Below are 114,288 nucleotides of genomic sequence, written 5' to 3'. Positions count from 1 at the left end.
ATTAAGGAGGCTTTATAGAGATGAACATATGCGGAAATTGCGGAAAGCCATGCAAGAAAGCATTTTGTTGCGAAACATGCAGAAAGAAATATATATATATTATTTAAATGACAAGGAGGTGTAGGGATGGATTTCTACACAGGAAAAATCATTATTCAAGAGTCTGAGTATGATGATCTTTTAGAAGAAAATCAACGCTACAGGCAGGCTTTGGAGTTTTATGCGGACAAAGAGAATTATGAAGTAACAGGAGAAAAAACATATATCGGTCATGGTGATTTTACCGAGGAAACTTGGATTGAAGTTGATAGAGACAAAGGAAAGAAAGCACGTAAAGCATTGTATGAATGCCCTGATTGCAATGGAACAGGCTATGACCATTCTGGAAGTATACCAGATCACATGACTCCCTGTTTTAAATGTAGGGGGTATGGAACATTGAAAGGAGAAGCCAATGGATAAACGGTTGGAAGAAATAGAGAAAATCATAGATGAGTTTAGTGTTGCATTTTCTACTGCTAAATCCTGCGGTAATTTTCTCGCAAACTATACATTAACATATAAAGAAATGTTTACTATATGCAAACTAGTAGAGAGTGTGCAGGAATTAGAGGAGAAACTAGACATAGCTAAATTACTGGCAAGACAAAATAGTTCATACGGAATTAACCAGATGAAAAGAGCTGAACGCTACAAACAGGCTTTAGAAGAATCATATAACGAATTGCAAAAGCTTTACTATCGTGTAAGTCGTGGTAACAGCAACGAAGATACGCTAAATACAATTGAGTACGTTGGATTAACGGTAATTAAGCAGACATTGAAAGGAGAAACGGAATAATGTCTGAAAAAATTAAAGTGAAGGTAATTGAAGGGGCAATTGAGTACAATCATGACTTTACTAAAGTGTTGTCTGAGACATTCGATGGAGAAGTTCTTGAAGGTGTTCGTAAAGGTAACGAATATTTCGTAAAAGACTCAGAGGGGAGAAAGGTGTTTGTAGCTGAAATTGGCTGGGAAAGTGAATTAAGTATACATTATGGATTTGAGCTTTTGAAAGGAGTAGAGGGATAGGTGAGCCAATATTTGATGCAGTAAAAGAAGGGTTCAAGCGAAAATACACTATTATCAATGAGCGTGACGTAGAAAAATACTTGAGCCAATACACTAAAGATGAGCTTCGAACCTCTTTAAATAGTGCGCTCCAAATTATAGAAGATGGTCGTATTGAGAATGGGAAGAAACCATCTAATAGCTATGTAGTTATCAATTTAGATGAACCGTACATCAATGAAGTAATTGAGATTTTGAAAAATCATGGTCATTGGGGATGAGGTGCTATAAATGGCTAACAAGACTGCTTGTTTTACTGGGCATAGACCAAGTAAATTACGAGGCTATAACCCTGAAGATAATATAGGACTACTTATGGCACTAAAGGATAATATAGTCGACCACATTGAAGAGAAGAATGTTACAAATTTTATTAGTGGAATGGCACTAGGGACAGACATCTGGTCAGCAATGATTGTGCTTAAGCTAAAAAGTAATTACCCTAAAATCAAGCTAGTATGCGCTATACCATGTTTAAATCAATATTCTAAATGGGTTCAAAAAAGTATTGATGAATGGAGATATATTACTAAGATGGCAGATAGGATTCACTATATTTCCAAGGAATCATATACGCCATGGTGTATGCAGAGAAGAAATGAGTGGATGGTAGACAACAGTAGTTATGTAATAGGAGTATGGGATGGTACAAACGGAGGAACAAAGAACTGCATACAATATGCGACTAAGAAAGGCGTGTCCGTAACTAGGATTCATCCCAAAACATTAGAAATCTATCAAAGCTAAAAGGAGAGATGTGGAGATGCAAATGATTACCACGGTTAAAGTAGCTAATAAGGGGAACCTTGAAGATTACAAGAAAATACCATTAACACATGATGGTAAGCCAATAGGGTTTGTTTTAAATGCTGAGGACAAAGGTGACTATTATGAATTGACATTATCGGTAAAACCATTTGTAAACGTAGAATTTTTATACGATGGCACTCCATATAGATTGGAAATCAATTAAATTAAAAATAGGAGGAGTTAAATTGAAAATTCCAGTAATCTTAAATGAACAACAGCCTATTATGGATTGGGCGATTAGCAAACTTAATCACTTCATGGGTCTTAGTTCAATAATTGAATTGTTGGTGTCGGACAAGGTAAGTAAATATCATAGACAAGACGAGGAACTAATGCAAGCACGAAAAATATATTGCAAATATAATAGCTCTCACAAAGACAACATACTACAATCTATTATGATTAAAGCTTATAGAAAAGAGACTGACTTTTCAGAAGGTCAGATTGTAACTAATGGAAGCTTAGTAGGATTCGCACGAGACTTGGATTATGGGAAAAGAGAATTCTTCCTGTATTCTTCTATTGATAATTGCAGTCGTATCGGAAATTTTAAGATAGATGATTTTAGCCGTATTATCAAATGAAATTATTGCAATATTAGGAGGGGTTAGGATGACAGAAAAGACAGAAGATCGCATAAATGCTATAAATGTTCAAATTGTACCGCCGAAAGAGCCTTCGCTTTCTATCATGTTAGAGAATAGAGAAATACTGAGGTTTGAATCAAACGGTGATGTTCTATACGAAGGAAATTTAATAGATAGCGATAGGCAAATCGTAGAAGGAATGAAGAAATTTTTAAAAGGTCACAATTTATACTAATTAACTTTAAACGAAAGTATTGCAAAAAGTGTCATTCATAGTATTATGTTTACAGACGGGAGGAAATCAGTTGGAAGCACCGTATAATTCAGTAGATAATGACCTATATTATACAGCAATACATTTACACACCGATCTATCAAATCAGAACATGGTTGAAGTTGTAAATACGTATAAGCAATATGTAGACAAAGCTGTTGAGATGGGGCATAAAGCAATAGCATTTACAGAACATGGTAACGTGTTATCGTGGTTTGATAAGAAAACCTACGCGGAGTCAAATGGTTTGAAATACATTCATGGTTCAGAAGTATATGTAACCATGACCTTAGAAGAGAAAAAGCGTGACAATTTCCATATGATACTCTTGGCAAAAAATCATGAAGGATTTAAGGAATTGAATAAAATGGTTTCCACAGGCTTTGATAGGGAAGGTAATAACTTCTACTACAACCCAAGAATTTCATGGGAAGACATTAAGAATACATCAGAGAATATTATAATTTCAACTGCATGCTTAGGTGGTATCATTTGGCAATTGTTGAAAAATAAGCAAAATAGCGATATGGCAAGTGAGAAACTAAAAGAAGTCATCGCGTGGTTTTCGGAAAACAAGGAAAGATGTTTCTTAGAAATCCAACCTCACTATCATGTTGAGCAAATACAATACAACAAGATTCTTAAGAGTATATCAGAAGAAACTGGAATCAGATTGGTCGCAGGTTCAGACACTCATGCTCTGAACGAGGAGTATGACGAAGCAAGGAAAGTTCTGCAAAAATCTAAAAGAATCAAATTTACTGATGAAGATAGTTTTGACTTAGGGTTTCATTCTTATGAAAAGATGTTTCAGATGTTCAAACGTCAGGACATATTTACTGATGATGAAATTCACAAAGCTATGCAAATGACCAATATAGTTGCAGATATGATTGAGTCATGGCAAGTAGATTATAGCAAGAAATACCCTAAGCTATATGAAAATCCCGAAGAAGTTTTCCAAAAGAAGATCGCAGAAGGAATAAAGTTTAGAGGCATTGATAAATTGCCACTTGAGGAACGGAAGGTATACGCTCAGAGAATTCAGCAAGAACTAGATGTTTACAAGGCAAATGACGCAATTAACTATATGCTTTTGGAGGATGATGTTAAGTCGTTCGCAAGAAAGAATGATATAGAATACGGTTTTGGTAGAGGCTCAGTTACAGGTAGTATAATTGCATATCTCATGCGAATAACTCATATGGACTCAATTAAAAGGAATTTAAACTTTGCACGATTCATGAGCAAGGAGCGAATAAGTTTGGCAGACATTGATACGGATTACCCTCCGTCTCAAAGACATATTATTCAGGATTATCTAATTAATCATCCTAAGCTACATTGCGCCAAAATTATTACGTATAACAAGTTAGAGCTTTTAAGTGCAATACGTGATATCGGAAGAGGTCTTGACATTCCATTAAGCGAAGTTGATGAAATAGCAAAAGGCGTAGAAGAAAACGAATCGTATTATCGAGACAAGTACCCAGATTTATTCCACTATGTTGACCTTATCAAAGGAACTATAGTATCAGTTGGCGCACATGCGTGTGGTATTGCGGTTTCTCCCATACCTTTAGATGAAAATATGGGACTACTTACGGTAGTAGACAACAAGACTAAAGAAACCGTGACATTAACTCAAATTAATATGAAAGAAATAGATAAACAGAACTTCGTGAAACTTGATGTTTTAGGATTAGATACGGTCGAGTTAATAGCTAATACAGCTAAATTATCTGGGCTAAACTTTGAAGATGTACTTCCTGAAAACTTAGATTCAGAAGATACAAAAGTATGGAAGTCAATTCTCGATAATAATATAGGAATATTTCAATGGGAATCGGACTATGCTCATCAGTCATATAAAGACCTATTTGACCCTAACACAATAGCAAAAATCAAGGTAAGAAATCCCAACGTATCATATATAGATTTATTTTCATTAGGGAATGCTTCGATTCGACCATCTGGAGCGTCCTACAGAGATAGACTATATGCTGGAGAATTCAATAGTCAGGGATTGGATGCATTAGACGAATTCTTATCAAACTCCCAAGGATTCATGGTTTATCAGGAACAAATCATCAGATTTCTTGTACAATTCTGTAACTATAGCGAAGGTGAGGCAGATGTTGTGCGAAGGGCAATTGGTAAGAAGCAAAAAGAGGTTCTTGATGACATAATACCAGAGATTAAAGAGAGGTTTATTAATACCTTGCTTCATAAATATAATGTAGATGAATCTGAGGTAGAAGAAATTGCAATGTCTTTCATTCAGGTAATTATGGATGCGTCAGATTATGGTTTTTCCATTAACCACTCAGACGCCTATTCATGGATGGGTTATGCGTCTGCATGGCTAAGATATTACTATCCACTAGAATTCATAACTGCCAACCTAAACGTAAATATAGGGAAACAAGACAAAACAAATAAACTGGTAGAATTCGCGAAAGAAAAGAATATCGACATTAGACCAATCAAATTTAGGTACTCAAGAGCTGGATATATGTTCGATAAAGAGACAAACTCTATTTATCAGGGCGTGGAGCCTATAAAGTACTTAAACGCCAATGTGGCAGAAGGATTATACAGGATTGGAAACAGAGATTATGATAGCTTTACTGATTTATTGGTAGATATTAAAGATGGTACAGACTTCAAAGTTGCACTCATTTTACTTTCAAAAGACGAAAAGTTTGCACTAGAAAACGATAGTTTGACGACAGAAGAAATAGCACACTTTAATAAGGCTAAAGAAGACGCTCTGGAGCTAAATATGCTCGAATTCTTACGGCAAGAGTATACAGAGGATGAGATAAAAGAGATAAACAAAGGTTATGTATTTGATTTAGTCAATAACTCAGTACCAATAAACTCACGACAAATGCAAATCTTAATTTCGCTAGGATACTTTAGCGAATTTGGAGGAAATAAGAAGTTACTTAGTGTGTTTAATTTCTTTGAGAAAACCTATAAACCAAATTTGAAATTAAAAACCAAAAAAGATCGTTATACAAAAGTATTGCACTATGAGAATGATTTAAACGATGAATCTTTATCGTTAGTGGAACAGTGTGAATCAGAGTTAGAGTTCTTGGGTCATGTAGAAACAGTTGATGAAGAAATGTCTCCCAATATTATGATGATTACAGAGGTGCTAAAAAGAAAGACTTATACAAGAGCTAAAGCGTATCAGTTTTCAACAGGGGAGACTAGAGAATTTAAAGTCGGCTCTAGAACCTATCAATACGTTCCATTCGATGAGAAAGATATAGTACAAATACTACACGCAGATGTAAAGCCAAAGAATAAGAAGATAAATGGTGTGTGGCAACAGACAAAAGACAAAGAGCTATGGTTAAAAGAACTAAAATTTATACGAAAACAATAGGAGGATACTTTATTATGACAAATCAAAAATTAACAATGCCAGAAAAAAAGATTACAGAGTTAAATATAGAAGGCGGTTCACTATTTATGATTCACAACGAGTTGTTTCTATTAGCAGAAATTAAAGATGAACAAGAATCAGAATTCGCTTATCATCCCTTTACAGGCAAACTTAGAATACCTTCACAGCCTAAGTATAACTTAATCAAGTTAAGCAACGGTTGCCAAAGATTTAAGGCAAGCAAAAGTAAATATGAAATTAGCAAACTTATGAAAAAAGAAGGCTTTAAGGAAGTTTTAGATATAGAGTTTAAAATCTTAGATATTTAAACGAATGTATTGCATCAGGAGGTTGTATTAATCAATCGCCTATAATTCTTATTATAAATGGAGGTATATATGAGAAAAGTTTATATTGCTGGAGATATGTTACCAAAAGGGTCGCAAATGTTGCGAGCCAAAGAACGTGAAGATGTAAAAAGAATTGGGCTAGACTTTTACAACCCCATGGACAACAAGGATATTAATGATAAATCTAAAGTGAATAATGATGGACTAGCTGAGCGTATAGTGCAACAAGACACCGATGCTATTGAATCAAGTGATGTAATTGTAATCGAACCACAACCATTTGCTCAAGGAACACTTGTAGAACTTGGTCAGGTAAAGGGTAGAAAAGATTTGGCAAAGTCTATTTTAGAAATTGTTGATAACGAAACATTTACACCAGAGGCGCTGAATAAAATTGTCGCTCTTGCTGTTAAGGTTGATGAACAAAAAGTTTATCCTCACTATGAGGATGTTAGGCGCTTTGAAAATGCTGGAAAAGATGAGGAAGGCGATAGACGATCTTTAGGAATTAACCAATATGTATATGGTACTTGCTTGGAGTTAACTGATGGTGTAGGATTCTACGAGTGGAATGAAGTACTTGATGAGTTAAAGAAAATAAAGAAAGACCCAACAATATAATTGCAGGAGGAGAACTGATGAAAAAAGAAGATGAAATTGTAGTGGTCGTACCTAAATCAGAACTGTTTATTTTTAAAAAAAACTATACGAATTATTTTAACGGATGCATAAATATTAAAGATAGTCGTGGTTTCTATAAAATCAAAGATATTATGAGAAGCATAGATGAAAACTATACAGAAATGCGTAGAGGTAGTGTTGAGGAAACTTTCACTGCTATTTCCAAAAATGCAGAGCTAAACACTGATTATAAACAGCCTATTCCATATGTAGTAATTCGAAAAGGCGAAAAGTTTTTTGTTACCCAACGACTTGAAGGTGGAGGAGAGTCACGACTTCATGGAAAACTTTCTATGGGTGTTGGAGGGCATATGAATACTATGGACAATCCCAAGGAAGCTTTTAAGAACGTCTTGACAGAGAACATCCAAAGAGAGCTGGATGAAGAGCTGTATGTTGAAGGTAATACAGATGTAAGCATTATTGGTCTAATTAACGATGACAGTAATGATGTTGGACAAGTTCACATTGGTATCTTAGGGGTTATTAATCTGGAAGAAAATGATAAAGTTAGTGTGAGAGAGACCGAACAATTAAAAGGCTTCTGGATGAGCTTGGATGAACTGCGTGAACCTGAGAACTATAGTAAATTGGAAAATTGGGGGAAAATAGTAGTTGATATAATGTAGATATGTTATAATTGAATGTATAGTTTGATTGCGCGGGGTGCGTGGTGGCACTTTCCTTGTAGAAGGGAGGTGTCATACATGATTGTTACTACTGACCATTTACTTGTCGTTATTGCATTTGCAACACTAATTGTAGCAATAATCAACGTAAACGGAAAAAAGTAGTCACCCTGCCCGACTAAAGGAGTTGACTACTTCCGTTTAATTTCACTTCTTACTAGTCGCCACGTATCCAGTGGAATCAACTATAATCTAGAGGGGTCGATATCCGAAATCGGCTCCTCTTTTTATTCTATGTTCATTATACAATAAATATTCCACATAAACAAATCTTTTAAACAAAGTTGGTTGACAAAATTAATTTACTGTATTAATATAACAGTAACACATTTTAACAGGAGGTTGTTTATGAATAGAGAAGATTTGACATATAATGAAATCATGAAATCTCTTTCTAAGCAAGAAAATCCATTTATTATGTTTGATATCAAGGTAGATGAAATACAAGCGAAGGATTATAGTAGGATAGATGACTTCATTAAAGCAATAACAAAAATAGGAAAGTCTTTAAGAAGTAACTGTGCAATTTTTTGTACAGGCTATGATAATACCTCAGAAGAGTTATTTGAAATTAAGGAAGTAAATGACTATATAAAAGGATTATTCAGAAGACATCCATTTTTGCTATACTATATAAACAGAGACATGGGCGCTGATAGCTGGATTATCTCATGCCTTGCAGATGAGGTAAGAATGGTTAGAACAAACGACCAAATTATGAATGTAAGTGAAATTGTCAAGAATTACGGTTTAAATGGAGAAGTGCCAAAATTTCCTGTACACTTATCTTTTAATGATGACAAGTTCAGCCGAATGACCAAAGCAATCGTGAGCCATGGTAAGAAAATAAGAGACGTAAAAGGCTCTAAAGAGATTGCAAAAGAGCTGGAGCTACAGTTTGCCTAGATAAAAAAAAAGGGGGGTATAGAGTTTGAATAAGGAAATGTTCGATATGATACAGGAGTATTCAAGAAAAGTAAATGACTTATATTTTAAGCTAGAGGAAAGACTTGGTATGGAGGAAGCAGAGAAGTTAATTGGAGACTTAGATGATTTATATTACACTTCTCTGGGATTCTCAGAAGAAGAAAAGCAAGATTTAACTAAAACTTTTGGTAAAGAAACTTACATTACAGAGAGCTATGAGAATATACCTAAATATTTAAAACTAGTCGTAGTGCGCGAATGCGAAGATGATATGGTATTGTGCATGTCTAAAGCCGAAGCCTATTATTTAGTTCCTAAAAAATATCTTGCCAATGAACCAAGCTAAAAATATTAATAAAACACGTATTTTATTAATATAAGTAGTTGACAATGTGTAGCTTGTAGTGCTACACTAAGTTCTAGATTAAACAAAAGTATTGCAACGGAGGTGCTAAATGAGTACAATAAAAGGAGTAGCAACATTAAGTAAGATAATGTTCCCAAAGAATAAGTATGAAACAAGTGGTGGATGGTCAATAGCATCTTTTAAGCCTGTGAAAATGGAAGAAGGGAACGTTGAGATAAATGATACGTTTGGAACGTTTTCAGTTAAGGGAGAAATGCCACCGTTAAAGGAAGGAAATAGATATTACTTTGCGGTTGAAGAAGGAGAAAGGCATCCTCAATTTGGGCTAAGCTATGATGTGTTGTTTATGAGACAAGATATTGAGCTAGATACCAGTGACAGTAATTCAGTCAAAAGTTTTCTTGAGATTATCATTACTCCAAGGCAAGTTAAGGCATTATATGAAATTCATGATAATCCTATCGATATAATTTCATCTGGAGACATTAGTACACTTACTAAGGCAAAAGGGATAGGAAAGAAAACGGCGCAAAGAATCATTGACCATTACGAATCTCAAAAAGATTACGCTCCAGTTTATATTGAACTTGGTAAATATGGTTTAACTCCTAATACAATTAAAAAGGTTACTACGTTCTATAAATCACCTGAGTTAGCAATAAGTAAGGTTAAAGAAAACCCATATTCATTAATGGATATAGATGGGTATGGATTCAAGAAATGCGATAAGATATACCTGCAATTAGGTGGAGATGTTAATTCAGAGCTAAGGATAAAATCATTCCTTATTTTTGCTCTGCAGGAAGAAGCCAATAATGGGAATACATGGTGCACACCAATGGATTTAATTGAATCTACTGCAGAATTCATTCCAACAGCCGATAAGACGTTAATTGGCAGTATTCTACTTCAAGACGCAGGAACGTTCTATCTTTCAGATGATAAGATGAAGATTTCGCTGGCTCCATATCAAAAACTAGAGGATTTAGTAGCTAAACAATTGCACAGAATTCTAAAGGCAGATGATACGTTTGAATATGATGGATGGGAGAAAACAGTAGACAAAACTGAGGAAGCACAAGGGTGGTCTTTTACTAAGCAACAAAGAGAAGCAATTGAAATAATGCTTAATAACAACATTTCAATTATTCAAGGGTATGGAGGTACTGGTAAAAGTAGTACTGTGAAAGCCGTAATTAATATCCTTGAAAGCAAAGGCTATCTTTATGCTCAGTGCGCTCTTAGTGGTAAGGCTTCAAATAACCTAACACTTGTAACTGGCAAAGAGGGAAGTACTATTCATCGTTTATTGGGGTTTTCTCCAATCAATAATGGGTTTTATTATAATCAAAAGAACCCATTGCCAGTTGATATAGTAATTGTTGATGAAATATCAATGGTTGACGCTAGGTTATTTGGACATCTATTAATGGCTATTCGATCTGGAGCAAAGTTAATTATGTTAGGAGATAGCGAACAGCTTGAATCCATAGGAATTCCTGTAATGATACCAATGATTAAAAGTGGTCTAATCCCAACGATTACATTGACCGAGATTCACAGGCAGGCTCAAAAGTCTGCTGTAGTTACTGACTCAATAGCAATTCGTCAAGGTAAGCAAGTTATCGGAAGAGAGACTGGGACAGTAGTACACGGGGAGTTAGAGGACTTAGAATATATACTGGTTGATTCAGATGATGATATCTTTCTTAATGTTATGCGTAAATTTTATGCAGGCATGAAACAAGAGGATATCATGGATATACAAATTCTTACACAAACAAGAGAAAAGGGTAAGGCATCATGCCTTCTACTCAACAGAGCATGTCAAAAGGTATACAATCCTCCTCATGAAATGAAGGAAGAGGTTAAGCTAGGTAGTAAGGACAAAGGCACAGATTATATTCTTAGGACAGGTGATAAAGTTATAAATATCAAAAATAACTATTCAGCCGTTGATGAGAATAATCAGGGTTGCCCCATCTATAATGGTAATATAGGCATTATCAAGGAATTCGGAATTGATGAAGAAGATGATGACCAATTTATGATTATAGATTTTGAAGGAATTGGAAGGGTTAAGATATACAAAGACAAATACAACAGTATCCAATTAGCTTATGCCATTACCGTCCATAAGTCGCAGGGTTCTTCGTCAAAAATAGTTATTATAGCATTGCCATATCATCACTTACTGAATACAAGACAGTTGTTTTATACTGCTATTACACGTACTAGGGATTTTTGCTCTGTCATTGCAACAAAAAGAACAATTAGAAGCGCCATTCAAAAGAATGATATATCAACTAAAAGGACTTACCTTGCTGAATATCTAAATGATTTAGATTCTAAAATAAAATAAAAGTATTGCATTTAAGTTTACATTTTTATTTAAAAGTGATATAATAGGATTTATTGGTAAATTTATTCTATTTATCATTAAACAAAAGTATTGCATTTAAGAGGTGTTGACATGAGTAAGATAGTATTCGCATCTAGGACAGGGAACGTTCAGAGATTTATCAGTAAACTGAAAGAGGCGCTTCCAGAGATTGAGTATGTTAAGGCGACCCGTAACATGACGATAGATGAGCCTTTCTATTTAATAACATACACCACAGGGTTCGGTCAAATTCCGAAACAAGTAAGCGACTTATTAAAGAGTAGCTCAAATAATCTATTGGCTGTAATTGGTAGCGGACATACAAATTGGGGAGACAACTACTGTAAGGCTTCTAGAGATATTTCTTCTCAATACGATGTTCCTTTACTTCATAAATTTGTTATGAGTGGTACTCCTACTGATGTTGACACTATTGCATCGAAGATAAGGGAAAGGATGAATGGTGTTGGCAAGATGGACTGAACTGAATAACGAGGTCAAAATAAAGGATGATAATGGACAATTTCAATATGAAAAAGATAAAGAGGCTGTCTATTCTTATTTTGTTGACAACGTTAATAAAAACATGCAGTTTTTCCATGACAGGGATGAAGAGTTCCTAAACTACATGTTTAAGCACGATTATTATGATAAGTCTCTGTTTGATAAATATAGACAGAGACAAGTTAAAGAGATATTTAAGTTAGTATATGGTGAGAAATTTAGGTTTGAATCATTCATGTCAGCGTATAAGTTTTATAACAACTATGCGACAAAGACAGATGACGGTCAAAGATTCCTTGAGCGATATGAAGATAGGGTAGCAGTAAATGCTTTATTCTTAGGAGATGGAAATTACAAACTTGCTAAGAAAATTGCAACCAATATGATAAAGCAAAGAATTCAACCTGCAACCCCTACATTCCTTAACGCTGGCAAGACACGAGCAGGTCGTTTGGTGAGTTGCTTTTTGTTGGAAATGCAAGACAATACAGAGTCTATATTCTACGTGACAGAAGCTTGTGCTCAACTCAGTAGATTTGGTGGAGGAGTTGCTATTAACTTAAGTAAGCTTAGAGGGGCTGGAGACCCAATCAAGGGTATTGAAAACGCCTCTACATCAATAGTTGGAATCGCCAAGATTCTAGAAGATGTATTTACCAAATTTAATCAATTGGGTCAAAGAAATGGAAGTGGAGCCGTGTATATAAACGCTCTACACGTTGATGCGAAAAGTTTACTAGCCACTAAGAAAATTAATGTTGACGAAAAATCACGACTAAAATCCTTATCTGTTGGGCTAATTATTCCAAGCAAACTATATGAGCTGGCAGAGCGAAATGAGAATTACTTCACTTTCTACCCTTACTCAGTTTATAAAGAATACGGCATTGAGCTTGACGATATGAATATGGATGAATGGTACGATAAATTAGTAAACAATCCAAGAGTTCGTAAGAGAACTATGGGCTCTGCACGTAAACTATTCACCGAGATTGCACAAACTCAAATTGAAAGTGGCTATCCGTATATTTTCAACAGAGATGTAGCAAACAAGGTTCACATGCTAAAAGATATTGGAGATATTAAAATGTCCAATTTATGCGTTGAAATAATGCAATTAAGTCTTCCTTCAAATATCGAGGGACATAGAGGAGTAAATAGCTTTGGTCGCGATATTAGTTGTAATTTAGCATCATTAAATATCGCCAATGTTATGGACGATAAAGCTATAAAGGAATCAGTTATGACTGCCGTAGATGCTTTAACAACAGTAACAGTAAATACTTCAATTGATGAAGTTCCAACAGTTAAAAATGGAAACGATGCTTTTCATTCTATTGGTCTCGGAGCCATGAATCTACATGGTTATCTTGCAAAGAATCTCATTTCTTACGAAAGTGAATCTGCAAGAGACTTTGCAAATACGTTTTTTATGACTGTAAGATACTATGCTCTATTGAGAAGTATGTATATAGCCAAGGAGCGTAAACAAACGTTTGATGGCTTCGAAAAATCTGAGTATGCAAAAGGGACAGCACTGACCAAGTATATGGAGAACAATTATTATCCTAAAACCATGAAGGTACAAAAGTTGTTTAAGGGTCAATATATTCCATCGACTGATGACTGGAGATGGCTTAACGACCAGATTATGGAGCACGGTATTTTTCATGCATATCTAATGGCGATTGCTCCAACAGGTTCCATAAGCTACGTACAAAACTCAACACCGTCAGTCATGCCTATAACAGAACAGATTGAAACAAGGGTCTATGGCGATTCTACAACTCACTTTCCGATGCCTTTTATAAATAATAAGAACAAGTTTTTTTATAAAAAAGCATATGATATGGACATGATGAAGCTAATTGATATGATATCTGTTATTCAAGAGCATGTAGACCAATCAATTTCTACAACTTTATTTATTAAACCAGACCAATGTACAACTAGAGATTTAGCAAGATACTATATTTATGCACATAAAAAAGGCATAAAGACGCTTTATTACACAAGAAGCGAACTAACCAAAAATGATATTTGTGAAACTTGTTCCATTTAAACAAATGTATTGCAATTAGGGCGATTAATTTCGCCCCATAATTCAAATTTATTGGAGGTATTATATTGAAATTAAATAATAATAATCAGCCTTTCGAAGAGTTAGGTCGATTTTGGATTTTAGAGAATAAAGGCGAAGTGGAATATGTTAGAGTCCGATTTATAAATACTCGTCATATTCAAATTGTAAATAATGAACTTATCAAATCAGGGGATTTTGAAGACTTGTCTATTGCAACTAAAATGAACAACGAGTCGATTATATCTGTTAATTCTGAGGAAATTCAAATCGACAACGGAGACATTGAAGACCAGAGTGAACCTGATAGTCTAGATGAAAGTAATAATTCAGAGTCTAGCGTAAGCGAAGCAAATGAGTCTCCAGTATTTACTGCAATTAATACATCGACAAATGATTCTCAAACATTTACTGATATTCAATTATTTGCAAGAGAGAATGATCTTAATCCAGAGTCAATTCAGCTAGTTTTAAATGGAAAGCAGAAAACTCATAAAGGCTGGAGATTCAAATGATGAAGATTCCAACACCGAGAATACATGAAGCTGTTAATTGGAATAGGCAAGAAGACGAATTTACCGAAATGTTTTGGGCACAAAATACAAGACAGTTTTGGCTTGACACAGAATTTATACCATCTAAGGACATAAAAGATTGGTCTAGGCTGAGCGAAGAAGAAAGAACAGCCTATAAATCAAATCTTGGCGGTCTAACACTCTTAGATACAAAACAGGCTACTATAGGAATGCCTAAAATATTAGACCATGTTAACGCACTACAAAGGAAATCAGTATTAGCCTATATGGGTATGATGGAAGGGATTCATGCTAAAAGCTACAGTACAATCTTTACCACTCTACTTGAAACAAATGAAGAAATTGATGATGTGTTTGAATGGGTAAGACGAAATGGATATCTGCAAAACAAAGCCGAAATTATCTCACAATACTACGAGAATATCAATAACAAGCTTAGTCTCTACCTAGCCATGGTAGCTTCTGTTTACCTTGAGTCCTTTCTATTTTATAGTGGATTCTTTTATCCTTTATATCTTGCTGGACAAGGTAAGATGGTAGCCAGTGGAGAAATCATTAACTTAATAATTAGAGACGAAAGCATTCATGGTCAGTATATAGGTTTATTAGCTCAAGAATTATACGAGGAGCTTAATGATGACGAAAAAGATTATGCTGATAAAGAAGTAGAGCTACTGCTCAAAGAGCTGATGGATAATGAGTATAAATATACGGAAGAAGTCTATTCTCCAATTGGTTTAGACTATGAGGTAAAAGACTTCCTATTGTACAACGCTAATAACGCATTAATGAACCTTGGCAAAGAGCCAATATATGAGGGGGTAAAGATTAATCCTATTGTAGAAAATGGATTAAAAACCGAATCTAAAACACACGATTTCTTTAGCACCAAGGGGAACTCTTATACAAAAGCAATTGTAGAAGAGTTAAGAGATGAAGACTTTATCTTTAAAAATCTATAGAAATGGAGGATTATTTTGAGTATGAGATTAATTAAGTTCAAACAAACTGTATGTGCGCCATGTAGCATGCTAGACAACTATCTTGAGAATGAACTTGGGGTAACGGTTGACGAAGAAGCTAATATTACTAATGGCATATGGATAAACCTAAAAACAGGAGAAATAGTTGAAGACTATGCTTATGAATTGGCTGGTGAACTGGATATTATGAAAAGCCCAACGCTCGTACTACTAGACAATGATGGAAACAAAATTGATGAAGTTATTGGGACAAGCAAGTCACTAGTAGATAGTATCATTAAAAAGCGTGGCTTAATATAGTCATTAAGGGAGGGAGTATACCCCTCCCTTAAATATATATTCAAAAAACTCTATAAAAAGACTTGACTTATTGGGATATTAGCTATATAATCATCATATAAACAAAAGTATTGCAATTTAAATGTAGGAGGATATATTTTGAAAAATGAACTTGGTAAGATTGCTAATATTGTAAGACACCCCAATATGAAGAAAAAGACAAAATTATTTACTCATAATGATCTTGATGGAATCGGATGCGAAATCATTGGACGGTTAGCCTTTGAAGATATAGACGTAACTATAGTAAAAAATCCACAAGATGCCACACAAAAGGTAAAAGAGTACATTGAATCAAGAGAATTTGTTTATTATGAACATACTTATATAACTGACATCTCAATTAGTAATGAGCTTGCATCAATAATTGATAATTATGAAGTCAAGTTAGAAAACAAGGAGTTAAGTAATTACTTTACACTTCTAGACCACCATAAAACTGCTGAGTATCTTAACAAATATAAGTGGTGCAACGTACAAGAGTTTAGTCTTTTAGGTAAAGCCTCAGGTACTGACATGTTTTATAGCCATTTAGATAAACAAGGACTTTTTGACGGTAAGAGATATGTTGATGTGCTCGACATCTTTGTTGAAAAAGTACGCAGATATGATACTTGGGAATGGAAAACTAAATACGATGACCAAGAGTCACTAAAATTGAATGATTTATTCTTCTTGCTCGGCAGAGAGGATTTCGTACAATCCATCATTGGAAAAATCGTTCACGCCCGAATTTTATCATTTAGCGATGGCTCATGGCATCAGATGTTTACTGCATCAGATGAAGCTGTACTTCATGTAGACGACAAAAAGAAACAGGCTTATATCGAGTCTAAGAAGAAAGAATTATTCGAGATGCCTTTACTTGGTTACAATGCTGGAGTAGTATTCGCAGAACAGTATATAAGTGAATTAGGAAATTCCTTGGCAGAATGCTACGAAGACGAAGTTGACTTTATAGTTATCATTGATATGGGAAGAAATAGAATTTCATATCGCGGAATTAAAGATATCGATCTTGGTAATGATGTGGCAAAGGTATTCGGAGGTGGGGGACATGCAAAGGCATCTGGAAGTGGCTTTGACAAATCCATCCAGCAGGAATTATTCAACAAAATCTTCAATACTAAAGCTAGAAAAGGTGTATTGCTGAACAAAATTATTGACAAAATAACTAAAAAATAGTACAATTTAAGGTGAGGACTTAATGTTCTTAATTACCCTCACCTTAAACAAAAGTATTGCAAATAAAAGAGGTGAGTTTTTAACTAGAATAGGAGAATAAGAAATGAATTTAGTAAAAGATTGGACAACATTAGAATTAGTTGAATTCTTAACTTCATATAACCGTGTACTTAAGAAAGATAAAAACAAAGCTCAACAATATAGATATTTATATATATTTGCTCACGCAGAGTTAAGTAATAGACAACCATTAATAGCTCTAATTTATTAGGAGGATGTTCGATGAAAGTTATGACTTGGAAAAGCAAGGACATTAAACTTGGTGATACAATTGTAGCTGAACACAGGCTCAGTGGAAAAGTATTTGAATACTTATTAGTAAAAGATAGACAATTAAATAAGTATAGACTTGTAAATTTGACTAGTAATAGCCTTATGTATTCATTCTCAAGTAGCTATTCAGAAGATGTTTTTAGTTACCTACACTTTTGTTGTGGATGTAGGATTTTAGACATTATCTCAGAATAGGGTAGAGTTAATCATTATTGTAGCTAGGTTGATTAATTAATAAAATCCATATTTTAATAATAATTTTATGAGGAGGACAAGGGATATGTTAACACTGGAGTCATTAAATGATTGCTTTAAAAGTGCCGTTGCAAACAACTATAAATATGTGGCAGTAAGAATCTCAATTGGATTAACTAAGGAAGAGGTAATAATCAATCCTAGAGAAAACTTTGAGGAGAAATTATCCTATTACAATACAGCTTACGATGAATCGCTTAGACACAAATTTGCTGGTGGTGAAAACATCAGAATTACAGGATTTATTTACGGCAACTCTTTCTATGAGCTGGAAGAAGTATTGAATATCTACGATGCAACTGGATATTTAAATTAATTAAACAAATGTATTGCAATTAACAGGAGGAGAAAACATTATGAAAACAAATGAGAAGAAAAGACAGGCAGTAAAAAGGAATCAAATTTTAGGTTTGTTGAAAAGCCGTGGCATGAATGGGGCAACTAATGAGGACTTATCAGACGTTTCATTGCGTTATGGTGGTCACTTAGGAGAGTTATATCGTCTAGGATATAAAATTAAAAAGGTTCAAATGGGCGATGGTTTATTTAATTATATTCTTCTTGAAGAGCCGTCCAGAGAACATCATGAAAGAAAGAAAGCACTCGATGTGCTCATGACAGAAGTGAAGAAAGAAGAAATTATTGACGCACCAATGCTCGAAGGCATCCTGAATAACTTTGGAATTATGGTTCGTTACAAACCAAACACATATAACGCCATCTAATAGAAGGGATGATTTTTTTACCATGAAATTGGAGTTTGACAATAGACAAACAATTGAGATGCTTAAGCAAAACTTAATTAGGGGTGCAATTCTTAGAGAGCCTATTTACGTTACTGAGAAACATAGAGGATGTGGCAAAACTACAGCTCTAATTGATTTCGCCAAAGAATTTGACTTCACAGTTATTGTTAATGAACATCTTGTTAAAATGATTAAACAGGACTTTAACTATCATAAAATTACTAGTTTTGACCATTTTAATCATACCACTAGGCATTTAATTGGTCATCCTAAAAATGAAAAGTTCGTGCACGATGAGGGCATAAGCACAGATAAAATTAATCAACTTAAAAACATGTACAACCTAGATATAATAACTGGATTTTCAAGGAGGTAGTACATTGGAAGATAATCAGGGTCTTACTTTAAACAATATAGTAGTTACAGAAGAGGACAATATTAATGAAAAAGAATTCTTTGCTATAATAGGAGCTTTGACTTATTACGCAGAACAGACTGACGGAGATAATGATGAGATTAACAAGTTAATCGAAAAGATGGTCGTTGTCGCTTTGAAAAACATTGAATATGAAAGACTAATGTATATAGTAATGGAACAAATTAATATACAAAATCAAGAAAAGTAAACGAAAGGAAGGGTAGTATTTGAGTAGATTTTTCATTAACTACGATGAGCTACCCATTTCTAATAATAACTACTTAAAACCGAGGGCATTTTTAAATAAGAAGACGGGCAAAATTAACATTCATATGTACGAGACACAAGCAAGTAAAGACTTCAAAAAAAGGTTCAGAACATATTTAAAACGAGAAGTGGCTAAACAGAAATGGGATATAAACGATACAAAAGACAACCATTGGTATCTTGATTGTGTATTTATTCAATCAAGAATTAACCAAGATAACAATAATTATTACAAGATTCTTTGTGATAGTTTAACTGGAATAGTTACCATCGATGATAAAAACGTACTGGTCAGAACACAAAAGGTTATGTATGATTCTAAAAACCCTAAATTTCATGCCGTTTTAAAACCAGTAGAATACGAGGGAATTTGGAAAGATGAGAACCAATTTAACGAGTTCTTTAGTGTGAACTGCATGAATTGCAAAAAGGACTTTAAAAAGTGTGCCATTCTACGTAAGGCGAAAGAAGGCAGAGTTCAAGAGGATATTCCAAAAGAATCTATGTTTAAGATTTGCAAAAAGAGAAAGACTTGACTAAGCTTTTCTCTTTTTTTTATTCCACACACTCAAAAGTATAGCAATAAATAGAAATATTAAAAGAATAATTACAAATTATTATAAATATTTCCAAAAGAAAAGAGGAATTAAGTAATACATGAAGAAATGTATATATAGATTATAAAAAAGGAGATGAAGCCATGAAATTAAAGAAAGTTTTATTTTTTGCATTAGCTAGTTTCTTTTTATTTGGTTTTAGTAACAATGCAAGTGCCGAAGAAGCACCAGTAGTTGACGAAGAGGTCGTAGAAAGTATAGCAGAGCCAGTTAATAATGCCATAAATAATTCAATACAGTCTTCTTATAAGGTAAGATCGAGCATAAAAGTCTATGACCCTCTATTCCTTACGAATTATGCTGTAGCTAAGTCAACTACTACTAGAAATATCGACTACTTATACGCACGATCCAGAACCTTTAACGGTGATGGGGGACTGATTAAATCGAAATCAAGTAGTGCAAAAAATTCGTCTTACGCTAGTGCTAAAGCAAAGAATGGTACGATTTACAGTAAAGACGATTGGGCTATCGGGAATCACACTTATAAAGATTCTGGATATAAAACTATTAAACATGAAACTAGAGCAGAATGGTAGTTTAAAGAACAGTAAGGTATGAAACATTGTTTTCATACCTTACTGTTAATATTCAAATTAAATAGGTGATACTTATGAAAAAAAGAATAATGGTCTTTCTTATTTCAATATCTTTGATAGGTGGAGTATTATTTTTACTTCTTCCTTCTAATAAAAACAATGACGCTATAAATACCTTAGACATAGAAGAATCCGAGCAGTTTCTATCAGAGCAAGGAAATACAGTTGCATACGGTATTAAAGATACACATGGAAATATTATCGACACTGGAACTGAAATTCCTTTAGAAAATAACTCAGCCTCTATAATATTTTCATTAGATCACAATATAGATGAAGAAAGGGAGTATATGCTCCTAGTATTCCAAGATTACAAACTATCAGATTACTTTGTAGAGAATTCCAAAGAGAAAACCAACAATTATAAATTTAATATGAACCCTAACTCAACAAAAGAGTTCAACCTATCGATAGACATTGATAAATCTTCTCAAGAACTATCTCTAGTCGTCATAAGAAAGCCAGCATACCAATTAGAAGAAATGGACTTCAATAGAGCAAACATATTAGGCGAGACACTTAGTGGTAGATATACAGTTAATGATAAAACCAACATATCAAAGCATAGAGAAATAATCGAAACCAAACCTGACCTAATATTAGAAGATGGTACATATGATGATTTAGCTATATATAATAATATAGAGCGAATGAAAGTAGCAATGACAGGTACGGTTGGAGAAGAGCTCTCATTATCTGTAGGTAATAGCTGGGGAGAAGATATTACCTATGCTATAATAGCATTAACAGATTGGAAACAAGATGTTATTATTGGTGATAAAGAAGTTATATTTACAACAGTAAAAAACGAATCAAGAAATGTATTCAATTTTCAGCTTCCAAATAAGGAAGCAAACTTTCAATTTATCTCCTTCCCCTTTGCCTATCAAGTAAGTGAGAATAACTATCAAAGTCACTATGTATTCGATACGTTCCGAGTACTTATACAGGAGGACTGAGTTCAAGAAAGGAGAGAGTTAATTTGATATTAGGTTTCCTGATAGCATCTGTATTTATAGTTATAGTATTTTTAGCTCTAATTACAACTTTAAAGGACGAATCAAAAAAATATAAAAACAAAACCTTTAAAAATAAGGGAGACTAAAGTGAGTTTTTTTATAAAATGAGACGGAATTTTATTTATTTTCTAACTTCCGATAATAAATCTTATGTAAACTAGAAAAAATAAAGGACATTTCCTCTCCCTTCCCTTCATATTTGTTTAAGAAGGAGTACCGCCAGCAAAACGCGGAAAACGTATGCTAAGAGCATTCTTCTGACGATACTCCAAGGACAAAAAATTATGTAAAAATGGATTTACGCTAAATTATAGAGCGTAAATCCAAAAAAATAGCTTATCGTGTCGAAAATTTTTATATCTTATTTTGATTTTTAGCAATATACTTCACTAAATCATATAACTCATTTGGCGTTAAATCAGTTCCACGATTAATATTTTTAATGCATAAATCATCAAATACTCCAGATTCATTTAATACGATAAAAACTAATTCAGAGCAAATTACATTGTTAGGATTGTTCAATCTATTTCTTCCACCAAAACGGAATGCTTTTCTTAAGATATACCATAACAATTGTATATAATCATATCTTTTTCCAATGTACTTAAGAGCCTCGTTATAGATATTCATTCTTTGTTGATTGCTTAATCCAATCTTAGGAACATCTATAATAGAATATTTTTCTTTATCAAAATCTCTAATAGCTACTTTTGTATCATAATTGGCTTCAATAACTTTTTCATCAGATATTGCTATAGCTACATGGCTATACAATCCATTTCCATCAAAGTATCTAATTAATCTGCTCAACATCCCTTTGCCTTGAACGAATACAACGTCCCCTCTTTTCAATTAACTCACCTTCTTGGTCAATAACAATTGAGAGGAAGTGGTATTTACTCCCTCTCTTTATATAACTAAATTGCAATATTTTTGTTTAAATGAGGTTTACATACTTTTTGTTAGCCGTTATATATAGTCCTGACTTTAACTGGTACATCTTGCTCCCATTAACTGTTAGTATTTTTTTGATAGTAAAAACTTCACCTTTCTTTACAGTGAAATGCTTAGCGTTCCAATCTGGCTTATTGTAAACCCATAAGCTATTAGCAATTACCTCTAATCTCTCTGTTTTCACAGGCTTTATACTCTTTCTAAATGACACATACTTAGAATTAGCGCTAACCCACTGGTTCCCACCTAGATGATACATGCCATTTTTCTTTCCATATACTTTGTAAACCTCGCCTTTGTTAATTACCTTAACAATACTAGAGCTAAAATTTGCTTGCTGTCTAACATTCAAATGATAAGCTTTAACAGTAATCTTTCCATAAACTTTACTGCTATTACCACTGCTAGATTCATTTTTTTTACGTTCTAAGTTAAGATAGTCAGCAATACCATCGGCTATAGCACGTCCAGCTTTTTTTAATACTTCTTTGTTTCGCAACTTCTTAATATCAATGGTGGAATCCATATATCCACCTTCTGTAAGAATTGCGTTCATTTTTGTTTCTCTCAAAACATGAAAATTAGCCTTTTTAAGACCTCTATCTCTTAGATTATAAGCTTTAACCAAACGATTATGCACCTTACTAGCAAGACGTTCAGTGCTTGGATGATTGCCTAGATACGTATACGTCTCTGTTCCTGTCCAAGAACCCCATTTACCTGTATTGGCATTATGATGTGAAGAGACGTAGACATCAGCCCCCCAAGCATTCGCTTTATTTGTACGTTCTCGTAACGGCACGTCACGTTTTCCTGTCGGGTCATCAAGGCGTAGCACCTTAACATTATCATAATTGCTTTCTAAATGTTTAATTCCTTCTGTGACTACAACGTCATTAAATGACCATTCTCTTTCACCGTCTGGCGTCCTCTTTCCCGAAGTATTTATTCCGTGTCCAGCTCCCCACGCTACTTTTTTAACAATTTTATTTGACACTTAGCAACACTTCCTGTTCTATTAAATTTGCTAGGAAAAGAAGTCTCATCTTCTCCTAGATAATCACTTTTCATATGAAATCTTTATTTTTGGACTTCTCCATCCACTTCCTGCACCAAAAAATATTCCATAATATCTCATATTGTTGTAAGCCGAATATAGGCTAAATCCTCTATATTTACCATCTCTTAGACCTGTACCAAACCAATTGGGCATGTCAATCCATTTTGCTTGATGTCTTTTTGAATAAGACTGCTGTTTTATACTATACTTGGAATGACTGAATCTACTTGGCTCATTGCTATGGTTATGACCTCCGACTACTGCCTTCCCACCAGCGTAGTAATACCAATGCTCATTATGGAGGTAGAGTTTGACGTCATTAATGTCAGCCCCACTAAGCTTCGAACGTATACTGCTATCATTAAAACCACACAACGAGCGCATAAGCCCCCATGGGTCTGATAAGTACTCGCCTTGACATAGCCTATTTGCTCTATAATCTGTTCTTTTCGTTCCACTTTCTCTATATGTCTGAGACCATGTAGCTTCCCAAGTATTAGTAAATTTTTGGGTTGAAATTTTCTCCCATTTGCCGTTTCTCCATTGATTAACCTCTACTTTAACCCATCTTCCATTTCTCCATTGGTTAAAATCTACGTCTTGCCAACTTCCATTTCTCCATTGCTTTAGCCTACTCAATTCAATCACCACTTTTGCAATACTTTTGTTTTGTTAACTGTTTATATTTATCCATATGTCCCCCTCATCTACTTGTGATGAAGATGGTGCGCTCCATTGAATAAATAGTCGTTTCCCTTGTATTTTAACATTTTTACGGAAATCTACTTCTCTTGTCTTCCTATCAGTAGTAAAAAACCAATCACTGTGCTCCCAATCATAAAAGCCAACTTGTTTTGAACCATTATTTATATAGAACCCTGCACCCTTATCATTGTCGTTAAGCTTGAATCTAACCCCTACCTGTCTATCTTTGGCGTTTAGAATATGGTCATGTGTGGTCTCTGTATCCCCGTCTGGTTTTGCAGTTAAAACCAATGTTTTTCCAGCATAAAAATCTAAACTTCCGTTAGTTCTTGGTCTAATCCTAGCTTTTTGAGACCCGTTTCCATCTTGGAAGAATAGAGAGCCAGCTTGTGAACTACCACTAGACGCTCTAATAGCTAGGCTTTTTCCTTCACCAACTATTTGGTCTTCTTTAAATATGTTTCCATTATCTCTGCGAGCATATCTGTTCCCTTGAATACCATCTAATTCATCGGCATCAAGACCACTCCCATGACCATCATTATCTTCATGGAATATCTTTACAGAGGTTTTGCCATCATATATCCTTAATTCTTTATCTTTGGCGTCTATATAGGTTCTGTTGTTTACATCACCTAATACGACTGTATTATTGGAGTCAACCCTACCAATATCTACTTTTCCTCCACTGGTGTTTTTACCAGAAATCCTATTACCATTTGCTAAAGATAGGTTTCCAGTCATGTCTCCACCTGATAATTTTAGATATATTTCATCGTGGTGATGATTGTCGAAATCATTTTTTAAAGTATCTAAACCTGATTGTGCAATGCTAATCTTATCTGTATTTTCATCAGTATTTTTGTCAAGTTCATTAATAGCCGTTACAAGACTATCTTTGCTATTAGTTGTTAGAGAGTTTTTGTCTCCTATATTATCCTCTATATCAATCAACTTGTTCAAAATGCTTCTACCAGCATTGTCCCATGTACTTGCGTTATCTCCTTTTATTGAGCGAGTAAATGAGTTATGGGTAACGTGGTCATGAATTTCCTGTACCGTTACTGATTCTATGCCATCGTCAATTGTAATAACGTTCATAATAAATGTTTCTGTATCAGATAGTTCAGTCGGAGTATCTGTGCATCCTTTTATTTTATAAATCCCAGTATCTTTAATACCTCTGATATCTATAGAATCTAACTCTTTTCCTCTTAGCAACATCTCATAAATATTAGATTTAATGTTTCCTTCCAAGTCTAGTATCTTGACTTGTTGAGCCTGAGTTTCATGGTGTAGAGTATCATATTCGGTATCATTCTTATAATGATTAAATTTTGATTTCTTTATAGACAAGACATTCTTTCTCCTTTCTTATTCAATATCTAACACAGCATCAACAACTTCATTATTTGAAGTATCATAAACTTGTTCAACTCCACTTATTGACCTACCTTTTTCAGTATCAAATATAGTAAAGGAAGTAGGTCTAGAAGTTCCAATCTTGCCTACTATTGTTTTTTTTGAACTATCGTTGTATAAGTCTTGAACAATAACTATATCATCTACTTGTATCCAATCATGTAAATGCTCAAAAAGGATACAAGATAATTCAACGCCTTGAATTTCTACTGTGCAGTCAAATCCTGCAATTGATTTTACTAATCCAACATTTGAGGCTGTATACTTAGTGTTTTTAATGTTTTCTTTCACTAAGATGTCTATAGATTTTAATATACTATCCTGTAATGATTTATCCATAATTACTCCTCTACTTCAATCCATGTTAATCCTTGTTGAGTAGTACTTGGTACTGTGGGGCTAACAATAGTCCTATCGTACATAAACCAGTATTCACTATTTGTTGGATTTATACCTGCGGTAGTATCTTTTATACAATAGAATATATTTCCTTCATACGTGATTGCATCTCCTATTACATATGATCTCGTATCGTTATATTCACCTCGCAAAAATGCGTTAAGACCTACGTCACCTTTATCCCCTTTTGTTGAAATCTTTTGCCAATATTCTTCATTTGTAGGGTCTATCCCTACAGAGGTGCTCTTTATACAAAGATACAGGTCTCCGTTGAATTTTACCTGATTTTGAAACATATACGTGGATAGATCGTTATACACTCCTACATAATGAAAATCATTAACATATTTAGCCCATTCTTTTTGTTTATCATCTATATATTCATCGACCTCTTCTAAAAAGAAGGTTTCTACATTAACTAAGGAATCAGCGAACTTATTCCAAGTTTCTGGTGTTATAATATAGTTTCCTAATTGACTGGTTAAAGAGTTTAACTCAGATTGCTCTGAGGCGTTTAATGTTGGTTTAATCTTTAACTCTTGATATCGCTTTGCCGATGCTACCAAGCTCGGTGGCAAGTCAAATAATTCTACAAATGAATCAACTTCTGTCGGAAATGTGCTTCTTGACAAAATTAACATCCCTTCTTTTGCAATACTTTTGTTTATATCAAAATCAAAATATGCATTATTTATATTTTAACACTTAATATTTATAATGTCAATACTTTTGTTTAAGGTCTATCAAACTCTACTTCAAAATATCTTAGAGAAACACCCTGTTCGGCAAGACTATTGTCAAATATATCTTCTGCACTAAGATTAGTACTCCCTCTATGGTCTGAGCCAGCTATAGAGCCTGTGTCTAGTTCATCTCCAAATAGATTAAGAGTTACACTGGCTTTAACATAGTTATATCCGTTGTTTTCAAAACTCCTAATAAACTCATCGAAGGTGCTAAATGGAGTAACTTCTACTATAGCGTCTTTTATAGACTGCTCTCCACCTTTATTTGACTGTAAAATACTCTGCATTAAATTACTCATATTATATTGAGGTATAATCTGAGTGTCTAAGTATTTTATAATCAAGTAGCCTGCAGTGTAGTCAGAACTTTCTCCATTCCAGTTGGCTCCTTCCAGCAACTCTACTCCTCTACCAACTAATGAAGTTAGTTCGTTATCGTTTATTGTCTCATTTTTTACAATAATTGTTTTTAATCTTTCGTCTGCGCCATGTATAAATTCTGCAGAGCCTTCTTTAAACCATACTGGCATATCAATAGTTTTATCAACACCAAATACATTGTTCATTACTGCATGAACTACTTCATGACCTAATATCCTATCGCTGTACTCTGCTTTTCCAGCATTGTTGTCTCCACTATCTCCAGAACTTGGGGAAAAGTCTGCTAAATCTATCGTTAATGTTTGGTTACTGTTATCAGTATATCCAGTAACATAAGCTGTGACGCCAAATCTCTTTTGTTTTTCAAATCGAACAATTAGTTTAGACCCATCTCCCTTAATGCCATAGAAATCTTTTATACGCTGTTCTGATAGAGCAAGCCAACCTTTGTTTTTTATGCCTTCTATGATGATGTCTGCCTGTTTCCTTACTTCATCTAATGTACTATCCATATCTACATCACCATAATACAACTTGTGACCACTTATACTCATAGTGTCGCTAATCCCCAGACCAACACTAATTGTATCGATAATGTAGTCTTCCAACTTATTGGTCGCCATATCTCTTACTTTTATTGCGTTATTTGCGTCTAGGAAATAAATTGGTATAGAACTTAAATTTAACTTCTCTTGAAAATTGCTACGTTTAAACAGCTCATATCTAGCTCTTGAATCACACTGTTCTAAATTACTGTAATTACCATCTGTAATTACTTTTGTTTGTACACCAATTTCATTTTTGTGAAATGGCGACTTGTCATCGGAGATACTTGCCTCTGCTGTTGGTGTTAATCCAGTTTTTTCATCCATTACTCCCTTGACCAAAATTCTATTTTTAACTTCTTTATATGAAAATGACTTAGAATAGCTAGTTAAATGGTCTGTCTCCTCATCAAATTTCCAGATTATCGGCTCGCCCTCTGGCACTTGAATCTTCATCTTCTCGAAAATAATTGTTCCATCTACATCGTAGTAACAATCCCAATCCATATATAAATCTCTGAGCTTAGTCAGCATATTCATAACAGTTTCGCCAACATTAAATTCCAATTTGTATGGAATAGTCAATTCAGTAAATTCAATTTTTGTTTTAAATTCACCAAAGTAGTTCAAAACGGACAATACTGCCGTATTCAAAGGAGTTCCTGCCTCTATTACAAATTTATCCTCAAGCTCTTTTTGCTCCCATCTCATCATATTATCCTGTAAGTTAATACTTATAGAGCGGTCAGCATCGTTTATCTGAACATTAGGCTCAGTAATGTAGAATGTTCCTAGACAAAAATGTGTGACCGTATCCTTATCTGACGATAAGTCTGATATCCCAGCATAAACTCTCACTTTATTGGTCATCCATAGAATGCTTGCTTTTTTGGGAATTAGATAGTCATAGAGGACAAAGCTTAGCGAACCAGTCCTTCTTATTAGGCTACTGTTTGATATATTAATACTTCCACTTTGAGATAAGCCTTGAATAGTCTCAATAGTTTCTCCATATTTATCTATCACTTCTAATGTTATATATAGCCTTCTTACAGGTTGTAAATGAAGGTCTATATAGCTTGGAATCAAGGTGATATCGCGATTGTTCATCACGACATCACCTTTGATATAATTAGTTATCGACACTAATAATATCCCCCTCATCATCATATGTCATATGAGTTAAAAATGCTCTAGAAATCAAATCATTTTTAATCAACATATCATAATTTATCTTTCCAATTTCAACATAATCAAAAGAGATACTTGCAAGGTCTCTCAAAGTTTCTCCTTCTTTATGAGTCACCCTAGCGTTCTTGGTCACAACTAGCATTAAAACGCCACTATCCATTCTTAACACTTTTGCTCTAGAATTGTTCAGAAATTCCATCCAATCCTGCCTGTTAATCTGCTCTGCAAGTTTATCAATTGAACTCCCTGACAAACTAACTGTCTCTTTCGACAAAGGAAGAACTGTAAGACTACTACTCCTATAATTACTATTCCCAAACGTCACAATTGGATAAGGGCTATTCAATGGCTGACTTGTATTTGACGATGTATTATATGATATTTCACCAAGAGAAATGTCATATTCTAATCTCTTATTCTCTTTTTTATCTGTTAAAAAAATACCCTCATACGATACATCTATAGAATCTGATATGAGCTTATCGCCAATTACTTCATTTGCGACTGGAACAATTGCGTATTGATATGTTGAGCCATTTTGTACATATCTGTCTACAAAGTCATATAAATTAAATTCTTCATCATATTTAAATTCTCCAATGGCGTCCCAATCTCCAGTTCCATACACAGAGCGGTAAAGCATTAGTTTTGTTATATCAAACCCTTCTGCACTTATAGAGCCAGCGTCAAGATCGCTAGTAAACTTCGCGTCCATTATTGTTGTCAAAGTCCACTTTGTAGGTTTATTAGTATGGGGCTCTATAGAAGTGTCAAGTTCAATAAAAGCCTCGTCATACACGCCTTCATTCATTTGTAGTTCGTCTAGCAAATCGGTGCATACTGGCGTATCCCAAACACACCCTTGCTCCAATCCAAAGAAATTATAATCAATTATCATAGTGAAACTCCCTTTACAAGATGATTAATGAAAGGTCTACCCTATGTTCTATATTTTTTACATACAACATGAAATCTGTATCTTTTGGAATAGCAACCATATTAGAGCAATATCTTGACTTAATACCTTTGTACTCTTTAACGGCAATTACATAATTTTCATGCATCCAAAATTCAACGGGTATCCCAGTATCTTCTGGAGGACTCAACTCTAAAAATTTTGTCCCTATAGGTATATTTCTACACCATATTTTCATTATATAGTCAGACGCCCTATTCATATCTAGACCTCTGAAAATAAGTGGATTGTCTTTTGGGATAATTATCCATTCATCATCTATATATTCATAGTTATCTGCCTTTTGTTCAATATTATTGTCATTATTACTCTTATCAATCGGCTTAACTGGCGTACCTGTTATGCTTTTCAGATTTGCTGTTATTCTTACAAATCCCTCATCACTATCATTTCTTGTGAATATCACCCCGTTAACAGATGGGACAATATACATCGCTATGAATCTTTCTCTGTGAGAATAGGTCATGTTGTTGTCGGTGATAACAAAGCACTCTATAAAATAACCTTTGCCTTTTTCCAATCCCATTATAGTTTCTGTAAATATTTCTTGGTTATATGGCGTTCTGTTTGGGTATGTCTCAATAAGTTCTTCATTTTCATCATATAAACTAAACCTATATGTCTTTACGTTCTCATTCTCGCTTTGACTATATACGGCTTGGAATGTTATATCTGAGTTATATACATATCCTTGCCCATCAATTGTAGCTATATCTAAAACTGGTGTAGAAAATGTCTTTAACGTTGATTCATTTGAGTACGGTGAGTAAGTATCATCAGTAAATTTAACTCTTAATTTCGCGCTATATACCTTTCCATTCACAAGTAAATTTGGAGGTATCGGATGGTTTTTTTCAAACGTACTAAATTCATAGCTATATACTATCTCTTTAGTTGACACTTCTTTTATAACTAGTTCATTTTCTTTAACTTGCTTACTACCTGTAAATGTAAAATATATATTTACGCCTTTTGTTGCATCAAATGGTTTAACTGGCAATAAGATGGGATGTATTTCAATCAATGTTATATCACCTCTCGTATATTGCAATACTTTTGTTTAGGGAGGGTGATAGAAATCCTCCCTAAACTTTAGTTTATCTTTCCTTTACTCATTTGTAAAGCTATTTGTGGTAATTCAAATATGGCTTCTTTTATCCCATCTGCACTTGTAATGCTAGGGAACTCGACTTTATCAAGATTAATACTGACAGAATTAGACCTTACTTCATTTTGTTTAGGAGTGGTCATTTTAGGCAATTCAGATATCAGTGCATCTGCAATTATATTACCAATATCCTTTCCTATTTTATGAAATTCTTTTATAACTTTATCACTATACCCATCAAACGCAGGAGTTCCTTCTAGACCATCTACGACTCCATCAATTATATCCTTGTTATTGTTAATATAGTCAGAGTATGATTCCACCAGCTCAGAAATATAATCTTCCGTAACTTTAGGAAAGTCACCGACAGCGGAGTCAAATGCTTTAGAAAGCTCTTCTAATGCATTTCTAAAATCTTGGATATTATCATAGTCACCTTCCTCAGCATTTGTGAGTATTTTTTCTAACTGAGATAGGTAATCTTCTCTAGCTTTTTGTTCTAGCTCTTGTAGCTCTAGCTCAGCTTGAGAAAGCTCTTCTTGAACTTGAGAAATTTGGTCTGCATCAGCAACATATTCCCAATCCCAAGTTCCATCTGCCTGCTGTTTTAAAGTTTGTATTGTTTTTTCTTTGTTTAAATTATCTAGTTTTTGTTCTAACTCAAGAACATCTAGTTGTTTATTTAGATAATCCATTTCGAACTTACTAAGCTTTTCTTGTTTATCAAGCTGTTCCATCTTTTTATCGTAAATGTCAGTTTCAAGATCGGATAATCTTTGATAAGCTTTTTCTAATGCAATTTCTCTTTCTAGCCCTGTTAGCCATAGTTCATGGAAATTCTGATAATTTTCTAATGTTTTTCCATCAAACATTTGCTTTTCGATCTTATTGACTACTCCATCAAATGAATTAGACATTATATTTTTATTCATTTCTAAAAGAGTTTTATTGCTTTCTTGCAAAAGATTATTATACTCTTCTATTTCAGCATTGATTATCTTCCACTCATAGCTACCTTCTTCGTAAGCCATTTGTTGCTGTTTAAGCGATGATAGAGAATTCTCTAGTTCCTTGTTCCTTGATTTTTCTATATTCATTAATTCGGAGAGAAGAACCCCTTGAGAAGAATAATTTTCTCCACCTATTGCATTTAGAATATCTAATGAATATTCAAGTTCTCTACTATATTTGTCATACTTATCTAAAGCCTCATCTAGTAAACTAAACTCAAATTCAAATCGCTCAGCAATAGATTCTTTTATATTATTCTGAGATTCTGTAATTTCCTTCTCATAATTTTCAATTTGCTGTTTAATTTGACTCTCCAGCTCGTCAGTAAGTGTAGGGTCTTTGAGTTGACCTTTAAGTTCAGTAATAGCATCTTTACTAGCATCAATTGAAGCTCTATAGTAGCTCTCTTGAAGCTTCAAGTTGTCTATAATATACTGATTTGTTAGTTTCTCTTGCTCATCAGAATTATTAGCTTTAACCATATCATTCTGATATTTTTCTGTCAGTTCGTCTTGTTTTTTCTTAATATCGTCAAAATGCTTTTCTAACTCATCGTCAAATCGATAGCTACTGTCTGTTGCAGTACCTTGATGGCTTTTGAGTGTTTCAGTTATATTGTTAAATTCTTGGACTTTCCCGTTGCTATAGTCTTTCTCCATTTTCAATAGATGATTATACATGCTCTCTTTTATCCTTAGAGTTGCATTAGCTACGTTTCTTTCTCTGTCAATATTCTTTTTTGCAAAAGCTTCTAAAGCCTGTTGAACTTGTTGTTCTAATGCCAACCTCTCACGAGCTCGCTCTTTAAATTGGTTGTCTCTATCTAAATCTAATGCGGTTGAAACCGAGGATTGTAGATCGTCAATATCAGTTCCACTTAGCAAACCTTCTTTTAAGTTATCTATATTATTTCTTATTTTTGACGTATTGTCATCAATAGCATCATTAAAGCTAGATAAATCATTTGTAACCCGATTAAGTTCAAGAGTATTTAATGATTCCTGATAAGCTAAAATTGAGTCAGCCTGAGCCAGAATAGTTTCTCCTAATTGGTCTAATTGAGACTTCAAAGACTCTCCATTTTCTTCATACTTAATTGTAGAGGTTGACAGCTTGTTAAATTCCCTTAATAGCATTTGCATGTTAGACTTGGAAGCGTTCATAGCCTTCTCGGTTTCCCTTAGTCCAAGTTCTGGGTCTTGGTTGCTTATAAATTCTAATTTTTTTGAGAACATACTATCAGAATTGCCAACGGTTTTAATCATTGATTCAATTCTCTTTATAGTAGTTTCAAAACCTTTAAGCTCTTTACTAATATAAGCTTCCTTAATTGCCTCATTATTTTCTCTTATTGTTTCATTAAGAGATGCAATGCTCTCAGATATGCTCGTCAAATCTGAGCCAATTGATTTCCAATCGTTTAATAGTCCCTCAACTTTTTCTGCCTTATCTCCTTTAAAAGACTTGGCACGACTTAAATTGGTAATATCATTGCCTCTAGTTTTAAAACCGTAACCTCTGAGTTGTTTTAAAATACTACTCATTTCACTATTTTTTTGTCTAGACAACCTATTGTACCAGCTTTTCTGACTTTTCAAGGTACTATTTTGTCTCTTATATAAACTAATCAGTTGTGACTCATTTTCACTAGCTTTTTGAATCGCGCTTGTAAGCTTGTTGATTGACTGTGATATATCTTCTATTTTCATCTCTGTGCTCCAGTATCGCCAGATATCACTGTCTACCCTTGAATTATTGCTTGAAGTTGCTTTATCTATAGTCTGTAATTTAGGTTTCTTTTTAATTAGGTCTCCGCCCGTTGACACTGAGGCAGAACTTACAGAGTTACTCTGATTATTAGTAGAGACCGAATTAGACACAGCTCCAACACTCACTGTTCTACTTATATTACCTGCACTACCAAAGGTGTTTATTAAGTTAAAAGCACTTTGAGCTTTTTGACTGACTTCACCTTCTACAGATATTTTACTAGTTTTCTTTTCTGGAACTAGGTTGAACTTATCAATTAAACCTTGCAAAACATTGTCAGATACAGTTCCAGTTTCTTTTATAGATTGCCTTACCTCATCTTCCATGCCAGCCCTTCTACCCATAAGAATTAGTGCCTGCTCAGCGCTTTTTACCGTTTTCTCATCATTTTTTATAGACTGAGCAACTACATCTTCGAGTGCTTTTCTTAAGTCAGCGCTACTATTAATCATGTCGGCATTTTTTCCTTCAAAGGCACTTGCAACGGATGGAAAGGTCTCTCTTAAGTCATTGAGTTGACCATCAGATATATTAACAGATTCGCTCAAGTCATCTTGAGCATCTCTAGCCCTTTTTAGAGATTTTCTAAGACCATTGTATCCATCCTCCATATGAAGAACCATAGTCTGCGCATTTTCCCAACTAATTTGCGTTGTATCAAGAGCATCTCCTTGTTTTAAAAGCTCTAAAGCCATATCATCAACGAAATTACCATGGGCTTTTAACCCTTTGTTAGTATCTTCTATCTGCTCAACTAAATCTTTTTCTTTTTTAATTGCATTTTCTAGCTCTTGGTTTAGATTGGCATATCGATTAGCACTTGTAGGAGTTCCGTTGTCTACAAAGTCCTCTTTCTTCTCTTTTAACTCCTCTATTTTTTCTCTGGTTTTATCAAGCTCTTTTTGATACTCTTTTAAGTCGTCTGACATACCAGAGGCTTTCTTTAAGTCTTTTACCACTCTGTTAGATATATCCTTAGTAGATTCTGCGTCTAGCTTATTTAGAGCATCTTTTAACCTTTGAAGTTGGTCTTCAATATGATTAGTGTCGTTCATTTGAATTTTAATATCTACTAACCCAAGCTCATCTGTTAATGCATTAAACTGGTCTTTAAGAGCAAAGTACTCATCTTCATTTAACCAAGCTTGAACCCCATTCTTATTTGGGTCTTTATCTTGAGACATTAAATCAGAATAGCTTTTAGCAAGATCGTCTACTTTCTTTCTAGATTTTTCCATATCTCCATTTAAGATTGAATTTGAAGTTTTAAACTTCTCATTCATCTCAGCATACTCTTTATTTAAATCCTCTGCAGATTTATTCACGTCTCCTAACCAACCAAACATTTTTTCAAACACTGGAATTCCCATAAGGTCTAATACTAATAATGCGTCACCGATTACGGGAATAAAGCCAGCTACCTTACCAAGCAAGCGTCCAGTCGTTTTAATACTATTATTAGTTTTCTTGATATGTTTATCCTGTTCTTCTAATTCTTTTTTTGTATCATTCGAAGACTTCCTACCAGCATAACTTGGCGTCATAATAACATTTGAACTACTTTTAGTTTGATTCTTCTGGCTTTTATCAGGGCTTTTATTGACCTTTGGTACATCTACCGAAACTCTACTCTTCCTACGCAAATCATTTAGTAAGCCCACGGCTTCACTACCGCGTTGAATAAAGCTCCTTGCTCCTGTAGTCATAGTGTCAAATAATCTACGCATCAAGTTTGTGGTTGCATGAATCCCCACTCCAGCAAGAATGTATTTAAACATTTCCATTAATTTTTCATTTTGCGCTAATTCATTCAAATTTTTCAATCCATCAGTCATTATCCCCAAAACCGTGGCGACACCATCTCCACCACCACCAACAGTATGCATCAGCTCATCCCATGCGTTCTTTAACTCAGCAAGTTTGAATTTAACGGAGTCGGCTTGTTTTGCATGTTCTTTATATGCTGAACCCGATTCTCCTAATCCTAGTTCCGCAGAAGACTCTCCTATATTCTGAGCAATTGATTCGTCCCATTGGTCTAATAACGCCCCCATTACTTCTGCGTGTTCTTTCCCAGCTAGATAATATTTAGCATTACTTTTATCTTGGTCAGACAAATCATCCCAAACATCATTAAGCTCACTGAATATCTGAGTCATGGATTTCATCTCACCATTTGCATCTTTAAAATTTACTCCAATATCTTTAAAGAAATCGAATTTCCTCTTAAACTGAGGGGTTAACTGACCTGATATAGTCGATACATTCAATGCAATAGATTTAAGACCCGTACCAATTCTCTCTCCACCTTTACGAGTAGCTTCCTGTGCGCCAGTAATCATACCATTAAGTTCTTGGAAGGATACTCCAGCATCTTTAGCAGTCATAGCTGAACGAACATATGCTTTACCCAAGTCTTCCATTTCAATTGCGTGATTATTGGCTGTTTCATTCATCACGTTGATAATGTCAGTGGCTTTTAATCCTTCTTTTCTAAAAGATTCAAATGGAACAGACATATATTTAACCATGTTTTCTGGGTCAATGTTACCTACGAAAGCACCAGTTAAGGCAACGTCTGCTAACTTTTGTGATTCGGGGAAGCTCTTACCTGCAGTAACCCATTTTTCTACAGCTTTCATATATTCGTCTGCAGATACGCCCAATGCCGAACCAGCTTCATAAGCACCATCGGCAAACTCAGCAAATTGTTCTTCTGTTGCCTCAGCAACCTTAGTAATACTTACTAACGCCTCATCCAGCTCTCTGATAGGCTCGAAAACAGCCATGGCTCCCTGTTCCATGTTACTATATACGCTCCATGGGTCAACGAGTCCACCAGTATCGTTGTATGCCATGTCTTTTTCCCTAGCGTCCTGTCTTAAACGATTGAGTCTAATTTGCTCAGACTGTGCCCTTTCAATGGCATCTATCTCTCTTTCCATCGCTTCAGTCATAGCTTTTTCAGCGCGAATTCCTTCTCTAATTGCCTCTTGCTTAACTTTTAAGTCCCGAATTTGATCTTCTATAATACTTTCTTCGCGCATTCCAGCAAATACAAGGTCTCTTTGCAACTGTGCAATAGCTCGCTGTACACGTTGATGCTCTCTCAACATCTCATTAACATTGTCCTGATAAGCTTCTATCTTTGATATTTCACTAACACGTCTACGCTCGTTGTTTAGTATGTCATTCTGAGCGTTGACCTGATTGCGAATCTCTTCTGTAACATTGCCTTGAGCATTATGAACATCTTCAACTGTCTTATAAGTTCTTTGTGCAAACTCTAACTCTTTTTTTAAGACCTCTAATCTAGCCCTATCACTACTAGATACTTCTCCACCATTGGCTCTTCTTTCTTCGATCTTCTGAATTTGAAGTTGAATGCGATGAACTTCTCTTAAACTACTTTGCAATTCATTCAAAGCTATTTTTTGTGCCTGCTGTCTTTCCTTTTCTTCGCGTGCCAGTTTCTCTTCGTTTTCTTTCTGCTCCTTTTTGGAACGAGCTCTCTCTACTTCTAATTTTCCAATTTTCGAAAGGTTGGCGAGCTCTCTTAATTGGGAATCGTTCATCTTCTCTTGAAGATTATACTTTTTAGAGATTGATTCTTGAATTTTATTATAGTGGCTCATTTGCTCGTTAAGAGATTTCTTTTCATCGTCAAGAGCATTAACCATTTTAAGAGCTATTGATTGCTTCTTAGACTCAAGTTGTGCTACCCTTGAAACGGCTTGAGCTATTTCATCCTCAACTTTCTTCTCTTCTTTTTTTAGTGCCGAGATAGCCTTTAATTCGTATGAAATATCTTGAGTGTTTTTTAATTCCTTTAACGACTTGTCATCAATGGCATTTATTTTATATTTAGCTTTATACATATCAAGCAATAAGTCATATTGCTCTTTTTGTACTCTTCTTTCTCTCTCAAGCAAATCAAATTGGTCATTCTCAGCCTTTAACTGGTCAAGTTCAATTTGATGAATTCTTTTGGCTATTTGTTCAATTTCTCTAATGGCTTTTTCACGGTTGTTAGTTTCTTCGAAATCAACTCTACCATCATGACGCTGAGTCGTTACTTTTGATTGACCAAGAGAGCCATTTTCAGTTACTTTAGTTGTGACATTGTAGGAACCGTCTTTCATTTGCTTGGCTATTCTTTGAATCTTAGCCATTTTACCTGCGGTCTCGTTTAATTCAGCATTTTGCGCTTTTTGTTGCCTTGTTTGACTCTCCATAGCCTCATCAATTTTCTTGATATCCTGCAATATATCCTTAAATGGCTTATCAAAATCAAGTCCTTTAAGGTCTATTTTTAATTCACGATGCTTGCCAAGTTCAGAGTCTAGTCTTCTGAGGCTGTCTCTAAAACTTTCTACATCGCTCATAGCGTCTCTCATATCTGCAGATAGTTTAATCTTAAACACTTCATCGCCAAGTGCTCTTTCTAGTCTAGACTTCATACTTCTTAAGCTATTTGCATCATAATCGATATTTATCTTGCCATTAAAATTATTCTTAACGCCTCTCCATTTCTCAGCTAATTGAGATTGCAATTCTCTGATTGTTGGAAATTGGACTTGGACATCAATGCCAATTCTGTTTTGTGACACTTAAGCCATCACCTCATTTTTTGCAATACTTTTGTTTAATCTTCTTTTTTACTTTCTCTCAACTTCCTCAATTTTTCTCTTATCTCTACCTTGGATTTAGGCTTAACATAGTGTCTTTGAGTAGTCGAAATATCGCTGTGGTTTGCCATTTCTTGAGCAATAGTTAAATCGCCAGTCTCATCTACTATTTTGTTAATTGACGTTTTACGTAAACAGTGCGGATGCAGGTCTTCTAGTCCTAATATAGTGCCAATTTTTCTAACACGTTTATAAATGGACGTTTGTGACATCTTTTTATACTCGCCATTTCTTTTAACTATGAATACAGCATCACACTCTAAATTATCCATATCCTTACGCATTTCCATCCATTTTTCTAACAATATTTTTGTTGTTTCTTCAAAAGCCACTTCTACCCTTTTTCCACGCTTTTCTCTAATATCAACGAAAATCATTTCATCCAAATCCAATGATGATAATGTTAATTTAGAAATCGCTCCGTTTCTATTTGCAGATTCAATCATTATATGCCAAATGAGCAAATGTTGAATATCAAATTTTCTACCTTTTTCTTTCTCGTAATCTTCATGAAGAGTTTTGGTAATCTTGTCTATCTCGTCATTGGATAAGAAGTAGTGATTAATCAATCTTTCATCATTAGCACCTTTCATACGTTCTAGCTTTTTATCAAAAGGATGTACTGGTACTATCCCTCTTTGCACAGCCCAAATGTAATAAGTAGACACTGCTGATAACTTAGTATTAATTACTTTCTTATTATTTCCTAATGTATCCTGACAAAAAGACATAAACCCTTCCATAATATCGACTGCGTTCTCTAATATCTCTTCGTCATGAATGGAAATGTTTTCCCATTCTTCATTGAGATAAACTAAAAATTGATAGAAGTAATTTTTGTAAACCATATAGGTGGTTTCTTTTACATCTTTGTTTTTAATAATCTTTGATTTTAAATACTTTTCATATGCCTTTACGCTGTCTTGATTCACCTTGCTCTTTTTTTCTTTGGTAAAATAACGCTTATAAACCCTTTTCTTTTCTGCCAATACACTTACACCTCTATATTATGAAATTTGCGTGACAGACCAACCTTTGCTTCTGAGCGCGTCTGATAGTGCTCTAGCTAGTTGACCTCCACTTAATTCATAATGAGATGCTTCCATATAATGAGAGCCATCTCTATCCCATAAACTCCCACTAGTACCTTCCTCAACCCATAGCGGAATATACTCAGAAACATCCTGTATATATTGAATGTCTCCATGTTGGTTCCATTCTCCATCACCAGTTCGATAAGCATTTATTTTATCTGTATCCATAAATATCTCGAAAGTAATGTACTTAGTCCCTATATCTATATTTCCTATTGTTACACTATTGAGTAGCTCGTACGTCCTATCATAAGCAAATTCACCTTGAGGAATGTAAGAGTCGTATACTCTTTCTCTTAAATTTTCTTGAACTACTCTAATACAAACATCTGCAACCTGATTTCTAATTGAGTTAACTATAGAATCTCTTAAGTGATGTTGTAATGATGATACAGTTTTAAATCTTCGCGTCATCTTTATCAGCGCTATCTTCTTGAGATTTGTTTAATAAAGAATCGTATTCATCACTTAATTGAGATACTTTATCTACTAATTCTTTTGTTTTACCATCTCGTTTTGCTCTATCCATAATCATTGCTGGAATAGAGTTAATTAGCTCAGCCTGTGCCATTGTGCTTTCAGAGTTTAGCAACTCTGTTTTAATACGATGTGAATAGACCTTATTTGCTTCTGCAATTATTTGAGCTATAATTTGTTGAGTAATTAAGAGGTGAACAGTCGGGTTGTCTATAATAGAGTTCAATTCTTCATCAGGTAGGTCTCCCATGTCTATATTTGTAAGCAATGGAAACAATTCTTTTACTACTGTTAATCCATCAAAAGAGACAGAGGCTTCTTGAAATTCAAAACCCATATCTCTTTGTAAGTCAATTATTTTTGAGATATCGTCTACAGTGGGTTCGTAAATTTCAATATTGCCACTTGGGGTGTTTATAATTTCTCTGATATGTCGGTCTTCCCCTGTTAATCCTACGTTTTTGATATCAATTCCCAATTAATAACATCTCCTTATATTGCAATAATTTTGTTTTATAAGTATATAGTATCAAAAAGAGAGACTATCTGTCAATAATAACCTCTCTTTTTGCAATAATTTTTGTTAATAAAACCACTCTTTTATTAAGTAGCAGGACGGCACTCCTGCATCTCTGATAACTATTTAGAAATAGCGTGTAGATAACCTTTTCTACCTTACTTAATAATTATCCTTTTGGTTTTATCTGTCCGTCTTTAACTGTGGCAACTGTTTTGAATTTACCATCTTCACCAACAATGGCGATATCTCCACCCTTGCCCTTGAATACTGATAATCTGTCTACAATAAACTGTGGAATTGGTACTCCCATTTGTGCTAAATTCTCAAGCACAGAGGAGCCCTCAACGAAAATATAGAACCAGATTGCAATTGTCCTTAATAATGGAGCATCTTCTGGCATCAGTCTATCAAATTGAGTCGCAATTACTATTACGGCAAAATACCCAAACTTAGTGGCGAATCCCCTTCTCATACGTTTACTTGAAAAATCTTTACTGACCCATCCTTTGATTACACCTGTCATCATATCTAAAATTACACATATGATAAATACTTGGAAGGCTGTATCCCATCCTCCAAATATTGCTGTTAAACCTGTCATGCTGGCAGTGAATGCAACTGACACACTATCCAGATACTCTTTAATCTTCAATTATACATAACACCCTTTCAAATTAAGGTGTCATAATGATTATCTCTTAACTACCCACCTTACCAAACAACTTGGTTAACTTCTTCTATTGTCTTTGCATTATCAATGGCTTGCTGTATTTCTCCTCGTAACCTGTCAACTTTATCATCTTTTCTTTTATAAGCTATTCTGCTGACGTTCATAAAGTTGTCTGTATCTAGCTTTATTCTCTCTACAATACCATTCCGATATACAGTCCATTTCTGCTCTGGGTCTACTGCGCCTGCCAAGGTCAAAGCTAAAGTACCTGTGAAGTTCTTCTGAGCCTCGTCATCAAAAGAGAACGTATAGGTGACACCATTAACTGGAGCCTCAAAATAACCTAAAATGTCGTTTTCGCAGTCTTTCCTTAGCTTCTCAAACCTACTTTTCTTAGCTCTACTTAATTGATAATCAGAATCCTTTATTAACGCACCGTCTATATACTTATATATAAAAGGATTGTTGATAACATCATGATTGTCATTTACTTCTAATACCGTCATATCATTTGGTAGTTCATTTGTATCTTCTTCTGACGGAAGATGAACTTCAAGATGATTAATATAATTATCTTCATTGATAGAAAAAGCAATTTTAGTCATAAATTATTAAACCTCCTAAATCTCATAAATATAACGAAGAACTACATCTTTAGCTTTAGTACTTTCATGGTTGACACTAGAGCCTTTTATGGTTGAATTGGTTATATATATATACTTTGTAATTATACTATCTATATGATTTGGAACAGCATGATACATACCCAAGCCTTCATAGAAGCTATCCCCCATTCTTCTTGGTATAAATGTCGCCACCCAATGAAAATTATTTGCACCTACTCCTGCATCAAAGTCAGACCAAATTAACGCCCATCCTGTCCTACACTCTGATAATTTCTTTTTAGGCGTAATTGTGGTGCTTTCTACAGGATAACTAGCTCCATGCCAAAGTGTATCAGAGGAAGTCATGTCTATACCCTGTATAGATAGTGGCTTATACATATAAAACCTTGGTCTATCAGTATCGAAATGAAAGTATGAAGAATTCCTTGAGCCAAAGTCACCTACTCCACTTCTGGTTTCTATATTCAATGTCTCTCTATTAGGATTCTGACGTAGTGATATCATCTCCATGCCAATTTCTTGGGCAGAGAAAATATCTGCTGTAACCCAATCAGCCCTAACATCACCAGCATTCAAGACGGGGAATCCACTATCGGCAAGACTCCATAATGCATTATCATCCCTATATGTGACTGCATAGTTTCCAGTAACTAACTGAACACCATCTACTGATACGTAGCCATCATCAGTTGTACTCCTCACTATAATCCTCATATTTCTAACATCGGTTAGATCGCTTGCAGGAGGCGTTTTAAATTTAAAATAGCCTCTCTTAGCTGTACTGGATACATCTTGAAACTCTTCGCTGACACTATCAATAACATTTCCATTAAAACTTAAATACTGCACCTCTAAGACTAGGATTCCAGTAGTCATTCCTGTCCCCATTGGATGTTTATAATAGGCAGACAAAACAAAGTTTTCATCCTCCATAAATCTCATTGTTTGACTAAGGTATCCTGATTTGCTGACTTGCGCCATTTTCATTCCAAAAGTTGATAGTCTACTATTACTATTTGATAAAAAGCTAAAATCTACAAAGAGATATGGCAATCCATGTTTTTTCCAAAAATCTTTACTTTCATTAGCTATAGTATATACTCCATAATATTCCGAAGAAGCTGTAGCTAGTCTACACAACTCAAATGAATGGTCTTGCAATAAATTTGTTTTATCAATTATACTAAACTTTTCCCCATTGTATTTATCTTTTAAAAAGAAACTACCATCTTCAACTGTCACCCCAGAGGTATCAATTTCTGTAACAGCATTATTGATATTTCCTTGTAAAGAGTTAGCCTTTTCTTCTACATCTGTTATTCTTTCTTGCGTAGCTCCATCAAAAGAAGAAAATGTCACAGCTCCATTAAGATTAATCTTACTTGCTTCTATAGTGATAGTAGTAGCTGTTTGATTAATTAAAGATGCTATCTTATCTCCTGTGTAGTCTTCTGAACTTACCTTTAGAGATATTTCATCTCCTAAGTTGGCAATTGATGAATCATGAGAGGAAATTTTAGTACCCTGTTCATTCACAGTAGATTCAAGATTGCTTACATTTTGTAATATCCCATCTGTTGTAACTTTAATTTCTGCCTTGGCATCTGAGACGGCTTTGCTCACATTCCCATCAGACTCCGTTTTAGTATAAACATCAGAGGAGTCGGCTTTTAGTGTGATAGATTCAGAGTTTTGACTTATCTCTGTTTCTGCAGTGCTCACTCTTTCTACTAAAGCATTCAAATCCCCATTATTAGCTTTTCCATCTAACATATTATCTGACTCTGTTTTTGTATAAACATCCTGAGAACTAGCCTTAAGCTTTATTTGCTCTGCATTCTGTGTGATAGCAGTATTAGCATCAGATATTTTTAAATTAACTTCACCTAATTGACCATCTACCTCTACTTTTGTATAAGTAGTAGCTTTATCGGCTTTCAAACTTATTTCTTCTGCTGTTTGATTTATAGATGTCTCTGCACTATCTAACCTATCAGATAAGGAAGTAAGGTCTCCTTTTATATCTTCAAAAGCTGGAGTCCATTCAGTTACTTTATTTCCGTTCTCAACCTTGAAATAACCACTTGCAAAATTATTCGAACTATACCTTATCCATTCAACATTATCGGGGATAGTCTGTATAAACGTGTCCTTGGTTGATTCTGTTAGTACCCCAATAAAATTCTTATTTATATCATATAAAGCAATCCTATGAGTATTCGACCTTCCATTCGTAGATATTGCAATACTTTCATTTGGATTCACTTTTATGAAATCACTAGTAAAATCTGTATTATTCTCCACGAATTCTCCAGAATCATTTATATATCCATTGGTTATCAAACTTTCAACCAACAAGTTCTTAAAGCCAATACTTAAGTCATCAAATTCATCTTTAGTCACTCTTAACTCTATCTGCTCTGCCTGTGCTGTTATTGATGCCTCAGCATCGCTCAACCTGCCAGTTACGTTGTCTAATTCTGTTTTGCTTGCTTTTAAATTAATAGCCTGTTCATTAGCATTTATAGATGACTCTGCAGATTGTACTCTTCCTTCAAGACCATCAAACTCATCTTTGCTGACCCTTAAATCTATTTCGTTGGCGTTCTGAGTAATTGCCGATTCAGCAGATTTTACCCTATCATTTAATAAATTATATTCTGTTTTCTCTACCTTTTGAGTAATTGATTCAGCATTTTGTATTATATTTGACTCGGCATTTGTTAGTCTTTGAGAATACGCATTAAAGTCTTCTTGTTCAACCTTGCTTGAAATTTCATCGCTCATAATACTAAGCTGAGACTCAGTATCAGATACTCGATTTCCTAGATTTGTAACTTCTGTATTAGATGCTTTAAAACTTATTTCTTCTGCATTTTGCTCTATTAGAGTCTCTGCATGTATGAGTCTGGTTTCATTTTTGTCCCCTACCCCTATTACAGATGTTAACTTGTCTACTACGCTAGAGATTTTTACGCCTAAATCTAATAATGGCGATGATTCTGTAATGCCATGCAAAATTTCAATAGTATTCCATCCAGCTCTTAATGATAACGAAATAGAGGTTTCAGATTGACCGTTTGAACCATACTCATATATTTTTGCCCCATTTAAATAAACTGCGAGACTGCTCTCATACTCAACAATCATATTCATCGTATTTGCTACATCAAGTTTTACATTTGTAAAATAATGGGTTATTGTACTTGGATTATTATAGGCTAGTAGGAATTGAGAGTCATCTACCTCCTTAATCTGTGTTGCTGTTTTTCCATTGATTAATGGAAAAGAAGGTGGTGTGACAGACAAATCTGTCCCATCTATTTGATACTGTGAGGCGACCCACTTATTAACTCCTACAGCATCATCAAATTCAGTTCTGCCAATTTTAGAAGATATCTCCCCTTCTAAGCTATTGATATTTGTTTCAACAGTATCAACTCTTCCTTTTACAGCGTCTAAAGTCAAGTTGTCAACCTTATCCTGTAAGTCATCGACAATACCATTATATTCTGTTTGATATTTATTTAAATCAACTTTATCCTGTAGGTCAGAAACTATTGCATCATACTCGTTCTGATAAACTGTAGAATCGATCTTCTTAGTTAATTCCCCATCGACATAAGTTAAATCAGCTTTATTTGCAACGTCATTAATAACTTCCTGCTGTTTCGCTTCTAACTGTCTTTGAATTTCCTCTATATCAATAATATCAACCTGAACTTTATCAAGGCTACTATCCTGTTCTCCTAGCTGGATACCGTGGGATTCGGCTAATTCTTCTAAATCTTTAATTCTTTGCAAAGTCTCTGCGTCAACTTCACCTGTACCACCTGTAGAATACAATTCGTTTATAGCAGATACAAGGTCTTCTTTGGCAATCGTCTTTAACTTATTTAAATCCCCTACATCTTTTACCGTTGCATACTTCCATTCTCCATTTTCATAATATCTAACTACCTCAGCCATCTATAATTGAGTTCACCTCGTTATTATTGCAATATTTTTGTATTACAAGTATACCATGTATATATAATTTTTACAATATTTTATAGTTAATAAAACATATATTTTAATAATTTTATTTTAAAAACAAAAAAAAGAGGGGTAGAACAATTTAATCTGTCCTACCCCTGATAATTATTACGCTCCAGAGCCCTCTAACGTAGATACTCTCGTCTGTAAATCAGCTACCGTTGTTTCTAAATCGCTAATTGTAGATTGTAGTTGACTAATAACTGAGTCTATATCAGTCTTCAACCCATCAGCATATTGATTCGCAGTAGTCACTGCATTATCAGACTTCTCTTGAGCACCTTGTACTGTTTCATATAAGTTACCATCTGTTAATTCACTAACTTTTGTTGGGATAGACGGCTTATTTGTTAATGAGTCGTAATTGCCATCAAAATCAGATTTACCATCCCATATGGCTTTTTCTGCATCTGTAACTTCAAGCGAATCAATTAAATTTTCAAAGTCTAAACCTGTTGGTTTTGAGCCAGTTGAAAATGCTAGTTTAAGTCCTTCTTTATCGACTATTGGCATAAAAACACTTCCCTTTCATTATCATAAAAAAAGTGAGAGGATATAAATTCCTCTCACTTACTATTTAAGAAACTATAAAGTCTTGTCCAATTATAGCCTCTCCAACGGGTTTTACCCCACTGCCCGTGTCAGGTTCAGGCAGTTCATCCTCTCAGTCAGTAATAACTTTGTACTCAGCAATTGCCTTATCCTTGTTAGGGAATAAGTCGAATGTTACAGCTAAGTTAGTTGGTTCGCTTGCGCTCATAGTAATAGTATAGTTACCTTGTGGGCGAGCGTTAGGATACTCAATTTGAACGAATTCATCTCGTCCAGTCTCTTTTTCACGAATCAAAGCATCAGCTACTACTCTATATGCTTTAGGAAATTTATCTGCAGATATTGTAATAGTACGCACGTCAGATTGAGCAACAAGATAATATACAGCATATGGAGTTCCATCAATTTCATCTGCATTAAACGTCAGTTCACTACCAGAAATCCCGACTTGCCCAGCGCCAACTTCCGTTACCTCTGTTCCGTCAACAACAACATTATCCAAAGGTTCTCCAATATGCTCTGTTTCATCTTCTCCAACTGGAACTACTGCAATAGAGCCTTCTACCGCAGAGCCATCTAAAGTTACTTTCTTAGTGTTGTCTACGTGAACTACTTGACGTTTGCTAATATTCTTTTCTCCCTTAACCACATCAGAGCCAGCCATAATCGCTAACCATTTAAGGTCGAAAATCTCAGTTTCAACAGCTAGAGTACCTTGTTTATCAGCATCCCATGCAATAGAACGAGTTCCTTTTGCATTAGCGTATACTCGTTCAGAAGTCCACTCATTAGTGGACACGTTAGCATAATCTGAGTAAAGTTCAGGCGCGCCTGTTGCTTTATCAAATAAAGTTAGATTTGCACAATCTTTAATACCGTATAACATCTTTACATGCACCTCTTATAATTAATTTTTGCAATACTTTTTGTTTATTGATACTGTTATATGAAAAGGATAATACCTTTTATTTGCCAATTTTTAATGTTTCAGTCCAGTGTTTTATATCTTCTTTGACTTCGTATTTTTCACTAAGTTTATACCCTAAAGCAATATTAAAACTATCAATCCCGAGAATGCTTTTGTAGGCATTTCTTAATTCATAATATGTCATCTCATCTATTTGATTTTTCGATATATAATTTTTCCCACCAAATGAAACGTAGTTAATAATATCCTGAGTGTATATAGCATTCTTTTCAGATTGTCTTTTTCTTCCCTTTTGAAGTTTTTTCCATATATCTCTTTGTTTCTTCGTCATGTTTTTAGGAGGTTTATCAACTTCGATGTCTGAACTTCTTGTTATAGCCTGCACGATTCTTTTCATTTTAGAAAACTCATTTTTATTTAAAGAGTACTCCCCATTTATACCAAACACCTTTTGCCTTTGTAGTATTTGAATATCGTTTGTATCCAAGAAAAAGGACAAGCTCTCTTTTATTACATCTAGAGCATTATGACCATCAAATATATGATTTAAGACAGAGTTACCCTTCTCATCATTTATGAAGAAAAGGTCATAAAGGTCAAACTGATTAATCAACTTTTCTTCATTTTCTAAGCCATTAAATATAAATTCAGTTGTAATGACGAATGGTCTAAGGTATCTATTATAATTATCTTCTCCTAAATCTACAATCTCGGATATTAATGGCTGTTTGACTTTTATATCGTACTCTTTATTTAAAGTCAATGGTCTCCCCATCAATAATTTCAGTGTGTCAATTTTCATTTGCTACTTCAAATCCGTTATGGTAAATGAAACAGTATAGCCACCAAATTTGTTGTTGTGCATCCATAATTCATTAACATACCTAAGTTTCAACTCACCCATACCAAGCCCTGTACAACTATCAAATAAACGGTCTATTTCAGCTAGCATAACATCTTGACGAACGCCGTTGTCTGTTTGCATCAAGTCTGTATGTGTAAATAAGTAGAAATAAATTTCTCCACTTTGGTAATCATCGAATACTTTAAATCCTTCTTCATGTCTTCTAAAACCATTGACCCCAAGAGTTATATAAGTACTCTGGTTTTCAATTGGGCTTGGAACGAATCTATATGGAAACAATCTTTGATACAGTAAATTATTACGATCTTCCATTGATAAAGAGTCCTTAAACAAAGCATCTCTGTCTTCATAATACATATACTTAGTCAGCACATCTGATTCAAGTACTCTTTTTAGAACATCCATTTTGTATTTAGGTATCTTCTGTATAGTAGACTTTCCTCGTTTCTTTACTTGCTTAGTCATATCGCACTCCCTCTCTAATAAGGACTAATAATCCTAACAGACTTAGAACCAATGGCTCCATCTGATGTCTTACCAATTATAGAAATAACAGAACCTACTTTTTGAAAATTAGACTCTATTCTTACTGTTATATCCTTAACTGTCTGACCTATTACAGAAGCCACTCCCTCCGAGTCTCCTACTACCCACTCAGTAATATCTTCTGGGGTCTCAATACCATTATCATAGACTACAGCACTGAATGTATTTGTACTGCCAATTTTTGCAGTTTCGGAACCTCTGATAACAATTTCTTTATTGCTACCATCGATCTCGTCATCGAAATCATCTTCTAATGCAGTATAATAATCAGCTATTTCAAGCTCTATGTTGTCACGACTAGGATTTATCATATCCTGTTCTAGTAGATAATTAATTAATCCACTACGAGAAACATAGTCTTTAAACATTATCTGATAAACGGCTCCACCAATGAAAATCCGTTGACCAATTTTAATATTTCTAGTCTCCTCATTATCTTGCAAATACATCATCATTTTTGCATCTACAATCCATCCATGGTGTCCACTTGTAGAAACCCCTAATGTATATAAGGTTTGGTTTTGAATATACGCATGATGACCAACCCCATGATTACAGACTTTATCTCCAATCATCCATTTGATACGATGGTTTGACTCCTTGACCTTAGTCTGTTTATGGGTTGGGATTGTCTTATGTTCCTCTGTAAACACTAGCCAATTTGAGTCTCTCCAATTGACTACTGAGCCAACTTTAACATTACTCTTATTCTCAGTAATCATATACTTATCGTCAGATAGCTCTTTATTATTACTTTGACTGTGGTCTTGAAAAACTGCATACTGCTCTATATTATCTATAGCAACTAATTCTCTTGCTAGAGACTGATTAAACCATCTTTCAAAACTTCGCGTGGCATTATACATTTTCCTATCGTATGAATTAGCGCCTTTGGCTTTCATTCTAGACCTAAAAATCGAAGAATAAGACAAGACTTACCACCCCTCTAAAGAAAAGTCTTTATAAGTGTAGGAAATTTCGTACCTGCGTATCTCATCATCAATATCTGACTTAAGATTAGATAACTCTTTGATGTAATTAGTTCCCTGAACAGCCTTGTAGTCTCTATCACCGATTTCTTTTGACATTAAGTCTGCATTATTTAGCTTAGGGGAAATCCATGCTTTCTTCATACATAAGGCTAAGATATACTGCTCTTGAGAAGTAAGGTCTTCGTGAAACTCTCCTACTCCATTGCTTTCGGTAATTAACTCTAGATTTTTTCTACACTGTGGAAAGTCTAAGCTCCGAGCCTTATCTAAATAACCAAACAAGATTTCACTTAGCTCTTCATCACTTACCAACCCAAGTTCATAATCATCAATTAATCCTAAAAATTTTTTGTATATTGAATGAAAAGATGTCGCCAATTGCAACACCTCCTAAATTTCAAGGTCAATTAAAGTATCTTTTGCATCATCAAAAGTATCTTCGCCTACGTATTTTTCTATAACTTCCATTTTCGTATAATCTGTGAATTTTCGAAGTTTGAATAGCTTAATTGCAGTATCGATTACTTTCCCTCGCAACTTACTATCCATTGAATTCATTAATTGTTCAAATTTACGAGGATTGGACTTTTCAATAAATTGAATAATATCATCTCTATTTACTTGACCCTTCTTCCATTTAGGGCTTAAGGAGAAGTAATTGTCATACTTTCGGTTTAATCCTAAATAAGTTAATACGTCTTCAAGTTCATACTGTCCATCTAGCACCTCTGTGATTAGAATATCAAATCCTTCTAGAATTTTACGGTCAGAGTTTAACATTGTTCTTAAATCTCCAACAGTAATATATTCTTCATCGCCATGGTTCTCCATATCAAGAACCATATTCATTCTCGGATTCTTGTAGATAAATCTACCAAAAGTATTGTTGATAATCACAACTTCTGTATTTCTATCAACATTTACACGTTTTCTACGCTTTGGCTTATCGAATCGGTTTTTATTTTGATTAGTGTTATAACTTTGTACTCTGTCCATATCCACACTCTCCCATAAATGCAATATTTTTGTTTAGTAGTGAAGATTTTTTTCTCCACTACTAATAGTATATCAGGTCAACCATAATATTGCAATACTTTTGTTTAATTATCCAGTTATTTTATAAATTCCATATACAGCAGACTGAATAACTCCAACACCAAAAGATTTTTGCAATTGGTATTCCATTTGCTGGTCATTGCGATCTCCTGCCTCTGCAGTTTCAAGCATCAATGCTTCGCCCTCAACAACAACTTTTACAAGTTTTTCATCTTGAGGTACTACAATTAGCATATTGTCGTCAACTAAGAATTCATCGGTTCCAATCTTATGAGCCTGTGGCAATAGGTAAAGGTCTGTACCTGCAACAGTAGTTAGATAACCCACTTTGTTTAGGTCGTCTTTCATTGAATCAGAAAGATTTAGCCCTTTAGTTACTGTACGGAGAGCCTTTCTAGTCCCCATGATAACAGCTTTTTTACCACTTTTAGCTTCAACATGCTGAACCATATCAAACAATGCATCATCATCAAACGTACCAGTTACTCCGTAAGTTTGATTTAGAGAACTGTAAGATTTAGCAATGGCTTCATAAATTTTAGTTCCCATGAAGTTAGCGAATGATTGCGCTACGCGGTCTATCATTGAAGACCAATCAATGCGACCTGCGATAAACATGTCTAATTCTTCATAGATTTTCACTCCGTACTTATCGGTATCAACCGTAAAGCGCTTGTTAAGTAGTTTTTGTCTACGAAGGTCATTGTTACCACCAGCAATACGAGCAACTCTAAATAGAGATTGGTCGGATACTTTGAATGATATTTTATCTCCAGTTGCCACGTTTTTTACTTCTGCCAAGTTATCAAATTGATTTGTAATTACAATTCCTAAAGTTACGTCTAGTGCTTCCTCTAAGATTGAGAATACACGATATTTATTTTCACGAAAGTTCTTATAATTGAACTCTCCTCCAACTGCATCCGTAATCGCGTTACGAATAGCATCTTCACCACTTACTTCGTTGAAATTTACATTTACACCATTATACACGTCTAAAGAAAGACGTTGTAAATCAGTCATTTTAGCCTTCATAATAGCTTATTCACCTTCCAATGTCTTCATTTTTTCATAATTGCAATACATTCACTTATTATTCTTTTAGAGATACCTTAGTCTATCTAATGGATAATAAAGTTATTGCCTATTTCCATATCCCCAATAGACAAACTTGGGCTTGTATTGCTACTCTTTACTTCCCCAAACGAATAACTGCTAGTTTACCTGCAATCATGTCAGTTTCAACCGCAATAATCTTACCGTGGAGTCCAGTCGTAGGCTCTGAGGTTACAGCGAAACCATCTGCATGTGGAACAACAATTGCATTCTCAGCCAATTCTCCAACAGCAATTAAATCTTCGGAAACTGAGACGATATCACCTTGTTCTAATACATATCCACGACCTTCTTTTCCAGCCTTTAATACGAAGTCAAGTTCATTAGTGCGATCTTCGTAAGTTAATGGAACGGAAGCGTGAAATACTAACTCCTCAGCTTGGTCGCCACTTGGAGTTGCTGAGCGAGCCTCTCCATCAGCCTGTAATTGCCCTAATGCCACAAACTGACCGTTTACTAGGTCTTGATTAGCCACAATTGTTTCAATGTGAGCTGTTGATTTTATTTTATCTAGACGAACGTATCCCATCTATTAATACACCCTTTCAAATATTAAATTACTTATGGAAGTAAGTTGCTAAATCTCCATAAGGATTTGATTCATTTATATTAGTTGCACTTACTCTACTTGATTCTTCTTCATTCTTAGCAGAAAAATGATTCTTATTAAGCAATAAAAGACCAAGTTCTTTTTTCAAATCATTCATAGAGAAATTATTGATATTCTCTTTAAGGTTCTTGTATTCATCTTCTGATAAGTGACTTGAGTACTGAGCAAGTTCAGATTCCTTTTCAGAAACTTCAAACTTAGATTTAAACTCTCTTAATTCCTTAACTTCTTCTTCTAAAGCCGAGAAATTATTTCGAGCCATTTCAATTGCTGACTTTTCTGATTGATTAACCCACATTGGAAATATCTCTTCATACTCTCCAATGCTTACATTTTCTTCATGCTTAACATAATTTACTTTGTAGAATTTGTTCCCATCTTCATCTTCAACTATCGCATAACTATCAAAAACCTGAGCGATATAGTACCACTTATCCTTAAATTCCTCATGCTCATCTAAAGCCATGTAAAGACTCCAGCGAATGTCATCATGAGATAACTCAAAAGTACGAGTGAATTTTTCTGGATTATCATCTTGACCTTCATTTACTTGTGGTTGAGGTTCGTCTGTAATATGATTATCCTCATCCTCACTTGTAAAGTTTGGCTTTTGCAAGGATTCTTGCTTAGTTTCTTCGTTTTCTGGAGCTTGATTGTCATTGTTTTCTAATACGTTTTCATTATCAGGCACATCATTATCTCCTTTCTCTGCTGTAGAAAAGTGTCTATTAAACTCTTTTAACATCTCGCTAAATTCCTTCTTAATAGTACTTGAAACAGAAAATCTTTCTATAGTACTTGATATCATTGCAGGGGTAACGCCTTCGCCTAATATGCATAATGCTTCAAATTTTGCTTTTGTAAAGACAAAAAGCCCTTCATCGTTGGTGTATCCCTCAACACTTGTCGGTTCTAATTCCATGGAATGTGATTTAAAACCACCATCTCGGTCAAATATCTTTTCAACGTCATCAAATTTATTCCAAAGTAAACCTTCTACTGTCAGGTACTCACGTTCAACCCCATCTTCACCATATCTGTACTCGAATTTAGCGTTATTATTCTCAGGAATCATGCCATAAGCATGTCCGAAGTATTTAAGTTTAATTTCATTGTCTTCTACTACTAATCTCTCTTCATGGGCGTTAAAATCTATATCCAAATTTTCTTGCTTAGAAATTAGACCTGTAATTGGAATATTAACAAGTGTTGGAATCATAGACTCTAACAATTCTTTAGTAAAATAACAGTTATTTCTATTCTCACCAGTATGAGCAACCCAAATCTTAACACGCATAAATCTATTGTCCAAAAGGTTTTCTAGCTGTTCGAATTGCACTGGAAAGTTGAAACTATTACCATTAATTTTCTTATTTTTCATCTAGTACACCTCCCCTCGATTATTCAGAATCTTTAATCCTTACCGTTGTATCGGTAGGGTCATCGGAAGGTGGTCTCCCTTGCTCTTCTGATTTTTCGCTATCAGCCCCCATGGTATGTGAAGTCTGTTTAGCGACCATGAAGTCGTCTATTGTAAGTATTGTTTGTTCGAATACCAGTACATTTGCAACTTCTAACGGGGTCATTCCTGTATAAGCAAGATATTCTAATCTAGAACCACCAAATGAAAGTTGGTCTTTGGCGGTTTTAATCGCTTCATCTCTATCGAAGTGCGACACATACATGAATTTAATTTTCCACGTACTCTTCTTCTTTGTGGCTTTTTTTAGTTCATAATTATAATAGTTAGTAAACATAGGTAATAGGAAGCTAAATAACCATTGAGAGTCTACTTGTATAGAACGTTCCAGCGCTTGAGAACTTGAGTTATCATCCGCGAATAACTGAGCTGAAACGCCAGTACCTTTAAAGAATTGGTCGGTTGCTTTATCTAACAAAGCAAATTTACCATTTTTTCCAGTTCCATCAAGAGTCATTCCCTTTGTATCAAATGGGTTCGTTATGGCAACTGCTCCTTTAGGTAACGCTTTCTTAACTGCATTGTGATACTCTCGAACAACTGGGAGCTCCATGGTTGGTCTACCTTTGTCGTCTGTTTCTATCTTTGAATGAACTATCTTTGTATTGTCTAATTCTGAATCGCTTTCCATATTTTGTTTAGCATTTTCTATCTTTATAGCATCAATTAATGAACTTGCTAGTGAAGGAAGCGATAATCCCCCTTGAGATAGCACATCCACATCCATAGTAAAGGCTACACCTTTTTCAGTTACTTGATGCCATTTTCCGTCTTTAAGCTTTTCCTTATTTCCATTCTTGAAAGAACTGTATGCACTCTGAACTTCTTTAGGAAAATCTGATACATTTTTTTCACTTATTTTAGAGATATCTATTTGATATCTATAAACTCCATTTTCTATATAAGAAATTCTACAGTAGCTTATAGGAAATTCTTGATAAGCTACACCTTTACTATCATCGAGTTTATAAAGATAAACCGAACCATTTGTAAGTATCTTCTCTGCAAAAATCGGCAGGTGAAACTTAGGATTTAGTCTATCTATAAATACAGCAGTTTGAGCATAAGCCATTTTCATTTCCGACATATCCCCAGTAACCTCATGAGGATTATCAAATACTGGATATATCATATGGTCGTAGGTAAGTATACTACTTAGATAGTTGATTACTCTTTTGTACATCCCATTAGACACTTTTATCCTAGATGAAAGACTAGCTATTTGAGGAGCATTTTTTGAAGGGTCATTTAGCATGTTTTTCAATCTTTCCTCTGTAATGCCCTTAGAGCTAGGCTTAGAACTAGAGCTACCAACTCCTGCAGATGCGGACGCAAAACTTTTGTATTCTTGTGCTATTGCATTGTAATTGCCAGAACTTTTCTTCTTACTTGGTCTTTTCTTATTTGACAATTCCCTGTTTCACCTCCTTTAGAATAAGCAATAACCCAACATTTCTTCTCCACTTGCCGTTGTCTTTAACATGTCTTGCTCTAGTAAAGTAGCAACATAATTTGCATAACCGATTGAAGAGTATCTATCCTTTGTTGTAGTTCCTACCTCTTCAATCTTAATGTAAGCTCCACCTTGAATTTTATAGACTAAGTTAACGAGCTCATTTTGAAGAGCTGTAGCCTGAACAAATGGTTTCATAAGGTATACTTGCTCATCCGAATCTTTCTTTAAATAGCCGTAATTTTCAATTAAATCATCTTTTGCTTCAATGTCGTTTATTAACAACCTTATTTTTTTCTTTTCAAAAGAACTTCTAAGACCCGTTGCGACTTTATGGTTTAACTCTGATGTACCTTTAATCGAGTAAATTAATGGAATTGCATTCTTGTCCATTTTTCTATCATCCATCATCTCATCATTAATAACAGTCCATGCTGGGTATTCCTCATCTCGATCTTTGTCATAAAGAATCTTTGTAACATTATCAAAGACAGCCACACCGTTACCATTTGTATCCATCGCTACATAATCTGACTCAAAGTCATAAAAAAGTTGTTTTAGTCGTATAGCTTGTGTTTCAGAGTGACCACCCTGTAAACTTTCTTGATATACGACATCTCTTCTGTATTCTTCACCAAATGGCAATAGTCTCATTAATGTAAATGCAGTTGTATCATTCTTTACAGCCTTATTCGATCCCATTAGAGCTATATCCATTGATACTATTCTTATTTCTCCTGCCTGTTTCGGCATATTGGATAATCTCTTAGGCTTACTTCGATGCTTATTTTCCACAAACTCTCTATTAGTAGGTGGATAGAAAGCCTTTGGCAAGGTTCTGCATTTCTGTATATCGTCTAATTTAAAATAAGCGTTTTCGTTTTCTCCTACGAATAACGCCTCATACTCCATGTCCCAACTCATTTGGTCAAAGTCATCTTCTGTTTTTTGCTGTTCAACCCTTTTTCTAGACAACAGGTTATGGTAGACAGATAGTTGCCAAGGGAGGACTGCCACAAAATAATCTTTGCCATCCATCATTTTGTTTAAATAGGATTTAAAATTAGTCCATATCCAATGGTTTTTGTACCAAGCACTGGATATATAGATTTCCTTGTTCTCTTCTGCAAGATGGCTATACTTGGGATTTTGTAAATATGGAGGAGTCCTATTCACGTTTAGAAATGGTCGAAGTACTTTGTCTAATGTCTCTTTCGATACCAGTCGGAACTCATCAACTATTAGTATATTCGCACGTAATCCGCGCGCGTTATCATTACTGGTGGATGCTTGTATCTTAGAACCGTTCTTAAATAGGACATAGCATTCATTAGCACCAGTCTTAAATTCTTTTATCTCTCTTTCTACATTAGGATTATTCTTTAGAGACATTATTTTTTCAGTTATAATTAGCCTTGCTTGACCTTTTGTCCCCGAAGCAATTACTATATTGCTGGATGGGTACAGAATTGCACGTATTACACAATAAACGGCTATCAGGAAGGATTTCCCTTGCCCCCTAGCCGCGATGTACATAAAGAAGGAGAACCTATTCATAGCCCATAACAAGAATACTTGATAAAGGAATAAATTAAGTCCTAGATAGTCCTTTGCAAATTTCTGTGGATTAGCTCTATAGAAGGCTGTCCATTTTTTAAACCCTTCTCTCAGCTTATCTTTTGGTGGAATTTTTGGTTTCTTGTTAGCCACTATTTTTCACCATCGAGCTTTTTGATATCTTCGTCTTTAATTCGACCAAACACTCTTTTTATTTGGCTCACGAAGAATCTGTCAAGGTATTTTTTGATGAACTTTGGCTCATATTCTCCATGTTCATCCATACAAGGCTCTGTCTCTTCTATTTTTTTAACCCATTCACTCCAAGAGTTTATACTGCCTTCTTCTTTGGCAGATTTAACTTGCACAGGCTTGATATTTGCGTCCTGCATTTGTGAAGACAAGGTTTTCATCATCTTGTCATAAGTACCATAATCGTCATTATCATAGGCTTTATTCGCCATTAGCTGTGTTCTAGCCATATTTTTAAAGTACTTCTCTTGAATAGTGGTTTCTGCCTCATTACCACCTAGAGTATCGAATTCTTCTTCTAAAAATATATAATCATCTTTTTCAAGGTTTCTTCCCCATCGTTTAAGCATTTCATCAGTGACTTCGAAATTTTCATAATCCATGCCACTTATTTCAGCCTTATTTGTTTTTCCTGTTATATTATCGCTGTCCTTAAACCGCAAATCCTTGTTTTGTCTCAGCGAATTCATGTTTTTAAAGTAAGTACCAATAGTCTCATTTTGTGACTCATTAGCATTCTTCCATTCTTCCTTTAAGTAAGGGATATCCATCGTTCTCAGAAACCCATATAATGTATCCATGTCATCTAGGTCTATATTGTTTCTTACACACTTTTTACAAAATCCAAATGTTTCATGAATTAGTGGGTTTCTGTGATTATAAAAACTAGATAATGCATACGATTTTCCGCATCTTAAACACATCTTTTTTTCAGATGTTTTTCTAGCCATATATCATCCACCACCCATAAAATATGACATGTAATTATTCTCATGCCTTGTTAAGTATAAAAGGAGGTTCTCACGGAACCTCCTAACCAAATGTTTTAAAACACCGAAAAGTGTAAATACCATCTTAGCACTGGAATGCTGAAATAATTTATCGAATATTTCTTAAAGAATGCGTTATTTTTTCCTGCATTTCAGTGTATCTTTGCAAGTCAGATATATCCTTAATATCTAGTCGTTCTTTTCTATTTAACTGGTCTATTCTGGTTTGAATGGACATAAAATTTTGATTTAATAGTCTTTCTAAATCTATATCTAATACATAGTTCATTGTTTATCCCACTTTCTCTCTCTCAAATATGCATTCCTACAGTACGTTCGGCTGTGTGGAGTCAAAATAACTCCACAAACAACAAAAGGAGTGCGAGAACAACGAGTTGTAACTAAATCAATAACACTAACACGAAGGAGGCAAGGTGCGCATCCACACACCCGAACGTACTGTAGAAGCTATATGGTATAAACCCAAAATCATAAGGGTTAGAATCTCTTAAGCCTATCTTGGGAATCGAACCCAATAATTACAGCACAAATCACTGTTGCTAACCGTTAGCACGACAGACATGTAAAAGCGCCTTTAAAAAGGCGCATATATAAAAGTTTTTTACTCTTTAATGAAGTTTTCAATTTTATTTTTGAAATTGACAGTTTTTTCTTTTCTAACATTACTGTCAGAAATAGTTGCTTCCAATTTATCGATTTCTTGTTGAGTACTTGCACGCAACTTATCAATTTGTTGTTGAGCGTCTTCAACGATCTTGTCGAACTTCTCTTCTGCTATTTGAGCTTCTTGAATAGCTGACGCAAAAGTTGCTTGAGCATTGTCAATCCATTTTTGAGCTTTGTTAATTTGTTTAGAATGACTTTTTGCAAGTTTACTAAAGATAGCCATTAAAAAAGTTTTTAACATAAAATCTTCCCCACTCTCTCTCAATTAAATAGTTATTAATGGCGGTTTATATGGGAATTGAACCCATCTCTTCACAGTGACAGTGTGATATCCTATCCGATAGACGAATAAACCAAAATTGGCTGACTCGGTAGGACTCGAACCTACAACTACTTGATTAACAGTCAAGTGTTCTACCAATTGAACTACGAGCCAATAAGGAGGAGCAGACATATATCCAAATGCCTGCAATGATTCATGGAAAATATAAATATCCGAACTCTCTAATGAATGTTCGAATCATTCATTAGTTTTAACCAAATTGCTTCACGAACAATGTATAATTTAGGAGGGGTTGCTGTAGGGCTTGAACCTACGAAGACCGTGCGCTTTAGCCTCCAACCAGTAGCAACCATAAATATAATAAAGGGAGGTGCTTCACCTCCCTTTTAGTTGTGAGGATTTTTATTGAACCCCCTATACATATGATGGGTATGTGAAAACTGAAAAAACAGAGCGTGCCCTGTCTGTGCAAACCACATACCCATGTTGTAAAATACAACGTTCTTTTCCTTTTTGTTAGGCTCAATTTGAGCAAGGTATATTTTGTACTTTAATTAATATTTTTTAATTGAATTAGATAATTTAGCTGTTCCTTTACGATGTGCTGGAACTTGAACAGATTCACCAGTTTGTGGGTTACGTGCTTCATGAGCTGGTACTTCTTTAACAGAGAATTCTACGAATCCTTTAAGAGATACACCTTCTCCACTTTCTAAACCTTCTACTACAACTTGCTTAAATGCACCAAGATATTGTTTAGCTTCCTTCTTAGTGCCACCAGTGATTTCTGCAATGCGATTTACTACGTCTTGAGTTTTCATAATATTTGAACTCTCCCTTTCTCTCTCATATTAATAAAATGTTTGTTTTAATAATTTGCATTAGTCAAAGGCAGGAATTGAACCTGCTGTCTCACGCATGAGAACTGATGCTCCGATTAGGCACTTTGACATTTGGCGCAAGTTTTTATTAGTTATGTTGCGATCTTTGGGATTCGCACCCTCTAAGGTAAAAACATGCAAAAATCCTTGCCCACTCTAGAAGATTCTTGGCGACCACATAAAAAGTCCAAGGTTAAACTTAGACTTTAGAATATAGGGGGGGGTAGGAAAAATACAAGGAGCAATCATTATGACTGTAAGAAATTGCAATACTTTTGTTTTATCCTTACAATAATATAAACGATTTCACATCAGAAACGTACACTTTTTTTATTGCATTTATTTAAAAGTGTTAGCAAAAGTATTTAAATGCTATATATTCCAGTAGCCTTCCTGATTTCTTCCAACTGTCGTTCATATTCACTCACAAACTTAACAGCTATCCTATTTAATACATTATTCATATTGCTCCTTGAAATATTCAACTCTTTCATAGTCTCTTTCCTATCCGAACCTTTCTTAAATCTCTCTATAATATCAAGCTCTCTCTTCTTTAAATCCATTGAATTCAACACATCTGTGACAGTGCTTAGAATCATTCCAGCATCAGTATTAAGATTAGCATAAGAGATTAACTCCAAAAGGCTTTTTACATGTTTTTTATCCAGTAAATCTACTGCATCTAATTTATTCTGAGCTCCATCGCCTCTCATAATACTTTTAAATGTAATAGGTCTCCTTACAATCTCTTTAATTGAAATCTGATTTTCCTTTAGATTTTTAACATACGACTTAATATAGTTGTCTGTATTCTTTGCAATATATTCTGCCCTTAGTTTATCTTTTTCTTCTAATTTTAAATCCTGCAGACATTGAGATTTTTTTCTAACCTCATTTTTCCCTTGTTTACTACATAGGTAGTCAATAGCGTTCTGCAATGACCTAATCTCTTCTATATCCTTTAAATCCTTTTTATGAATTGTAATTCCTTTGACGATTTTCTGGTTCTTATCTTTCTTATTATTTACAAACATATCTATTACTTCAACATCAGAACCTTCCTTGCTCGACACAACTTTATTTTCAGATTCTTTATAATCTCTATATTCTTTTTCATTAACCCAAAATCTATACTTTACCTTCCTATTACTTTCTACGTCATTTGCTTTCATTATATACGTTCCCAAATTGTCGAGTAGTCTGCATACTGCATCTTCCTCAGCTAAGTATCCATTTTGGTTTGGTGAAACATTATAATAACTGTTAAAATAGATTGCAAAAAAATCATTTAACGATTCTTCATAGTATAGATTTTCCTCAACAAACTCAAGTCTTTCTTGTAATGTCTTTAGTTTGTTATCGTACTTGTTAAAGTCACTTAATTTGTGCTTCGCTAATGTCCCATTGAAGCTTCTCATCTATTGTTTCACCACTTTTCTTATCTTTTTCGTTTTTCTACTATTATTTAATACATCTATATTTACCTCACCAGTACATTCGTACTCTTCATAGGCTTTATCTAGCCCTCCATTAAGATAGAGTTCATTTATTTCATCTACTGATAATCCGTTTAGTTCATCTTCAAATCTCGTATAACTCCCCATACCTTTCATTGATTCTTGTCTCCCTTTATTTAGTAATTAATATAGAATATTATAGCAACTAACATATTTAATTGCAATACTTTTGTTTAATCGGAAGGGACAATATTCTTCCCTTTTATTTTATATCTTTAAGTTCTTTTTTTATAAATAACTTATACCTTAATTCTTTTTCCTCTCGCAAATCATTAAGTTCAGATTCTAGAGTATCAAGCTTCTCTAAAATTTCCTTAAGGTCTGTGTCGTTATTATCCTTATTAGATGTATTAGATTTCATTTTCGTTATTTCATTTCTAATATCATTGATTTTCGATTTTAATTTTTCTTCCTTGTTATTAAGTTCACCACCGTCTTCTTCCAGCCATTTATCCATTTTTTCTATTGCTATTACAGATTCTAGGATTGTATTAATAATGCTAGATGGAACATGAATAATCTCATTAGACCTAAGAGATTTAACTATGTCAAACACTTCTTGTCCACCAAGCTCTAGAGCCTCATGAAATATATTATTATCGACATCTCTTGATGAGAATACCATATTATATATCTCTCTTGTCGGTGTATCAAGATATTCTTTGAGAATATCAGCCATTTTTTTAGATGGACTATTCCTTCCAGAGACACAATTCGAATAATAATTATAGTTAAATCCATAGATGGTACATAGCTCCATCTTCGTCAAACGTTCGAATACTCTTTTCACTTCTGCTTTTCTTAGTATATCTCTTGTATCAGACATTAAACTCTTCCTCCGTTTACAACTAACATTGATAAAATTAGTATAACACTATCACAGATGTTGGGCAAGGAGGTAATTATCCAAGTCTTAATTAATGCAATACTTTTGTTCAATTGAACAATTTAGATATTTTTCCATCTACCCAATTAGCATCAATATTCACACCATCTTCTTCCTCCACTTCTTTTATTATATAGGAAGCTTCTAAATCAGTTAGCTGTGTATCACCTATTTTTAAAAGCTGATAGTAATTAAAGCTTACAACTGACTTATTTTTATCTAATACCATGATTAGGGTATGTCTATCTCTCCAACGAGAATAAACATTCTGTGATTTAATCTTCCCATTTTGACTCACAGTTATTTTAAAAATTAACTTTATATCATATAAGATATTTATATACCTTATTACTGTTGATTCGGATACATTTGCATACTCAGATATAACATCTATAGTATCAAAACTCACCCTGCAACCCTTACTAGCATTTTTTAGGTCTATATTTGCTCTGGATAGTATCATTGCATATACACTAAATAGCTTTGAGCGATTAATTGAGACCTTCTTCCCATCAATAAGATACTCATCTAGAGGGTAATCCATTAGTTTTATAGCATCATCTAAATAAATACTTGTAAAAAGATTTAACTTCCCTTTTAGGGTTTCAACATCGACCTTAGCTCCAAATCCTTTGATAAAATCACTACTATTAATATAAGTTTCATTAAATAGCACATAAAACATATCATTTTTTTTCAATTTTCTGTAGTCAATTTCAGTTTTACACGACATATCTTCGCATATTGAGAATGCCCCACAATCAACAAGCTCACCTATCGAAGACTTGACAGATTTTATACTCTTGTCATGATTCTTATACTTGAGCATAAATATAATTCCTGAAATACTAATGCATAAAGAATTAAAACAAGTGCCTATACGTCTGTTGGACGCAATTAACAAATAAATAAGCTTTGCGTTAGATGACAACGAGGAATTCCTTATGATAGCATTTGGTATTTTTATAAAGTCATTAATGTGATTTCGCCCCCTCCTCTATTTCCGTCACGCACCAACTCTAGAGGGGAAATCGGCTCTCAGCCGACACCCTCTCCATTTCTCTCTATTTGAAATGGTCTCTCTATTGGGTATGGTCTCTCTATATGACAGTTTTAAAGTAAGCAAATTTCTACTTTAAAATTGACATTAAATTTTAAAGTACGTAAATTAGCAATTTAAAATTGATAGCGAATTTTAAAGTACGTAAATTAGCAATTTAAAATTCTAGACCTATCATAAACTCAAATTAACAAAATGTCAATACTTTTGTTTAACGCATTTTTAAACAAATCCTTTATTGATAAGCTGTCGTCTTAATTATTATGTTGTCAAATGTGGTTATGTTTGGTAAAATAGAGTCAAATAAAAGTTCGGAAAAAGAGCAACGCCCTAACCTTTCTGAGTTTGGCGACCTAGAAGGATAGAGCGTTTACGGAATTTATAGCTTTGTTATGTGTTAATAATAACATATATAACGCCAGTTTGCAAAGCGTATTTTGCTATATATTCCTGCCTTTTCCGTTGAGGGAGGAATCTTTTATATGGCTACAAATGAATTTAATAGTAAATTGTATGAAGATTATAATGACTCAAAATATGCACACTATAGAAACGTACATACTGGTGAATATGAGAACCAATATGTTAAAAATTCAAAAACAGGCTCTCGTCTAAAGCCAATCGTAAAGAAGATAAAAGTATCCTTTGATGAAATAAAAGCTCTGAACTTAGATACATATGGAGATGTCGTACCATTAATTGATACAGAAGATTTTACTATTATAAGTAATTATCTACTAGACTTTTGGGGAGCAGTAATAGGGTCTGACGCAGTTAATGTGTATCTTCATTTGAAAAGGTATGCGTATGGAAAAAAAGACTACTGTTATCCTGATATCGAAACAATCGCTATGAAAATGAAAAAGACTAAAAATACTGTTAAGAAATATCTTGATATATTAGAAGAGTATAATTTTATAGCTGTTTTTCACAGAAAAGACACAACTAACAATAATAAAGATGTTAGTCCACTATTTAAAATAAGAAGAAACATACCTATGATTACTCAACAAATGTATAACGAATTCCCTTACAAACTACAGAGGCTTCATGACAATTTTATGCGTCAATTCGAAGGTGTAAAGTTAGCTACTAATATGATAAAAGTAGAGAATGATATTGAGAGAATATTGACTAATGGTGAGATTATAAATAATAAGGAAACTAGAGATAAGATTAACAAAATGATAAAAGAACATGAGTATAGTGAAGTGATTTTGAGTAATCTTGATAAAGATGAATATCAAAATAGTAAGTATTTTAATAGTATAATATATGAAAAAGTTTCTAAGCCTTCATATGAGAGCTTTTTTAAATCTAATGTATATCTCTATCATAGCAACAATAAAGTTTTGCAAATTATTCTCCCAAATGAGTTTGCAAAAGAAGGCGTTAGAAATAACTATATTGAACATATAAAGAAATGGGCAGTTGAAGAGTCAACTTTTGATAATATAGTCAGTGATTTTAAAATAGACTTTACCATGAGTGAAGATTACATAAAAAATGTCATTTTAAGTAGAGGATAATATTACTCTACTTTTTTTTATGTTTAATACCGCCTATCAAAAATTTATACCTACATATCAAAATTTGATAGGCGACCTAAAATCCGCCTATCAAAAATTTATAGGCGCGCCTATCAGAATTTGATAGGCGGTATATTTTCCACGTATCAAAATTTGATAGGCGTATTTTAAACACATTCTCACATATCAAATTTTGATACGTGGATTATTCGCATGTCAGATTTTGATACCTCCCCTATCAAATTTTGATAGTATAATCAGTACTATCTTTAAGAATTTAAAACATAATTAATAATACTTATTCCACTAAGCTAAAAATATTAATGATTTTCCAATTAACAAAATTATCCCCTAGCATCTCCATACCATCATAAAAGATCGTGAGACCTATTCTCTGATTGAATATTGACAGAGCTAATGTGTTTGTACGTTATAAATTAAAATCATCTATATGAGGCTATAATTGCGCTATACAGCTAAGTATCCATTTAAGGCATTTAATAGAGAAATTATAAATGAGAAAAGTTTATTAATTATAGTTAACCAAAAGTATTGCAATACTTTTGTGTCTGTGCTAAAGTTATTTCTATAAGTTGATTTTAGGAGGAAAAATATGAAGTTGACGGAAGAGCAGAAGGATGCTGTATTAAGTATTCATGGGAATATCGTTGCAATAGCATCTGCAGGAAGTGGCAAAACTTCAAGTTTTACAACAAGAATTGCATATATGATTGAAAAGGGTATTAGACCGCATAATATTTTATCTATTACTTTTACAAAGAAAGCTTCCGAAGAAATGAAAAAGAGGCTCGGAAAGTTAATTGGTAAGAAAAGAGCTGAATTAATACCAATGGGAACTTTTCACTCTATCGCTTATCAAATACTAAGATTAATGGACAGTGGTTTTTCTAAGTATAAGATTGCTCCAGATTGGTGGAGATTTTCGTTATTGAATGATTTTTGCAAGTCAGCAACCGATAAAAATCCAAACGGGCTAGATATCAATTTAAGAGCCAGTGAGTTAGCAAGCTTTATCTCTTATCAGAAAAACAATATGATTACTCCAGATAAACCAGTAATTATAGATGATAGTATCTCTTTTGTTAAAGGTGTGCCTATAGAGCAACTTCAAAGTGCATACGTCAATTATGAAAGGCTAAAAGAGCAATCTCGACAAATTGATTTCGACGATATGATGTTGCGACTTTATAACAAGCTGATATCTGACAAGCAATTTAGAAATAAACTTTCTGATAAATATAAGTATATTATGGTCGATGAATTTCAGGACACGTCAACAATTGTTCTTGAAATTATAAAAATGATTAACGATAAAAATGTATTTGTTGTTGGCGACTTTAGACAGTCTGTGTACAGATTTATTAATGCAAATGTAGATAATATACTAAACTTCAAAGATGAATTTCAGGATGCAAAGTTAATCGAGTTGAATAAGAACTTTAGAAGCACTCAAACAATTGTTGATTTCTCTAATGAAATTATCTCTAAGTCCCCTATCCAAAAGTACAACGATTATAAGCCTTCTGAAAGCATATCAGGGATTGGTGATAAGGTTAATTTGACGTTATATCAAGATGAATATCAACAAATGGAAGGCGTTTCAAGGAAGATAATTAATGAAAACAACAATGGCACTCCCATGAATGAAATAGCAATTCTTGTTAGAACCAATGCTCAAACAGCAATAGTGGAAGACAAACTTGCGAATGCAGATATACCATATGAAGTGTCAAAGAACAGGTCATTTTTTGATAGGAAGGAAATACTGGATATATTAAGCTATGCCCGATTATCTATAGACGACAAAGATGACGCCAGTTTTAGAAGAATTTATAATTCTCCTAATCGTTATCTTAGCAAGAAATTTTTGAATGAATTAGAGGAGTTTGCTCTAACCAGAGATTTATCATTGTATGAAGCTGTTCAAATAACTCCACATAACTCCGAATGGAAATATAGAAGCAACATTGAAGAAATAACAAGAGTTGTTTCTGAGTTAAAACATCAAGTTGATTCAAATGTAAACGCAGGTAGAATTCTACGAAATATTGTAAAAGAAACCAAGTATAAGAAATTTATTAACGAAACATCAACAAGCCCTTCCTCTCTTGACGAAAAGATTGAAGCAATTGATAGATTATGTGAAATGGGTGCTAAATTCCCAAGTATAAAAGCTTTTCTAGCTCACATAGTAAAGATAAAAGATAAACAAGCTAAATCTAAAGGAAAAGATGCGGTACAAATTATTACAATGCACAGTTCAAAAGGATTGGAATGGGACGTTTGCTTTGTGCTTAACTGCAACAAAAAATTGATGCCACATGATATGAATGGGGATATAGAAGAGGAAAGGCGCTTATTTTATGTAGCAAGCAGTAGACCAAGAAAAAGGTTATATATTAGCTGGTTTCAGTACGATTCAAATTTGTCCATCGCTTACCCTAGTAAATTCCTAATTGAATTATTAGGTAGCGAAGAATTGAATAATATGAAGAAAAAGTTATTTAGAGGCAATGGACAAGTAAGTGTTTTATACCCTTTAGATTAAACAAAAGTATTGCATTGATTTTGTTTATGTGATAATATGAAGATGTATAATTGGGATTATTGTATTTGCGAGCAATGTATATGAATGGAAATTAAGAAAAAGTATTGCTATTAAATGCTTTTGAAAGGAAAGATATAAGCACAATGCGTTCATATACTAATAAAAAAGGTGAAACAATTAAAGTTAGCAAAGAGCATCTAGATATGGCTGTAGCACTAAAACAAAGGTTACAAAGAGATAGTCCTAGCTATAGATGTTCTTGGGCTAAACATAAGAATTTGATGGCTGAGGAAGGATTCGAAGATAGCGAGAATAGTGAAAATTATAGAAAGATGATACAACTTCATCAAAAGGCAATGGGTAAACTGCCAGAAGTAACTAAGTATGCTGATATGGTCACTGATAGCAAAATTGAATCTTATCAGAAGCTAGTAGGAGAAAGTTACTGGCACAAACGAGAGACTCAAAATTATCTACGTGAAATCAGAAAAGGAAAAAGAGACATAGTAGATAGTGGACTGTTTATTTCTGAAATAAAAGAATCTATTCAAAATGTCCTAAGCGATATTAGATGGGAAGAAATAATGAATCATGTCTTCTCCCCTATCGATAATCATACAAATACAAGATTAATAGCTGTAATATCGGATTGGCATATTGGTGCTTTGGTAGATGTTGAAGGAAATAAATATAACCTTGAAATAGCTAAAGAAAGAATAAATCAATATGTAGATTCTATTTTGAAATTAGCCTATGAAAGAAAAGTATACAGAATAGATGTAGTATATATGGGAGATATTCTCGAACACGCTTACATGAGAGACTCTCAAGCATACCATGCTGAATTTCCTGTTTCTAAACAAATGACCGTGGGTGGTCGCCTTATAATTGAAATGTTGGCTAAACTGGCTACTAAAAACTTCTATGTAGTTTATAGAGGTTTTGCTGGAAACCACGATAGAATGAATAAAGATAAAAATGGAAATATAGATGGCGATACTGGTATGGTTGTAGTAAATGAAATGATACAAGTATTCGTTGAAACATCTAATAAAGAAAATCTAGTCTATGAAGAAACGCATCCATACAGCGCAAAGCTACTAGATGTAAATGGAAAAAATATAAAGTTTGTTCATGGAGACTTGGAGAAAAAGGCAGATACTAAGAAAATTGCAGACCATGGCTCAAGGGATAAACTTCACTATGACGCTATAGTATATGGTCATTTCCATCACTTTGCTTGTATAGAGGTTGGAATCAATAGATTTGAAATAAGGTGTGGAAGCACAAAAGGCTCTGATGATTATTCTGAAAAATTAGGACTAGGTTCTGCCCCTTCTCAGTTAGCTATAGCTGTTTCTGAAAAAGGAAATATAGAGGCAATTAGAATTGGGTTAGATTAAACAAAAGTATTGCTGTACAGGAGGAATAATTTTGGACGATATAGTTGTAAGCGCTAAGTTATCAAATGGTAAGCAAATTATAATCAAACCCTTTGACAGCGAGGCTTTATGGAGATACAAAACACAATCAGAAATAGAAAACGATACGTTTGAAGTTTATAAAAATTATATATGGTTCAAGTCATTAATAATGACAACTACTGAGGAGTTCACGGGTATAAAGACTATATTCACTAATATAAATGGAGACAATGTAATGTTAAACAGATATTTTGAGTGAGGGCTCTCCCCCACTCTTTTTTTATTTGCCAAAAAATTTTGAGAAGAATCCTTTTGATTCTTGTTTCTTCGTTATCTCAGTTAGCATTTTTGTTGTTTGTTCATCTCTTCTTTTTAAACTGTCTTCAATTCTATTGGCGACTTCCTCCATTTTTTGATTACTCGTCTCCATTTCTTGCCTTAGCTCTTGCCTCACTTCTTCTCTTACTGATTCACGAATCTCTTCTTTAATATCATCTTTTAAGTTCTTAGTCGTCTCGCCAATTACGATACCAATGAATTGCTTAACCCTCTCACTCTTCATTAACTGTTGTATGTCTTCTTGATTTAAAAGGTCTGCAGTTTTGTTGCTTGGCTCAGGTGTTGGAGCTTCTTCTTTGCTTCTCAAATCAAACATTTCCTCTTGAGATGATTTTTCAGCTATCATATAGGCTAAATCTTTAGTTGTTGTCCTTCTACCATATTCTGCCTTCAAGTCTTTTAAATACTTGAATATCTGTATATCGTTATCGTAATATATTCTCTCATTCCTATTATTTCTCATTACGTAATGCACTTCAAACTGCTCTAATTGGTCAGTCCAATGTCTTAATGTTGCAGATGGTACATCTAATCTTGTTGACGCATCTCCTAGAGTTACAAATTCGACCTCCATATAGGATTTCACCTCCTCATGATTTTTCAAAATCTATACTTCTAATAGTTTAATTAAATCATATTTTGAGATACATGTACATTGTGCTCTACATTAGATTTCGTAGTATATAGGCTTACTACAACCTAAATAACACCTATATTAATTGTTGCCCTACATGAGATATCGCCAATTGAACTATCATTTATCATTAAATCAACCTTTAATAACGTCTGCCCTCCATTAAATTTCATAGTTAGAGGTATAATATATCGTTATTTTAGTTTATAATAATGATTGACCTACATTAGATTTGGCATTTCGAGGTGTAAAAAGGTTATTAATGCTACTAGGTAACACTTGACACTACTTAGTAGTATTGATAATATATAAAACATAGAAGGTTAATAGTTTCGGTGCTACTAAGTAGCATTAAATGCTACTGGGTAATACTAACAATTTAGGAGGTAGGATTATGGCTGACAACTCTATTATTTTAGGAATTGATGTTGGGTATTCCCATACAAAAACTGTATCTAGCAAGGGAGAAGATGTATTTAGAAGTACAGTTAGGGAAGGAGTAATTGATATTAATCCGAACTCTACCGTAATTGAATTTGAAGGAAAAGAGTATACAATGGGGGAAAGAGGAAGGATTACGGTAGATTCCAACAAAATATATGATAAGAACTTTGAACTGTGCTTACTTACTGCAATACTTAGAAACGCTGATGATAGATTAACTACTATCAATGTTGATTTAGTTACTGGTCTTCCTGTCAGTTATTACAAAACTCAAAAGGATGAGCTAAAGAAATCGCTAATGAATAAACGGGTGACTATGGGTTACAATGGAAAAGATAGGACTATAAATATAAAGGATGTAATTGTATTTCCTCAATCTGCAGGACTTCCGTTGATTAATCCCAAGGACTTTGAAGAAGGCAAAACGAATCTTGTTATTGATATTGGTGGAATAACTGTAGATGTTTCTTATTTTGAAGGAAGAAAGCTCACCAAATTTAAAAGCTATCAGTTAGGAATGATTAAATTCTACTCTATGGTGGCAGGGGAGATCGCCAATGAATTCAATGTTGAGGTCTCTAATGAAGATGTAGAGAGATTTATTGAGCAGAATGGTGTAATGATAAATGAAGAATCACGAAAGTTTGACTTCGATTCATTGTTTGAGCAACATATGGATGAAATTTTAACCAAGATAAAGACAGACTTTCCATATGATATTGTTCACAAGAAGAATTTTATAGGTGGAGGGTCAATAAGATTTAAAGATTTTCTTCCTAAAAATAAAGGTGTAAACACAGATGAGGTCTTAACAAATGCAAATGCGTTCTATGCTGTAGGGGTGCAGAAATTTGGATAAGAAAAAGAGCGTCAAGAAAAAATCTATATCTCTAAGAGAAGATGTTCACGATATTGCTGTTCACATGGCTGACAAATATTTTGGAGGTAATTTGAGTGCGTATATTACGTTTCTAATTTGCTCTGATAAATATGGCTTGTCTAGAGTAAGTGATAATGGAGAAAAACAAGCTGTAAAGGAAGATATAAAAGAGAACTGGTATACTAAGAGCGATGCGAATGACAGTTTCATTGATGACATAGTTAATATGTAGCAAGTAGAATAAAATCCCTTGATTTAATCAAGGGATTTTTTATTGTTTTCGGCTTCCAAACCTTTTCTAGCAAGCTCCATGAAGGCGGTAGTCCAATAACGAATGCTGTTTTCTTTTCGATACTCTTCGACCTTTTCAATCAAGGAGACAGGTACACGAATATCTTTTCTCTGGCTATTCTCACTCAAAATTTTTCCTCCTAAAAACTCTTGACTTGTACGTGAGTCTCCTGTAACATACAAGTATAGACAAAACTGTACGTGAGTCTCACGTATTCCATCATATAGTTTAATTTTCGACAGTCTAATTCGAAAATATACCACCATCTATTATATCAAAACTATACGTGTGATTCACGTCTGTTTTTTTCTAATAATGACACAAATGTGTCGGTCAAGAGGAGGAGAATTAGTAAAATTGGGATTGGCTAAACAAGATAATTTAATAGAAACAGAAGTAGGGGAGTCAGTTATAGACAAGAGAAGGGATAAAAAGAAAAAGAAGTCTGATATAAATATTGGTGCAAAGTTGTTTATTGTCTTTATCTTTGTAATAACTGTTTCGGGAATGCTTTACGTTAACTATATGTCTAAGGGGAAATTTGATTTATTTCTTGGTGTTTACGGTTCAATGATGGTTACATATTTACTGGGCAAGATGGCGTTAAGTTTTTTTTATAAGCCTTACGCATCGATAAAAGGGAAAAATCTAAAGGTATCAGTAGTGATTCCTTCGTATAATGAATCTTCTCAGTCATTGAGTAGCACCATAGAAAGCTTACTAGAGCAAGATTATCCTATATATGAAATAATCGTTGTTGATGATGGTAGCAAAGACCTTTCAGGGTATCACTCTTTGAATGAAATGAAGGATGGTATAAATCAAGTTGCATCTACTAGTGAGTCATCGAGTTCGAATACTCCGTATTTGAGAGTTCACAAACTTGAAAAGAATGTTGGGAAAAGACATGCTCAAGCTTGGGCTTTTGAAAGGGTAGAAGGCGATATTATAGTAACAATTGATTCTGATGCCCATGTGGCTAGCGATGCTATCAAGGAATTAATTTCCCCGTTTAAAGATTCGAAGGTAAAAGCGACAACTGGTCATTTACATGCGCGTAACAAAGGAGATAATCTTTTTACAAAGCTCATAGATATGAGATATGATAATGCATTTAGAGTTGAAAGGTCGGCTCAAAGTGTGACAGGAAACGTGTTAGTTTGTAGTGGGTGTTTTAGTGCTTATAGAACGGAAGTTATTTTAAGTAATCTTGAGCATTATAAGAATCAAACATTTTTGGGTGAAAAGGTTCAGTTTGGCGATGATAGATGCCTAACAAACTATGCAATTTTAGAAGGTAAGACACTTTATCAGTCTACTGCACACTGTTATACCGATGTCCCATCAGGAATTAAACAATTTTTAAAACAGCAAATTAGATGGAATAAGTCATTTTTTAGAGAAAGTCTCATTGCCATGAAGATAGGGTTAAAAAAACCAACTGTATTAGTATGGGCTGTATTAGAGATGTTGCTCTGGATATTATTCGGTGTAGCAATTGTTTTTGGCGTAATTCTTAAATCATCTACTTTTGGATTAATAATGGCTACATATTATTTTGCTTACATTTGTTTAAGTGCCTATGCAAGAAACGCATATTATATCTTGAGAAATCCACTAATCTTTCTAATGGCTCCAGTCTATGGAATTATACACATAACTTTGCTCATTCCGTTAAGACTGTATGCCTTGGTAACGATTAGACAAAATGGTTGGGGGACTAGATAAGGATATAGAGGAGATGAAGTTGTTGGAATTATTGGTAAAGCCAAGTAAAAGTGAAGAGTCTTTATTTGAAAGCTTGTACAAGAAAATAGATACTAATACTGCTGTTGTTGGTGTAATAGGCATGGGGTATGTAGGATTGCCAAACATTATTTCGAAGGCGAAGAGAGGTAACTCTGTTATTGGGTTTGACTTAGATGAATCCAAAGTAAATATGGTGAATAGAGGGGGTAGCTATATTTCTGATGTTAAATCAGAGGAGCTTAGCAATCTTGTATTAGATAGAAAGAAGATATTTGCCACGTCTGATTTTAGCTTACTATCCAACGTTGACGTGATATTAATTTGTGTTCCAACTCCAATAGACGAGTATAAACAGCCTAATCTTTCCTATATAAAAAAGGCATCCATTGATATACTACGATATGCTGAAAAAGGAGCTCTTGTTATATTGGAGAGCACTACGTATCCATCGACAACAGAAGATTATATAGTGAAAAACGCAGTAGCAAGAGGACTAAATGTAGGTGAAGATTTTTTTGTAGCTTATTCACCTGAAAGAATAGACCCATCAAATAAAACTTATAACGTTGATAATACTCCTAGGATTGTTGGCGGTCACACAAGTAGATGTACCCAATTAGCTGAGAAGTTCATTGGTGGTAGCGTACTCCCTGTAAGCTCTACAAAAGTTGCTGAAATGTCGAAGGTTTATGAAAATACATTTAGGTATGTAAATATCGCATTGGCTAATGAACTAACTTTAATATGTAATAAAATGGGATTAGACCCTTGGGAAGTTATAGAAGCATCCAAAACAAAGCCATATGGATTTATGCCGTTTTATCCAACTGCAGGAGTTGGCGGTCATTGTATACCAGTTGACCCTTATTATTTATCTTGGTACTCAAAGAAATTTAACTGTAATGCTCAGATGATTGAACTAGCTGGAGAAATAAATAATAAGATGAGTGACTATGCCGTAGATCGTATAAATGGAATTCTGAATAGTGAAAAATTAACGTTATTCGGTAGTAAGATAGCTATTTTAGGAGCATCATACAAGAAAGACATATCTGACGTAAGAGAGTCGCCAATATTTAGGTTGTACGAATCTTTAATTAGAATGGGTGCAAATATTACTATTTATGACCCTCATGTAGACTCTATCAGGATTAAAGACACCATTGTAAATATTGAAGATATTGATTATAATGAGCTAGGAAACTATGATGTTGTAGTATTACTTACGGCTCATTCAGACTTTAACTATTATAAAATAGCAGATAAATCAAGAAATATATTTGATACTAGAGACGGATTTAAAGAAGTAGGTAGATTCAAAGGTAATTATTATAAAATGTAGAGGTAATGAATTAATGGACAAGTTGCTTAATGTTGCAGACATAGTAAATAAATATAATGTTTCACGTCACCAAGTTTGGAATTGGATAAGAAGAGATAATAGCTTTCCGAAACCCAAACAATATGTAAGTAACGATAGTATGCCATTATTTAGTGATAGGGAAGTCGATTGTTTTATAAAAAGTAGAGAGAAAAAGGCTCTTGATTAATATCAGGAGTCTTATATTTTTGTAATAGTGATGGAAAATAATGGCATGACTAAAAGTAATAACAGCAAATAGTTTATAGATGATATAATATCAAGACAGGGAGGGACTTGATGAATAATTTAATAAAAGTCACCTATACTCTAAAGATTATCAACGAAAAGGGCAGAGTGTTTAAGGAAAAGTTTAGTAATGAATTTGATACGCAATGCTATAGTGACAAAGAAATGTCTGCTGATTCTGAGGCAATTAGTTTCAAAATGAAGGAGCTAAGGGAACTGTATGGTAGCGATATCATTTTACTAAACTTCACTGTCGATAGGGGGTAGGCTTAATGGAAAAGTGCGAATGGGATACGATTAAGATTCTGATAGGGGATGAGATTGAAGAGTTCTTTCATTTTCATAAAGATATGGATGGAGCTAGTACTGTAGAAGTAACCAGAGAGGACTTAGATAATTTATATACAACTATCAGATTGAAAGTCGAAAAGAATTTAATGACTAATAATAGTTAATACTTGATACTGTTTTCACTTTTTTCATGGGTAAATCTGTTTGATTTACCTGTTTTTTACCCCTAAAATACTAAAAAATGGTCAAAAATATATGAAAAACTTATAAAATTTATTGAAATTAAGGTAAAATCAAAGAAAATCGATAAAAGGAGCTGTAATATATGGAGAAACCAGTAATTATACTAAAAAGTGCTAATTACAAGTCGTTTAATTCAAACTATGACGATAGATTAATTCAAGCCGATGGTAGACATGTTACTATATCAAATAACGAAGAGTGTAAACTGGATAAAACATATGATAATGACGAAGAGCTACTGCGTATTGTAAAAGACTACTTAGGCGTTAAAAATGCGATGCTCGTAACTTTGATACATAATATATATAGTGCAGTTGGCTTAAGAATTTGCTGTATCCGAGGGAATGAATTGGATAATCACTATCTGGTAGATAGAAAATACCTAAATAAAGTTGATAGTAAAGTAATAGTCGAGGGTAATTATCGTGATTATATTAATATAGAAGAAGTTAAAAAAACTGAGTTTGGAGACTTGAATGAAGTTAATCATCAAATGTCTTTAAATATATAACAAACTGGTAATTTTACCTTTAATTTAAACGTCTCGATAGGAGCTTAATCGTTAACCCCTATAGTATAAAAGGTTATTACTGTTATGATAGGGGTGTTTTTGTGCTTAAATAGCCCCCTGTAGAACATAAGAAAATACAGTAATTGTATAATAGTTTACGATAAGCCTTTCGATAAGGCAAAATTGAGCATTTTTCTGGTGATTTTATTGAGTGAAGAGAAGGAAGGGGAGTCGAGATTGAAAATAGGGTAGCGAATCGAAAATTTTTGGTATTGTGTGAGTAGAGCTACCTATATGCTATTCCTGAGAAAACACCCCTTGAAATGTGGAAAATAACCCCTGTTGCCTGTCCACCTAATAACCATTAGAGGGACACCATACCCTGAATTATACCCTTTGAGGCTGTCGGCTATCTGTAATATTGAATAGCTAAAAATGAGCAAAACATAAGCAAGTACATTCGATCTATCTTTATATATTCCATAACGTTATAAGTCGTATTTCGTTCTCATAATTGGACTAGACGAGAATATGAATGCTTAACGGTTTAAGTTTTGTTACACCGTGATGAGTGTATGAGCCACCTTCTACACAAATATTCCACACTAACCAATTCTACATATTCACTTAACAAACACGCTACAACCTCATATATTACCTACTTTTTCATTCACTAGCCACCAAACAAAAACCACACACTACAATATTTTTTTTCATCTATCGAATATATCCAACTAGCCAGCGACACACAAAAAAATGCTCCAATAAAATTTATATATAAAAATATAGTATTCTATATGTCTGTCTAACAACAATCAGTAAACCAGTTAAGCAACGTCTTTTAATCAGTCTGTGCCTTCCTTTCTTTCCTTGTCTTTCAATCTCTTTCGCACACTCATTAACACTATATACATACAACTATATACATACAATATATACACATTAACACTATATACATATACTATATATAGATAAAAACAAATATTATACTATGTATACCATAGCCATGCTATAGGTAGTGCTATGTAGTACCCTTGAAAATATATTAAATACCGTCTTAACTTTTACACAACCCCATAGATACCACCCCATATTATAATAGGCGCTACCCCTATAAAGTAATTCACGCTAGAATAATATTTATGTATCATGCTACCCCTGTATATAATAGATTGTACCCCTAACATATACAGCTATAACAATAAACCATACTATATTATCTTTATTGTTATAGGATATTTTAAGTATAAATAGATATGTTATATAACAATTATAAAATATTAGAGATGTATTTATATATATCTGTCTAATTAATAAAGGGTGGTAGACAAGCCTTGTATATTAATCCTGCTACTAAGGTACACAAGCTATAAGCCCTGTCATACCAATGGTTAAAGACGTATTAACCGTATATAACAGAACGTACGTGCTATAAATGTGTCATTATATTGAAAGCGTATACAAATATGACTAAGTTGTGACTATTATCTGAATAATCTAATTACATGCAAGTATAGTCAAATCCTTGTCAATCTAAGAACCATGCTTATTTATTACAATTATGTTACAAATATATGTCATTATATTACATATAACAATATTTAAAGCATTTTTAGTGTTCTACAAACACAGTGGTGTAGTGTGTTTGTTATACTTATCCACACCCCCTAATTTTAACGATCTAAAAACTTTTTGAATTTATGATTGACTTGACAAAAATTAAGATTACGTTCTCGCTTGGCGCTCTAAGGTTTAAGCTTATTAAAATTGCAATAATTTTTTTTAATATTTTTATTTGTTCACTAAAAAGAACGAACAGAACGAACGACTTATCCACAGGTTTTTTTGATGCAATTATATAATCGCTGGAATCCTTGGCGTTCTAAGAGTCAAGGCTATTTTCGTAAGTCAAAAATTGAATCTTTCCTTCATTAAAATATACGCGCGCGCAGTAGGCGATTTTAGAAGAAAATAACGAACGCCAAAAATAGCCTTTTAAAGTTGCATGTTTTTTATTGACGTGTAATAGTTGAGTCACAGCAAGCGAGACACTAACACAGTAACACACAAAACAACTTGCTTACTTTACACAAGTAAAACAGACTACGAAATCATTTTGAAAGTGTAGAGATTGAATGTAGTAAATCAAAGCTACATGATGCATATTGACAACTCAATAGACACGAAAGCCAGACCGTGAAAGCTAAAAAGGGCGTTGTGGCAGGTTGACACGGAACGGCTGGAAACAGGATTACCCTAAAAGGGGTAAAAGTGATAAGCACAACTTACAACTAATATTGTAAGCCGTAAGAGTCGGAAACCGTAGCATAAAAGATATTTATGCAAGCGATAGAGGATTGCATAAGCAATTCCATACGCTGGAATTACTCAGATATAAATAAAACTGAGGTTAGAAAGCGTATTAGCAAATGTCAATTAAAGCGCTGTTATACCTAGCCCATGAAGGTATATTGTCCAAGTTTTAAGCTTGGATTATAGATATTTTGCTAATATTTATAATCGAGGCTTAAAGCCTACACAATTAAAAAGGGGAAATGAAAAATGACTAATCAAATCAAAATTTACGTTGCAAATCTAGGTAAATACAATGAGGGTAAATTAGTGGGGGAATGGTTTACATTGCCTTATGATATCAAGGATATAATGGTTAAAATTGGTCTTGCTACTTATGATAATGAAGGCAACTACATTCACGGTGTAGAGGAAGACGGTATTTATTATGAGGAATGGGCAATACATGATTATGAAGCACCATTTAATATAAACGAATATTCTAGTATTAAAAAGCTTAATGAAATAGCTGAAAAAATGGAAGATATGGATGAAATGGATATAAATATAGCGTTTGAATTGTTAAATGATGGTATCGTATCAGACTTTGACGAAGCTTTAGAAAGTATGGAGGATGTAATTGTATACCATGAATGCCGTAATATGGGCGATGTAGCTTATAAATGGCATAAGGAAATAGGCACAGATATGAACGCGCCATTGATGAATTATGTAGATTGGGATAGATTGGGGCGCGACATGGGAATAGAAGGTACTTTCTTTCAATTAGATGACAATACTATTGTAGAGTACGTAAACTAATATCAAAATTGGAGCGTGAATAAATTGATACAACGACTTTTGCACAATAAATTATTTATTAATGCTTGGTATTTGCTACTATTTATTATAATGCTTAGATTCTTATTTTTTGCTATTACTAAACATTAAACAAAAGTATTGCAATTTACAGTAGATTAGATTATGCTTGAGATATTCAATTGATTTTGGATATCTCAATGGATTTTCTAATCCAAAAAATAATTATTGGAGAGATGAAAAATGTTAAAGAAAAAAGTAATTGTATACGTGCCAAGCACAATGGAAGTTGACAAGGAAGCAGATGTATCTGATATTTTACAGCATACTGTAAGAGAATTGGCAAGTATTGCAGGTGGTGCAACTGTTGAAGAGGTAAAAGGCTATTGGGTAGCCGAAGATGGCTCACTGGTGGAAGAAAAAATTTATCAAGTACATGTATTTTATGAAGACGAAAAAGAAAATAAGGTAATTACAAAAGCTAAGGATGTAGCAAGATACATTAAAGAAAAATTACAACAGGAAGCCGTATCTGTTGAGATAAACGGAACGTTGAACTTCATATAATAAAATAAAAGTATTGCAATATGCTAGTGAAGCTAATTATTAATTGGCTTCACAATGGATATTGCAATCCAAAAAAAATAAAAATGGAGCGTGAATCTATGAATGAAATCATAGCCAAGTTGAAAAAGGCAGATTTTAAGCATGAAGAAAAGATATTAATTGAAAAGAAACCCCAAATACTGTCCTTTTTTGCCAACTCTCACAGCAAAGAAATTTTTTACTACTCAGATAGAGACATGAAATTAAGAAGTTTCAAACATTACACAGGCTTAGTGCATGAAGAAGCTTTCTTTTTCATCGTCAAAGGGTACATTGCAGGAAGGCACAAAAATTAATTTTAATTTAATAATCCAAAAAATGGAGAGTGAAGAAAATGAATAAATTTGAGAATAATTTAATTGCTATTACTAAGGACAATGAAAAAGAATTTGCACACGCAAAGAAAATAATTGTTTCAGATACTAAGGCGTTTAAGCTCTTAAGCCTATGGGACAAGGTCAATGCATATAAAAAGATGCTTAGCCCGTTGCTTCACAATCATAATACTACTAAAACAGTTAGGGAAACGGCTGACCATCTTAATGAATTGTCAGATAAGATTAAAAAAGAACTTCAAGCAATTGATTAATGCTAGAGCGCTAAAAAAAATAATTTTAGCGCTTCATGGATTAATCAATCCAATAAAAAATTATTAAAAGGAGAATGTAAATGTATATTTTAAAAAATAACTTAGAAAGATTGAACAACGGTATGGAAGTTGTAGCGCACAAGCTAAAGTTAAATAATGTTCATTCTTATACTTTTGTAGAACCAGATAGATTAAGTATAAGAAAGACAAATTATTCTAATATGTATATGGTTTCATTGAATAGATAAGATAATAGTTCAAAAAAAAAAAAAAATGGAGGAATTGAAATGAGAAATGATTTTCACAACCTAAAGTGTACCGTTACACATACAAACCATCATAATAAAAACGGAAATGATTTTTATGCAATAGAGTATATCTGTTTATATCCTAATTGGGATTGTCATGAGTGGGAAGTAAAGCTACATTATCACGGTAGAGAAAAATCATTTAGCATTTTCACACCTCATGATATGGAAAAACCTGATATAAATGATATTCTGATGACAATATTTAATAAGGATTATATAAATACAACTAAACCAAGATTTATTGATGATAACGAGTATATTTCTTTCTTCAAAGAGTACGGGGATAAGTATGATGTTAAAAAGGTTTTAGAAGGCTTATATAAAAGTGGAATGCACAAAGCAGGGTTATTACGTAAATTAATAGGAACGGAAGAATATAACAAACTTAAAAAATACTTAGGTTATTAAGATAAAAACAACATTTCATTAAAAGGAGAATGAAAAAAATGATAGATATTCTTGGTCAAGCAAAATATAAAAATAATTGGTACTTTGTAACAAATATTAATTTTACAAATAACATGGTGACGTTAAAAAACGATAGTCATAATACATTAGATTTAATTCATGGCAATACTTTTACTTTGCCTATTTCAGATATTCAAGCTTTAAATATTAATTGTTATTAGAATAGTATAATTCAAAAAAAAAAAAAAATGGAGCGATGAAAATGAAAGCATTATTAATTAATTTATTAGTTGGTGTATCAATTTTACCTTTTGGATTAAATAATTACCAATTGCATGACAAGGTTGAAAATAGTCAATTTACTTATGAAGTTACAGATGCTAAAGAAAACAAAGTCTATGGAGAGCCCATTGCTTCACAAGTTACGGACGAAAACGCTGGAATATTCCTGTACCAAGATGAAATAAAATTTAATGTTAAAAAAGGGGAAAAGATTCAAGTTACATTTGGTCAAGCTGAGGACGATATCAAAAAAGTTGAAAGGGTAGCTATAAATGAAAAATAATATTTTCACACCATACAAAGACAGAAAAATTAGTATTGGTCAGCTAGTTGCTGTTCATTGGAACGCACATAAAAAAACTTTTAGTATAGTTGAAATGAAATCACGTAATTCGATTGGAAAGGTACTTGGCTATGCATCACATATAACTTTAGAGGGATGTTATTTCAAAATAGATAAATCAAAACAAAAGAAAACGATTGAAACAGGAGTCAAAGATAGACATGCATTTGTTGTAGGTAGAATTAAGGATTTAAATAATATTCGGTTCGAAAAAAATATTTACTACAATCCAAAAAAAGTTAAAAGTTTTGTAGACTATGAACAGCATGTAAATGGTAGGGATGAGTACTTACAACTTGTTGATAAAGTGAATTTAAGCGCTCATAAAAATAATTTTCCGGTAGTCACATATGAAATAAAAAATAAAATAGCTTCATAAAAAACAAAAGTATTGCATTATATTTGATTGGGTAATGCTAGAGATATTCATACTACCAATGAATGTCTCAATGGATTACCCAATCCAAAAAAAATTAAGGAGAGATTATGATGAAAAAGAAATTAATAGCAGTGGCAATAGCAGGAAGTTTTTTACTAGGAGGTGGCATCACGTATGCATCAACAAATTATTATGCTGAGTTAGTAAACAACCAAGAAAATCAGATTAAAGATGAGATTCTTGAGTACTACAATAAAGAACTTAAGAGAGTTGGTGAACAGGTACATCATGATATGGTCACGCATGTCAATCAAGAAAAAAATAATATGCTTGAAGATGTCTATAAGTATTTAGATAGCAAGATTGACCAAGAACAGCAAGATAGAATGAATAGACACTCTAAAGAGATTGACCAAGCTGTATCCAATATGGAACAAGAATTAACAAGTTATATAGATGAATTATTTATAAATGAAAATAAATAAAAGTATTGCAATTAATAGTTGAACATGAGTTAAGAATTATCTTCTTAACTCAGATTGAGTTATTAATTGCTCAAAAAAAAAAAAAAAATGGAGAATGGAGTAAATGAATATTAAGGAAGCTACGAAGAAATGGGTAGGAGAATGGAATGCGATTCCTACTAGTGCAGTTGAAATATTAATAAATCATGATGTTGAAAATTGCAATGACAGTTATCAAATCACTGTAGAGAACGAAAGTCAATGTGGATTTCCCGTAGCGTGGGGGACAATGTGGACTTTTGGAGAGTCGTTAGATGAAGAGTGGGCAGAAAATAATGCTGATATCTTAAATGACTGTGGAATAGTAGCGTATTACACGGAATCACTAGGAGTTGTATTTGGAATTGATGGTGCTGGATATGATTTCTATGAACAGCATTGGATTCCATTGTATAAAGCGAGAGGTTTAAGGTGGCATACACAAAATTAATTATATGAAATTCAAAAAAAAATGGAGAGTGAGTATTAATGAGAAAGTAAGTATGTTAGAAATTTCAACGGGAAATATATCAATAGACACTAAAACATGGCTGAGTAAACAACAAGATATATGCGACATAGTTGTCTATAAGAAGGAAGAATATGGTTGGTTTATACCACTGTATGAAGAAATAAATAAAGAATGTATACCAAATGATTTGAAAAAAATAATTGAACATGCAGAAAAAAATAATCTTGAATGGGTAATGTTTGACCGAGACGTAGAAGAAACTGACATGTTCGAAATTTTTGATTAATAAATTGCGAAACGCTGGATTATAAAATCTAGCGTCTATGCAGGATGGCTACCTGTATACTGACGAGACAGCTAAAAAAATTGGAGAGTGAATATAAATGAGTACATTAATAAATAGTAAAGTGGATACTAAAGAAGTTATAAGTATTCTAGAAATCTATCTGAGTAATCTTAAACAATATTTTACTTGGATGGATGAAGAGTTTAATGAGGCTACAGACAAACAAGAGTACAAAATCAATTTAAAAATAGATGAGACGTCAAAAAAAATTTTTTCAGTTGATTGTGAAGTATATAATGATATAGACTTGCAGTTCTCGTTTCCAGTTGGGAAGAATTTAAGTGAAATTGAAATTATAGATTTAGCAAGGGAATTAATGAAAGAAATTGAAGTTAATGAGAGATTGAGAAAATGTATAAGAGAAAACGATGTTATAAGGTCTTGGTCATGGAAAGTTAATTGTATAAAATAATTTGACAACATTACTGTTATAGTGTTTTATTAACACACTTATTAAAATAGAGGGAATGCAATGAAGGTAATAAAAGTATTATCCGAAAGAGTCGATAGAAATAATACCAAGCATCAAGAAGTGACAGTAAAATGTGATAGATGTGGTGGTGCTGGGACATCTGATAGATGAAGGTACACAGGAAGTACTTGTTATGTGGCGGTACTGGTCAAATGAGAAAGAAAATTAAAATTTATACACCAGATCATGAGGAGAGATTAAGAAGGCAAAGAGAAAAGAGACATCAGAGAAAATTAGAAGAAAGAAAAGTAAAAGCAATTGAAAGAAACAAAGAATATCTAGACAGTATTGGTTACGGACAAGAAAAAATTTTTTTGGTGCTTGGTAACACATATAGTATAAAAGAAAATCTCAAAGATGCTGGAGCAAGGTTTAGTCGCCAACTTAATGGGTGGTTCTTTACAAAAGACAATCAAGATTACGATACAGTAGATTTAGAGACTAAGAAGTTGATTGAATACAACGATATTGGCGAAGCTTCACTAGCATTTCGAAAAGATACTTTAGAATATATCAAAAGTAGAATTAATTTTAATAAACCAAAGTCAAACTATATTGGAGAAGTTGGAGATAAAGTTGAGCTTGAGTTAATATTTTTAGCATCTTTTATCTTTGAACACGAATTCGGAGCAACCTTTATAAATAAATTACAAGATTTAGATGGAAATATAGCAGTATGGAAAACTGGAAAAATTTAGAGTATTATACTTCTGATGAAAATAAAATTATTCTAAAGGGGACAGTTAAAGAACATAGTGAATACAACGATGAAAAACAAACTCTATTAACAAGATGTAGAATAAAGTGATGGGAGATGAAAGATATGTGGAATAAAGAATTTAGATTTACATTAATAGAAAACGAAAGCAAGGATATGTATGAGGAAATAAATACAGAGAACTTTGAAATGCCTTTCAATGAAGTTGTAATTAGGAATGTGAAAAGTATTGAAGAAGCAATTGAAGAATTTAAAGAAAGGTGTAAAATATTTTCCAATGAAGATTGGGACTGGGAAAGTAATGAAGAAGGTACAATGGGTGAAATTCGTACAGGAAATAACGTAGATGGATTATCTGTAGTTTTCGAAATAGAAAAATAATCAAAACAATTAAATAAAATATGTATTTTATGAAAGAGGTGATAGAAGTGAAAGGATTAATTAAAAAGGATATGATGGAATATAGGGTCAGTGGATTGCGTGTAATGGAGAAAAAGATAGAAAATAGTGATATCCTTAACGATGAAGACTTGGGTGAGCAAATCAAACGTCACTTAGAAAATTTTATGTCTATATCCTCTGAAATGAAGTTTTCAATGCTTAAACATGAATTAAAGATAAAGTATAAAGAATTAATTAAAATTGCTAGGACAATCGATTATATTATTGAGAATCGTGAAAAGTTAAAAGATGTTATGAATTGGAGAAATGAAAAAATTATCCGATAGGTTTGAATTACTTAAAGAAACCAGAAGATATTAGAATAGAAAAATAAAAATTGCTTATAGAAGGGTATGTTATTGTTGAAAATTTTAAAAGACGCTATAAGGTTAAATGATAAATATAAAGCTGTGATGCTAGATTTAGATCGCGAGCAACTCAACGAAGATGATGTAGTTTTTCAAATCCGTTTTGAGTTAGATACTTTGAAGTATGGTTCAAGCACTGATGAACAATTAGAAGATGAAGGGTATACAGAGGGACAAATTAAACGTATGAAAGGAACGGCAATTAAGCATCTTGAAGGGTTATTGGACAAATATGGTTATGATTTAGACGATAAGATTTAGTTTATATAAAAATGGGAGGATAGGATATGGATATATATGGGTGGGATTACTATGAACTAGAAAAAGAAATTTCAAGGGCAACAACTTTTGAATTGTTAGAATTATACAAGCGTGAAAAGAAAAAGAGAATAGACAAGTGTCTGGTTTATTACAATAATAAGTCTAATATGACAAAGGACGAAGAGAGCCTATTAGAAAAAGAATGTGAGTTTCATGAAGGTGCAAAAATTAAAGTAGCTTTAAAAATTGCCGAAACACTAACTAAGGAAAATGAGTAGAGTCTCAATATCCTTTGTTCGATTGCTATAATGATTGATAAGATTTTATATAGAAAGGGGATAATAATTGTGGTAGAAGAATTGATTAATCTTTTATTTCCAATTGTTGATACGGATGAATATTCGTGTAATTGTGGTAGACCAAGTGAGATGTGTGACTGTGGGGATTATGATTTATCTGATTCATAAAAATAGTAATTAATAAAAGATGAATATTATTAACTTTTAAAATTTATTTAGTTAAACAAAATTATTAATATTTGAAAATAATAGGTGGGGTAATATGGATATAGAAAAATTAACAGAAAAGATTATTTGTAAAATAAATAATGTAAAAGGAAAATTCGTTAACATAGAGAATATTTCTAGCATACTAAAAAATATTTTAGGAGAGTCCTATACCAGTGAAATTTCTATTGCAGTTAAAAAATATTTGGTAGACTGTGAGGGGCTGGATTTCTTTAAAGAAGGAGTTTGGATGAATAAAGAGAAATCATATTTTTGTTCTGGTAACTGGCTGGCGATTAAAGGATTATACGAAAACCCTATTGAGGCAAAAGAAAAGATTGGTTGGTACTCTTGGCAAACAAGCGATGATGTTAACTGGAGAATTGATTAAGTTCATTAAGGCAAATGTATTGCAAAAAATAATAAATTAAGGTGGTAAGAAATGAATGATTGTAAAAATAAATTTGAAAGCTGTGTAAAATGTAATGGTGATGGAGTTAATAAGACTCAGTTGCCACACTTGGTTGAATGTGAAAGCTGTGACGGTACTGGTTTTAAGCATGGTACTTCTGCATTAATCCTGTACCAAAGGGAGATTGAGGAGTCCTTGAGTTCTAAAACTGGTCTTGATTTTTCGGGCGTGTTTGTCACATAAGCCAACTGCATTAGAAATGAAATATTTTAATAATTTTGCTTGACATATTGTAACTATAGAACTACACTAATGGTACTATTTAACAATAGATATTGGGGGAGTTCAATTGAGTTTTGTAAAATCAAAAAAAATATGGTCTATATTCGGGGTCTTATTATTAATTATCATTGTATATTTTGTAGGTTCAAATAGTGCAAAGGCTCAAGTTGATGGAGAGAAAGTAAACTACGACAAGATTATTAAGAAAATAGAGTCGGCGGAAAAAGAACTTAAGGATATTCAAACAGACATTAAAGGTGAACAAGAGAAATTAGAAGATAAAAAAACTGAGGTCGAAAAAGCGTTAAGTGCCATAGAAGAGAAAGATAAGATAAAATCCAAGATTGATGAACTTACAGATGAACTCGATGCCAAAAAAGGTGAAATTGGCAAGTTAGATGACAGTATATCTGAGAAGGAAAAAGAGTTATCTAAATTAAATGCTGGCATAGCAGAAAAAGATGAAGAACCAATAGTGCTTAGCGCAGGTCAATACATAGTAGGAAGTGATATCGACGCTGGAAGGTATAAAGCAGTGCCAATTGGGGCAGGGAGTAATTTTGTAGTATATGATGTAAATGGCTCTGCTATCGTAAATACAGTGCTAGGCAGTGACAAATATGATGAAAATGAGTACATTTTCTTTACAGAGATGAGTAATGTAATTCAAACAGAGGCAAAGGTAAAATTAATACCTGTCGAATAAACTAAATTGGGTTGTCGTAGTTGACAGCCTAGTGTTTTAAATATATACTGTAATTGTATAACACTAATACACTTTAAAGGTGGGAAAAATCTTGAAGCTAATAGATAATGTAATTGTCAATTATAAGGAACATAAAAGTGATGATAGAATAGAAGACATAGACAAACTGATAGAAGAAAATAGATTTAACGATGACGGATTTGATTACTATTTTGAAGTACATGAGGAAGATGATTTTGTTGTTTTTGCTAATGTAGCTGGATACGAGCTCTTACAAGAAGATATAGATTCTGGATGTGGCAGAGTGTTTCAAGTTGAAACCGCGCTATTAGTAAAAAAAGAAAATATTATCTATTATCTCGAAAATGATGGTTTTAAATCTTTGAATTTTTTAAAGAACTATCCAGTTTGGACTAGTGGTAAACTAAGAAAAGCTGGGGTGAAAGGTTTTCAAGATGCTGGGATAAATTTTCCATATAGAAATTTTTACTGGAAGGATTATGTAAATTAAAAAAGGGATTGAAAATAATAAGTGTCAATGTAGCCTCTGAAAATCAGTGGCTTTGGATAAAAGAGAAAGAGAGGAGTTGTTTACCTTAAATGGAAGATACATCACAGGTGAAATGTCCTGAATGTGATAGCATTCAAAGCGAAGACATTTATGATTTAACAGGAGATGGAGACATGGAAGGTTCATTCCTCCATGTTTGCGAGAAATGTAATCAAAAATTTATGATAGAGTTTGAGTATAGACCATTCGTTAATACATATTAAAGAAGCGAAGGAGTGTTTCTAATGGATAACAGGCAAGCGATAGGCTACATGTTGCTGGCATGTAGAAAATCAGGGCTATCAAAAGAAGATACTAAAAAATTGTTTGGTGAAATGTACCATCAATTTGATATGAAGACACCAGATGAAGCAGAAGAAAAAGGTTTTGAATGGTACAATCAAGAATGACTAGGCTTTTCATTCTGATGGATACGATTAAGAATTGCGTATAAAATGCGAATCAGAAAAGGTGAACTATAATATGAAATCAAGGATATATGTAATTAGGATAGATATTGCCTACAATGCTGATTTTATAGTTATTCCCCACACCAACAGACAAAAAGCTTTAAAAGACTACCACAACCGTATACAAAAGTGGGAGAAGGAGTGAGGAAGTTATTAAAATAAGTGAAGCAATTGAAAAATTATCACTATTAAAAGACTTGCATGGCGATGTAGATTTAATTGGTGCTGATAGTTATGATATAGATTTTATAGAGCCTCAGAAATTTATAAAAACAACCAATGATTATAATGATATTATCAATACCCATACTGAGGATTTGAATGAAATATGGTTGGAGAACTCATATAAAGAGAGCGATGAGAACTTTGTATCTAAAGGCATTTGTGTAAAAATATATTAATAAAATAATCATTTTATTAAGTTAGGAGGAAAGGAAAATGAGGGACTTATATCAAGTAGTAAAAGAAATGAACATCTACACTAAAGAAGGTGTAAAGATTATCAATGAAGCATATGAAGTTGTAAGGAGAATAGATAAAGAGTTGTCAAAGGATGATATCACAATTATTACTAATTTTGCAGATGAATTTCCTTACGAGTTTCAAGAAATGATGCGAGAAAAAGAACGTGAAATGCATGGTTTACAGATATAATAATAAAAGAAATATTTTATTAAAAAAAAGGAGTAACTTGAATGAATAAACATTATAATTTGCATTGGATACCTACAGGATGGTCACAAAATAAAGGAGTCCCCCATTCTGTTAAGTTTGATACATTGGAGGACATCAAAAAGGTAATGAGTGGATGTTTTTACACAAATGAATGGGTAACGGATAATTTAGGAAACAATATCGAAATGGATTGGCAGAGTATTTGTCCAGAAAGAAGACATTAAAATGAAAGACAAAAATTAAAGCACTAGAGAAGGGCTTATTAGGGTAATTTAAACATTTTATTGGACATATAGACATATAACTTTTATCTAAATCAATTAATTATATAATTTTCAGTAAATGAAAAAGAGTGATGTATTGTGAAGTCATCAAACAAAGATAAAATGAAATATTTCCCAAGAAAGAAAACGAGACTACTTATACCTGATATAGAGCGAATGTACTACAATGAAAAATTATCAATGACAAGAATTGCTAATGCTTTAAATTTGAGTTATGAGACTGTGGAAAAGGTTATTGTTTATTTGCTCCACGGGAAAAGGGAAAGGTCAGATGTCGCTAAATATGTATTTAATAACCTTTCAGAAGTTCAAAAGAGCAATATGGTTGAGCAAGCGACTAAAAAACGGTTGTCTAGCGAAGATTATATTAAAAAATTATCGTTGACTAAATTAGGAATTAAAAATCCACAATCAAAACTTAATGAAGAAAAGGTAATCCTTATAAGAAGGATTTATCAAGACATGTTAGAACAAGGCTACATGAAAACTCAGTCACAAATAGTATTGGCGCAAAAATTTGGGGTTAAAAGACCAACAATATCTGATATTGTATTAAGAAGGTCTTGGAAACATCTAAAGTAGGAATGTGCTATAAATTTTTTAACGACTGGATGAGTGAAATGGAAATTAAAATCAGAGAGATAAGAAAGAATAAGGGGTTAAGTGGAACGAAGATAGCTAATTTACTTCATATCTCTTCTCAATATTACTACGATTTAGAGAAGGGAGACAGGTCTCTTTCGTTTGAAATGGCTTTGAATATAGCTTCCATTTTGGAAGAGGATGTCAACAATCTAATTGAAGTAGATAATGATGCTTGCAAATCAGAGAACAATAATAGATTTGATTTTTTAAACGATAAAACAAGTATGACCCTTGATGGAGAGACAGTTAATACAAGAGAAAGAAAGGCGTTAATCGCATTCTTAAGAACATATAGGGAAATGGGGTAGTCGATAGCTATTTGACATGGTAATAATTTTGCTTTATACTGTAATTGTAACACAGTATCACATTAAAAGATTTAATCAATGTGGAAGGGAAATATTGCTTATGGATAAATTAAATAAGTTGCTGAGAGTACCGAAATTATGTCTTAAATTTTTATGGAATACAATAGTCTGGTTGCCCAATCGATATTATGGAGACTCACCATTGCAAGGTATCTTAATACTGGCTAGATTGTGCCTCATGTTTGCTCTATCAATTGGATTGATATTTTTGTTTATCGACTTTGATGAGTCAATAGTAGGGGTGATATTCGTATTTATCGCATTTGTGTCAATAGATGTTTTTTGTAGATTAACAATGAGAGATTAGGAGGTTAGTTAAATGATGGACATAGCCAATGTGATAGAAATTCACAGAACAGATGTTCAAGAGGTGTACGAAGCATTCTTGAGAATGCATAATAGAAATTCAAATAGGACTGCCCTAGAATACGCTAATCGTATCGATGAATTTTTTCTTCTGACAGTAGATAAGTCTGTTAATTTTGTAACTAAAGAAGATGTGTTGTCTATAAAGAACAAGGATGTAAAAGATAGATACATTAAACATCTTATAGATGTTAAAGGCAACTCAGAGAGCACTGTTCTGACGAAACTTAGAAGTGTGAGAAGTTTTTATAATGAATTATTAATTAACGATATACAAGTTAACCCTATGGTTCTTAAAGTTAAATTAAATTGTGAGACTAATCATCATGAGGCGTTGTCAGAATCCGATTTGTTTTTGTTGTTTGATTTCCTAAAAAATGAAAAACATCTAGGATTAGAAAAATATTTACTTGCCAAAACCTTGTTTCATACCGCTAATCGCAAAACTGCGACCATAAATATGACGTGGAAAGACAACCTTATTCAGAAGGAAGATTATGCTACTGGATTAAAAGTATGGATAATTAGAGTTAAAGATAAGGGTAATAAGTGGATAGAAAAGCCAATATCAGATGAGTTTTATGAAGAATTAAGTCAACTAAATAAAGGACAGGAGAAAGTATTCGATATAAGCGCTAAGACATTAGAGCGCTCGCTTAAGAGGTTTTCTAAAGAATTGGGTAAAGAAGTAAAACCCCATAGCTTGAAAGCAACTGCAATAACTTTAGGATATAGAATGACAAGAGATCTAAATCTTTGCAGACAGCTAGGCTCTCATAGCTCTACAGCTACCACTGAGATATATCTTGATGAAGAAAAGTCTTATGTAAGCCAATTAAGCTATAATATGAGTAAACAATTAGACGACTCAATTCTGGATAAATTAACTAAAGATGAATTATTACAATTTATTAGAAATAATGAAGATATAAAAACGATAATTGTAAATAGAATGAGTATATAAAGGTTATTTATAAATAAACGTTAAACAAAAGTATTGACATTATATGTAATTTAAATTAATATTAAGGTAACAACAAGAATTAATTGTAAAAAAATGGAGGTGAAAACTAAATGAGAGATGAATTAAACTTAAGAGCATTGAAGCACAGTAAAAAAAGAAAGCATAGAAAAATTTACGATAAAGTTCATCGAATAATAAGAATGAAGAAAGAGACACCAGAACTCTCTGAAAAGGAAATAATTAGCATATCATCTAATTATCCAACATTGGACGTAGCTGTTATAATGGGAGGAAGTATTAGTGTTAAAAGCAAAAATGATTCATGGCTGATTATGAATGAGGGCTCTTATTATGCACTATATCATAGAGGAACTTCTTTTAAAAATGGGAAGGTAAGAGAACACTATCATATACAAGACGTATTTTATGACTTAAAATACACGTTTCTAAGCATAGTAAGTCATGATAAGCATAAATTAGGATTGAAAGGTTGGAATCCATATAAAATGGGGAAAATGGTTGAGAACATATAAAAATTAATTATTGAAATAAAGGTGATTTATACCTTGTGTATGATGATTAAACCTTTTATGTAGGGTTTGTATACTAAATGAAATTATTAAAAACATCTTGATTTACTAAAGTGAATGTATTACAATAAGCTTACAACCGTGAGGGGATAAGGGGATAAAAAGTATATTATTTTAAAATTAATGATGGTTAGTTAGAAGGAGAGAATATGGCATGGTTAAACTTAAGAAAGATTTAAATGAAGAATTAGACAAAGTATTAGATGGGATAAATTTGATTGACTCAATCAAAAGTACAATGCGATCTGATTTATCTAAATACATCCAGTCAGACAAAGTAGAACAAATCTTAAATAAGGAAGCCAATATTGACATTTTAGATGAGAAAGAACTTAGGGTTTTCTTGAAGAAGATATTTAATTTTACAAGAGATGAGAACTTTAACCCAGCAATAGTGATTGAGCAAGAAAAGGACAACTATACACAAGTCGAATTGTATAATCAGAGGTTTAAAGAGAAGTTCCTCTCGAAATACTCTGAGAATACACAGAGAGTCAATAGAGTGCTATTCGGAAGAATTGCAAAATTAGAACAAGAATTAGGAAAAGACTTATACGATTTTGAATATGAAGACATTGAAGAAGTATTATATGCTCTAAGAGCTACTACGCATAGAAGTTTACAAAACTCTATATCCACGATTGAACAATATATAAGTTATGCAATGAGACAAAAGAAAACAAGAAACAAAATAAACTACGCAACAGCTTTTGATAAAAGAACAAGAATTGATAAGTTTTTAGATAAAGATGCCGAAGAAAATATGATCTTTGATAAAGCAGAGCTATTCGAAATGGCTATGTATGCGGATAACGCTCAAGACGGGGCGATTCTAGGACTAATCTTCGATGGTATATCACATAAAAATGAATTTGAAGAATTAGTTGAATTAACAATTGATGATTGTAATTTAGAAGAGCAAGAGATAAATATAGAAACTAGAGAAGAACCCATTCCTATCAGTACGGAGACTAAAACCCTCATTAAAGACGCTTATGAACAAGAGACTTATATTAGCATCACAGGAGAAAATGTGAGAAGATATAAAATTGCTGACAGTAAGCATATTTTAAGAGGACTTAGAGGTAACAGCAAGATTAAATGGAGAAATGTTAACCAACGAATTTTAAGGATTGCTAATATATTTGATGAAAAGTATTTAAACGCTACTAACATCGCATATAGTGGTCAGATACATCTTGCTAAGCAATTACTGGACAAAGGTATGGATATGGAGCAAGTTATTGACAAGGTATTAACTAGGTTCGGAGTAACTATCAATAGTTCTTCTCGATTTTACCTAAGAAAAAGGATTGAAAAATACCTTGAAAAAGCTTCATAATGAACAAGACTGCACAGCAAAAGATAAACTTACTACTTAGTGCAGTCTTGTTCACATTGCTATTAAGACTTGGAAAAATATTTATAAATTGGATAATAAGAGTATTGCAAAGTAGAATTTTATAATGTATGATTGAGAAGTCGATGAAGTCATAGGTAATTTAGACTAGGAGTTGAGACTGTGAGGTTTGACCAACTTTATGAGCAAACTATTGAGAAATACATAGATTACTTAACTAGTCATCAAAGAAAATTAGATAAAAGTTTGGTCTTTAACAGTGTAATGATAAACACAGAATTGCTAAAAAGGGATTTTACTAAGCGACAGCGCTCAATCCTAGTATTTATTTATAATTTATCTTTGTCAATAGGCAAGGAAAGAGCAATAATACCAAAGCTTCAAGACTTTGAGCTTTGTGGAATTTCCAAGACAAAGATTAAAGACGAACTTGATAAATTAATTGAACTCAATGTTATTAGTTGGGATAAGGACAGTAACTATTTTCAAATTATTAATCCGAGAGAGTGGAAAGCGCCTTATCATCAAGGATATAACGATGCAAGGTCTCAAGCTCTATTCCTCCTAAATCTAGATGATGCAGGTATCGATGTAAACGATATTAACAACAGGTTATAGCTGTCAGGAGGAGTATTTTTTTCATCTGAATTACCAAAATGGGAAACCAAAAAGTAAACATATGTTTAACTTTGAGTTTTCACCATTCCATTAAAAAAAATTATTGCACTATGAAAAATGCTGTAACATTCCTGTAATATTAAAGAAATAAAAAAAAGCATAATGAGAGGGGAAATACGAGAATGAAGTACAATATTAAGTCCGTATCTGCTATGAGAGGATTCGAGGCATTAACTCAAGGTGAAGAAAGAATTGAAAATTGGCTACTAGCAAATTGCAACGAATTAAACAGCAAGATAAAAGGACTAATTAAGACAAGAAGTGAGATTCTGGAAAGAGAATTTGACTATCAGTCATTAAAGTCAATAATAGACCTAGCAGTTTCAAAAAGAAATGGCTCATTAAGCGAAAGCGACAAACATGTTTTCAAATATCTACTTGAGAGAGTGTATAGAGACCATGTTGCAAGAAATATGGTAGAAGCTTTCGTAAAAGGAATTTATATTATTGTTGATAAGAGTCAAAGTATTGATAAAGCAATTGAATATTTGCAATCCAATGCAACTAACAAGATAGCTAATATTTATAATAATATGTGTATTTTATCTGAGGAGGAGAATGATTTTGACACAATTTAATTCAGAAGACATCAATAGCCTTGAAAAAATTGAAGACCTACTTAGTGATGTTCTTTATAACCAAATTCAAAAGGCGATTTCATTAGCTAACTTAAATGTGAATAGAGATATCGCTTTTAAAGAAGTGTTAGAAACGAGAAACGCTATTGAAAAATTGTCTATATCAGTAGGAGATAAAACTTTGAGACATATAGCTTTAAATAAATTAGCTATAGCATCTGATGAAATTGATAGAGCCTTAGACCAAATATCTATTTTATAAAGGGAGAATGTGTATATGCTAGGAGTTAACAGGGTAATTAACGACATTATGAATACGACTAAGAAGAAAGAAAAGGAGGAAATACTTAAGAAGAATATCAATAATGAGTTATTAAAAGAAATCTTGTACTTCATTTATAACCCGTATATTAAGACCAATATTGCAAAGAAAAAGTTAAGAAAAGATGTGACTTTAGACTCTAGATTTGCGAAGTTAAATAGTGTCCAAGAATATATGAAATTTCTAAAGTCCTCTACAGGAAAAGACGAACATATAGCTGTAGTACAAAATTATATTAATTCTCAACCAGAGGAATTAAGACATTTACTTGAGGGAATGGCTACAAAAGATTTGAAGATTGGAGCAACTTCTACTACTATAAACAAAGCTTTTGGTAAGAACTTTATACCAACATTTGATTTAATGCTTGCAGACAAATATGTTGACATTAAACGTAATGGAAAGGTAGTAAATAATTGGGAAAAATACAAAGAAAAGAGAGTCATTGCCACAAAGAAGTTGGATGGAAATCGAGTCGTAGTTTTTGTAAAAGATAATGGGAAAGTAGAGCTCTATTCTAGAGAAGGTCATAAACTAGAAGGATATGTGGAAATTGAGGAAGCATTCACAGTATTTCCAAAAGGTCAGGCTTACGATGGTGAGCTACTTGCTATAAACGATGAAGGGTTAAATTCGAGGGATTTATTCACTAAGACATCCAGAATTGTTAAGAAGAAAGGTTTAAAAACAGGTGTAGAATTTTGGGCATTTGATATACTTCCAATTAAAGAATTTAAAAAAGGTGGATTCGAAATTCACTGTGAGCGTAGAAAAGAAATGCTGTCGCTGGTAGTGGCAAAAGCAAACTCACCATTGGTACATTATGTAGAACCCCTTTATGTAGGGCAGTTTGATAAAGAAGAGATTGATAAACTTGCCAGACAAGCCAAGAGTAATGAAGAAGAAGGAATTATGGTTCAACTGGCACTTGCTCCATACCAATGCAAGAGAACTAAAGATATTTTAAAAGTAAAGGCTTTTGAATCAGCAGATATAAAATGTATAGATGTGTATGAGGGTAAAAGTGGAAAGAACCTTGGAAGACTAGGCGGTCTTGTTTTAGATTATAAAGGTTATCCAGTTAATGTAGGTGGTGGATTTTCAGATGAAGAGCGAATAGCATATTGGGACAACAAAAATCTGGTGTTAAATAAAATTATTGAAATAACTTATTTCGAAGAGTTTGAGAATGATGAGGGAGTATTAGACTTAAGGTTTGCACAGTTTAAAACAATACGACATGATAAAACAGAGCCAAGTTACTACTAATTTTAAAGAAAGTTTAATTGTAACATTTTTGTAAAACAAAAGTATTGCAAGGTATGTTACAATTAAACTGCATTCAAAAAGAAGGGAATTGGTATTATGAATAGAAATTTAAACTTAAAGGAGAGTGTTGTAGGGAGAGCGGTTCTAGCTGTCAGTGTTTCTTTAACTGTACAATTCGGAGCAATATATCATGTTGAAAGTGAAAAGTTGAAAGAAAGCAACAAGAAGTTGGATGACTCAAAAGTGGTCTTTGATGAGTTAAGTGAACAATACTCAAGTTTAGAGGTCAAATATGAGGATGCAATGAACAGCGTTGACGAACTTGCCAAGGAAAAAGATAAGTTAAGCAAGGAGATTAATCAAATAAATAAAATAAACGATGCACTAAAGAATAATATTAAAGAGTTAAAGGGCTATAAGAGAAAGGCAGAAAAAAAAACTAAAAATATAGCCTCAGACGGGGAATTAGAGCAGTTAGGTAAGACAGAGATAAAGAGCTCAGGCTATAAAAACTGGAAAAAGATGAATGTTGAGGCAACTGGTTATTCTCTATATGGAGACCCTACTGGAAGTGACGGCACGCCACAAACTGCTACAGGGACATATCCAAAGGTTGGAAGAACTATAGCAGTAGACCCTAACGTGATTCCATATGGAACCAAGGTATATATCCCAGAATTTAATGACGTTTTTATTGCCGAAGATACAGGCGGAGCCATTAACGGTAACAAAATAGATATTTATATGAGCCATGGTGATGTGGCACGAAAATGGGGTAGACAACAAATAGAAGTTTATGTAAAATTTGATTAAACAAAAGTATTGCAAGAAAGAAGGATAAAATTGTTGAAGGTAAGCTTATGTAATTATATAGCAGGCGCAGGAAAATCGACTATAGCAAATTATCTGGTATCTCAACACGGATTTAAAGAATATGCTCTGGCAGATGGCATTTATGAAATTGCAAACAAATATTTCGGAATGAAAGATAAAAACAGAAAGCTACTCCATTATGTCGGGGAGAAGCTAAGAGAAGATTACCCTTTGCTGTGGGTAAACTACACCCTTAATAGAATTGAGGAAGATGGTCATAACAGAGTAGTCATAACAGACACTAGAAAATTACTTGAATACTCTTACCTGCAAGAGATGGGCTGGAACAATCTCATGGTTTATTGCGACCAAGAAGTTGCCCTTGAAAGACTTGAAAAAAGAGATGGCTCTGTTGATAAAGAGCTGGTACTCAATAATTCATTAGAAAATCAACTAAGACCTTTAAAAGAGCATATGAAAGTAATCGATAATGACATTGAGTTTAAGGAAGTAGCAAAGGAAATTGATGCATATATAAAATATCTAGAAGAGAATAGAAATTAATAATTCTATAGTACTAGATATTGATTAAGAACAAGTGTTCTGTTATAATCGATTCAGATGAGAACATTAGTTCTAAAAAATAATACGGGGGCAATACATTATGATTAAAAAATATAAGAACCAACAGTCAACATACTTATCAAAAGCACTACTATTCTATAAAGAGAAGCAATTAAAATTAATACTTGGTTATTCATGGGCGAAGAGAAAGAATAAATGGAAAACTGATGATAAAATTGGAAAATCATTTGGTTATTTTAAAAAGAATGACAAGTTAAGTACTACTAGAGCATTTGTTTTATGGAGATTAAAATTAGACTTTACTACACCAAATAGACAGCGATTGAGGGTGGGGTGACAAATACATCTGTATATAACAAAGGGAGATTTAGCGAGCTACATTGGCATAAACAAGGGTTTTACAGAAAAATATTGGAGGGATTATAGTGGTATACGATTTAAAACCTAAGAATGAAGAGTTAGATTGGTTTTCAATGGGTGCATTTTCTTGGTCTTGGATGTTAGATGCAGGAGTTGGCTTAGTTTTGGGGCAAGGCAAAGGCATTAAACCTGCAACATATAGATATATTCCAGATGAAAATGGTGCGTCTCCTCGTAGCAATGATGGTTATTATGTGGATGAAGAAAAGGCAAAAATCATGGCACAAGTGGCAAGAGGTCTTGTTTCAGTTGAGAGAGGAAAAACTGATGAATGGAATGCTATGAGCGAAGAGGAAAGAGAGCAAATTGATAAGTGGAGTTTAAGAAGCAATATTTATAATCTACCAATCAGAGAAGATTTTGTAGATAAGGCAGAAAAGTTTGCAGATTGGTCAGAAAAATCTGGTGGATTCGAAATACATTAATTGATAAAATGCGAGTTTTATTAACCTTTGGAGGTCAATATGAAAATCATAAAATCAGACTGGAGTTTAGTGAAAGAAGCCGAAGAGCAAGGTTGGATGGCTAGTATGACAGGATTGGTTGAAAGAAATAGGACAGAATTAAATGATAAGTTAAGCAACTATTTTAGAGAACAGCTACCTGAGTATAATGGCAGTTATGATGAATATGAAGGAGAAGATATTCTATTTTCCATCAACAGCTATTTAGAAGACAACGAGATAGATAAGAGCCCATTAGATTTTCCAATTACAAATGGAACCGATGTACATTTAATTCCTATTACTTCAAACCTTAAACTAAAAGTACTTGTTACAGATGAATATTATGGCAGTGGCGATTATTCTAAATATGTGCTAATTGATTTCTTTATGATTAATGAAAATACAACCATGGGTGATGTTGATATGCTGGTCAACTTTATAAGAGACATCTAACCTGACTTGTTCACAAAAAAACAAATTCAATTTAATATCTAGGGGGATGCAAAGTGGAGAGACACTATGAAGGCGTACACTATATAACAAAAAGTGATTTCTTAATAGATGAGTATAGACGTATTATGGAATTGACACAAAATACTGATGAGTTTAAATCTGAATATGTTAGATTGTGTAATTATATAAGGAAGGGGACAGGGTTAGACTGTGTCTTGTTTCTCGATTTAATAGAAGATATCGCACATTGTAATCATGGGCTCAATATATACGCTTTTCCAGAGGTAAAAGCAGATAATACTTTTTATAATATGGGTATTGATAGAAATGGAAAAAGGTATGCCTATAAATTAGAGGAGGAAGTTGTTCAATGAATAAAAGACAAAAGAAGAAAATGATGAAGAAGGAACTTGCCAAATATGGAAAGGATTATGGATTAGTCATATACAACACTTGCGAAGTGAAACACTATTATCCGATTGGAACAATAGTCAAGGTTACTGACTATGGATATGACTGTTTTAGCTGTATAGGAATTACAAAAAAGAAGGGCTTAGAACAGAGTGTTCTAGAAAAAGATATTCTTATTTATAAAGGTGATTGAGAATGAGTTTATTAAATGTTAAAATTCATGATATTTGGACGAGTGTAGAGTCTCAAGATGATTTTGCGGTGAAAGACATTGGGATGCACACCAACACGGGGGAGACTATTATAGTTCTTTCGGATGTAAATGGGGATACTTTATGCTATCCATATGACTCATTCTTAGACAATCACAGTTTGACGCATAGAATGAATAATTATTTATAAATATCAAAACAAAAGTATTGCAAAAGGGGGATTGTTATGATAGAATTACAGGGTAAGTTTAATAAAGCCAAAGTATTTACAGACAATGTAGAAGAGACAGCGAAGTCTCAAATAGTTGAACTTTGCAATCAGGAGTTTACGAAAGATAGTAAAATAAGAATTATGCCAGATACCCACGCTGGGGCAGGGTGCACTATTGGAACTACAATGACCATTGCAGACAAGGTGGTTCCAAATATCGTAGGAGTAGACATTGGTTGTGGAATGGGGGTCACAAAGCTAGATATTCATAAAGATGAAATTAACTTCGACCAATTAGACGAAGTGATTCGGAAAAACATTCCGAGTGGGTTTAGCGTAAGAAATGAGCCACATTTTTTATCTGAATACATCCCATACAAAAATCTGGTTGCTCCGATTAATGAAAAAAGAGCTAGAAAAAGCTTAGGAACTCTAGGTGGGGGAAATCATTTCATTGAGTTGAACGAAGGGTCTGATAATTCGGTTTATCTAGTAATCCATAGTGGTTCTCGCAATTTAGGAGCACAGGTCGCAAAATATCATCAAGACATTGCTTATAAAGCTATATCATCTCAATCGACTGAGAGGGAAACTATTATATCTAAACTGAAAGCAGAGGGGAGAGAAAGAGAAATTCACGAGACTCTTAGAGGCATTAAATCTCCAAAGATAAATAAGAACTTAGCGTATTTAGAAGGAGAACAATTCAAGTCATATTTGAATGATATGGAGATAGCTCAATTTTATGCTCTTATCAATAGAATAACAATGTCGTCAATTATAGTCGGTAAAATGGGATGGGATTCTGAAAAGGTACTAGAATACTTTGATACAATTCATAACTATATAGATACGCACAATATGGTATTACGAAAAGGCGCTATCTCAGCTCAACATGGAGAAAAGGTTATTATTCCTATAAATATGAGAGATGGGAGTATTATAGCAGTGGGAAAAGGAAATGAAGACTGGAACTATTCAGCGCCACATGGGGCAGGGAGAGTTATGTCTAGAACCAAAGCAAAAGCTAATCTGTCTTTAGAAGAGTTTAACAAACAGATGAATGGTATTTGGACTTCGTCAGTCAATGAGTCAACGTTAGATGAGGCTCCAATGGTATATAAGCCCATAAATGATATTCTGGATAATGTGCATGATACTATCGATGTTGTAGAAGTTGTAAAGCCAATATATAATTTTAAAGCGAATTAAACAAATGTATTGCAATTACAAAAATTAGGAGTTGATTATTTTGGATTATGCAAAAGGAGTCTTAAATCTTCAAATTCAAATTGACTATGAGTCAATGTTTGATGGGGATAAATTACAGGTTATAGAAAACTTTACTGGAGTTGAAGGGATTAAGGAAAATGTTGAAAATCACCTTAATAATTTAGCTAATGAGATTAAAAGTCTTTTAAAAGATAAGCCTCTAACAATCTATAATTTAGAAGGAAAAGTATATAGTAAAAAAGAACTGGAACATTCGCAAAATGCCGAGGATGACACTGAGTCAAATGAAGTAGAGGTTGTTGATGAGCAACAAGGCGATACTGGTAAGACTGCAAATCCTTCTGACAAAAACAACGACTTAAGCGTTGTATCACAGCTTCAAGATGACATTATGGATATTTCATCAAGTCATGGCATCCCCTTAAGAATCATGATGAACCATGAAGTATCAAATCAAATTAAAAAGAAATTAGGAATTAACGATGAGAAAGATATTGATAACTTTCTTGGGTTCGATGCTCAGGTTGAAGCGATGGCTGAGAAATATAATATCGAGTATAAAAGATATGACAATGGAGAAACTGACGCTTTGGTACGAGAGTAGGAGGTAAATAAAATTGACTATACAAGACTATGGATTAATAGCGCAGGCATTAGGTTCACTGCTCCTACTTGGTGGATATGTGCCTCAGATCGTTAAACTACACAAGACAAGAAACCCTACTGGTATATCAGCTCTATTTTGGCTGATGATTGCAATAGGTTGTACGTTGATACTTGTGAATATGAGCATTCAGGATGCACCAATTGAAGTTCAAATTACTCAACTATTAAACGTAATTGGTGCATGGTATACAATATCGATTGTTATGTATTATAGATGGAAAAGGTCAATATCAACTGATATCAGTGCGAAATTAATTGCGATTGGATTGCTTATTTCTTGGATTATGCTTTATTATGTCCAATTTGCCGATGAAAGAAATATTGGATACGCATTTCAAACAATAGGAACAATTGCATTATTGACAGCTTATATACCGCAAATTATATATTTATATAAACTCAAAGATGCAACAGGAGTTTCAAGATGGCTGTATGTAATATTAGGAAGTGGGCTATTGCTGGTAACATTCAATATGATTGTTACAGGAACATCATCTGAAATCATATTTACTGAGTTTGTAAATATCGGGTTAATTATGACCCAATATGTATTAACGGTTCATTATCAGAACCAGAAATTGTATAAAGGCATCAATAATTAAGAAAAAGTATTACTACAATAAATCATGTAATGGAGGATTTTAACTATGGCAGAACAAGAAAAACAGAAGCTACAAAAAGGTAAAAGTATGGTTTCGATTACAGGTAAATTAAAGCTAAATGAAAACTCATTTAGCGGTGAAAAGACATCCGATAGAACAGGATACGTTTATTCTCGTGTAAATATTGGAATTGAGACAGAAGAAGGAAACGTCATCTACGCGGAAATGATGGGTGGGTACAGCCCTAGTAATCCAATTATCTATGCTATGAACAAAGAGGATAATTCTCAACTACAAGTGAATTTTGCTGATAGATTAAATGAAACAATTGTAGATTCGGTATCAGATTTTCGCCTCCATAAAGTAGGTTTAGAAAGAGGTGAAGACGGAAGACCAATATACAAAAAGTACTTATCACCTATGGATGTTCACGATGTTTTAAAGGAAAAATTGGTCGATGGCATGGATATCACTGTAAGAGGCAGTTTTGCTTTTTCAGAGTATAATGGAGAGACTCAACGTAAATTAGAGATTCAAAATATCCATGTTCCTTATTTAAAGAAGGACAAAGAGAGCGGTGAGTTTTTACCTGTACAATACAAAACGAATTTTGTTCAAACAATTCTTTTAGACGACAAATCATTTAAAAAGGTTACTAAAAAAGACAAAGATGCTGGTGAAGTGGTTATCCCTGCTATGGCTGTAGATTATGTGTCTAAAAAAGATGGGAAACCATTTAAGAAGAACGTTCCGTTTCCTCTTGCTATTACAGTAAAGCTAGGCGAAGACGAGAAGGAACTAGAAAAGACGGAGAAAATTTTAAACGCCCTGTTCAAAGTTAAAAAAGGAACAATCCGTGAATTAGGAATAGAAGGATACATTATCGAAGGCTATGATAAGGCAGAAGTGAAAGACGAAGATATTGAGCTTTCTGACGAGATTAAAGAGCTCATTGATATGGGTCTTTATTCAGCAGAAGAAGCTAAGAAAAAAATGCAGGTTCGTGGAAATAAGGTTCGTAAATTAGTATTCACACGTCCATTCCTTCAAAAAAAGGAATCAGAAGATGGGACTAGTGACCTTAAGATCGATATAAGAGATAATTATTTGTCAGCAGATGACTTAATAGTTTTAGCTGATAATGAAGATAATAATAAGTCAGATGTAGATAGCGATGAGGGTTTAGAGAACACAGAGGATGACCAAGCTTGGATGAGTCAGTTAGGTTTGTAAAAAAAGGAGAGGGGTAATACTCTTTCTTTAAACAAATGTATTGCAAAAAATATGAGCGAAAGAGGTAATTTATTTATGGGTATTTTTAGAAAACCATCAACAAAGAAGTTAGGATTAAAGGTTTTACTTATGGGAGAGAAGGGCGTAGGTAAGTCTGTGGTGGCGCTTTCGTTTCCGAGAATTTATGCACTAGATGCTGAAACAGGTATGGCTTTTTATGAAAACCATCCAATTTATGGTAAAAATTTATTAGGAATTGCCAATACACAAGATTTCAATGAATTAGAAGAGGCAATTGATGAGCTAATGGATATGGGGACAAATGAGGTTGGAACTTTAGTAATTGATAGTGAGACAAAGTTTTATCAAAACTTAACTGATGCAAGTTTACAGGTAGAAGAGGCTAAAGCTCGGAAGGCTGGAAGAGATGTTATGGATAGTGCGGTCTCTATGCGAGGATGGGGAAGAATTAAAGCTGTAGCTCAACGCCTTCAAAACTTAAAGATTGACCTCTCAGCAAAAGGAGTTAACATTATCTCTATTTCACAAATAGACGATGTTAAACAAAAGGTTGGAGACAACTTCGTTAAGATAGGTGAAAAGCCAGTGATGCAAAAGGGCTCAGAGTATGATTATGACTTGGTACTCAAGTTGTACACAGAGAAAAATCCTAAATCTGGTGATTATGTTTATAAAAGCGAAACTCTTAAAGACAGAACTGGTGTGACACAAATAGGTCAAGTAATTGAAAACCCTACGTATGAAGTATGGAAAGAATTCGTTGGTGGACGAGAAGGTGCAGAAATAATTGAGTCAAGCTTATCTAAAGACCATGACAAAGCTAAGAAATCACTAGAAAAAGAAGATGCGAAAGCTGAAAAACCAATTGCCGACAGATTGAAAGATGCTATGTCATTAGGAGATGAGCAAAAAGAAAAGGCAACGGAAATGATTAAAAAAGCTAAAATCAAAAACCCATTAAAGCCTAAGGATGCGAGTGAATTCGAAACGCTAAGCAAAATTGTAGAAACTATAGAAAACATGTAGACCAGAGGGGAGTTTATCAAGCTCCCCTCTAAACAAAAGTATTGCATTTAGGGGTGTGTTTATAATGAGCAAGATCATCAAATGTTACTACTGTGGCAAGGTTATAGAAACTGAAAACCAGTTAGTGGAAAAGAAAATTCCAATGGCAACAAAGGTCGGTATAAGAAATTATAGAAGAAAATTTCACATGAATTGTTTGCCAAAGTATTTAGAAGGCAGGGCAGACAAGTCCTTGTTAACAAAGGAGAATAACGATTGGAACGCTGTTTATAATTATTTTAGAAAAGAACTTCTGGGGTTAGGCGAAACCAAATCTCTGGACACACATACCGTTCGTAGATTGACTGGATTAAGGCTGGGTCAATATTATCCAAATGGACAAAATGTGAGAATACTTCCTAGGGGCTATGATTTTAAAACTATCTTATTGACTATGAAAGTAGTGAAGCCAAAAGTAAATATGTACGTTAGTAATACTAACTTTTCAAATAGCAAGCATAGAACAGATGGGATTATGAGATTTATCACAGGGGAAATCAACGATGTCTCTCAGAGGATTGAACAACAAAATAAAGCTAGTGAAAAACTAATGAAGGATAAAGATATTCCATCATTTGATTATAAAGCCAAATTAAAAGAGAAGAAACAAGAGCAAGGAAATACAGTACAGAATGATATTAATAACTTGTTTGGAGGACAGCTATGAGCGAGAAAAGCACAGATAAGGAAAATAAAGAATTTAGACAAATGCTCAAAAAGGTAAAGAATACATCAGAGAGCTATGTTGTTCTAAGTATTTATAAAAATACTGATTTATATTTTGACTCAAATCTCACGCCCGACGATTTTCATGACCCTATTTGGAAGTTTTATTTTGCTGTAGCTCAATCACAATTGGAAAAGGGAAAGAAAGTACTCGACGATATTGTCATAGGGCTTGCAGTAGGAGATAACCAGCAACTTCAAAATATGTATGAAGAGTATGGTGGATATCAAACTATCTCAAATGGAATCTCTTTTGTAAAAGAAGAGAACTTTGAAAGTTATCTTACTGACATTAAAAAGTTCAATGCACTATTGAAGCTTCACGATCTAGGCTTTCCAATTATGCAGAAATTTGAACACTACAAGGTCATGAGCGTAGACAATATTCAGGGTGTTTTAGAAGGGGTGCTAGACTCTGTTTTCGCTGATGTAGAAATAGAGGAGCCAGTAGAGGATTTATCTCAGGGACTATGGGATACGGTAATGAATGCTCACCAAGGAAAAATGAGAGGATTCCCTTATTCATCTCCAATGTTTACAGAGCATACTAATGGAATGGCTATAGGCAATCTCACAATGCTCAGTGCAAATAGTGGCGTTGGTAAGACGTTCTTTACTTTGTCTCAAATTTTGCCTAACATGATTGAATTTGAAGAAAAGCTCTTTATTCTTGCCAACGAAGAGGACAGTGAAAAATGGAAACGTGAAATCATTGTATGGGCTATCAATAATATTACTGGTGGAGAATTTTATAAGCAAAGATTTCTACAAGGAGAATTCAGCAAGGAAGAGTTAGATACCTTAAGAGCTGGAGTTGACTGGCTAGAAGAGCAAATGAAGAATGGGTATATCACATTTGTTAACTTCAACTCATTTAGTATGAATAAAGCGATTAAAAAGATAAAGAAAGAGTCTTCTATTAATGGTGTTAAATATTTTATTCTTGATACTCTTAAACTTGATTCAGACGCAATAAATGAAAACGCTCAGGCATGGTTGCAGTTGCAACAAGGAATGGTAAAACTTTACGACTTAATCAAACCATCGAATCGTAACTTACATGTTTGGGTAACATATCAGCTTGGTAAAAGCGCGATGCTTAGTAGGTATCTGTCACAAAATAACTTAGGAGTTAGTAAGAATGTTGTAGACCCAGTATCAACGTTATTGTTAGCTAGAAAAGCTCTAGAAAGTGAAAAAGATGGTGGTAAGAGTCCTGTTAGTGTTAAGACAAAGAAAGGGATGCAAAAGATGTCACCTGATAAAGAATATATTATTATTTTCTTAGGAAAGAACAGAATGGGGGCAACCAGCAGACAACTAGTGTTTGAAGTTGATATGGGTAGAAATATAGTCAAAGATTTCGGTACATGTAATATACCACAAGATTGGTAGGAGGAGAGAAATAAGTGGACGTTTTTGAGATTGTTAAACAAGTAGAATCAGAAAGAAACTCTTTGTCAGAATTACTTCCATCATATTTTCGTGAAGATTTTATAAAGGAGTCATTTGTTAGTGGAGGATGTATTTATAGTTACCACCATGACCAAGAGCCAAAAGATATCGATGTTTTTATAAGAAGCGAAGATTTAGTTGATGAGCTCTCAGATTACTTTAATCGCCAAAGAGTATTTAAGAAACGTAGTAATGTACGAGTAGGTAAATATCGCGACCATAATTTAGTATTAACAGATAACGCTATTTCAATTAGAAAGTATCAAATTATCACAAGATGGACGGGAGAGCCAGAGAAGATTGTTTCTCAGTTTGATTTTAAGCATAATATGTTCTGGGTGCAAGATGGTAGGTTCTATTCTCTAGTCGATTTTTCATATCTGGAAGGTGATAAAGTTAGATATAATGAACAAAGAGCTAGGGATATTTGTGGTACTATAATGAGAATACCTAAGTTTATTAAAAAAGGAATGAAGGTTCCTAAAGAAGAGATAGCTAAAATGTTACTCAAGCTTAATGAAGTGGGATTTAACGACAGAGAGTTAGAGATATTAATTGACTCAAACGCTGATAAGAGTTTTGGCTCTTAAGGAGAGATTTGAATGGAATATGTAATAAATGGCATTGGTGTTTTAATATATTTAGCGTTTATGTCATTTATAATAATTTACTCAATGAGAAGAGATAGAATAAAACATTGAACAAAAGTATTGCAATATAAAGTGTTTAATGTTATTCTATTTATAGATATTTAAGAAAAAGGGTAGAGGTGAGCATGTGCGATTGCTTAACGTGATACAAGAATTGGAAGTTGTGGCAACTGGTGGATTCGCCATTTATACAATCCTGTGCGTGCTGTTTGTTACTATAGCTGGAATTTATCAATTAATCAGATTAATAAAACCGTTCTTTTATTAATACTCTATTCTTAAGTGATAGGTGGAGATAGATGGATATTGTGTATAAGAACAGATGGGGAATATATCTAAATGGAGAAAGGGTATTAACCTATTGGAATAAGCAATTAGCTAAGTATATGAAAGATGCATTAAAGCACAAATACCCCTTAAGTCGTTTAGAAGTTAGACAGATTAAATGGTTAGAGGAATAGGTGGATATGAATAAACATAAACGGTATTATACGAAGCAATCCTTTAAGATAATGGAGATGACAAGATTAACAATTTTAACAGCTACTTCCCCAGTATGGATTCCATTATATCTAATAACAGTATTATCTCGTTATATAGAAGATTTATTAATGTTTTTAGAAGACTTGTTGCAATCAATATTAGATAAAATCATACCACAGGTACGAGAGTAGGAGGATAATATGTTAAATATTACTGCACAACTAAAACGAATAAAAGCTATGAGAAATGTGGCTACAGTAATCTTATTACCTATTTCAATTCCACTATTGACATTCTACGCACTAGGAGAGCTTAGTGAAAATGTTTTGGGTTGGATTCATACAAAATATGGTCGATTTGAGAATTGGATTGCCAAGAAATTTGATTGGGACACAGTAGCGAGAGTAAGAAGAGATTTACAAAGGAAGGTGTGAATATGCGAAAACTATATAGTCGATTAATTAAAGAAATTAAGAATAGAATGCTTGAGATTAATGGAAAGAAGACAATTGCTTTCAGTTAAGAAAAAGTATTGCAACAATGCTGATATAGTGATTAATGAACTTATCAGCATTGTTTATTAGGTGGATGAGAAAATGAACGCAGAAGAATTAAAGGAATACATCAAGGAAGATATAGATAAGATTAAAAAGATTCTAGAAGAGATAGGTTGTCATAGCATTTGGCAGGCTAGAGGAGAGATAAGATGCGCTACCCCATCTGGAGATAATCATACGTCCGTTGCTGTAAATATAGACACATTATCAAGCCGAGTTTATTCAAATGGTGAAACGGTTAAGACAGATATTTTGGGTCTGGTACAGCATTTCAGAAAAGAGAAGTTTATTGAATCAATGAGGTTCATTAAAGCTTTATTCGGAATTGGGGGAGTCTCCACTAAGAAAAAGAGAGACCCTTTGGCAAATTTTAAAAGCATTAGAAGTCAGAACAGGACAACTGTAGATATTAATGAGCTTGATGTGCCAAAGTTTGGTATTGAGAAGCTGTATGACTTTGACATGGTTTCTCACATCAATCTCTTTTATGAAGGGATAATGCCTCAGACTTCTCAATTCTTTAAAGTTGGTTATGACCCAAAGCAAGATCGTATCATTTTTCCTCATTTTAATTATGATGATACCAATGCCATTGTAGGTATAACTGGAAGAACTCTACGTAGCAAGGCTGAGATGAAGGCTTTTCAGATTCCAAAGTATTGGAATTATATAAAAGGTTATATGAAAATGTATAACTTATATGGTTTTAGTCATTCTTTGCCTTATGTAATTTCTAATCACAAGCTTGTCATATTTGAGGCAGAGAAGAGTGTGTTGAAACATCATACAATTCACAGGAATGAAGGGTTTAGCAGTAGCGTAGGTGGTCACGAACTTTCGGATGCTCAAGTGCAAATAATACTTTATTACACTCCTGTAGATACAGAAATTATTATTGCTTTTGATAAAGATGTAATGACTATGAAAAATGACGATGGCGAAGCGATTGGTGAGCAGTTTTTGATTGATACATGCAATAAGATTTCCAAGTATAGAAAGACTAGTTATATTTGGGACACTTACAACATCCTTGGAGAAAATGATAGTCCAATAGATAAGGGTGTAAAGATATGGAGGCATCTATTTAAATATAGAAAAGAGGTAGGGCAATGAAAGGTAAAAGTATATTTGTAATTGAATACGAAATTATGCTTCCTATGAAAAATGAGCGAAGAGTTCACATTTTTGGCGAGAAAGAAAAGAGAGAATTTATTCAAAAGCTAGAATCTCTTAAAGAAACATGGTATGCAGTTGATTTAAGAGCACTTAAATATAGTACTGTAAAAGAATTGAATGTAGAAGAGCTTTTGGACTTTTAATATAAAGGAGTTTTTAATTTGAGTAAAGTGTATTTCAGATACGGAACTATGAATTCAAGCAAGTCAATGAATCTAATTGCATCAGTTCATAACTACGAAAGTAAAGGTGATAAAGTAGTTGTGATAAAGCCATCTCTCGACACTAGGTCAGCAAATGGGTTTATCGAAAGTAGAGTGGGGACGAAGACAGAGTGTATAGATATTAGTTTAAAAGATAGTATATTAACTTGTGTGAAAACGGAAATGGATAAGAAAGGTAGCATATCGTGTGTATTTGTTGATGAGTGTCAGTTTCTTACTCAAGAACAAGCTTTTGAGTTAATATCAATTGCTGATACCATGAGAATACCAGTTATCGCCTATGGTTTGAGAACCGACTTTAGAGGTATATTGTTTGTCGCTTCCAATGTATTATTATCACATGCAGATAAAATTGAAGAGATTAAAACAGTTTGTCATGTGAAAGGATGCAAACGCAAGGCGATGTATAATCAAAGAGTGGTCAATGGAAAACCAGTTTTTAAAGGTGATTCAATATTAGTTGGAGATACTATTAGTAATACAAATATAAGATATGAACCAAAATGTAGATTTCATTTTATGGCTGACATGATTGACAGTCAAAAGGGAGGAAACAATTAGTGGGAGACAGATTGAGTAGCGAACAGCTAAATATGATTAAAGAAAAATTAGAAGTGGACAAACTATGGTCATTTTCAAAAGTAGGAACATTTGACACTTGTACATGGCTGTATAAACTCAAATATATAGACAAAATAAGAATCAACGAAGACAATTGCTATACATGGTGGGGAACCGTGGCACATGATCTCATTCAGGGTTTATATGATGGTGAACATACGTATGAAGAAATGGCTTCAAAATTGGAAGACAAAATAATTGAATACAACATGTTAGATGACCCTAAGCTTGCATTTCCTGAGCAAAGTCAGTTTGAAAGCTATATTGAAAATCTACAACACTATTTCTCAAACGTGAGAAAGATACCATATAATGTTATTAATGAAAAGCCAGTTATCGCTATTTTTGAAGGAAATGAGAAGTATGCTTTTCAAGGATACATCGACTCTGAGTTTATTGATGAAGATGGCAACATTGTTATTATGGACTACAAAACATCAAGTATAAGTGGATTTAGTGGGAAAAAGCTTTTAGAGAAAGCTAGGCAACTCATGATTTATGCAATGGGAATCAACCAGCATGGAAGAATGGTGGATAATAAGATGAGAGAATTCCCTATGGATAAAATTAAAATTAGATATGATATGATGAAATATCTTAACGTGTCATATATACAAGCCAATGGAAAAGAGAAGGTCACAAAGGCAGAAAGAAGATTATGGGTAGGCAAAATATCAAATCAACTACGTAAGGATTTGGAAGGTGTTCAAAAAGAAATTGCCAAGGTTGAAAAGGAAATCAAAAAACTTGAGCGCAAATATAACGCTAAAGTCCGAACAGAAGATGAAAAGGTTATTATTTCTAAAGAAATTGAAGGTTTAAAAACTAAAATTGACGAGTTGGATTCAGTTAACTATGACGTGATTGCCATTAATACAATGATTGAAGATGCTATAAATAATAACAGTTTAGATAATATGCCTAAGTTTGTTCAGGAGAAATACACTGTAAGCGACTGTCATATCGATGTTGAAATGACGGAAGAGGTCTTAGAATCATTTAAGAAGTCATTAATATCGACTTTAGATAATATTGTAGATAAAACTGAGTCTGGGGATGCTGAGACAGCATTTAATAGAGATAAAATTGCAGAAGCCGACTCTTTTTACTGTAATAATCTCTGTGATTTAAAGGAATACTGCTCTTTCTATAAAGAGTATAAAGAGCATAATGCGATGTTTATAGATGATAAACAGGCTCCGTCAGACGATGAATTGTTAGCAATGTTAGGTTTATAATTTTAAGCGTAGATGTGTCTACGCTATACATAGAAATTTATCGAATTGAAATTTAATTAAACAACTTAAAACAAAAGTATTGCAATATAAAATTGTACGTGATATTATAAATACATCGAAAGAAACACTATAGAAACAAAGGAGGAAATCAGTTGAGTAAAAAGAAGCCCAAAGATGATGATTCAAAATATCCTGTTTTTAAATGCCCAAGCTGTGGTAATGAAGTAATCTTGAAAAAGCACGTTAATAAATGCGTTTGTAACGCTAGAATAAAAGTATTGCATTAATAGAGGGGGGGGTCTTCCAACATTCTCAGAGTTAGAAGAAGTTGAGATATATCGGGGCATGGATACGGTTTATAAATATGTTCCAGTAGAAATTATTGAAAAGATATTTAATGAGATTGGAAATTATTAAAATCGTGCTTTTATAAAATTTAGGGAGGTAAATAGATGGAGATATGGACTAACGAATGGAATGAAAAGGTTAAGGAAAACTATACGTTTCCCAGCATGATATCAGTTTATTGTGCTTCTAATGATCGTATTATGACAGAGATGGTAAATACAATAAGTGTTGAGCCAAACAATCTTAAGTAAAGTAAAATACGACCACCTGTACTCATCGATGGCACTGTCTTGACCCTGTACGGAGTTTATTACATGGAAGACGCCGAGGATTATTATGAGGTTGTTAAAAAAGCTTACGACACAATGATAGTGAAGGAGGGCTAGGGGATGAAGGTTATATTGGTAGATAATTTCAATAGAGAAAGTGAAGCAGATACTTTAATCGCAGAAAATGTGAGTGAGTATTGGGGGAATCGTATTGTAAAAGCACTAAACGATAAGAATCATAAAAACAGCTTTGAATATTTCGAACTTGTTGATGACGACTATAAGCTTTGGCGTGGAATGGAAGAGCTTGTATAAATACAGATAATGAGGTTAGAAATAAAAATTGGTATCTTAAGGAGGTCGTTCAATGTTGGATGCTATCGGTTTTATAATAGGGGCTATAATTGGATGGTCTATAATTTATATTTGGAAAAAAGTTGTTAATTAAGGAGGCTTTATAGAGATGAACATATGCGGAAATTGCGGAAAGCCATGCAAGAAAGCATTTTGTTGCGAAACATGCAGAAAGAAATATATATATATTATTTAAATGACAAGGAGGTCTAGGAAATGAAATTAAAAATGTATGAGTTTGACGAAGGTGCGAAGACGTGGATTTGTGCAGAAAGCAAAGGGCAAGCGATTAATATTTACATTACTCAGTTTGGCAATGAACTTTGGGAAGAATATAAGGAATTTAATGGCGGAGACGAAGTTAGGGAAATGGATTCCGAAGAACATTTTACTTATTATCACGATGGTTTTAACGGAGAAACCGATGAGATAGGAAAATTAATTAATAAGTATTGCGATAAGCCAGATATGTTTGCGACTAGCGAATTTTAGGAGGTCTAGGGATGGAATTTAGTGACATAAAAAAAGGAGATAAGTTCTTAATAGCACCTAACGATTACTTTATGGAAATTCTAAATTTGATAACAGAAAAAGACCAATTAAACGGGTTTTCTGTAAGAGTACACAGTCCAGATAACGAGGTATTTATAGATGAATTAACACAAGATAAATTCAAAAGTATAGAAAACCACTTATTCAAATTACCAGAAGTTAGGGAGGTCTAGGGATGGATTATATAAAAGAATTAGACAATGGGTGCTATACAGATGAGGAAAAGAAAATGTATGAAGAACTAAGAAGCAATGGGATGGAAGCAGTAGGCGCAAGAGAAGCATTGGATAGTTTTAACAGTGAAGAATTGAGAGGAATAGTACGCTTTCTTAAGTTTTATCAGCATTATTTAGTGCATGAGGAGGTCTAGGGATGTCAAATAAACCAGTAATCATGGAAATAGACAATGTGCGTATACGGAAATGGGATGATAGTAACTATTTTATTGAACGATTGGAAACGTACTGGAATCCAAAAGAAAAACAAGAAATAACCGACTATAAATTTAAAGGGTTTTATTCTACCTTAACAGCTTGTTTTAAAGCTATGAATACTAAATGTCTACTAATCGATGAAAAAGCTGTCAGTGATTTAAAAAGCTATCTAAATGAAATAGAAAGATCGAATCAAAAGTTATTTATGGCATTAGCAGAGATTAAGGAGGCTTTATAGAGATGAACATATGCGGAAATTGCGGAAAGCCATGCAAGAAAGCATTTTGTTGCGAAACATGCAGAAAGAAATATATATATATTATTTAAATGACAAGGAGGTGTAGGGA

141 protein-coding genes and 2 tRNA genes are annotated in these 114,288 nt (G+C 33.5%); 103 read left to right on the top strand and 40 right to left on the bottom strand.

Translation table 11 applies throughout. The features are described from left to right. Nucleotides 1–126: 126 nt before the first annotated feature. From RVS70_RS05905 to RVS70_RS05760, 30 genes are all read left to right on the top strand, one after another. Nucleotides 127–462, top strand: coding sequence for a hypothetical protein (locus RVS70_RS05905; RefSeq protein WP_321132741.1), 336 nt, complete (start codon nt 127–129; stop codon nt 460–462). Then, nucleotides 455–841 (top strand): hypothetical protein, encoded by a 387-nt coding sequence (locus RVS70_RS05900; protein WP_321132740.1) that lies wholly within the window; start codon nt 455–457, stop codon nt 839–841. Before RVS70_RS05905 ends, RVS70_RS05900 begins: the two co-directional genes overlap by 8 nt. Beyond that, a complete protein-coding gene (locus RVS70_RS05895) occupies nt 841–1,074 on the top strand; it encodes a hypothetical protein (RefSeq protein WP_321132739.1) in 234 nt (77 codons plus the stop codon). Before RVS70_RS05900 ends, RVS70_RS05895 begins: the two co-directional genes overlap by 1 nt. Nucleotides 1,075–1,154: 80 nt before the next feature. Continuing rightward, nucleotides 1,155–1,334: a hypothetical protein gene (locus RVS70_RS05890; RefSeq protein WP_321132738.1), complete on the top strand. Its 180-nt coding sequence runs from the start codon at nt 1,155–1,157 to the stop codon at nt 1,332–1,334. A gap of 10 nt (nt 1,335–1,344) precedes the next feature. Beyond that, the gene (locus RVS70_RS05885; RefSeq protein WP_321132737.1) at nt 1,345–1,860 is read left to right on the top strand and encodes an SLOG family protein; all 516 of its coding nucleotides are present in this window, start codon (nt 1,345–1,347) and stop codon (nt 1,858–1,860) included. Between the two features lie 16 nt (nt 1,861–1,876). Then, complete coding sequence (locus RVS70_RS05880; RefSeq protein ID WP_321132736.1) at nt 1,877–2,086, top strand: hypothetical protein; 210 nt, start codon at nt 1,877–1,879, stop codon at nt 2,084–2,086. A gap of 22 nt (nt 2,087–2,108) precedes the next feature. Further along, complete coding sequence (locus RVS70_RS05875) at nt 2,109–2,507, top strand: hypothetical protein (protein ID WP_321132735.1); 399 nt, start codon at nt 2,109–2,111, stop codon at nt 2,505–2,507. A 28-nt stretch (nt 2,508–2,535) separates the two neighbouring features. Next, nucleotides 2,536–2,745, top strand: coding sequence for a hypothetical protein (locus RVS70_RS05870; protein ID WP_321132734.1), 210 nt, complete (start codon nt 2,536–2,538; stop codon nt 2,743–2,745). A 70-nt stretch (nt 2,746–2,815) separates the two neighbouring features. Beyond that, complete coding sequence (locus RVS70_RS05865) at nt 2,816–6,184, top strand: PHP domain-containing protein (RefSeq protein ID WP_321132733.1); 3,369 nt, start codon at nt 2,816–2,818, stop codon at nt 6,182–6,184. Between the two features lie 14 nt (nt 6,185–6,198). Further along, nucleotides 6,199–6,513 carry a hypothetical protein gene (locus tag RVS70_RS05860; protein ID WP_321132732.1) on the top strand — a complete coding sequence of 105 codons (315 nt, stop codon included), beginning with the start codon at nt 6,199–6,201 and terminating at the stop codon, nt 6,511–6,513. A gap of 69 nt (nt 6,514–6,582) precedes the next feature. Then, complete coding sequence (locus tag RVS70_RS05855; protein WP_321132731.1) at nt 6,583–7,155, top strand: nucleoside 2-deoxyribosyltransferase; 573 nt, start codon at nt 6,583–6,585, stop codon at nt 7,153–7,155. A gap of 17 nt (nt 7,156–7,172) precedes the next feature. Continuing rightward, complete coding sequence (locus RVS70_RS05850; protein WP_321132730.1) at nt 7,173–7,844, top strand: NUDIX domain-containing protein; 672 nt, start codon at nt 7,173–7,175, stop codon at nt 7,842–7,844. Between the two features lie 408 nt (nt 7,845–8,252). Continuing rightward, nucleotides 8,253–8,810 carry a hypothetical protein gene (locus tag RVS70_RS05845; RefSeq protein WP_321132729.1) on the top strand — a complete coding sequence of 186 codons (558 nt, stop codon included), beginning with the start codon at nt 8,253–8,255 and terminating at the stop codon, nt 8,808–8,810. A gap of 25 nt (nt 8,811–8,835) precedes the next feature. Beyond that, nucleotides 8,836–9,177 (top strand): hypothetical protein, encoded by a 342-nt coding sequence (locus tag RVS70_RS05840; RefSeq protein WP_321132728.1) that lies wholly within the window; start codon nt 8,836–8,838, stop codon nt 9,175–9,177. Nucleotides 9,178–9,286: 109 nt separating this feature from the next. After that, nucleotides 9,287–11,560, top strand: a complete 2,274-nt coding sequence (locus tag RVS70_RS05835) for an AAA family ATPase (protein ID WP_321132727.1) — start codon at nt 9,287–9,289, stop codon at nt 11,558–11,560. Between the two features lie 111 nt (nt 11,561–11,671). Then, a complete protein-coding gene (nrdI, locus tag RVS70_RS05830) occupies nt 11,672–12,064 on the top strand; it encodes a class Ib ribonucleoside-diphosphate reductase assembly flavoprotein NrdI (RefSeq protein ID WP_321132726.1) in 393 nt (130 codons plus the stop codon). Further along, nucleotides 12,042–14,147 (top strand): class 1b ribonucleoside-diphosphate reductase subunit alpha, encoded by a 2,106-nt coding sequence (gene nrdE, locus RVS70_RS05825; protein WP_321132725.1) that lies wholly within the window; start codon nt 12,042–12,044, stop codon nt 14,145–14,147. Before nrdI ends, nrdE begins: the two co-directional genes overlap by 23 nt. A gap of 65 nt (nt 14,148–14,212) precedes the next feature. Further along, nucleotides 14,213–14,680: a hypothetical protein gene (locus RVS70_RS05820; RefSeq protein ID WP_321132724.1), complete on the top strand. Its 468-nt coding sequence runs from the start codon at nt 14,213–14,215 to the stop codon at nt 14,678–14,680. Further along, nucleotides 14,680–15,663: a class 1b ribonucleoside-diphosphate reductase subunit beta gene (gene nrdF, locus RVS70_RS05815; RefSeq protein ID WP_321132723.1), complete on the top strand. Its 984-nt coding sequence runs from the start codon at nt 14,680–14,682 to the stop codon at nt 15,661–15,663. The genes RVS70_RS05820 and nrdF overlap by 1 nt, the downstream gene beginning before the upstream one ends. A gap of 15 nt (nt 15,664–15,678) precedes the next feature. Continuing rightward, on the top strand, nt 15,679–15,984 hold the full coding sequence (locus RVS70_RS05810) for a thioredoxin (protein ID WP_321132722.1): 306 nt from the start codon (nt 15,679–15,681) through the stop codon (nt 15,982–15,984). Between the two features lie 138 nt (nt 15,985–16,122). Then, nucleotides 16,123–17,208 carry a DHH family phosphoesterase gene (locus RVS70_RS05805; RefSeq protein ID WP_321132721.1) on the top strand — a complete coding sequence of 362 codons (1,086 nt, stop codon included), beginning with the start codon at nt 16,123–16,125 and terminating at the stop codon, nt 17,206–17,208. A gap of 103 nt (nt 17,209–17,311) precedes the next feature. Then, on the top strand, nt 17,312–17,479 hold the full coding sequence (locus RVS70_RS05800; RefSeq protein ID WP_321132720.1) for a hypothetical protein: 168 nt from the start codon (nt 17,312–17,314) through the stop codon (nt 17,477–17,479). Between the two features lie 11 nt (nt 17,480–17,490). Next, nucleotides 17,491–17,736: a hypothetical protein gene (locus tag RVS70_RS05795; RefSeq protein ID WP_321132719.1), complete on the top strand. Its 246-nt coding sequence runs from the start codon at nt 17,491–17,493 to the stop codon at nt 17,734–17,736. Nucleotides 17,737–17,821: 85 nt separating this feature from the next. Beyond that, nucleotides 17,822–18,112 (top strand): hypothetical protein, encoded by a 291-nt coding sequence (locus RVS70_RS05790; protein ID WP_321132718.1) that lies wholly within the window; start codon nt 17,822–17,824, stop codon nt 18,110–18,112. 40 nt (nt 18,113–18,152) lie between these two features. Further along, a complete protein-coding gene (locus RVS70_RS05785; protein WP_321132717.1) occupies nt 18,153–18,521 on the top strand; it encodes a hypothetical protein in 369 nt (122 codons plus the stop codon). A 22-nt stretch (nt 18,522–18,543) separates the two neighbouring features. Then, entirely contained in the window at nt 18,544–18,918 is a 375-nt protein-coding gene (locus tag RVS70_RS05780; RefSeq protein WP_321132716.1) for a hypothetical protein, read from the top strand. Between the two features lie 4 nt (nt 18,919–18,922). After that, nucleotides 18,923–19,168, top strand: a complete 246-nt coding sequence (locus tag RVS70_RS05775) for a hypothetical protein (protein WP_321132715.1) — start codon at nt 18,923–18,925, stop codon at nt 19,166–19,168. Nucleotides 19,169–19,187: 19 nt separating this feature from the next. Continuing rightward, entirely contained in the window at nt 19,188–19,763 is a 576-nt protein-coding gene (locus tag RVS70_RS05770) for a RusA family crossover junction endodeoxyribonuclease (protein ID WP_321132714.1), read from the top strand. Between the two features lie 164 nt (nt 19,764–19,927). Further along, nucleotides 19,928–20,383 carry a XoxI protein gene (locus tag RVS70_RS05765; protein ID WP_321132713.1) on the top strand — a complete coding sequence of 152 codons (456 nt, stop codon included), beginning with the start codon at nt 19,928–19,930 and terminating at the stop codon, nt 20,381–20,383. A 74-nt stretch (nt 20,384–20,457) separates the two neighbouring features. Continuing rightward, on the top strand, nt 20,458–21,402 hold the full coding sequence (locus tag RVS70_RS05760) for a hypothetical protein (RefSeq protein WP_321132712.1): 945 nt from the start codon (nt 20,458–20,460) through the stop codon (nt 21,400–21,402). Between the two features lie 414 nt (nt 21,403–21,816). Here the strand turns inward: RVS70_RS05760 and RVS70_RS05755 are convergent, their stop codons facing one another. From RVS70_RS05755 to RVS70_RS05570, 38 genes are all read right to left on the bottom strand, one after another. Beyond that, the gene (locus RVS70_RS05755) at nt 21,817–22,317 is read right to left on the bottom strand and encodes a YiiX/YebB-like N1pC/P60 family cysteine hydrolase (RefSeq protein ID WP_321132711.1); all 501 of its coding nucleotides are present in this window, start codon (nt 22,315–22,317) and stop codon (nt 21,817–21,819) included. A gap of 85 nt (nt 22,318–22,402) precedes the next feature. Then, the gene (locus RVS70_RS05750; protein WP_321132710.1) at nt 22,403–23,416 is read right to left on the bottom strand and encodes an N-acetylmuramoyl-L-alanine amidase; all 1,014 of its coding nucleotides are present in this window, start codon (nt 23,414–23,416) and stop codon (nt 22,403–22,405) included. 63 nt (nt 23,417–23,479) lie between these two features. Further along, nucleotides 23,480–24,118, bottom strand: a complete 639-nt coding sequence (locus RVS70_RS05745; RefSeq protein ID WP_321132709.1) for a hypothetical protein — start codon at nt 24,116–24,118, stop codon at nt 23,480–23,482. A 33-nt stretch (nt 24,119–24,151) separates the two neighbouring features. Beyond that, complete coding sequence (locus RVS70_RS05740) at nt 24,152–25,540, bottom strand: hypothetical protein (protein WP_321132708.1); 1,389 nt, start codon at nt 25,538–25,540, stop codon at nt 24,152–24,154. 18 nt (nt 25,541–25,558) lie between these two features. Continuing rightward, entirely contained in the window at nt 25,559–25,945 is a 387-nt protein-coding gene (locus RVS70_RS05735) for a hypothetical protein (RefSeq protein WP_321132707.1), read from the bottom strand. A 2-nt stretch (nt 25,946–25,947) separates the two neighbouring features. Then, the gene (locus RVS70_RS05730) at nt 25,948–26,646 is read right to left on the bottom strand and encodes a hypothetical protein (protein ID WP_321132706.1); all 699 of its coding nucleotides are present in this window, start codon (nt 26,644–26,646) and stop codon (nt 25,948–25,950) included. A 92-nt stretch (nt 26,647–26,738) separates the two neighbouring features. Further along, nucleotides 26,739–28,823, bottom strand: a complete 2,085-nt coding sequence (locus tag RVS70_RS05725) for a DUF5048 domain-containing protein (RefSeq protein WP_321132705.1) — start codon at nt 28,821–28,823, stop codon at nt 26,739–26,741. Beyond that, entirely contained in the window at nt 28,810–29,766 is a 957-nt protein-coding gene (locus RVS70_RS05720; protein WP_321132704.1) for a hypothetical protein, read from the bottom strand. The genes RVS70_RS05725 and RVS70_RS05720 overlap by 14 nt, the downstream gene beginning before the upstream one ends. 13 nt (nt 29,767–29,779) lie before the next feature. Further along, on the bottom strand, nt 29,780–30,868 hold the full coding sequence (locus RVS70_RS05715; RefSeq protein WP_321132703.1) for a hypothetical protein: 1,089 nt from the start codon (nt 30,866–30,868) through the stop codon (nt 29,780–29,782). Between the two features lie 68 nt (nt 30,869–30,936). Next, complete coding sequence (locus RVS70_RS05710) at nt 30,937–38,343, bottom strand: phage tail tape measure protein (protein ID WP_321132702.1); 7,407 nt, start codon at nt 38,341–38,343, stop codon at nt 30,937–30,939. 35 nt (nt 38,344–38,378) lie between these two features. Beyond that, nucleotides 38,379–39,410: a tyrosine recombinase XerC gene (gene xerC / locus RVS70_RS05705; protein WP_321132701.1), complete on the bottom strand. Its 1,032-nt coding sequence runs from the start codon at nt 39,408–39,410 to the stop codon at nt 38,379–38,381. Nucleotides 39,411–39,428: 18 nt separating this feature from the next. Beyond that, a complete protein-coding gene (locus RVS70_RS05700) occupies nt 39,429–39,683 on the bottom strand; it encodes a hypothetical protein (protein ID WP_321132700.1) in 255 nt (84 codons plus the stop codon). 229 nt (nt 39,684–39,912) lie between these two features. Then, entirely contained in the window at nt 39,913–40,470 is a 558-nt protein-coding gene (locus RVS70_RS05695) for a hypothetical protein (protein ID WP_321132699.1), read from the bottom strand. Nucleotides 40,471–40,678: 208 nt separating this feature from the next. Next, complete coding sequence (locus RVS70_RS05690; RefSeq protein ID WP_321132698.1) at nt 40,679–41,164, bottom strand: phage holin family protein; 486 nt, start codon at nt 41,162–41,164, stop codon at nt 40,679–40,681. A 59-nt stretch (nt 41,165–41,223) separates the two neighbouring features. Then, nucleotides 41,224–41,787 (bottom strand): hypothetical protein, encoded by a 564-nt coding sequence (locus RVS70_RS05685; RefSeq protein WP_321132697.1) that lies wholly within the window; start codon nt 41,785–41,787, stop codon nt 41,224–41,226. 15 nt (nt 41,788–41,802) lie between these two features. Further along, a complete protein-coding gene (locus RVS70_RS05680; RefSeq protein WP_321132696.1) occupies nt 41,803–45,777 on the bottom strand; it encodes a hypothetical protein in 3,975 nt (1,324 codons plus the stop codon). A gap of 174 nt (nt 45,778–45,951) precedes the next feature. Continuing rightward, nucleotides 45,952–46,356, bottom strand: a complete 405-nt coding sequence (locus RVS70_RS05675) for a hypothetical protein (protein WP_321132695.1) — start codon at nt 46,354–46,356, stop codon at nt 45,952–45,954. A 151-nt stretch (nt 46,357–46,507) separates the two neighbouring features. Further along, nucleotides 46,508–47,194 (bottom strand): hypothetical protein, encoded by a 687-nt coding sequence (locus tag RVS70_RS05670; protein WP_321132694.1) that lies wholly within the window; start codon nt 47,192–47,194, stop codon nt 46,508–46,510. A gap of 166 nt (nt 47,195–47,360) precedes the next feature. Next, nucleotides 47,361–48,125, bottom strand: coding sequence for an AMP-binding protein (locus RVS70_RS05665; protein ID WP_321132693.1), 765 nt, complete (start codon nt 48,123–48,125; stop codon nt 47,361–47,363). Between the two features lie 3 nt (nt 48,126–48,128). Further along, entirely contained in the window at nt 48,129–48,653 is a 525-nt protein-coding gene (locus RVS70_RS05660; protein WP_321132692.1) for a hypothetical protein, read from the bottom strand. A gap of 14 nt (nt 48,654–48,667) precedes the next feature. Continuing rightward, nucleotides 48,668–49,666, bottom strand: coding sequence for a hypothetical protein (locus RVS70_RS05655; protein WP_321132691.1), 999 nt, complete (start codon nt 49,664–49,666; stop codon nt 48,668–48,670). 3 nt (nt 49,667–49,669) lie between these two features. Then, nucleotides 49,670–50,113 (bottom strand): hypothetical protein, encoded by a 444-nt coding sequence (locus RVS70_RS05650; protein ID WP_321132690.1) that lies wholly within the window; start codon nt 50,111–50,113, stop codon nt 49,670–49,672. Nucleotides 50,114–50,116: 3 nt separating this feature from the next. Then, nucleotides 50,117–50,722 (bottom strand): hypothetical protein, encoded by a 606-nt coding sequence (locus RVS70_RS05645; RefSeq protein ID WP_321132689.1) that lies wholly within the window; start codon nt 50,720–50,722, stop codon nt 50,117–50,119. A gap of 108 nt (nt 50,723–50,830) precedes the next feature. Continuing rightward, nucleotides 50,831–51,817: a hypothetical protein gene (locus RVS70_RS05640; protein WP_321132688.1), complete on the bottom strand. Its 987-nt coding sequence runs from the start codon at nt 51,815–51,817 to the stop codon at nt 50,831–50,833. 157 nt (nt 51,818–51,974) lie between these two features. Beyond that, nucleotides 51,975–52,427, bottom strand: a complete 453-nt coding sequence (locus RVS70_RS05635; protein WP_321132687.1) for a hypothetical protein — start codon at nt 52,425–52,427, stop codon at nt 51,975–51,977. A 28-nt stretch (nt 52,428–52,455) separates the two neighbouring features. Next, nucleotides 52,456–53,889, bottom strand: a complete 1,434-nt coding sequence (locus tag RVS70_RS05630; RefSeq protein WP_321132686.1) for a hypothetical protein — start codon at nt 53,887–53,889, stop codon at nt 52,456–52,458. Nucleotides 53,890–53,908: 19 nt separating this feature from the next. Then, entirely contained in the window at nt 53,909–55,399 is a 1,491-nt protein-coding gene (locus RVS70_RS05625) for a hypothetical protein (RefSeq protein WP_321132685.1), read from the bottom strand. Between the two features lie 18 nt (nt 55,400–55,417). Then, nucleotides 55,418–57,151 carry a terminase large subunit domain-containing protein gene (locus tag RVS70_RS05620; RefSeq protein WP_321132684.1) on the bottom strand — a complete coding sequence of 578 codons (1,734 nt, stop codon included), beginning with the start codon at nt 57,149–57,151 and terminating at the stop codon, nt 55,418–55,420. Further along, nucleotides 57,151–57,981, bottom strand: a complete 831-nt coding sequence (locus tag RVS70_RS05615; RefSeq protein WP_321132683.1) for a hypothetical protein — start codon at nt 57,979–57,981, stop codon at nt 57,151–57,153. The genes RVS70_RS05620 and RVS70_RS05615 overlap by 1 nt, the downstream gene beginning before the upstream one ends. A gap of 148 nt (nt 57,982–58,129) precedes the next feature. Further along, entirely contained in the window at nt 58,130–58,309 is a 180-nt protein-coding gene (locus tag RVS70_RS05610) for a hypothetical protein (RefSeq protein ID WP_321132682.1), read from the bottom strand. Between the two features lie 333 nt (nt 58,310–58,642). After that, nucleotides 58,643–58,948 carry a hypothetical protein gene (locus RVS70_RS05605; RefSeq protein WP_321132681.1) on the bottom strand — a complete coding sequence of 102 codons (306 nt, stop codon included), beginning with the start codon at nt 58,946–58,948 and terminating at the stop codon, nt 58,643–58,645. A 39-nt stretch (nt 58,949–58,987) separates the two neighbouring features. Beyond that, nucleotides 58,988–59,062, bottom strand: a tRNA-Asp gene (locus tag RVS70_RS05600). A gap of 5 nt (nt 59,063–59,067) precedes the next feature. Then, nucleotides 59,068–59,143 (bottom strand) — tRNA-Asn (locus RVS70_RS05595). A 401-nt stretch (nt 59,144–59,544) separates the two neighbouring features. Next, nucleotides 59,545–59,811 carry an HU family DNA-binding protein gene (locus tag RVS70_RS05590; protein ID WP_321132680.1) on the bottom strand — a complete coding sequence of 89 codons (267 nt, stop codon included), beginning with the start codon at nt 59,809–59,811 and terminating at the stop codon, nt 59,545–59,547. 425 nt (nt 59,812–60,236) lie between these two features. Beyond that, on the bottom strand, nt 60,237–61,289 hold the full coding sequence (locus RVS70_RS05585) for a hypothetical protein (protein ID WP_321132679.1): 1,053 nt from the start codon (nt 61,287–61,289) through the stop codon (nt 60,237–60,239). Then, nucleotides 61,290–61,484: a hypothetical protein gene (locus RVS70_RS05580; protein WP_321132678.1), complete on the bottom strand. Its 195-nt coding sequence runs from the start codon at nt 61,482–61,484 to the stop codon at nt 61,290–61,292. A 106-nt stretch (nt 61,485–61,590) separates the two neighbouring features. Next, complete coding sequence (locus RVS70_RS05575) at nt 61,591–62,214, bottom strand: hypothetical protein (RefSeq protein WP_321132677.1); 624 nt, start codon at nt 62,212–62,214, stop codon at nt 61,591–61,593. A gap of 109 nt (nt 62,215–62,323) precedes the next feature. Next, nucleotides 62,324–63,103 (bottom strand): hypothetical protein, encoded by a 780-nt coding sequence (locus RVS70_RS05570; protein ID WP_321132676.1) that lies wholly within the window; start codon nt 63,101–63,103, stop codon nt 62,324–62,326. A gap of 713 nt (nt 63,104–63,816) precedes the next feature. On the opposite strand from RVS70_RS05570, the gene RVS70_RS05565 reads away from it, so the two are divergent. The 4 genes from RVS70_RS05565 to RVS70_RS05550 all read left to right on the top strand — a co-directional run bounded on the left by RVS70_RS05565 (nt 63,817) and on the right by RVS70_RS05550 (nt 69,115). Beyond that, entirely contained in the window at nt 63,817–64,863 is a 1,047-nt protein-coding gene (locus RVS70_RS05565; RefSeq protein ID WP_321132675.1) for a helix-turn-helix domain-containing protein, read from the top strand. A 613-nt stretch (nt 64,864–65,476) separates the two neighbouring features. Further along, a complete protein-coding gene (locus tag RVS70_RS05560; protein ID WP_321132674.1) occupies nt 65,477–67,432 on the top strand; it encodes an ATP-dependent helicase in 1,956 nt (651 codons plus the stop codon). 143 nt (nt 67,433–67,575) lie between these two features. Continuing rightward, nucleotides 67,576–68,835: a hypothetical protein gene (locus RVS70_RS05555; protein ID WP_321132673.1), complete on the top strand. Its 1,260-nt coding sequence runs from the start codon at nt 67,576–67,578 to the stop codon at nt 68,833–68,835. A gap of 31 nt (nt 68,836–68,866) precedes the next feature. Further along, on the top strand, nt 68,867–69,115 hold the full coding sequence (locus tag RVS70_RS05550; protein WP_321132672.1) for a hypothetical protein: 249 nt from the start codon (nt 68,867–68,869) through the stop codon (nt 69,113–69,115). Nucleotides 69,116–69,136: 21 nt separating this feature from the next. On the opposite strand, the gene RVS70_RS05545 is transcribed toward RVS70_RS05550, so the two are convergent. Further along, entirely contained in the window at nt 69,137–69,769 is a 633-nt protein-coding gene (locus tag RVS70_RS05545) for a MerR family transcriptional regulator (protein WP_321132671.1), read from the bottom strand. Between the two features lie 454 nt (nt 69,770–70,223). Between RVS70_RS05545 and RVS70_RS05540 the strand changes: the two genes are divergently transcribed. Then, nucleotides 70,224–71,132, top strand: a complete 909-nt coding sequence (locus RVS70_RS05540) for a ParM/StbA family protein (RefSeq protein ID WP_321132670.1) — start codon at nt 70,224–70,226, stop codon at nt 71,130–71,132. Then, nucleotides 71,125–71,385, top strand: a complete 261-nt coding sequence (locus RVS70_RS05535; RefSeq protein ID WP_321132669.1) for a hypothetical protein — start codon at nt 71,125–71,127, stop codon at nt 71,383–71,385. The genes RVS70_RS05540 and RVS70_RS05535 overlap by 8 nt, the downstream gene beginning before the upstream one ends. A gap of 23 nt (nt 71,386–71,408) precedes the next feature. Here the strand turns inward: RVS70_RS05535 and RVS70_RS05530 are convergent, their stop codons facing one another. Further along, nucleotides 71,409–71,573, bottom strand: a complete 165-nt coding sequence (locus RVS70_RS05530) for a hypothetical protein (RefSeq protein WP_321132668.1) — start codon at nt 71,571–71,573, stop codon at nt 71,409–71,411. 229 nt (nt 71,574–71,802) lie between these two features. Here RVS70_RS05530 and RVS70_RS05525 point away from each other — a divergent pair, with 229 nt between their 5' ends. The 67 genes from RVS70_RS05525 (at nt 71,803) to RVS70_RS05195 (ending at nt 114,179) form a co-directional block, all read left to right on the top strand. Beyond that, complete coding sequence (locus RVS70_RS05525) at nt 71,803–73,173, top strand: glycosyltransferase (RefSeq protein ID WP_321132667.1); 1,371 nt, start codon at nt 71,803–71,805, stop codon at nt 73,171–73,173. 22 nt (nt 73,174–73,195) lie between these two features. Further along, nucleotides 73,196–74,536 carry a nucleotide sugar dehydrogenase gene (locus RVS70_RS05520; protein WP_321132666.1) on the top strand — a complete coding sequence of 447 codons (1,341 nt, stop codon included), beginning with the start codon at nt 73,196–73,198 and terminating at the stop codon, nt 74,534–74,536. Between the two features lie 318 nt (nt 74,537–74,854). Next, nucleotides 74,855–75,070 (top strand): hypothetical protein, encoded by a 216-nt coding sequence (locus RVS70_RS05515; RefSeq protein WP_321132665.1) that lies wholly within the window; start codon nt 74,855–74,857, stop codon nt 75,068–75,070. Nucleotides 75,071–75,075: 5 nt separating this feature from the next. Further along, nucleotides 75,076–75,258: a hypothetical protein gene (locus RVS70_RS05510; RefSeq protein WP_321132664.1), complete on the top strand. Its 183-nt coding sequence runs from the start codon at nt 75,076–75,078 to the stop codon at nt 75,256–75,258. Between the two features lie 161 nt (nt 75,259–75,419). Then, nucleotides 75,420–75,848 (top strand): hypothetical protein, encoded by a 429-nt coding sequence (locus tag RVS70_RS05505; protein ID WP_321132663.1) that lies wholly within the window; start codon nt 75,420–75,422, stop codon nt 75,846–75,848. 2,562 nt (nt 75,849–78,410) lie between these two features. Next, complete coding sequence (locus RVS70_RS05500) at nt 78,411–78,962, top strand: antirestriction protein ArdA (RefSeq protein WP_321132662.1); 552 nt, start codon at nt 78,411–78,413, stop codon at nt 78,960–78,962. A 240-nt stretch (nt 78,963–79,202) separates the two neighbouring features. Beyond that, entirely contained in the window at nt 79,203–79,526 is a 324-nt protein-coding gene (locus RVS70_RS05495; RefSeq protein ID WP_321132661.1) for a hypothetical protein, read from the top strand. Between the two features lie 98 nt (nt 79,527–79,624). Continuing rightward, on the top strand, nt 79,625–79,861 hold the full coding sequence (locus RVS70_RS05490) for a hypothetical protein (protein ID WP_321132660.1): 237 nt from the start codon (nt 79,625–79,627) through the stop codon (nt 79,859–79,861). 38 nt (nt 79,862–79,899) lie between these two features. Next, a complete protein-coding gene (locus RVS70_RS05485; protein ID WP_321132659.1) occupies nt 79,900–80,154 on the top strand; it encodes a hypothetical protein in 255 nt (84 codons plus the stop codon). A 287-nt stretch (nt 80,155–80,441) separates the two neighbouring features. Then, a complete protein-coding gene (locus RVS70_RS05480) occupies nt 80,442–80,873 on the top strand; it encodes a hypothetical protein (RefSeq protein WP_321132658.1) in 432 nt (143 codons plus the stop codon). Nucleotides 80,874–80,911: 38 nt separating this feature from the next. After that, nucleotides 80,912–81,094: a hypothetical protein gene (locus tag RVS70_RS05475; RefSeq protein WP_321132657.1), complete on the top strand. Its 183-nt coding sequence runs from the start codon at nt 80,912–80,914 to the stop codon at nt 81,092–81,094. Nucleotides 81,095–81,135: 41 nt separating this feature from the next. Further along, nucleotides 81,136–81,438 carry a hypothetical protein gene (locus tag RVS70_RS05470; RefSeq protein WP_321132656.1) on the top strand — a complete coding sequence of 101 codons (303 nt, stop codon included), beginning with the start codon at nt 81,136–81,138 and terminating at the stop codon, nt 81,436–81,438. After that, the gene (locus RVS70_RS05465; protein ID WP_321132655.1) at nt 81,428–81,877 is read left to right on the top strand and encodes a hypothetical protein; all 450 of its coding nucleotides are present in this window, start codon (nt 81,428–81,430) and stop codon (nt 81,875–81,877) included. The genes RVS70_RS05470 and RVS70_RS05465 overlap by 11 nt, the downstream gene beginning before the upstream one ends. 110 nt (nt 81,878–81,987) lie before the next feature. Beyond that, on the top strand, nt 81,988–82,362 hold the full coding sequence (locus tag RVS70_RS05460) for a hypothetical protein (RefSeq protein WP_321132654.1): 375 nt from the start codon (nt 81,988–81,990) through the stop codon (nt 82,360–82,362). Between the two features lie 103 nt (nt 82,363–82,465). Then, nucleotides 82,466–82,831, top strand: coding sequence for a hypothetical protein (locus RVS70_RS05455; RefSeq protein ID WP_321132653.1), 366 nt, complete (start codon nt 82,466–82,468; stop codon nt 82,829–82,831). Nucleotides 82,832–82,883: 52 nt separating this feature from the next. Then, nucleotides 82,884–83,138 (top strand): hypothetical protein, encoded by a 255-nt coding sequence (locus RVS70_RS05450; protein WP_321132652.1) that lies wholly within the window; start codon nt 82,884–82,886, stop codon nt 83,136–83,138. 97 nt (nt 83,139–83,235) lie between these two features. Then, nucleotides 83,236–83,610 (top strand): hypothetical protein, encoded by a 375-nt coding sequence (locus tag RVS70_RS05445; protein ID WP_321132651.1) that lies wholly within the window; start codon nt 83,236–83,238, stop codon nt 83,608–83,610. A 212-nt stretch (nt 83,611–83,822) separates the two neighbouring features. Then, nucleotides 83,823–84,368, top strand: coding sequence for a hypothetical protein (locus tag RVS70_RS05440; protein ID WP_321132650.1), 546 nt, complete (start codon nt 83,823–83,825; stop codon nt 84,366–84,368). Nucleotides 84,369–84,493: 125 nt separating this feature from the next. Beyond that, the gene (locus RVS70_RS05435; RefSeq protein ID WP_321132649.1) at nt 84,494–84,769 is read left to right on the top strand and encodes a hypothetical protein; all 276 of its coding nucleotides are present in this window, start codon (nt 84,494–84,496) and stop codon (nt 84,767–84,769) included. Nucleotides 84,770–84,816: 47 nt separating this feature from the next. After that, entirely contained in the window at nt 84,817–85,116 is a 300-nt protein-coding gene (locus tag RVS70_RS05430; RefSeq protein ID WP_321132648.1) for a hypothetical protein, read from the top strand. 75 nt (nt 85,117–85,191) lie between these two features. Continuing rightward, a complete protein-coding gene (locus RVS70_RS05425) occupies nt 85,192–85,458 on the top strand; it encodes a hypothetical protein (protein ID WP_321132647.1) in 267 nt (88 codons plus the stop codon). Between the two features lie 26 nt (nt 85,459–85,484). After that, a complete protein-coding gene (locus RVS70_RS05420; RefSeq protein WP_321132646.1) occupies nt 85,485–85,736 on the top strand; it encodes a hypothetical protein in 252 nt (83 codons plus the stop codon). A 283-nt stretch (nt 85,737–86,019) separates the two neighbouring features. After that, nucleotides 86,020–86,355, top strand: a complete 336-nt coding sequence (locus RVS70_RS05415; RefSeq protein ID WP_321132645.1) for a hypothetical protein — start codon at nt 86,020–86,022, stop codon at nt 86,353–86,355. Between the two features lie 51 nt (nt 86,356–86,406). Then, nucleotides 86,407–86,619: a hypothetical protein gene (locus RVS70_RS05410; RefSeq protein WP_321132644.1), complete on the top strand. Its 213-nt coding sequence runs from the start codon at nt 86,407–86,409 to the stop codon at nt 86,617–86,619. A 106-nt stretch (nt 86,620–86,725) separates the two neighbouring features. Then, nucleotides 86,726–87,364: a hypothetical protein gene (locus tag RVS70_RS05405; protein ID WP_321132643.1), complete on the top strand. Its 639-nt coding sequence runs from the start codon at nt 86,726–86,728 to the stop codon at nt 87,362–87,364. Nucleotides 87,365–87,455: 91 nt separating this feature from the next. Further along, complete coding sequence (locus RVS70_RS05400) at nt 87,456–87,875, top strand: hypothetical protein (protein ID WP_321132642.1); 420 nt, start codon at nt 87,456–87,458, stop codon at nt 87,873–87,875. A 284-nt stretch (nt 87,876–88,159) separates the two neighbouring features. Beyond that, nucleotides 88,160–88,324: a hypothetical protein gene (locus RVS70_RS05395; RefSeq protein ID WP_321132641.1), complete on the top strand. Its 165-nt coding sequence runs from the start codon at nt 88,160–88,162 to the stop codon at nt 88,322–88,324. A 498-nt stretch (nt 88,325–88,822) separates the two neighbouring features. Next, a complete protein-coding gene (locus RVS70_RS05390) occupies nt 88,823–89,038 on the top strand; it encodes a hypothetical protein (RefSeq protein ID WP_321132640.1) in 216 nt (71 codons plus the stop codon). A 41-nt stretch (nt 89,039–89,079) separates the two neighbouring features. After that, nucleotides 89,080–89,283: a hypothetical protein gene (locus RVS70_RS05385; RefSeq protein ID WP_321132639.1), complete on the top strand. Its 204-nt coding sequence runs from the start codon at nt 89,080–89,082 to the stop codon at nt 89,281–89,283. 138 nt (nt 89,284–89,421) lie between these two features. Continuing rightward, on the top strand, nt 89,422–89,925 hold the full coding sequence (locus RVS70_RS05380) for a hypothetical protein (RefSeq protein ID WP_321132638.1): 504 nt from the start codon (nt 89,422–89,424) through the stop codon (nt 89,923–89,925). Nucleotides 89,926–89,963: 38 nt separating this feature from the next. Continuing rightward, nucleotides 89,964–90,296, top strand: coding sequence for a helix-turn-helix transcriptional regulator (locus RVS70_RS05375; protein ID WP_321132637.1), 333 nt, complete (start codon nt 89,964–89,966; stop codon nt 90,294–90,296). Nucleotides 90,297–90,675: 379 nt separating this feature from the next. Next, nucleotides 90,676–91,686, top strand: coding sequence for a site-specific integrase (locus RVS70_RS05370; protein WP_321132636.1), 1,011 nt, complete (start codon nt 90,676–90,678; stop codon nt 91,684–91,686). A gap of 110 nt (nt 91,687–91,796) precedes the next feature. Beyond that, nucleotides 91,797–92,219 (top strand): hypothetical protein, encoded by a 423-nt coding sequence (locus RVS70_RS05365; RefSeq protein ID WP_321132635.1) that lies wholly within the window; start codon nt 91,797–91,799, stop codon nt 92,217–92,219. Nucleotides 92,220–92,430: 211 nt separating this feature from the next. Next, a complete protein-coding gene (locus RVS70_RS05360) occupies nt 92,431–93,618 on the top strand; it encodes a hypothetical protein (RefSeq protein WP_321132634.1) in 1,188 nt (395 codons plus the stop codon). 180 nt (nt 93,619–93,798) lie between these two features. Beyond that, nucleotides 93,799–94,254 carry a replication protein gene (locus RVS70_RS05355; RefSeq protein WP_321132633.1) on the top strand — a complete coding sequence of 152 codons (456 nt, stop codon included), beginning with the start codon at nt 93,799–93,801 and terminating at the stop codon, nt 94,252–94,254. 182 nt (nt 94,255–94,436) lie between these two features. After that, nucleotides 94,437–94,892 (top strand): hypothetical protein, encoded by a 456-nt coding sequence (locus RVS70_RS05350; RefSeq protein WP_321132632.1) that lies wholly within the window; start codon nt 94,437–94,439, stop codon nt 94,890–94,892. After that, nucleotides 94,879–95,154, top strand: coding sequence for a hypothetical protein (locus tag RVS70_RS05345; RefSeq protein ID WP_321132631.1), 276 nt, complete (start codon nt 94,879–94,881; stop codon nt 95,152–95,154). The genes RVS70_RS05350 and RVS70_RS05345 overlap by 14 nt, the downstream gene beginning before the upstream one ends. Before the next feature lie 15 nt (nt 95,155–95,169). Continuing rightward, nucleotides 95,170–96,483 (top strand): hypothetical protein, encoded by a 1,314-nt coding sequence (locus RVS70_RS05340; protein WP_321132630.1) that lies wholly within the window; start codon nt 95,170–95,172, stop codon nt 96,481–96,483. A gap of 96 nt (nt 96,484–96,579) precedes the next feature. After that, nucleotides 96,580–97,296 (top strand): 3D domain-containing protein, encoded by a 717-nt coding sequence (locus RVS70_RS05335; protein ID WP_321132629.1) that lies wholly within the window; start codon nt 96,580–96,582, stop codon nt 97,294–97,296. A 33-nt stretch (nt 97,297–97,329) separates the two neighbouring features. Beyond that, nucleotides 97,330–97,860 carry a dephospho-CoA kinase gene (locus RVS70_RS05330; protein ID WP_321132628.1) on the top strand — a complete coding sequence of 177 codons (531 nt, stop codon included), beginning with the start codon at nt 97,330–97,332 and terminating at the stop codon, nt 97,858–97,860. 100 nt (nt 97,861–97,960) lie between these two features. Further along, nucleotides 97,961–98,218 carry a hypothetical protein gene (locus tag RVS70_RS05325; RefSeq protein ID WP_321132627.1) on the top strand — a complete coding sequence of 86 codons (258 nt, stop codon included), beginning with the start codon at nt 97,961–97,963 and terminating at the stop codon, nt 98,216–98,218. Between the two features lie 88 nt (nt 98,219–98,306). Then, nucleotides 98,307–98,726: a hypothetical protein gene (locus RVS70_RS05320; RefSeq protein WP_321132626.1), complete on the top strand. Its 420-nt coding sequence runs from the start codon at nt 98,307–98,309 to the stop codon at nt 98,724–98,726. 39 nt (nt 98,727–98,765) lie between these two features. After that, the gene (locus RVS70_RS05315) at nt 98,766–99,200 is read left to right on the top strand and encodes a hypothetical protein (protein WP_321132625.1); all 435 of its coding nucleotides are present in this window, start codon (nt 98,766–98,768) and stop codon (nt 99,198–99,200) included. A 53-nt stretch (nt 99,201–99,253) separates the two neighbouring features. Then, complete coding sequence (locus tag RVS70_RS05310; RefSeq protein WP_321132624.1) at nt 99,254–99,574, top strand: hypothetical protein; 321 nt, start codon at nt 99,254–99,256, stop codon at nt 99,572–99,574. Next, a complete protein-coding gene (locus RVS70_RS05305) occupies nt 99,571–99,804 on the top strand; it encodes a hypothetical protein (protein WP_321132623.1) in 234 nt (77 codons plus the stop codon). Before RVS70_RS05310 ends, RVS70_RS05305 begins: the two co-directional genes overlap by 4 nt. 245 nt (nt 99,805–100,049) lie before the next feature. Then, nucleotides 100,050–101,246 (top strand): RtcB family protein, encoded by a 1,197-nt coding sequence (locus RVS70_RS05300; RefSeq protein ID WP_321132622.1) that lies wholly within the window; start codon nt 100,050–100,052, stop codon nt 101,244–101,246. Nucleotides 101,247–101,286: 40 nt separating this feature from the next. Beyond that, complete coding sequence (locus RVS70_RS05295) at nt 101,287–101,871, top strand: hypothetical protein (RefSeq protein ID WP_321132621.1); 585 nt, start codon at nt 101,287–101,289, stop codon at nt 101,869–101,871. Between the two features lie 13 nt (nt 101,872–101,884). Continuing rightward, nucleotides 101,885–102,535, top strand: a complete 651-nt coding sequence (locus RVS70_RS05290) for a PQ-loop domain-containing transporter (protein ID WP_321132620.1) — start codon at nt 101,885–101,887, stop codon at nt 102,533–102,535. 45 nt (nt 102,536–102,580) lie between these two features. Further along, nucleotides 102,581–103,768: a hypothetical protein gene (locus tag RVS70_RS05285; protein WP_321132619.1), complete on the top strand. Its 1,188-nt coding sequence runs from the start codon at nt 102,581–102,583 to the stop codon at nt 103,766–103,768. Nucleotides 103,769–103,843: 75 nt separating this feature from the next. Continuing rightward, on the top strand, nt 103,844–104,815 hold the full coding sequence (locus RVS70_RS05280; RefSeq protein WP_321132618.1) for an AAA family ATPase: 972 nt from the start codon (nt 103,844–103,846) through the stop codon (nt 104,813–104,815). Nucleotides 104,816–104,879: 64 nt separating this feature from the next. Further along, the gene (locus RVS70_RS05275) at nt 104,880–105,521 is read left to right on the top strand and encodes a hypothetical protein (protein WP_321132617.1); all 642 of its coding nucleotides are present in this window, start codon (nt 104,880–104,882) and stop codon (nt 105,519–105,521) included. After that, nucleotides 105,518–106,975 (top strand): hypothetical protein, encoded by a 1,458-nt coding sequence (locus tag RVS70_RS05270; RefSeq protein WP_321132616.1) that lies wholly within the window; start codon nt 105,518–105,520, stop codon nt 106,973–106,975. The genes RVS70_RS05275 and RVS70_RS05270 overlap by 4 nt, the downstream gene beginning before the upstream one ends. Before the next feature lie 14 nt (nt 106,976–106,989). Then, on the top strand, nt 106,990–107,625 hold the full coding sequence (locus RVS70_RS05265) for a hypothetical protein (protein ID WP_321132615.1): 636 nt from the start codon (nt 106,990–106,992) through the stop codon (nt 107,623–107,625). Nucleotides 107,626–107,984: 359 nt separating this feature from the next. Continuing rightward, complete coding sequence (locus RVS70_RS05260; RefSeq protein WP_321132614.1) at nt 107,985–108,146, top strand: hypothetical protein; 162 nt, start codon at nt 107,985–107,987, stop codon at nt 108,144–108,146. A gap of 6 nt (nt 108,147–108,152) precedes the next feature. Further along, nucleotides 108,153–108,359: a hypothetical protein gene (locus tag RVS70_RS05255; protein ID WP_321132613.1), complete on the top strand. Its 207-nt coding sequence runs from the start codon at nt 108,153–108,155 to the stop codon at nt 108,357–108,359. 9 nt (nt 108,360–108,368) lie between these two features. Beyond that, complete coding sequence (locus RVS70_RS05250; RefSeq protein ID WP_321132612.1) at nt 108,369–108,602, top strand: hypothetical protein; 234 nt, start codon at nt 108,369–108,371, stop codon at nt 108,600–108,602. Between the two features lie 162 nt (nt 108,603–108,764). Then, nucleotides 108,765–109,838 carry a hypothetical protein gene (locus tag RVS70_RS05245; protein WP_321132611.1) on the top strand — a complete coding sequence of 358 codons (1,074 nt, stop codon included), beginning with the start codon at nt 108,765–108,767 and terminating at the stop codon, nt 109,836–109,838. Beyond that, nucleotides 109,835–110,044, top strand: a complete 210-nt coding sequence (locus RVS70_RS05240; protein ID WP_321132610.1) for a transcriptional regulator — start codon at nt 109,835–109,837, stop codon at nt 110,042–110,044. The genes RVS70_RS05245 and RVS70_RS05240 overlap by 4 nt, the downstream gene beginning before the upstream one ends. Before the next feature lie 27 nt (nt 110,045–110,071). Then, nucleotides 110,072–110,686 (top strand): thymidine kinase, encoded by a 615-nt coding sequence (locus RVS70_RS05235; RefSeq protein WP_321132742.1) that lies wholly within the window; start codon nt 110,072–110,074, stop codon nt 110,684–110,686. Further along, the gene (locus RVS70_RS05230; RefSeq protein WP_321132609.1) at nt 110,686–111,984 is read left to right on the top strand and encodes a PD-(D/E)XK nuclease family protein; all 1,299 of its coding nucleotides are present in this window, start codon (nt 110,686–110,688) and stop codon (nt 111,982–111,984) included. The genes RVS70_RS05235 and RVS70_RS05230 overlap by 1 nt, the downstream gene beginning before the upstream one ends. Before the next feature lie 152 nt (nt 111,985–112,136). Next, nucleotides 112,137–112,271: a hypothetical protein gene (locus RVS70_RS05225; protein ID WP_321132608.1), complete on the top strand. Its 135-nt coding sequence runs from the start codon at nt 112,137–112,139 to the stop codon at nt 112,269–112,271. Nucleotides 112,272–112,436: 165 nt separating this feature from the next. Further along, nucleotides 112,437–112,583, top strand: coding sequence for a hypothetical protein (locus tag RVS70_RS05220; protein ID WP_321132607.1), 147 nt, complete (start codon nt 112,437–112,439; stop codon nt 112,581–112,583). 138 nt (nt 112,584–112,721) lie between these two features. Then, nucleotides 112,722–112,916, top strand: coding sequence for a hypothetical protein (locus tag RVS70_RS05215; RefSeq protein WP_321132606.1), 195 nt, complete (start codon nt 112,722–112,724; stop codon nt 112,914–112,916). Between the two features lie 255 nt (nt 112,917–113,171). After that, nucleotides 113,172–113,447, top strand: coding sequence for a hypothetical protein (locus tag RVS70_RS05210; RefSeq protein WP_321132605.1), 276 nt, complete (start codon nt 113,172–113,174; stop codon nt 113,445–113,447). Nucleotides 113,448–113,458: 11 nt separating this feature from the next. Continuing rightward, on the top strand, nt 113,459–113,680 hold the full coding sequence (locus RVS70_RS05205; protein WP_321132604.1) for a hypothetical protein: 222 nt from the start codon (nt 113,459–113,461) through the stop codon (nt 113,678–113,680). A gap of 2 nt (nt 113,681–113,682) precedes the next feature. Then, nucleotides 113,683–113,877, top strand: a complete 195-nt coding sequence (locus RVS70_RS05200) for a hypothetical protein (protein ID WP_321132603.1) — start codon at nt 113,683–113,685, stop codon at nt 113,875–113,877. 2 nt (nt 113,878–113,879) lie between these two features. Next, nucleotides 113,880–114,179 carry a hypothetical protein gene (locus tag RVS70_RS05195; protein WP_321132602.1) on the top strand — a complete coding sequence of 100 codons (300 nt, stop codon included), beginning with the start codon at nt 113,880–113,882 and terminating at the stop codon, nt 114,177–114,179. Nucleotides 114,180–114,288: the final 109 nt, after the last annotated feature.

Source organism: Virgibacillus sp. M23 (assembly GCF_034190895.1).
Lineage (GTDB): Bacteria > Bacillota > Bacilli > Bacillales > Amphibacillaceae > Virgibacillus > Virgibacillus salarius.
The sequence above is the reverse complement of the archived record's forward strand: the minus strand, read 5'-3'. Positions and strand labels throughout refer to the sequence as shown.

Bases quoted from the DNA above. Each gene is read 5' to 3' on its own strand.
- RVS70_RS05905 (WP_321132741.1), top strand. From the start codon at position 127: ATGGATTTCTACACAGGAAAAATCATTATTCAAGAGTCTGAGTATGAT.
- RVS70_RS05900 (WP_321132740.1), top strand. From the start codon at position 455: ATGGATAAACGGTTGGAAGAAATAGAGAAAATCATAGATGAGTTTAGT.
- RVS70_RS05895 (WP_321132739.1), top strand. From the start codon at position 841: ATGTCTGAAAAAATTAAAGTGAAGGTAATTGAAGGGGCAATTGAGTAC.
- RVS70_RS05885 (WP_321132737.1), top strand. From the start codon at position 1,345: ATGGCTAACAAGACTGCTTGTTTTACTGGGCATAGACCAAGTAAATTA.
- RVS70_RS05880 (WP_321132736.1), top strand. From the start codon at position 1,877: ATGCAAATGATTACCACGGTTAAAGTAGCTAATAAGGGGAACCTTGAA.
- RVS70_RS05870 (WP_321132734.1), top strand. From the start codon at position 2,536: ATGACAGAAAAGACAGAAGATCGCATAAATGCTATAAATGTTCAAATT.
- RVS70_RS05860 (WP_321132732.1), top strand. From the start codon at position 6,199: ATGACAAATCAAAAATTAACAATGCCAGAAAAAAAGATTACAGAGTTA.
- RVS70_RS05855 (WP_321132731.1), top strand. From the start codon at position 6,583: ATGAGAAAAGTTTATATTGCTGGAGATATGTTACCAAAAGGGTCGCAA.
- RVS70_RS05850 (WP_321132730.1), top strand. From the start codon at position 7,173: ATGAAAAAAGAAGATGAAATTGTAGTGGTCGTACCTAAATCAGAACTG.
- RVS70_RS05845 (WP_321132729.1), top strand. From the start codon at position 8,253: ATGAATAGAGAAGATTTGACATATAATGAAATCATGAAATCTCTTTCT.
- RVS70_RS05835 (WP_321132727.1), top strand. From the start codon at position 9,287: ATGAGTACAATAAAAGGAGTAGCAACATTAAGTAAGATAATGTTCCCA.
- nrdI (WP_321132726.1), top strand. From the start codon at position 11,672: ATGAGTAAGATAGTATTCGCATCTAGGACAGGGAACGTTCAGAGATTT.
- nrdE (WP_321132725.1), top strand. From the start codon at position 12,042: ATGGTGTTGGCAAGATGGACTGAACTGAATAACGAGGTCAAAATAAAG.
- nrdF (WP_321132723.1), top strand. From the start codon at position 14,680: ATGAAGATTCCAACACCGAGAATACATGAAGCTGTTAATTGGAATAGG.
- RVS70_RS05800 (WP_321132720.1), top strand. From the start codon at position 17,312: ATGAATTTAGTAAAAGATTGGACAACATTAGAATTAGTTGAATTCTTA.
- RVS70_RS05795 (WP_321132719.1), top strand. From the start codon at position 17,491: ATGAAAGTTATGACTTGGAAAAGCAAGGACATTAAACTTGGTGATACA.
- RVS70_RS05790 (WP_321132718.1), top strand. From the start codon at position 17,822: ATGTTAACACTGGAGTCATTAAATGATTGCTTTAAAAGTGCCGTTGCA.
- RVS70_RS05785 (WP_321132717.1), top strand. From the start codon at position 18,153: ATGAAAACAAATGAGAAGAAAAGACAGGCAGTAAAAAGGAATCAAATT.
- RVS70_RS05780 (WP_321132716.1), top strand. From the start codon at position 18,544: ATGAAATTGGAGTTTGACAATAGACAAACAATTGAGATGCTTAAGCAA.
- RVS70_RS05765 (WP_321132713.1), top strand. From the start codon at position 19,928: ATGAAATTAAAGAAAGTTTTATTTTTTGCATTAGCTAGTTTCTTTTTA.
- RVS70_RS05760 (WP_321132712.1), top strand. From the start codon at position 20,458: ATGAAAAAAAGAATAATGGTCTTTCTTATTTCAATATCTTTGATAGGT.
- RVS70_RS05735 (WP_321132707.1), bottom strand. From the start codon at position 25,945: ATGGATAAATCATTACAGGATAGTATATTAAAATCTATAGACATCTTA.
- RVS70_RS05730 (WP_321132706.1), bottom strand. From the start codon at position 26,646: ATGTTAATTTTGTCAAGAAGCACATTTCCGACAGAAGTTGATTCATTT.
- RVS70_RS05720 (WP_321132704.1), bottom strand. From the start codon at position 29,766: ATGATAATTGATTATAATTTCTTTGGATTGGAGCAAGGGTGTGTTTGG.
- RVS70_RS05700 (WP_321132700.1), bottom strand. From the start codon at position 39,683: ATGGATACAGATAAAATAAATGCTTATCGAACTGGTGATGGAGAATGG.
- RVS70_RS05685 (WP_321132697.1), bottom strand. From the start codon at position 41,787: ATGACTAAAATTGCTTTTTCTATCAATGAAGATAATTATATTAATCAT.
- RVS70_RS05680 (WP_321132696.1), bottom strand. From the start codon at position 45,777: ATGGCTGAGGTAGTTAGATATTATGAAAATGGAGAATGGAAGTATGCA.
- RVS70_RS05675 (WP_321132695.1), bottom strand. From the start codon at position 46,356: ATGCCAATAGTCGATAAAGAAGGACTTAAACTAGCATTTTCAACTGGC.
- RVS70_RS05665 (WP_321132693.1), bottom strand. From the start codon at position 48,125: ATGAAAATTGACACACTGAAATTATTGATGGGGAGACCATTGACTTTA.
- RVS70_RS05660 (WP_321132692.1), bottom strand. From the start codon at position 48,653: ATGACTAAGCAAGTAAAGAAACGAGGAAAGTCTACTATACAGAAGATA.
- RVS70_RS05645 (WP_321132689.1), bottom strand. From the start codon at position 50,722: ATGGACAGAGTACAAAGTTATAACACTAATCAAAATAAAAACCGATTC.
- RVS70_RS05640 (WP_321132688.1), bottom strand. From the start codon at position 51,817: ATGAAGGCTAAAATGACTGATTTACAACGTCTTTCTTTAGACGTGTAT.
- RVS70_RS05635 (WP_321132687.1), bottom strand. From the start codon at position 52,427: ATGGGATACGTTCGTCTAGATAAAATAAAATCAACAGCTCACATTGAA.
- RVS70_RS05630 (WP_321132686.1), bottom strand. From the start codon at position 53,889: ATGAAAAATAAGAAAATTAATGGTAATAGTTTCAACTTTCCAGTGCAA.
- RVS70_RS05615 (WP_321132683.1), bottom strand. From the start codon at position 57,981: ATGGCTAGAAAAACATCTGAAAAAAAGATGTGTTTAAGATGCGGAAAA.
- RVS70_RS05610 (WP_321132682.1), bottom strand. From the start codon at position 58,309: ATGAACTATGTATTAGATATAGATTTAGAAAGACTATTAAATCAAAAT.
- RVS70_RS05605 (WP_321132681.1), bottom strand. From the start codon at position 58,948: ATGTTAAAAACTTTTTTAATGGCTATCTTTAGTAAACTTGCAAAAAGT.
- RVS70_RS05590 (WP_321132680.1), bottom strand. From the start codon at position 59,811: ATGAAAACTCAAGACGTAGTAAATCGCATTGCAGAAATCACTGGTGGC.
- RVS70_RS05585 (WP_321132679.1), bottom strand. From the start codon at position 61,289: ATGAGAAGCTTCAATGGGACATTAGCGAAGCACAAATTAAGTGACTTT.
- RVS70_RS05580 (WP_321132678.1), bottom strand. From the start codon at position 61,484: ATGAAAGGTATGGGGAGTTATACGAGATTTGAAGATGAACTAAACGGA.
- RVS70_RS05575 (WP_321132677.1), bottom strand. From the start codon at position 62,214: ATGTCTGATACAAGAGATATACTAAGAAAAGCAGAAGTGAAAAGAGTA.
- RVS70_RS05570 (WP_321132676.1), bottom strand. From the start codon at position 63,103: ATGCTCAAGTATAAGAATCATGACAAGAGTATAAAATCTGTCAAGTCT.
- RVS70_RS05565 (WP_321132675.1), top strand. From the start codon at position 63,817: ATGGCTACAAATGAATTTAATAGTAAATTGTATGAAGATTATAATGAC.
- RVS70_RS05560 (WP_321132674.1), top strand. From the start codon at position 65,477: ATGAAGTTGACGGAAGAGCAGAAGGATGCTGTATTAAGTATTCATGGG.
- RVS70_RS05555 (WP_321132673.1), top strand. From the start codon at position 67,576: ATGCGTTCATATACTAATAAAAAAGGTGAAACAATTAAAGTTAGCAAA.
- RVS70_RS05545 (WP_321132671.1), bottom strand. From the start codon at position 69,769: ATGGAGGTCGAATTTGTAACTCTAGGAGATGCGTCAACAAGATTAGAT.
- RVS70_RS05540 (WP_321132670.1), top strand. From the start codon at position 70,224: ATGGCTGACAACTCTATTATTTTAGGAATTGATGTTGGGTATTCCCAT.
- RVS70_RS05515 (WP_321132665.1), top strand. From the start codon at position 74,855: ATGAATAATTTAATAAAAGTCACCTATACTCTAAAGATTATCAACGAA.
- RVS70_RS05510 (WP_321132664.1), top strand. From the start codon at position 75,076: ATGGAAAAGTGCGAATGGGATACGATTAAGATTCTGATAGGGGATGAG.
- RVS70_RS05505 (WP_321132663.1), top strand. From the start codon at position 75,420: ATGGAGAAACCAGTAATTATACTAAAAAGTGCTAATTACAAGTCGTTT.
- RVS70_RS05500 (WP_321132662.1), top strand. From the start codon at position 78,411: ATGACTAATCAAATCAAAATTTACGTTGCAAATCTAGGTAAATACAAT.
- RVS70_RS05495 (WP_321132661.1), top strand. From the start codon at position 79,203: ATGTTAAAGAAAAAAGTAATTGTATACGTGCCAAGCACAATGGAAGTT.
- RVS70_RS05490 (WP_321132660.1), top strand. From the start codon at position 79,625: ATGAATGAAATCATAGCCAAGTTGAAAAAGGCAGATTTTAAGCATGAA.
- RVS70_RS05485 (WP_321132659.1), top strand. From the start codon at position 79,900: ATGAATAAATTTGAGAATAATTTAATTGCTATTACTAAGGACAATGAA.
- RVS70_RS05480 (WP_321132658.1), top strand. From the start codon at position 80,442: ATGAGAAATGATTTTCACAACCTAAAGTGTACCGTTACACATACAAAC.
- RVS70_RS05475 (WP_321132657.1), top strand. From the start codon at position 80,912: ATGATAGATATTCTTGGTCAAGCAAAATATAAAAATAATTGGTACTTT.
- RVS70_RS05470 (WP_321132656.1), top strand. From the start codon at position 81,136: ATGAAAGCATTATTAATTAATTTATTAGTTGGTGTATCAATTTTACCT.
- RVS70_RS05465 (WP_321132655.1), top strand. From the start codon at position 81,428: ATGAAAAATAATATTTTCACACCATACAAAGACAGAAAAATTAGTATT.
- RVS70_RS05460 (WP_321132654.1), top strand. From the start codon at position 81,988: ATGAAAAAGAAATTAATAGCAGTGGCAATAGCAGGAAGTTTTTTACTA.
- RVS70_RS05455 (WP_321132653.1), top strand. From the start codon at position 82,466: ATGAATATTAAGGAAGCTACGAAGAAATGGGTAGGAGAATGGAATGCG.
- RVS70_RS05450 (WP_321132652.1), top strand. From the start codon at position 82,884: ATGTTAGAAATTTCAACGGGAAATATATCAATAGACACTAAAACATGG.
- RVS70_RS05445 (WP_321132651.1), top strand. From the start codon at position 83,236: ATGAGTACATTAATAAATAGTAAAGTGGATACTAAAGAAGTTATAAGT.
- RVS70_RS05440 (WP_321132650.1), top strand. From the start codon at position 83,823: ATGAGAAAGAAAATTAAAATTTATACACCAGATCATGAGGAGAGATTA.
- RVS70_RS05435 (WP_321132649.1), top strand. From the start codon at position 84,494: ATGTGGAATAAAGAATTTAGATTTACATTAATAGAAAACGAAAGCAAG.
- RVS70_RS05420 (WP_321132646.1), top strand. From the start codon at position 85,485: ATGGATATATATGGGTGGGATTACTATGAACTAGAAAAAGAAATTTCA.
- RVS70_RS05415 (WP_321132645.1), top strand. From the start codon at position 86,020: ATGGATATAGAAAAATTAACAGAAAAGATTATTTGTAAAATAAATAAT.
- RVS70_RS05410 (WP_321132644.1), top strand. From the start codon at position 86,407: ATGAATGATTGTAAAAATAAATTTGAAAGCTGTGTAAAATGTAATGGT.
- RVS70_RS05395 (WP_321132641.1), top strand. From the start codon at position 88,160: ATGGATAACAGGCAAGCGATAGGCTACATGTTGCTGGCATGTAGAAAA.
- RVS70_RS05390 (WP_321132640.1), top strand. From the start codon at position 88,823: ATGAGGGACTTATATCAAGTAGTAAAAGAAATGAACATCTACACTAAA.
- RVS70_RS05385 (WP_321132639.1), top strand. From the start codon at position 89,080: ATGAATAAACATTATAATTTGCATTGGATACCTACAGGATGGTCACAA.
- RVS70_RS05375 (WP_321132637.1), top strand. From the start codon at position 89,964: ATGGAAATTAAAATCAGAGAGATAAGAAAGAATAAGGGGTTAAGTGGA.
- RVS70_RS05370 (WP_321132636.1), top strand. From the start codon at position 90,676: ATGATGGACATAGCCAATGTGATAGAAATTCACAGAACAGATGTTCAA.
- RVS70_RS05365 (WP_321132635.1), top strand. From the start codon at position 91,797: ATGAGAGATGAATTAAACTTAAGAGCATTGAAGCACAGTAAAAAAAGA.
- RVS70_RS05360 (WP_321132634.1), top strand. From the start codon at position 92,431: ATGGTTAAACTTAAGAAAGATTTAAATGAAGAATTAGACAAAGTATTA.
- RVS70_RS05350 (WP_321132632.1), top strand. From the start codon at position 94,437: ATGAAGTACAATATTAAGTCCGTATCTGCTATGAGAGGATTCGAGGCA.
- RVS70_RS05340 (WP_321132630.1), top strand. From the start codon at position 95,170: ATGCTAGGAGTTAACAGGGTAATTAACGACATTATGAATACGACTAAG.
- RVS70_RS05335 (WP_321132629.1), top strand. From the start codon at position 96,580: ATGAATAGAAATTTAAACTTAAAGGAGAGTGTTGTAGGGAGAGCGGTT.
- RVS70_RS05325 (WP_321132627.1), top strand. From the start codon at position 97,961: ATGATTAAAAAATATAAGAACCAACAGTCAACATACTTATCAAAAGCA.
- RVS70_RS05315 (WP_321132625.1), top strand. From the start codon at position 98,766: ATGAAAATCATAAAATCAGACTGGAGTTTAGTGAAAGAAGCCGAAGAG.
- RVS70_RS05305 (WP_321132623.1), top strand. From the start codon at position 99,571: ATGAATAAAAGACAAAAGAAGAAAATGATGAAGAAGGAACTTGCCAAA.
- RVS70_RS05300 (WP_321132622.1), top strand. From the start codon at position 100,050: ATGATAGAATTACAGGGTAAGTTTAATAAAGCCAAAGTATTTACAGAC.
- RVS70_RS05285 (WP_321132619.1), top strand. From the start codon at position 102,581: ATGGCAGAACAAGAAAAACAGAAGCTACAAAAAGGTAAAAGTATGGTT.
- RVS70_RS05280 (WP_321132618.1), top strand. From the start codon at position 103,844: ATGGGTATTTTTAGAAAACCATCAACAAAGAAGTTAGGATTAAAGGTT.
- RVS70_RS05275 (WP_321132617.1), top strand. From the start codon at position 104,880: ATGAGCAAGATCATCAAATGTTACTACTGTGGCAAGGTTATAGAAACT.
- RVS70_RS05270 (WP_321132616.1), top strand. From the start codon at position 105,518: ATGAGCGAGAAAAGCACAGATAAGGAAAATAAAGAATTTAGACAAATG.
- RVS70_RS05260 (WP_321132614.1), top strand. From the start codon at position 107,985: ATGGATATTGTGTATAAGAACAGATGGGGAATATATCTAAATGGAGAA.
- RVS70_RS05255 (WP_321132613.1), top strand. From the start codon at position 108,153: ATGAATAAACATAAACGGTATTATACGAAGCAATCCTTTAAGATAATG.
- RVS70_RS05250 (WP_321132612.1), top strand. From the start codon at position 108,369: ATGTTAAATATTACTGCACAACTAAAACGAATAAAAGCTATGAGAAAT.
- RVS70_RS05245 (WP_321132611.1), top strand. From the start codon at position 108,765: ATGAACGCAGAAGAATTAAAGGAATACATCAAGGAAGATATAGATAAG.
- RVS70_RS05240 (WP_321132610.1), top strand. From the start codon at position 109,835: ATGAAAGGTAAAAGTATATTTGTAATTGAATACGAAATTATGCTTCCT.
- RVS70_RS05220 (WP_321132607.1), top strand. From the start codon at position 112,437: ATGGAGATATGGACTAACGAATGGAATGAAAAGGTTAAGGAAAACTAT.
- RVS70_RS05215 (WP_321132606.1), top strand. From the start codon at position 112,722: ATGAAGGTTATATTGGTAGATAATTTCAATAGAGAAAGTGAAGCAGAT.
- RVS70_RS05210 (WP_321132605.1), top strand. From the start codon at position 113,172: ATGAAATTAAAAATGTATGAGTTTGACGAAGGTGCGAAGACGTGGATT.
- RVS70_RS05205 (WP_321132604.1), top strand. From the start codon at position 113,459: ATGGAATTTAGTGACATAAAAAAAGGAGATAAGTTCTTAATAGCACCT.
- RVS70_RS05200 (WP_321132603.1), top strand. From the start codon at position 113,683: ATGGATTATATAAAAGAATTAGACAATGGGTGCTATACAGATGAGGAA.
- RVS70_RS05195 (WP_321132602.1), top strand. From the start codon at position 113,880: ATGTCAAATAAACCAGTAATCATGGAAATAGACAATGTGCGTATACGG.